We start from the raw sequence: 115343 nt of genomic DNA, 5'->3' as shown, positions 1-115343 counted from the left end.
AAGCAGGTGTATTACTCAAACAAGAGCATCACTTTATTGAAAATGTGTTTGAGCTTGAAGAGCGTACCGTTCCTTCAAGCATGACTACTCGTGAAAATATTGTATTTTTTACACCTAACGAGTCAGAAGAAAGCATTCGTCAAAAACTTGCGACTTACCCTTTTTCTAAATTTTTGGTCTGCAATGAAACCATTGACCAAACCATTGGCTATGTAGATGCAAAAGACCTGTTGGTTCGTATATTAAACAACCAAAAACTCAATCAACTCAATGAAACGACCATTCGAAGCATACTGACCATACCAGATACACTCACATTGTCTGAACTTTTAGACCGCTTTAGAGCCACTAAAGAAACGATTGCTGTGGTCATTAATGAATACGCATGGGTGGTTGGAGTAATTAGCCTCAATGACATTATGAGTACTGTTATGGGCGATTGGGTCACCCCTATGGACGAAGTACAGCAAATTATTAAGCGTGATAACCACTCATGGCTCATTGAGGGTAGCACCCCAATTGAAGATATGAAACATGCTTTAGATTTAGATGAATTACCTGACGAAGAAAACTATGAAACCGTCGCTGGGTTTATGATGTATAAACTTAGAAAAGTGCCTCGTCCCGCAGATTTTGTCGAGTTTGACAGATTTAAGTTTGAAGTGGTTGATGTAGACCACTATAAAATTGACCAACTACTTGTGACTCGCCTATCTGTCATTAATGAAAGTATTATTATTCAAAATCAAGCCAACGAAACAAAATAAAGCTAAAAAAAACCCTCAATATTGAGGGTTTTTTTTAGCTATTGATTAAACATCTTTACGACGCATATGTGGGAATAGCAATACATCTCGAATACTTGCAGCATTTGCAAACAACATAACCAAACGGTCAATACCAATACCTTGACCTGCTGTTGGTGGTAAACCATACTCTAGTGCTTCTACAAAGTCTGCATCGTAGTGCATTGCTTCATCATCACCTGCATCTTTTTCAGCAACCTGCGCTTGAAAACGCTCTGCTTGATCAATTGGGTCATTTAACTCGCTAAAGCCATTTGCCAACTCACGACCACCAATAAAGAACTCAAAACGGTCTGTAATATGTGGATTATGATCATTACGGCGAGCCAGTGGCGATGTTTCTGCTGGGTATTCAGTAATAAATGTTGGTTGGCGTAACTGTGCTTCTACTGTTTCTTCAAACACAATCGTTTGTAACTTACCTAAACCAAAACCAGGCTTCACCTGTTCTTTAAGTTCAGTTTGAATAAACGCTGCAAGGAACTCACGATCTGCTACATTTTCTGCAGTAAAGCTTGGGTTATGCTCTAAAATTGCATCAAACATAGAAATCTTTTTGTATGGGCCTTTAAAGCTATATACTTCTTCACCATACGGCACATCTGTAGAACCTAAAATATCTACAGCCAGTTTCTCAAGCATATTTTCAGTTAATGTCATTAAATCTTTATAATCTGCATATGCCTGATAAAACTCGATCATGGTAAATTCAGGGTTATGACGCGTAGATACACCCTCGTTTCTGAAGTTACGGTTAATTTCAAACACACGTTCAAAACCACCAACCACCAGACGCTTTAAATACAGTTCGGGTGCAATACGCAAAAACAAATCCATATCTAATGCATTGTGATGCGTCACAAATGGTCTTGCCGATGCACCACCTGGAATAATATGCATCATTGGTGTTTCAACTTCCATAAAACGCTGATCAACCAAGTATTGACGTACACCTGCCACAACTTTGGCACGGATCTCAAACGTTTTACGTGTTTCTTCATTCACGATCAAATCTAAGTAACGCTTACGATACTTTGCTTCTGTGTCACTTAAACCATGAAACTTGTCTGGTAGTGGACGCAGTGATTTCGTTAACAACTCAAAAGCTTGTAAATGCACATATAAATCGCCTTTACCAGAACGACCGATGTAGCCACTAGCAGCCACAATATCACCTAAATCTAATGATTTAATTGACTCAAGCTGGTCACTTGGTAGCCCTTTACGGTCAACATACAGCTGAATACGACCTGTCATGTCTTGTAATACAATAAAAGAGCCACGATTGAGCATGACACGACCTGCAATTTTCACATATACGTGTTCAGCCGCTTCAATTTCTGCTTTTTCAACGCCATCAAACTGTGCTTGCAGGTCACCTGCATAGTGTTCACGTTTAAATGTATTTGGCCAAGGGCTTGTACCATTTTCTTTTGCTTGCGTCTGAATCTGTTTTAACTTGGCATGACGCTGTGCAATTAAATCGTTTTCGGAAATAGTGGGTTCAGAACTCGACTGAGCGTGTTGTTGCGCCATCTCTGCCTCTATAAAATATCAAAATAAATAAAGGCGATAGCATAGCAGAATTTAAGCTTAACTTTCACCTCTTCTTGAGACTAGATTTAAAAGATTCATCAGCTGTATTAGACTATTTGCTAGCTTTACAGCACTTTAAGGCACTGTAAGATAAATACAGCAAGTACGCATGATTGGTAAAAAGAAAGATAATAATGAATATACAGTCTACGCAAAACGTAAAAATTTTATTTTTGCACGGTTTAGATTCATCTAGAACATCAAAAAAGTTTGATGCAATCACATACGAGCAAAAATATTGTATAGATGTCGACTATCGGCAACTCAGCTTTAACACGGTACTTGACCTATATCTCAATACCATTGATAAAATCAAACCCAACTTATTGATTGGTCACGGTGTTGGTGGCTATTGGGCACTCAAGCTGTCTTATTTTTTTAAATTGCCTGCCATTATTGCCAATCCTAATCTAAAGCCATGTTTTAGATCTGATTATGTAGACATTCAAGACAGTGACCTTGAACATGACATACCTCAACTGGCTTATATTGAATTGGGTGATGAGGTATTAAACATGCATGAAACAAAAGCCATGTTAGAACAATTCATGTTTATAAAAACCTATGCTGGTGGCTATCACCGCTTAGAACACCCAGAAAATATAAACCCTTTGATTGAGTTTTTTGCAGACCATCATTTTATGAACAATACCCAGTTGGTATAAAAAAACACCCTTTATTGGGTGTTTTTTATTTAAATCATATTATTTATCTGCATCAAACAATGCAGCTACAAATGATTTGGCAGAAAATGGGCGTAAGTCATCTATTTTTTCACCTACACCAATAAAGCGAATTGGTACTTGGGTACGGCTCGCAATATTAAACAACACACCACCTTTGGCCGTACCATCAAGTTTAGTAATGGTAATGCCCGTTAGCCCAACAACCTGATCAAACTCTTTGACCTGATTAATGGCATTTTGCCCTGTTCCTGCATCTACAACCAACATAATTTCATGTGGTGCAGTGGCATCTGCTTTTTGCATCACTCGTTTCACTTTTCGTAACTCTTCCATTAAGTTACTTTTGTTGTGTAAACGACCTGCTGTATCGGCAATTAAAACATCTATGCCTTTGGCTTTTGCACTCTCAAAGGCATCAAAAATAACTGAGGCACTGTCAGAACCATGACCTTGTGCAATCACAGGAATTCCATTACGCTCACCCCAAATTTGCAATTGCTCTGTCGCAGCGGCACGGAAGGTATCGCCTGCTGCAAGCATCACTTTTTTACCCTCACCTTGCAACTTCTTCGCAAGCTTACCAATCGTTGTGGTTTTACCTACCCCATTTACACCAACGACTAAAATGACATATGGATTTTTAGAACCATCTATGTGCAAGGGCTTAACACATGGCTCAAGTAAGCTCACCAGCTCTTCTTGTAACGCTTTATATAGTGAGTGCGAGTAAATCAGATCACCACGTGCTGTACGTTCTGTTAAGTTCGTAATAATACGTTTGGTTGCATCCACACCAATATCTGCAACCAAAAGTTGTTCTTCAACTTCTTCTAACAGCTCATCATCAATTTCTTTACCACCAATTAAAATACTGACCATACCATCGGTAAAGTTTTTGCGGGTTTTGGTGAGCCCTTCTTTCATACGACCAAAAAAACCACCTTTTGGTTTTTCTTCTTCTGAGTTGTCCAAACGCTGTTCTACAGGTTGCTCTATAATTGGGACATTGGCCACAGGTAAGCTTGGTAATGTAACATCATCATCACCGATGTCTGCATCAATTAAAAACTTGTTAGACACATTGTTTTGCTCTTGCATGCTGGTCCCTTAAAAACAGTGCATTATAAAAATTGCAATATTAACATATATCCATATGGTGTACCGATGCTTTCATAAGTACGGTCGCCCCATTTAAGGGGTTTTAACATATACCGCAGGATAACTTTTTACATTTTTTTGTTCTGTATGATATGCGTGTAATAAGCGGAAATAGTCTCGTGTTGTCACCTGCTGTTGCTGTAATAACAATTTGGCCATTGCTTCTGCATGTGGATACTTCATTTGGATCGCAATGTGCTGCACTTGTGTATATTGACGCTCATTAACTGGATTTTTTAGTAAGAAATATCCAAAAACAAATACAACCAGCATTAAAAACACAGGCATAAAACGATAAAAATATACTGAAGCCACTTTTAATGACTCATTTTTTACGACTAAGCGAACAAAATCAAACATGATAAACCTCTTATTGCTCAGTCTAATGTGAATAGAGTTGGACTACAAGCATATAAAAGTACTGATCAAGTCATGTTTTAATCCTCTTATATATCTATGTTTTTTAATTACATATATTCTATTACACAAAAAATGGAAACATTTGCTTAAATTTTTCTTAATAATTTTCAATAAAAGTCTTTTTGTTTACTTATTATTCATGTAGTATCAATTTTCTACTTAGCAACCCTAGTATTGGGTTGACACAATCGTGTGAATGTAATATTAGTTTAACAAAATAAGTTTAAATTAATATCATTAGGACTTGTGAGAAGTCCTTAAAATCATAATTACAACACTTAGGAGCTTTAATATGATTCAACAACTCTCTCAACATGATTTAGATCATGCATACGCTACAGCAGTACATACTATTCAATCACAAATGAATTTTAAAGATGCTGTAATCGATTTAGAAAACGTTGCACGTGCTGGTCACGGTAAGTCTGCATTATTCTTGGCTGAACTATACATCCAAGGTTTTCGTGTAGAACGTGACAGCCATAAAGCACAATATTGGCAAAAGATGGCCACAATGGTCGCATAATAAAACGTCACCTCGGTGGCGTTTTATTTTATCTACCTTTCGTAAAACATAAACCCTGCTCAACAAGATCTAAGTTTCATGAAGAAAAGCAGTGAACAGCACAAAACCAACAAACCTTTAGAACAGTCTTGGCCATGTAAAATAAATAGTTTTGCCTTTTCTTTCAGATCAATACTGCTTTTTTAAAAACAGTATTTTAAAGATGCTTTCTTTTTTCTAAGTGGTATTAATACAAAAAAGATTAAAACGTTAGATAATCTAAGACGCACGTGCTCTTAGAAACTTCATAATACAAAAACCACTCAACAACCCCAGTCCTATCACAAAAACAATAGCTGCTGCATTAAACCAAATTAAGCTGTGATCTTTGGTAACCACACCAAATAACAAACCAAATATTGCAGGTGAAAGGCCTGCATTATTTCCCTCAGATACTGTTGGTGTCACAAGTAAAGCAAACAGAACCAAAGTAGATACTGCACAAAATTTAGAATATGGTTTTGTAATAAAGTACCAACTGAGAAGCACAATAAAGGCTCCTCCACAATAAACAGAAATTGCAATCGCCCCTTCGGGAAACTGATCTAGTACCGAAAGCAACTGATGCAAAACCCCTGTTTCTGTATTAAGCACCTCTTAGGCCCTCTGGTTCTACTGCATTTGGATTAATCAAACCTTCTGGAGGCATTTGTATAAAAAAACCTCTGGTTTGTAATGAGTCTAACACATGTAAAGTATTTGCTCTCGCAAGTTTACGCTCTTGAGTTAGCTCTAAATTCATCACAAAAGTTGCTCTACCAAAAGCCTGACGCATTGCTTCAGGCAACACCTCTAAAAGGTCTACTCCTTCAACAACTTCATGCGTTTTTTTATCTGTTGCAATGTAAACGTACATTTCATCTTTTTTACTTGAACGATAAATGTTGCAGTGCATAAACCAACCACCTAAATTAAAATAACCTATAAATCAGTTAAAAATAAATACTTGTTAAAACGGTCTTTTGACGCAAATTTGCTGTACTAAATTCGCCTTATCTTGCTCTAACAACAATAATAATGGTTGTATGAGTACATTATAACGCCAGCCACGTAAATAAGGCGACAATGTCTCTTTATCTACAGAACCAGATACAACATGTACATACAGTTCGTTAAACCATTTTTTTCGCATCAGTACCATTTTTGGAATCTGTAGCTCATCCGCTACTTGATTCACCAACTGCTCTATTTTAACAGCAACATCTTCAGAAATATACTTTACTGGACGCGGGAGATTATTTGGCCAAAGCTCTTTTTCTGGTAAAAATCGCAGTAAATCTAAGATTGTTTTACCATGCTCTCTAATCACTGAAGCACGGATACTTTTGATCTCAGACAACTGAAAAATACTTTTAGGATTCTTTTCAACCAAATCAATCATGGCATTATTTTTGAGTACAAAACTACGTGGAATATTCACTGCTTTTACCAACTGCTCTCGCCATACCATAAGTTGTTGTAATTGCATTAACTGATACGATGAATGACGATAGTTTCCTACATCTTGGTATAGCTTAGACGTTACAGTTTTATGAGCAATCTCATAGGCCAAGCTCACACAATCTTCAACAACGTACTCAAGTAATTTTTTTTCTTTAAGCTGTACTTTTAATACATCTGCAAGTTTTGGCAAAAAAATCACATCATTGGCTGCATAACATAACTGCTCTGAGCTTAAAGGACGTGCTGTCCAGTCTGAACGTGTTTGGTCTTTTTCAATCTCTACACCTAAATGCTCTTTGAGTGCATTTTGGTAACTCACTTGTAGCCCATGACCTAAAAATGACAATGCAACCTGCGTATCAAAAACATTGCTCAGTGGTGATGTTTTAGAGTAAAAATAAATTAAATCGAGGTCTTCTCCACATGCATGAAAGATATTTTCTTTCGCCTGTGTGAGCAAAGCCCAAAACGGTGTTAAGTCTAAAGTTGTACCATCAAGTAAATATATTTGCTCTTGAATATTTATTTGAAATAGCCCAAGTTTAGGCCATAACGTATCTACCTTTAAAAACTCTGTGTCTGCCGCATATTTTTTATGCTGTACCATATGATCTAACACTTGGGTAAGCTGGCTTTGCGTTTGAATAAATTGATACATACCCATGTTTAGATCCAAACAATAATTTATAGATACTACTTAAATTGTAATCGGTGGTGCATCGCTTGCCCTAAAGTGTGGCTATCCACATACTCTAGCTCACCGCCTTGTGGCACACCTTGTGCAATACGTGTGAGTTTTACTGGCAAATGTTTACAGGCTTCCGACAAGTAGTGTGCAGTTGCTTGGCCTTCCACAGTCGCATTGGTTGCCAAAATAACTTCTTGAACAATACCTTGCTGTAACCGCGCCATTAAAGCTGGAATACCAATATCATCAGGGCCTACACCATCTAACGGCGACAAATGCCCACCAAGCACATAATATTTTCCACGAAAACTACCTGTTTGCTCAATGGCCATTACATCTGCTGGCGACTCGACCACACAGATTAAACCATCATCACGTTCAGCGGATGAACAGATGCTACACACTTCAGTTTCTGTGAGTGAGTGACAAATTTGACATGTGGTAATGCTATTTACTGCATGATGTAAAGCATTGGCTAATACTTCAGCCTGATGCTTATTTTTCATGACTAGGTTGAGTGCCATACGCTGAGCCGACTTTGGCCCAACGCTGGGTAGTGTACGTAACGCCTGTACTAGCTCATCAAATTTTGGGCTAAACATGCATATTAACCTTTACTTAAAATAAACCTGCAAGACCTGGTGGTAAGCCTGTACCTGCACTGGCAGCTTTCATTTTTTGCTCAGAAACTGCTTCTGCTTGACGTGATGCATCGTTGATTGCAGCAGCAATTAAGTCTTCAACCATATCTGCTTCATCTTGTAGCAATTCAGGGTTAATTTCTATGCGTTTTACCACATGACGGCAAGTCATGGTTACTTTCACCAAACCACCGCCCGCTTCTGCATGAACTTCTGTTTGTGCAAGCTCTTCTTTGGCTTTTTTCGCATTGGCTTCTACATCTTTTTGCATGCGTTGTGCTTGCTGCATTAACATATTAATATTCATAAGAAACGCTCCAACGTTATATCAAATCTAAACCACGAGATAAGTCACGTATAATATCATGAATGTCTTCTAATCCGACAGAAAGTCGAATTAAACTGTCATGAATACCCGCATCTTTTTGTGCTTGCGGTGAAAGTTTACCATGTGTGGTGGTTGCTGGGTGCGTAATGGTTGATTTAACATCACCCAAATTCCCTGTAATAGAAATAAAGGTTGTACTATCAATCACCTTCCATGCTTCGTCTTTTCCACCTTTAACCTCAAAAGACACAATACCACCAAAACCTGACTGCTGTTTTTTCGCCAACTCATGTCTAGGATGTGTTTCTAAGCCTGCATAATACACTTTACTGACTTTTTTATGTTGGTTTAACCACTGTGCAATCTGCAAAGCACCGTCACAATGTGCCTTCATGCGTAAACGTAACGTTTCTAAACCTTTTAAAAACACCCATGCATTAAATGGACTCATAGATGGCCCAAGCGTACGTACCACAGAAAACACATCTTCGAGCAAATCATGTTTACCCACCACTGCACCGCCAAGGGCACGGCCCTGACCATCAATATATTTGGTTGCTGAATACACCACTAAATCTGCACCAAATTTAATCGGTTGCTGTAAAGCAGGCGTACAAAACGTATTATCCACAACCAATAAAGCATTATGTTGATGTGCAATATCGGCAATGGCTTGAATATCTCCAATCACAGCCAATGGGTTAGAAGGTGATTCCATAAAAAACATTTTAGTGTTTGGCTTTGCAAGACTTTGCCACTGTGCTAAATCTGTTAAATCTACAAAGTCAACTTCCACACCAAACTTTCGAATATAACGCTCAAATAAACCAACAATAGAGCCAAATACATCACGCGAACAAATCACATGGTCACCAGCTTTAAGGTACGCCATCATAATGGCTAAAATCGCCCCCATGCCAGAACCTGTCGCTACAGCACGTTCACCACCACATAAAGTGGCAAGTCTTTTTTCAAATACAGCAACCGTAGGATTCGTAAAACGTGAGTAAACATTACCCGATTCTTTACCCTGAAATTTATTGGCTGCTTCTTGTGCATTTTTATATACAAAAGATGATGTTAAAAAAATCGGTTCGCCATGCTCACCTTCGTGAGTACGCTCATGCCCTGTTCTAATCGCTAAAGTATCTGGTCCAAGTAAGTCGTCATCTTTGTGCATGTTGTTTACTCTAAGCTCATTTTTGCTTTCAATTTGCCTTTCATTTTGAATAGCAACCCCTGTATGGGTCAAGTAGAAAGTGATAAAGAACAGATATAGATAAAAAAATTCAGCAAATAAATTAAAAGCATGAATTTTTTTTAAAATTTATGCTTCAAAAATCTTAAAAATTAGCCAATTTATGACTAGACGGATGGCTTTTAGCCACTTAGGATAAACAATCAACTCAACAAAAATAGATGTGAGACAACAATGACACAGAGCGTTTCTTTTATTGGACTCGGTGCGATGGGATACCGCATGGCATCACATTTACCTAAAGCATTTGGTGATGTTCGTGTATGGAATAGAAGTACAGAAAAAGCACAAAAACATGCACAAGAGTTTGGTACTCAAGCCGTTTCATTAGAAGATGCCGTACAAGCAGATATTATTTTTTCATGCCTACCCACAAGCCAAGATGTTGAAAAACTGATTGCAAGTGTAAACATTAAATCAGGTGCTGTATGGGTGGACTGTACAAGTGGTGTGCCTGAAAGTGCTCGTCAGTTAGCACCACTGCTTTTAGAAAAAGGCGTGCAATATTTAGATGCACCAGTCAGTGGTCAAACCATTGGTGCTGAAAATGCGACCCTCACCTTCATGGTGGGTGGACAAAAAACAGCGTTCGATCAAGCGTTACCTGCCATGCAAACCATGGGTAAACTCATTAAACATGTGGGTGACTCTGGTGCGGGCTTTGCGGTAAAAGCAGTGAATAATATGCTACTTGCGATTCACTTATGTGCAGCTTGTGAGGGTGCGTCTACACTCAAATCTCACGGCGTTAACCTACAAGAAGCATTTGACTGCATTAATGCTTCAAGTGGGCAAAGTGGCGTGACATCCACTGTACTACCAAACCGTGTATTTAATCGTAGCTTTCCATCTACATTTGCACTGTCTTTATTGGCAAAAGATACTGGCATTGCACTTGATCTGGTACGTGAGAGCAAACTCTCTGCACCAATTATTGCAGCATCTCAAAGCCTCGTGCAGGCAGCAAGCAACATCTCTGAAGAAGGCAGTGACTTCTCTACTTTGGCGAAAATGTATGAGTCAATCAACAAATTGACCATTGAGTAAACCTTGAAATTGGCGTATATGTCCCTATATCTATGGTATAGGGATGGCCTTTTTGTCATACCGCCCATTGCAACAAAGGAAGTATTTATGAAAAAGTTTTCTGTTCTTATGTGTGCAAGTGTACTTAGCACCTATGCTTTGGCATCAGCACCAACCTGCCAAAAATTACAAGATGACTATAACCTCATTTATGCTTCTAAAGGTTTTTGCTTTAAAGACCCTGAAGCGATTGCAAAATATGGCAATGACAACTGCTACACCAATAAACCCAAATTTTCTGAACGTGAACAACAACGCTTAGATCAAATTAAAGAAGATCAAAAAACATTAAACTGCAAGTAATCTATAAATATACCGTCAAATGATTTTTAGGCATTTGACGGTTTTTATGAATACATGTATTTTCGGACAAATATCATGGCTTACGATCAAAACAACATCTTTGCAAAAATTTTACGTGAAGAAATTCCTTGCATTAAAGTCTACGAAGACGAACACACACTCGCTTTTATGGATATCATGCCTCAAGCAGATGGTCACACCTTGGTTATTCCAAAGTACCAAGCAGTGACTTTATTAGACCTGCCTGCAACTGAGCTCACACAGACCATGCAAACTGTACAAAAAGTTGCTTTGGCCATTGAAAAAGCACTCGATGCCAAAGGCATTGTACTCATGCAACTCTCTGGTGAAGCAGCAGGACAGACCGTACCACATGTACACTTCCACCTTATTCCAAGTTCCATACATACACTTAAAAACCATGCCTCTGAAATGGCAGATCAAGCAAAACTCAAAGCATTTGCAGAAAAAATTAAAGCTTCACTATAAAGTGCCACATATAAAAAAAGCCCAACAAAAATACATTTGTTGGGCTTTTTTTATATATTTTTACTTTAAGAAACCAGATACCATACCCAAAACTTTTTGAATATCGTTATTGGCTTCTTGTGAACTGGTTTGCTCACCTTGAGGTGTCAGTGAGTTAATAATTTGTGGTAACACCGTGCTGATTGCACTGTATACATCTTGCTTATCTGTTTGTGTTTGTGCTGCCACTTGCTCAATGTCTTTATCATCAAATAAACCTTCTACATGACTCTGTGCAACATCATCGCTACTTGCAGATGGGCTCACCCAACTTTGCACTTGATTGGCTAAACCTGCACCACGTAGCTTGTCTAAAGCAGCTTGCAAACCACCTTGTTGTTGAATCCATGACAAGATTAACGGTACAACAGCCACCAATAAAGACTGTGCATTTAAACCACCCGTAGCCGAGGTATTATTTTCAGTACTTTGCTGACTTGAGCCACCTGTAAGCGAACCCAACACCGAGCCTAAAATACCCCCCATACCCGAGTTACTGCTTTGATTATTATTACCTAAAGAGCCCAATACCGAACCCAATACACCACCTAAACCAGATGAGTTTTGGTTATTTTGGCCACCCAAAGCTTGTTTTGCTAAAGTTTCAACAATACTTGTCAGATCAGTCATTTATACAACCTCTATTATTACACTGATAAAATGATGATTTAAGACTACCCCATTTTAAAGAAGCTGTCTGTTAATTTTTCATACAACTTAACGTAAGTTTAGAACTACCATCTAAATTTATCCCAATTCTCAGGGTTCGCCCAAAAACGCGAATTAAACCAATCTGGAACATGCTTATAGGTCATAATATTAAACTGCCATAACATCATCTTTTGCCCAAGCTCAGTATATTGCCCGAGCATTTGCGTAAACCCTAGCGAACGTAATAATTGTTGATCATTAACCTCACAAATCACAATCAATTTTTTCACCAAAAGATCTCTTAACTTTACCAGTAACTGTGACTTTTGCTCTGGGGTACACTGTGCCATGCTTTCGACGCTCAGCACCACAAAACCTAAATCATAACGCTGTGTAAATGGCAGACTTAATAGATCAGATACGTTAAAATACTGCCAATGAATTGGTTGTGTCGTTTTAAAACGTGCAATATTTTGCCCAACACACAACGCTGTTTTTATGGGTTGCTCTTGAGCCAAATCGTCTAGCAAAGACGTGATGACATTTTGCTCTGCCATAACCTGCACCTTTTAAAAATTTAGAGAGATTTTATATGGAATTTCAAGGCATTTGCCAGAAAATGCATGCCGATTTAGCCAATATCAGTATGAAAGATGAACATACTGAGCAAGCCAATGTTCAATATAGCTTTGTTCTCAACAAAACCCGCATTGATACACCTTTAAGCTTAGGTCAGCATGTTGAAATTTCATGGACTGGCAATATTTACTGTACTTCTTGCGGTAAAAAAACACCAAAATCTTATTCACAAGGCCACTGCTTCAAATGCTTTAAAACACAAGCAGAATGTGACATGTGTATTATGAAACCTGAAACTTGCCATTTTCACTTAGGTACTTGCCGTGATGAAAGCTTTGCTCATCGGGTGTGTTTTCAACCCCACATTGTTTACCTTGCCAATTCGAGTGCATTAAAAGTAGGGATTACCCGTATTAGTCAAATGCCGACTCGATGGCTAGACCAAGGTGCAAGTCAAGCTTTACCTATTATGAAAGTGGGGTCAAGACGACTTTCAGGTTATTTAGAAACCATGTTTGGCGAACAAGTGGCAGACAAAACCGACTGGCGAAAACTATTAAAAGCAGATGCCGACCCCATTGACCTGCTGTCTATACGTGATGAGTTGTGCCTAGCGTTTGAAGAACAGATCGAAGCGATTGCAGATGAGTTTTCTTTAAATATGGAATTTGACGAACATGTTGAATACTTTGAAGATCAACCTGTAAGAGAGTTCATTTACCCGATTAACCAATACCCAAGTAAAATAAAATCTCATAACCTAGACAAAACTCCTCATATTTCAGGGGTATTGCAAGGTATTAAAGGGCAATATTTAATCATGGATACAGGGGTCATTAACCTGAGAAAATACACAGGTTATGAGCTTTTGATTAAGCTTTCTAACGCATAGCACTTAGGGCTGAGTCAGTGCCAAAATTGCATGAATCGGATCTTCTGTTTCACCCGAAATCAATCGCTTATGCATAGTTAAATGTTGCATTCTTTGAATCGGTGCTTGCTCAGCCTCCATTAAATGCTTTATTTCTTTGGCCAAGTTTTCAGGTGTCGCTTGTTGTTGTACAAGCTCGGCAATGACCTTTTTACCTGCAATAATATTCGGCAAAGACACATACGGAATTTTAATCATTTTTTTGACCAACCAATAGGTCAAAGCATTAAGCTTATAAAACGTCACCATTGGGCGATGCAACAACATTGCCTCTAAAGTGGCAGTACCCGAAGCCAAAGCCACAACATCACTGGCCGCCATAACTTGGCGACCAATTTTAGCATCTGAATGGGTATTGTCTAAAATATGAACCTTTTGCTGTAAGGTGGTTGAAAACTCGGTAAGCATCTGTTGAATTTGGGCTTTACGCTTATCATTAATGGCAGGCACTAAGAACTCACCTGCATAGCCTTGTTTTTGTAAAATGTCAGCTGCACCAAAGACCAGTGGTGCTAAACGCTGTACTTCAGAACCACGACTCCCGGGTAATAATGCAATATATTGTTGATCTTGACTCAACCCAAGGTCTTGGCGTGCAGCAACAACATCATCAACCAATGGCAATTTTTTTGCCAAAGGATGCCCCACAAAAATGGCAGGTACATGGTGAGATTGATAGAATGCTTTTTCAAACGGAAATAAGCACATCACTAAATCAATATTCTTTTGAATACCAACAACACGTTTTTGTCGCCATGCCCAGACTGATGGACTCACGTACTGCACCGTTTTAATAGGTAACTGCTTTTGTTTAATTTTTTGTGACACTCTTAAATTAAAATCAGGGGCATCTATGCCAATAAATACATCTACAGCTTGCTGTTGCCAACGCTCAATTAGACCATCTCGTACCGCAAAAAGTGTTTTTATGTCTTTTAAAACTTCAACAATACCCATCACAGAGAGCGTATCCATAGCATACAAGCTATGAAAACCCTCAGCGATCATCTGTGGCCCGCCAATACCTTCAAAATCGGCATCTATTCCTTGTGCTTTAAACTGTCGAATCAACTCAGCACCGAGCGTATCGCCAGATACCTCACCAACCACAATACCGATTCTAAGTTTACGTGTTTGCACAGATCTCTACCTTATTTTTCATTACAAACTATTATAAATAGATTATGAGCATACTGCACTGTAAAACATAACAGCACCATCACACTTATCACTCAATACCATTAAATAAGGTTTTTTAATGATCAAAATAGACATGATCTCTCAATGCATTTCTAGTTAAAATTTTACGATATAGATACAAAGTCTTTTCCCCCATAGCCAGTTAAAGCAATAAAAATGATTTTTTCATGTATAAATCAACACAAAAAATAAATACTCAAAACAAATCACAAAAATTTAATAAAAAGCAAAATAAAACACCTAAAAATTACAATTTAATTGTAAAAACCAACTAAAACAATCAAAGGAAACTTGCAAATTAATACAAAAATCGCAATGATACTGCAAATTATTTTCATTTAGATTTAAGGGATCTTTACATGAAATACAAACTCTCCCCCCTTACTGTTGCTGTTGTTGCAACAATGGGCATGTCTTGTGTATATGCTGCCGACACATCAGCTACTGCAGTATTGCCTACCATTAATTCTAAATCTGAGAAAGCATCAGTTCAGCCTTCTGAACAAACCAATGCCTACACTGTTAAAAATAATGACAGTGCAACAGGCTTAAATTTATCAGTAAAAGAAACGCCTCAAACTGTTAATGTCGTCACTCGCCAACAAATGAATGACTTCAACTTGACCAGTACTCGTGACATTCTAAGCAATACCCCAGGCGTGACTGTAACAGGCTTAGAAACAAACCGTACCACCTATACCGCACGTGGCTTCGACATTTCTAATATTTTGTATGACGGCGCAGGCATCCCACAAGTAGATAGCTACAACTACAATGGCTCAGATGATGACAGCTACTTTTATGACCGTGTAGAAGTGATTAAAGGTGCAGATGCACTCACTAATGCACTTGGTGACCCTGGTGCAACCATTAACTATGTGAGAAAACGTCCAACACAAGCATTTCAAGCAAGTGGAGGCTTTAGCTACGGTTCGTGGAATACTAAACGCTACGAGGCAGACATTTCAGGCCCATTAACACAAAGTGGCAATGTACGTGGTCGCTTGACTGCTTATGAAAAAACCGGTGACTCATATTTAGATAAATACTCTGAAGAAAAAAATGGCGTTCAAGCCATTATTGATGCTGACCTGTCTGACAGTACCACTGCATCTGTTGGTTTTTCTCGTACCAACCAACTGACTAATGGTTCACAATGGGGTGCTTTGCCTTTAACCAACAGTGCAGGTCAACAACTTAGCTATGCCCGCAGTTATAACTATGCCCCAGATTGGACGTATTATGACTGGACTATTAATAACTACTTTGCAAGCATTGAGCAAAAGCTAGCTGGCGATTGGGTTGCCAAACTCAATTACGATGGTAAAAACGCAACATTACAAGACAAAATGCTTTACCTATGGGGTAATCCAAGCGCAACAAACAATACCTCTGGTATTTACTTGTATCCAGACATTTATAACCAAAAGTTTAGAAAACAGACTTTCAATGCCAGTGTTTCAGGTACATTCCCACTCTTTGGTCAACGCCATGAAGCAAACTTTGGCTATAGATGGTCAAAAAGCATCACTAACAATGAGTCCGCGGGTGCTTATATTGGCTTAACAACAGACCAAGCAAGCTGGTCACCAAGCGAGCCAACTTGGGCTACCATGACTGACTCAGGTACACAACAATATATTATTCGCTCACTTTATGGCGCAACACGTGTACATCTAAATGATGATTTAAAGCTTATTTTGGGGGCAAACTTCTCTGAAATTAACTTTAAAGACACCTATGTAAAAAATAGAACACTCCCTTATGCAGGTTTAACCTATAACTTTACCCCACAATACACAGGGTATATGAGTTATACCTCTATTTTTAGACCACAAACTGTCATTGATACAGCAACCAATCAAATTGCAGTACCTGTTGATGGTAAGAGCTATGAAACAGGTGTTAAAGGTACATGGTTAAATGAGCGCTTAACGGGTTCTATTGCGATTTTTAGTACAGAACAAAATCATTTTGCTTTAAACCCAACATTTTCAGGTTCGGCATACCGCTCTAACTTAGGCACAGTACGTTCACAAGGTGTAGAACTTGGCTTAGCAGGTAAAGTCACCGATGATCTTGAAATTACTGCGGGCTACACAAAGTTTAGTTTAAAAGATACTGAAACAGGTATAAACCCTCGTCAGTACAACCCAACTCAAACCTTTAACCTTTTGGCAAATTACACCATTCCTCAACTTCCACAAGTGAAAGTGGGTGCAAGTGTAAAATGGCAAGACAGTATTCGTGAACCTGCTTCTAGCTCACACAATGGGACTATTGTACAAGGTGCATATGCATTATTTGACTTAATGGCAAGCTATAAAGTCAATGACCACATGAATCTACAACTCAATGCCAAAAACATTGGCAACGAGAAATATCTTACAGGTTTAAGTGGTGGTCAAGGCTACTATGGTGCGCCTGCAAACTACACTGTATCTGTAAAATTTAACTACTAATACATGAAAAACACGATACAAAATCATAAATACGCTCACCAGTTCAACGTGCTTTATCGCACGTTGACTGCGTGCGTGGTCGGTTATTTTTGTGTCGTGTATTTTAGTCTGTGCTTGGCCAGTGTTTTTCTATACCTTATGCCACGTGCAGAAGCTGTTTTTTTAGCAATATTTTGTGCCATTGTATTTGCACTGATTTTTTTTATTGCTTGCTTTTCAATTCAATCCATTCCACGTCTAAGCCTACTCAGTTTTGGGATTACACTGCTATTTTATGGGCTATCTCACATCATAGGTTAACTGATGTATAAATCACTTCGCCAGTCTATGGCTTGGTTACATTCTTGGACAGGCCTCCTGCTTGGCTGGTTATTATTTGCAATTTTCCTAACAGGATCATTGTCTTACTACAGACATGACATCACTGCATGGGCACAGCCTGCGTTTCATAACATGCAAACGACTCAGCCACAGGCCATATTCTCAAGCCTAGACTATTTACAACAACATGCAACCGATGCACAGTCTTGGAACATACAAGTCGCCTCAACAGATAACCCCATCAATACCATTTATTGGCAAAAAAATGATGGTAGCTATGTATTTAAACAACTTGACCCTCGTACACAACAAGAAATAAATTTACTGCCAACGCAAGGCGGAGACTTTTTTTATAATTTTCACTTTCAACTGTTTGGTGTACCTATCGTATTTGGACGCCTACTGGTCAGCTTTGCCGCATTTATTATGCTCATTGCGCTCATTTCTGGCGTGATTACCCATAAAAAGATTTTTACCGACTTCTTCACCCTACGCACATTTAAGTCACAACGCTCATGGCTTGATTTTCATAATATTGTTTCTGTGATTGCACTGCCCTTTTTTTTCATGATTACACTTACAGGGTTAATCATGTTTTTTTACTTATACTTGCCATCAGCCATTCAAAAATATTACCCACAAAATAACTATGACATTTTTGCTGAATTACGCAGTCAAACCAACACCGCTCAAAAATCTGTACAACCTGTGCAGATGTTAACAGCTACACAAATCAGTCAAAGATTAAAGCAACATTGGCCTGATGAACCCCTCATAGATAGTATTGAGGTCAACAAACCGTTCACAACGGCCACTGAAATTATGATTAAACAAAAACAAGATCGTTCAATTACTCAAGATGTGGCACAAGTGACATTCAATGCCCAAGGTCAAGTCATTGCAGATACGCACAACAGACACCCCGTTGCCACTTTGTATAATGGTGTATATGGCCTACACCTTGCACCTTTTGCTGAACCAATCATTCGTGTGGGATTATTTTTTTCAGGCATACTCGGTTGTTTTATGGTGGCATCAGGTCTTTTACTGTGGAGCTTAAAACGTCAAATCCAAAATAAAAAAAATACCTTTCATTTCGGCCACTATCTTGTAGATCGACTCAATGTTTCGACTTTTGTGGGCTTGCCCATGGCAGTTCTTTGCTACTTTTATGCCAACCGCATCATTACACTGCCTCAGCTTAGTAGCACTAACCAAGAAATTTTCGTGTTTTTTAGCGTATGGGGGCTGAGTTTCATCTTAGCTTTACTATGTAAAAAACAGTATTTATGGCGTATACAGTTGGCTGTATTTATTATATTAGCCATGCTTCTACCCTTGTTAAATATTGCAATCTTGTGGCAATACAGCCAAATCAAACACCTTATTGACTATTACAATTATGTTGGGGTGGATACATTTTTTTGGTTATTTGCCATACTTGCAGGGTTTATTGCTAAAAACATTCAACCCATTCAGCAACAAGCAGCAAAAAAAATTCGTCAGAAAATTGTGCAAAAGGACAATCAAACATGATTATACTGCTTGCATGCCTCATTAGTTATTTTGCCTTTTACTTACTGTATTTGAGCAGTGATAAACAAAAAAAAGTAATCGTTCAATCAAGGTGGGCTTTTATTGCTAAAAAACCTCCTGCATATAAAACCCTTGCAGTGACTTTGTGTATAACTGCCTTTATATTATTAGCACAAGACTATGGTTATAGCGTGGCGTTTATCACTTGGTGGGTTTTTGCTACACCGCTCATATTTTTACTTATTTTGAGAAATAATCCGCTAAAATCTAAAAAATAGGCCATGATCATACTAAAGCCCATTTTAAAAACTTATTTGTTCACGGTATGATAATATTTGTTTTTTACAGCCATGACCTATATAGTTCTTTCATCTTACTTACTTTATTTCGCAATTAGTGAAGGCAATGAATAATCCAGACTCTCATTCTATTACCTCAAACAATATTGATGACGTCAATATTAGTAATGTTCAAACCCTTATCACACCTGCTGAGCTTAAAAAAGTTTTACCTTTGTCAGAAAAAGCCTCTCAAACGGTTGTTTCAGGACGTGATAGCGTTCGTAAAATTTTAGATGGCGAAGATAAACGTATTTTTGTTGTGATTGGCCCGTGCTCTATTCACGACCCAAAAGCTGCACACGAATATGCAGATCGTCTTAAGGCATTAAGCGAAAAAGTAAAAGATACCTTATTTATTGTGATGCGTGTATATTTTGAAAAACCACGTACCACGGTTGGCTGGAAAGGTCTAATTAATGACCCAAATATGGATGACTCTTTCGACATTGAAAAAGGCTTACATATTGGCCGCAAACTATTACTTGAGCTCAATGAGAAAGGACTACCATGTGCAACTGAAGCACTTGACCCTAACTCGCCACAATATTTACAAGATCTAATTTCATGGTCTGCTATTGGTGCTCGTACGACCGAAAGCCAAACACACCGTGAAATGTCATCAGGTTTGTCTTCACCTGTTGGTTTTAAAAATGGTACAGATGGTGGCCTTACCGTTGCAATTAATGCCATGCAAGCCGTTGAACATGGTCATAACTTCTTAGGCCTAAATAATGACGGTCAAGTTGCAATTATTAGCACCAGTGGTAATAAATATGGTCACGTTGTACTCCGTGGTGGTAATGGCAAGCCAAACTATGACGCTACATCAGTGGCAAATGCAGAAAATGCCTTGATTAAAGCAAAAGTTAGCAAAAACATTATGATTGATGCCAGTCACGCCAACTCAAATAAAGACCCATACTTACAGCCATTGGTACTTAAAAATGTGACTGAACAAATCTTGGATGGCAATACCTCTATTGTTGGTTTAATGGTAGAAAGTCATTTAAAAGGTGGACGTCAGGACATACCTGCTCAGTTATGTGACTTAGAGTACGGCAAATCTGTCACCGACGGTTGCTTAGACTGGGAGTCTACTGAAAGTGTGCTATTAGAAATGCACAATGCATTAAAAGATGTTTTACCACATCGCTAAGCTCAACTTACGCCATCATTGATGGCGTTTTTTTATGAAAAAAATTATGAAAAATCATCTCGAAAAACAACTGAGTCAAATCCCAAGTTTTCAATATGTACATGAGCATTTATTTACGTCGGGGCAACCAAGTGCTGAGCAACTTCAACATATTAAGGAATATGGTATTTCCACCGTCATTAACTTAGCGTTAGGCGATTCACCTGATCACCTGACCAATGAAGACCATATTTGTTTAGATTTAGGCTTAAACTATATTCAACTGCCAATATCTTGGGAAACCCCTGCGCCTGAACAAGCACTCTTTGCCTTAGATACCATTGATTTTTTAGTACAAACCCAAAGTGTGTGGGTACATTGTGCGAAAAACTTACGTGTGAGTGCACTCGTTTATTTGTATAGACAATACTATATGGGTATGGATATGGTTGAAGCTCAGCAACTGCTTGAACAAGTGTGGGAACTGAATGAAACATGGACTGGGCTTGTACATAATGTGGCTTTACAACTTCAAGGTCGTAAAGCCACCCAAGAGTTACAAAACTTATGCTGTCAACACAACTAGTCAGCAAAAAGTAATACCGTTGCGGTCGATAAAATGCCCTCTTGGCGACCTGTAAAGCCAAGTTGTTCGGTTGTTGTGGCTTTCATACTAATTTGTGAAACATCAACCTCTAATACGTCAGCAATGCTCTGACGCATAGCTAAGTTATGTTTAGCAAGTTTTGGACGTTCACAAGCAACCGTCATATCAGCATTGCCTAAATGATAACCATGCTCACGGATGAGCTGATACACTTTTTTAAGTAAAATACGGCTATCTGCCCCTTTAAATGCCTCATCTGTATCTGGAAAATGTTGTCCAATATCACCAAGTGCCAATGCACCTAACAAAGCATCACTGAGTGCATGTAGCACCACATCACCATCTGAATGAGCCTTTAAGCCTTGCGTATGTGGTATTTGTAACCCTGCCAAAGTCACAAAATCACCTTCCTCAAATGCATGAACATCTAGACCCTGACCAATCCTTATTTTTGCAACCACAATAAATATCCTTGAAAGAAAAATGAATTCTTGTATTCATTAGTACGATTTCGCTATATTAGCATGAGCATTAAATTATTGAAGTATTTGTACACATGCATTTGGTTTTTAACGATGTCAAAAAAATAGGCTCAATATTGCTGATATATGGGCTGTCTACTCAGGTATATGCAGACCACTTGTGTTCCACAAAACGTTTGTGTGATGCGATAAATCTAGAAAAACAACAAATACTCACCCTGTCGAAACACACTCAATTTGTCAGTAATGCACCACTATCTATTTTAGACATGACACACATCTTATGGCAAAAGCGTATGTTGTCATGTAAAACCAAACCATGCTTATCAGAACAATTGGCTCAACGTACTCAAGAGCTCAATGAATTTGCCACGCTTAATCAAACGCTCACGCAACACTTTATTCAATATCAACATGGCAAAGTAGCCACTCGACATGCTTACTTACAAATACATCAGCTAGAACAAAATAAACTAAAAATAGATGGTTATGCCTACACCCACCAATATCAAATGAAACAGCATTTCTTGGCCTATAGCCAAAGTGCAGACCTAGATAACATCACCAATAATGAAGATGGTTGTCGCTATAACATCAAATTAAGCAAGGCATTATTAAATATACAGAGTGAACAAAAAAAATGTCAGCTTTTTGCGGGTAACTACCGCAGATATGACTAGGTTATGATACCGTTGTCATTTTTTTCGCATCTAAAACTAAACGAGCAAACTGTAAATCTTCGGGATATGTAATTTTTATATTGTCTGAACGCCCCATTACCACACGAACAGCTGTTCCGCTTGCTTCTAACGCACTGGCTTCATCGGTAATCGTCACTTGGTTCGCTAGACCCTGTTCCAATGCCTCAATTAAAGCACCTAGCTCGGCCATTTGTGGTGTTTGAGCTTGCCATAAGCCGTCACGAGGCACGGTATGTTCAATGTTTTGGGCTGATACTTTCTTTAATGTATCACGCACAGGTGTCGCCAAAATAACACTGTGCCCATATCTTTGAGCATCTTCTACTAAAGCAAATAAACTCTCTTTATGCACACATGGTCTTGCGGCATCATGCACTAATACCCAATCATTAGGTGAAGCAATATTCGACAAATAATACAGTGCGTTTAATACAGAGTGAACACGCTCTGTACCACCTGTACAAAAGTGTATTTTATCTTTATGGCTAAACTGAATCTGATGAATATGTTGATCATTTGAATCTACGGCCAATACACAACCAACTAAAGGCAATTGGAACATGGCATCTACACTGTGCTCTAGCACAGTTTTATTTTGAATGGTTTGGTATTGTTTTAATTCAGTTTTAGAAAATCTGCTTCCTGAACCTGCTGCAGGAATCACTGCCCATATTTTAGTGGAGATCGGGGCTGTCTTCGTCTTCATTGGTTGGGTCTTTACTATTAGCAGGAGGTGGAATGTATTGTTGTTGCAACTGTGGAGCACTTAAAGTACTCATTTGAATAAATGTTTCATTGGGCTTAATTAAGCCTAAATCTAAGCGAGCATGTTCTTCAACCGCTTCAGCACCATTTTTGAGATCATAAACTTCTGCACCTAAAACACGGTTACGCTCACGCAACGTATTATTCGTATCTGCCTGTTGCTGAATTTGTTGCATTAAGTGCTGATGGTCATAATAACCACCCTCTCCAAACCAGTACATATACTGAAAGCTTGCGACCAAAATGATCGCAAGCCCCAGAATAAATGCACTTGAAAAAGAGTTTAATGTCTCTTTAAAAAAAGTGATCATATTAAATTAGTTCAAACCTTTGAACTCGGCACGTCCACGGTAAACCGCTTTGGTGATTTCTTCAATACGGAGTAGCTGGTTATATTTTGCAACACGGTCAGAACGAGACAATGAACCTGTCTTAATTTGACCTGCTGCAGTACCTACAGCTAAATCAGCAATCGTAGAGTCTTCTGTTTCACCAGAACGATGTGAAATCACTGTGGTATAACCATTTTGTTTTGCAAGGTAAATGGCATCTAAAGTTTCTGTCAACGTACCAATTTGGTTGTATTTAATCAAAATTGAGTTACCAACTTTTTCATTAATACCACGTTGTAAGATTTTTGGATTCGTTACGAATAAATCATCGCCAACCAATTGAATTTTATCACCTAAAATAGAAGTCAAGTAAGACCAACCATCCCAATCAGACTCATCAAGACCATCTTCAATTGAAATAATTGGGTATTGGTTTGCAAGACCTGCTAAGTAATCAGCGAATTGATGGCTTGAAAATGCTTTATTGCCTTCACCCGCCAGCACGTATTGGCCATTTGAGTAAAACTCAGAGGCTGCACAGTCAAGTGCTAACATAATGTCAGAACCTGCTTTGTAACCCGTTTGCTCAATCGCTTCTAAAATAACAGTGATGGCTTCTTCATTTGAACGTAGGTTTGGTGCAAAACCACCTTCATCACCTACAGCTGTATTTAAGCCTTTTTTCTTCAGTACAGATTTAAGCGCATGGAATGTTTCTGCACCTGCACGCAAGCTTTCTGCAAATGATGTAAAGCCTACTGGCTCAATCATAAATTCTTGAATATCTACTGTGTTATCTGCATGTGCACCACCGTTGATGATATTCATCATTGGTACAGGCATAGACAATGTTGTTTGACCACGTAAGTCAGCAATATATTGGTACAGTGGAATTTTCTTTTCTTCTGCTGCAGCACGAGCGACTGCAAGTGATACTGCAAGCGTTGCATTAGCACCGAGTTTTTCTTTATTTTCAGTACCATCTAAAGCAATCATGGCCTCATCAATTGCTTTTTGCTCAAATACATTTTGACCAACAAGTAATTTTTTAATCTCAGTATTTACATTATTAACTGCTTGTAAAACACCTTTCCCTAGGTAACGAGACTTGTCGCCATCACGTAATTCTAATGCTTCACGTGAACCCGTTGAAGCGCCTGATGGTGCACACGCACGGCCCACAACACCAGATGCTAGTATTACATCTGCTTCAATAGTTGGGTTACCGCGTGAATCTAAAATTTCACGTGCACGAATATCAACGATCTGGCTCATAAAAACTCCTATATTATATACTAATGCATTCAGTGCATTATTTTGTATCAAGTTTACTAAATCCTTTTACAAGCGTATCTAATTCTTTAGTCTGTGCTAAAAACGGCTCAAGTTGTGATAATCTCAGTGCACACGGCCCATCACATTTTGCAACATCTGGGTTTGGATGTGCCTCTAAGAATAAACCAGCAAGACCTGTTGCCATGCCTGCACGTGCTAAAGTGGCAATCTGCTCACGGCGTCCACCTGCCGAATCAGCTCGCCCACCTGGTTTTTGTAATGCATGTGTCACATCAAAAATGACGGGTACATCCATTGCCTTCATGATATCTAAGCCCAGCATATCAACAACTAGATTATTGTAACCAAACGAAGAACCACGCTCACAAAGAATGACCTTATCATTACCTACTTCCAAGCATTTTTGCAAGATATGACTCATTTCTTGTGGTGCTAAAAACTGTGCTTTTTTGACATTAATCACAGCATCTGTTTTTGCAATCGCTTCAACAAGATCTGTTTGACGGCTTAAAAATGCAGGAAGCTGCACAACATCTGCAACCTCTGCCACAATTGCAGCTTGGTGTGGTTCATGCACATCCGTAATAATAGGTATATTTAATTGTTTTTTGAGTTCGCCAAGCCATTCAACGCCTTTTTCCAAACCTGGCCCACGGTACGAATGTAAGCTTGAGCGATTGGCTTTATCAAAGCTGGCTTTAAATACGTAAGGGATTTCAAGACGCTTACAAATTTCAATGTAAGACTCAGCAATTTCAAATGCTAAATCTTTTGACTCAAGTACATTCATGCCGCCGAATAATACAAATGGCAAATGATTTGCCACCTGTATATCGCCTAAACGTACAATTTGTTGTGGTTTTAATTGTGACATTTAAACTTCCTAAATTGAGTTTTCTTATTGCCCTTTTTGATATTGCTTTTTAGCAGCATCAATAAAGCTTGCAAATAAAGGGTGTCCATCGCGTGGCGAACTTGTAAATTCAGGATGGAACTGTACTGCCACAAACCAAGGATGTGCTGGAATTTCTACCGTTTCAACCAAGTGCTGTACAGATGAGTAACCTGATATTTTTAACCCTGCTTCTTCAAGCGGTGCAATAAAACGATCATTCATTTCATAACGATGACGATGACGTTCGGTAATTTCAGCTTTACCATAAATTTCACGTGTTTTTGTGCCAGCAACAAGTTCAGATTTTTGTGCACCTAAACGCATTGTGCCACCCAAATCAGACTCTAAGTTACGTTGTTGCAACTCGCCACGCTCATCTAACCATTCGGTAATTAAACCAATGAGTGGATATTTCGTTGAACGATTAAATTCAGTTGAACTCGCTTCAGGCATATTTGCAACATGACGTGCATATTCAATCACCGCCAACTGCATACCCAAACAAATACCTAAAAATGGAATACCTTGCTCACGTGCGTAACGAATGGCAGCCATTTTACCTTCTGTACCACGCTCACCAAAGCCACCTGGTACTAAGATTGCATTTGCAGTTGATAAAATAGAAAGGTCTTGTGACTCTAGGCTTTCAGCATCTACATAATCAATTTGTACTTTGACACGATTTTGAATACCTGCGTGCAATAACGCTTCATTCACAGACTTGTATGCATCTGGCAATTCAACATATTTACCCACCATGGCAACACGTACCGTGTACTCTGGGTTAAATAGTGCTTCACACACTTGATCCCAATCAGACAAATCTGCTTTAGGCAAGTTGTCAAAACCAAAACGCTCGCAAATGAGGTCATCAACCTGTTGCTCAGAAAAGTTACGTGGAATCTGATAAATCGTTTTTGCATCTTTACACACAATCACCGCACGTGCTTGTACATTGGTAAACAATGCAATTTTACGTGTCGTATCAGCATCGACATCATGCTCTGTACGGCAAATCAAGATGTCTGGTTGAATACCAATAGACAATAACTCTTTCACCGAGTGTTGTGTTGGTTTCGTCTTAAGTTCAGCGGCAGAGCTCACATAAGGCAACAGTGTTAAGTGCATTAACATACTGTGTTTATGACCTAACTCAACCATGAGCTGACGTACAGACTCCATAAATGGCAGTGATTCAATATCACCCACCGTACCACCAATTTCTACGATGGCAACGTCATAGCCTTCGCCTGCACGAAGTACACGTTCTTTAATGTTGTCTGTAATATGTGGAATGACCTGTACTGTACCACCAAGGTAGTCACCACGGCGTTCTTTATTTAACACATCTTGGTAAACACGACCGCTGGTAAAGTTGTTCAGCTTTGTCATTTTGGCACGGCGTAAGAAACGCTCGTAGTAACCTAAGTCGAGGTCTGTTTCAGCACCGTCTTCAGTCACAAAGACTTCACCATGCTGAAATGGGCTCATGGTCCCTGGATCAACGTTAATGTAGGGATCCATTTTAACCATGGTCACTTGTAAGCCACGGGCTTCTAATAGTGCAGCGACAGAAGCTGCTGAAATACCTTTACCTAATGATGATACAACACCACCAGTAACGAAAATAAAATGGGTCATTCGAGTTCTCGTACAATCAGCCTAAATTGGCATGCAATGTTGGATAATTTTACTTTACTCTGCCCTTTTAAGCAAAGTCATTCAGCATCTATTCACACAACTATTTGCAGTCGTCCATATTATCTACAATAAAATGACATGAAATATAAACCTGCATCATGCTCTTATCTGTTTTTTTGTTATAATGAGCAAGTCAATACTTAATTAGAATCGCAAAAATGATGAAGAAAACAATTTTTATTGGTACTGCTATCGCCGCTTGTCTTATTCTCGTGGCTTGCTCTAAAAAAGAACAACACGACACACAAGCGACAGAAAACCAAACAACAAATGAAACCCCAGTCGCAAAAAACCCTGCATCTGAACCATTACAACCACTCACAAAAGCGACTGCCGAGCCAACTCAAGGCCTTACAAAAGATGAAGCCTCTAGCATTATGGCTGAACCTGCAGAAAAGCCGAAAGAAAAACCACGTCACAAACACCATGACAGCGAAAGCATACCAGAGAAAACAGCCACTGTTGAACGTACTGAAACAGAATACACAACCACAGAAGTTCGCCGTGCTGTAAAAGATGACACACCCAAAACACCTGAAGTCACTACTGAGAAAGTGGCAACAACAGAACCTGTGAAACACAAAAAATCAACCACTCATTTATCTGAAGATGACGCTGTTGCAGCCGCAATTGCAGCAGCACAACCTGCACTCAAAAATTAATTTAAGTCAAATCAATAGCCAATACAAATATTGGCTATTTTACTTTAAATAAAAATAATTTATCGTTTAGCCTTATCTGTTTTAGATAAGATTTTAATTTGTTGCCCCTCTTTCACCATTTGCATCACAGGATAACTACGGGTTTCTTTTACTCCTGGTAGCTTCCAAATGACATTACCAGCAATACGGCGAAAATCATCCATATTTTTACTACGCACTTTAACTAAAAAGTCAAAACCACCACTAATCATGTGGCACTCTATAACTTCAGGATAATTACGTGCTGCCTCCACAAACTCATCTAAAACATTCGGCGTCGTTTTATCAAGTAATATTTCTACAAACACTAAAAAGCCCGCATTGAGCTTTTCTGGGTTTAAATGTGCGTAGTATCCCAAAATATAACTATCTGCAACCAAACGTTGCACTCTTGCAAGCACTGCGGTTGGGGAAAGATTGACTGCTTCAGCCAATTTCGTATTTGATATACGCCCATCTTTTTGCAATAAATCAAGAATTTTAAGATCAATACGATCTAGTGATGCATCTCCATCAGCCATAAAATATTTACCTAAAAAAAATTAAAAATATAGTGAGTTATTCGGCATATTTTTTGCAATGATTTATTTTATAAACCAAAAACCACTATTTACTGTTACATATGCTAGGACGTCATCTCATGAACACACCAGATCACACTACATCACCTTGCCCTACAATCTTCCAAGATATTACAAACCTTCCAGAACACACAATACTACAAAAGAACATTAATACACACTGGCGCACAGATGAAAGTGAGAGCGTGACTGAATTACTTGAATTTACACAGATTCCTACTGAATTAAATCAAAAAATATATGATCTAGCATACAAGTTATCAGAACATTTACGTGAAAAAAGCAAAGCTTCAGGTAAAGCAGGCATTGTGCAAGGCTTATTGCAAGAGTTCTCCCTCTCATCACAAGAAGGCATTGCACTCATGTGTTTGGCTGAAGCTTTGTTACGCATTCCAGATGCCGCAACACGTGACCGCCTCATTAAAGACAAAATTAATCAAGGTAATTGGAAAGAACACGTTGGCCAAAGTAGCCTCGTTTTTGTCAATGCAGCCGCTTGGGGGCTCATGCTCACAGGCAAACTTATGGCAACACCCACACGTAAAAGTATGAGTAGTACACTCACCACTATTTTAGCCCGCAGTGGCCAAGGCATTATTCGTAAAGCAGTTGATGTTGCTATGCGTATGATGGGTGAACAGTTTGTGACTGGTGAAACCATTCAAGAAGCCCTAGAAAAATCTAAGGTGATGCAACAAGCAGGCTTTTTATACTCGTATGACATGCTTGGTGAAGCCGCACTCACCGAGCACGATGCGCAGCGTTACATGAAAGACTATGAACAAGCCATTCATGCGATTGGAAAATCTGCAAATAACAAAGGCGTATATGCCAGTGCAGGCATTTCTATTAAACTTTCTGCACTCCACCCTCGCTACCAACGTGCACAAACCGACCGAGTACATGACGAACTATACCCACGTATTGTTGAACTCGCACTGCTTGCAAAACAGTATAACATTGGCTTAAACATTGATGCAGAAGAAAGTGAACGCCTTGAGCTCTCTTTAGAATTGCTTGAGCGTTTATGTTTTGAACCTGAACTTGCAGGTTGGAATGGTATTGGATTTGTGATTCAAGCATACCAAAAACGCTGTTTCTTTTTAATTGATTACATCATAGACCTTGCTAAACGTAGCGAAAAACGCTTAATGATTCGCCTTGTTAAAGGTGCATATTGGGACAGCGAAATTAAAAAAGCACAAGTAGAAGGCATGTCAGACTACCCTGTATTTACCCGTAAAGTACATACAGACCTGTCATATTTAGCCTGTGCAAAAAAGCTGTTGGCAGCGCCCGAAGCCATTTACCCACAGTTTGCAACACATAATGCACAAACATTAGCAACCATTTACCATCTTGCTGAACCAGAAAAGTATTATCCAACCCAATACGAGTTCCAATGCTTACATGGCATGGGCGAGCCACTTTACAAACAAGTGGTGTTTGCACTGGGTGTACCTTGTCGTATTTATGCACCTGTGGGCAACCATGAAACACTGCTTGCTTATTTGGTGCGTAGATTGCTTGAAAATGGTGCAAATACATCTTTCGTGAACCGTATTTCAGACAAATCGGTCAAAATCGAAGAATTGATTCAATCACCAATCCAAGACATTGAAGCAGCAGCCAGCAAAGAACACGTCATTGGTGCAAAACATCCCTCAATTTGCTTACCAAAAGACCTCTATAGTTTGGGACGCATCAACTCAGCAGGTTTTGATTTAGCAAATGACAGCTGCTTAACCCAGCTTAACCACGTTGCAAAACAACTACAGCAGCATCAATGGCAAGCAACTCCTCTTATTGCAAACAAAACTGCAACTGAATACAACACGGCAGCAAAAGAGGTCCTCAACCCATCACAGCACCAAGATATTGTTGGTCATGTGATTGAAGCAGATATCCAAGATGTCAACACAGCCTTAGAGCAAGCACAAAACACTCAACACGCTTGGGCAAACACCACACCAGCACAGCGTGCGATGTATTTAGAAACAGCCGCAAACACGATGCAAGATCAACTGCTAGAGCTGATGGTATTGTTATGTCGTGAAAGTGGTAAAACCTATGCCAATGCCATTGCAGAAGTTAGAGAGGCCATCGACTTCTTGCGTTACTACGCCAAACAAGCGCATACATTTGATACAAACATTAAACCACTAGGTAATGTACTGTGTATTAGCCCGTGGAACTTCCCATTGGCGATTTTTACAGGACAAGTTGCAGCGGCACTGGTTACAGGTAACTGCGTATTAGCAAAACCTGCTGAACAAACCCCACTTGTGGCATATCAAGCCGTCAAAATGCTACATCAAGCGGGTGTACCTGAAGCTACTTTACAATTTTTACCAGGTGATGGTGCAAGCGTCGGCGCAGCGCTCAGTGCCGATGAACGTATTCATGGCATTATGTTTACAGGTTCAACTGAAGTCGCCAAAATTTTGCAAAAAACCACAGCAAAACGCCTCACACCTGAAGGTAACCCTGTCACACTTATTGCAGAAACAGGGGGTCAAAATGCCATGATAGTTGACTCATCGGCACTCACAGAACAAGTCGTGCTTGATGTGGTCAGCTCTGCATTTGACAGTGCAGGTCAACGCTGTTCTGCTCTGCGTATTTTATGCTTACAAAAAGACTGTGCAGCATCTATTCAAACCATGCTCAAAGGTGCAATGCAACAGCTACGTTTAGGCAACCCTCATTTTTTACAAACCGACATTGGGCCTGTGATTGATGCTGAAGCACAGCAAACCATTCAACGTCATATTGAAAAAATGAAGACCAAAGGTTATGCAGTACATCAGTACACTTTTGATGATGCATCCAGTCAAAATGCATCAACTCAAGGCACATTCATACCACCAACCGTGATTGAACTACCAAACTTAGATGATTTAGAACGAGAAGTCTTTGGCCCTGTACTTCACATCATTACCTATCAGCAAAATGAACTACCACAACTGATTGAACGCATTAATGAAAAAGGTTATGGCTTAACCATGGGCGTACATACCCGTATTGATGACACCATTCAACAAGTCATTAACCACTCAAATGTAGGCAACCTTTATGTAAACCGTAATATTGTTGGTGCTGTGGTTGGGGTACAACCATTTGGTGGTGAAGGTTTATCTGGTACTGGACCAAAAGCAGGTGGCCCATTGTATTTACACCGTCTCACACAACCACATGACTTTAATAGCACCGTACCATTTGCGGTAAAACAAGCCCTGCATGAACGTGCAAAACCAAGTTTTGAAGCACTCAACAGCTTTAAAGCGTGGGCAAAAAACACTTTCCCAACGCTTAATGTTACAGACACTCAAGCATTTATGGTTGGAACAACGTACGAACTACAAGGCCCAACAGGCGAAAGTAACCAATACACCATGCAACCACGTAAGCGCATTGCCAGCATTGCACATAACGAGCAAGACTACATTACCCAACTACTGGCGATTTTTGCAGTTAATGCTCAAGCGGTCATTACAAAAGATGCAATTATCATCCAACACTTGGCCGACTTACCAACTGTGGTTAAAGCACAAATACACGTGGTTACAGACTTACCTACAGCAGAGTTTGATGCTGTATTACATCACGGTGAATCTGAAGCATTGTCTGCATTACAACAGCAGATTGCCAACCGAGATGGGGCAATTATTTCCATTCATCATCAAGAACCCCATAGCCCACAAGTTGCCATAGAACGCCTTGTGATTGAACATGCGGTGAGCATTAACACCACAGCCGCAGGTGGTAATGCCAGCCTAATGACCATGTCTTAAACAACACTATACACTACGCCATTTCAGCACTAGGCTAAAATGGCGTAGTTTGTTAACATTGCCGCTCCTATTTTTCAGCGTGTGGCCAACAAACATATGACCTCTGCATACCAACAACAGTTGCAAGCAAAAGTTGAGCGTATTTCTGCCCAATTTCAAACCGTTCAACCACCACAGCTTGAAGTGTTTGAGTCGCCTGAAAGCAATTTTCGTATGCGTGCAGAATTTCGCATCTGGCACACAGATGACGACATGTTCTATGCCATGTTTGAAGCCGATGAAACAGGAAAAAAGAAAAAAGCGGTTCGTGTTGATCAATTCCCAATTGCATCATTACAAATTAATCAACTCATGCCTGTATTGCTTGAAGAAATTAAGCAACAAAAACCACTACACCACCGCTTATTTGAAATCGACTTTTTAGGGAGTTTGAGTGGCGAAATGCTTGTTACACTCATTTACCATCATAAGCTCGATGAAGAGTGGCAACAACTTGCACAGGCACTTGCAGAAAAACTGAAGATTAAAATTATTGGACGTAGCCGTGGCCAAAAGCTCGTCTTGAGTGATGACTTTGTCGTAGAACAATTTAAAGTTGACCAAAAAACCTATCAGTACAAACAAATTGAAAATGGCTTCACCCAACCCAATGCGGTCATTTGCCAAAAAATGTTGCAATGGGCATCTGACGTAGCCACCACATGTTCAGGTGACTTACTAGAACTGTACTGCGGTAACGGAAATTTCACTTTACCACTTGCACAAAAGTTCCCTAAAGTGCTGGCCACAGAACTTGCCAAATCATCGGTGTATGCCGCTGAGTGGAACATACAAACCAATCACATCGACAACATTGCGATTGCTCGTTTAGCGGCTGAAGAATTCACCCAAGCATACACAGGTGAGCGTACATTTAGACGCTTACAAGAAGCAAATATTGATATGTCAGACTACGACTTCGGTACAATTTTTGTCGACCCACCTCGTGCAGGTATTGATGATGACACCCTTAAACTCATGCAGGGTTTTAAGCACATCATTTATATTTCATGTAACCCAGACACGCTTGCAGACAACTTAAAAATACTTTGTAAAACACACCGTATTGTGCGCTTTGCCATGTTCGACCAATTCCCATATACCCACCATGTAGAAAGTGGGCTGTTGCTCGAAAAAATATAATTGACTGCTGTGGCAGTCTAAAAAGCTGCCACACTTAATCTATTTAACCAATAATAAACCAAGAACTAAATCAGAAAAACTTTTAATAAAATGATGCATTTACATAAATAAAAACACAAAATGTTTCAAAATATTAAATAAGCGAGCACAATAAATATATAAAGAATTCAATATCTTTTAAAAATAGAACAACCGACCAACGAAAAAAATAAAATTTATATACATCTGTCCTTCAATTTACGCTGCTTGAATTTTTTATTTTTTGATTTATATTTCGCATTATCTTTGTTAATCATCATGACTCCTTATGAGTATTTGGCAAAAACTATTTCTCCCGAAAAACATCTTCAACAGTGGTAAAAACAGCATTGCATGTGTTGAAAATGACTGTGCATGTAAAAGCAATGAACAACTTCTAGAAGCACTACAAAACACCAATGACGACGGTACTGCCACAGGCATTAAACGTGTGCTCATGTCACGTGGGTTTAGTAAAAGAGAACTCAACACTCTACAACATACCATTCACTGATGTACATCAAGTGATTCACCCGTACACGACGCCATAAACTAAAGTTTCTAAGCTGGCAGATTTTCGCTACAATAGCGTATTACTTTTAGCAAAATTAGGTTATGTCTGTGAAGTGGTTACAAATTCATATTACCGTTGATCAAGCTCAAGTCGAAATCACAGAGTCATTACTACTGTCACTGGGTGCAGTCAGTGTGACGCTAGACGATGCTGAAGATCAAGCACTCCTTGAACCACTTCCGGGTGAAACACCACTGTGGAATAAAGTGATTGTCACAGGTATATACCAGCAAGATGATGCAGATCCAATCGATGTCAATGCACTTATCGCATTTTTAACAGCTCAATTACCAGCACACACAACAATCCGCCACGACATACTTGAAGACCAAGTGTGGGAGCGCACATGGATGGATTATTATGAACCCATTCAAATTGCAGACCATTTTTGGATTGTTCCAGAATGGCTTACCCCACCAGACCCTACTGCAGTAAATCTAAAATTAGACCCAGGTTTAGCGTTTGGTACAGGTAATCACGCCAGTACATTCCTATGCCTACAATGGTTAGGAAAAACTGATCTTAAAGGCAAAACGGTGATTGACTACGGTTGTGGTTCAGGCATTTTAGGTGTAGCTGCGCTATTACTCGGTGCAGACAAAGTCTATGCCACTGACATAGACCCACAAGCAGTGTTAGCCACCCAACAAAATGCTGAGCTTAATAATGTATCCGAAGGTTTCTTTGTTGATTTACCAGAAGCCTTCAATCAGCAGTTCGTCACACAACAAGCCGATGTATTAGTCGCCAATATTTTAGCAGGGCCACTGATGGCTTTAGCACCAGAATTTAGCCGACTCACTAAACCAAATGCAGCCTTTGCATTGGCTGGTGTGATAGAAGAACAATTGCAAGATGTTTGCGATGCTTATGCACCACTATTCGAAGTGACTGAAGTTGAAAAAAGAGAACAGCATTGGTGCCGCATCTCAGGCAACCGTTTAGGCTAAATTTTAGCATATGCAAAGTATTACCAGCACTTGCCCTACCTGTAAAACGAAATACCAAATATCTGTTTTACAGCTACGCATTGCTGAAGGAAAGGTATGCTGCTTTAAGTGCTCAAACACTTTTAACGCATACCTTTCCATGCTAGATACATACAAACCAAAACATCTGCCTCATTTGCATCAGCCCAACATTCATCGTATTCGACACAGTAAATCTTTTACTCACCCCATACTTGATATTTTTGAGAGCAAAAGTAATTCATCGAATATAGACTTACAAACTTATCTAAATAACACACATTACATTCCCTCACAGCATGTCACACCCAAGTTACAACACACACTGCGACTACACCCTTTAAAAGGACAGTATCAGCCCAAAAAAACCTCACTCCCAATGCTTATTATTGCTATTTTATGCATTATTGTCCTTGGTTTATCTATTGTGGTGGGTTTAGCTTATACCCTTATTGGCATTGGCTAATTTCCTAAAAAGCACCAAAAAGATCCATAATCAGACACATAAAATATTCATCTTGTAAATAAAAGCACCTTTATTATTTTTTTAAGCAATTAAAAATACAATTCAATTCAAAAAAACGATCAAAAAACACAAAAAAACTGCCTCAAATTTACTCACTTTATTTTGCACAATGTTATTATGTGCGCCAAGAAAGCTTAGCCAAACAAACGCCTCGTCTTACCTTATTAAGAAAAAAAATTAAGCTCATGTGCACTATCTAATACTGCGCATACAGCTCTTTTTTTGTTTCTGATTAATGGCTGTAACAATTCTTAAATATTTGTTACGGTTATTTTTCAACCAAAGCGAGAAAAATGTGGCAAGCTATACTCGTTTTCTAGATATCTCATTATACCAATGAGCTTATATCTACCTTTAAATATAAAACCACTGTCTTATCTGGCACGGTTTAGATTGATTTCGGATTAAAACGCATGAATAGCAAATCTCCTATTTTTACTGCACAGTCTGATGTTGCGCTTCGTATCCATGTGGATCGCGCAGTTCGTCACTATTTTGCATCTTTGCAAGGTGAGCAACCATCGCAAGTTTACGACATGGTGCTAGCAGAAATGGAGAAACCTCTTTTGTCTGTAGTACTTGAATACACCCGTGGCAACCAAACACGTGCAGCTGAAATTCTAGGCTTAAACCGTGGTACGCTACGTAAAAAGTTGAAAGCTCACGGATTAATGAGTGAATAAATGATAAAATGCTCACGTCTTCGTGGGCATTTTTTTTGCCTTTTGTTTTCCAACTTCAAAGACTAAACACATCATGACTATTAAACGTGCTTTAATTTCTGTTTCTGACAAAACTGGTATTGTTGATTTTGCGCAGAATCTTTCTGACCTTGGGATAGAAATTTTATCTACTGGTGGGACCTATAAACTTCTTAAAGAAAACAACATTTCAGTCATTGAAGTATCAGAGCATACTGGCTTCCCTGAAATGATGGATGGCCGTGTTAAAACCCTTCATCCTAAAATTCATGGTGGTATTCTTGCCCGCCGTGGTATTGATGAAGATGTGATGCAAGCACATGATATTGCAGCAATCGACCTTGTTGTTGTAAACCTCTACCCTTTTGCAGCAACTGTTGCAAAACCAAATTGTAGCTTAGCTGATGCCATTGAAAATATTGATATCGGTGGCCCAACCATGGTGCGTGCAGCTGCTAAAAACCATGCCTCTGTAGGTATTGTGGTAAATGCATCAGACTACGCCACTGTAATTGCCGAATTAAAAATGCAAAATACGCTTTCTCAAGCCACACGTTTTGACTTGGCTGTAAAAGCATTTGAACACACTGCTCAGTATGATGGCATGATCGCCTCTTATTTAGGTGCACGTGTTGGTCATACAGATGGCTCGGCAGATACTTTTGCACGTACATTCAACACCCAGTTACAAAAAGCACAAGACTTGCGTTATGGTGAAAACCCTCACCAATCTGCTGCTTTTTATGTCGAAGAAAGTGCAACTGAAGCTTCTGTATCTACCGCAAAACAATTACAAGGTAAGGCTTTATCTTATAACAATATTGCAGATACAGATGCAGCACTTGAGTGTGTAAAATCATTTGAAAAACCAGCATGTGTCATTGTAAAACATGCCAACCCATGTGGTGTTGCAGTGTCTTTAGATGGCATACAAGCAGCTTATGATCTTGCTTATGCAACCGATACAGAATCTGCTTTTGGTGGCATTATTGCATTCAACCGTGAGTTAGATGTTGCAACGGCTCAAGCCATTGTTTCACGCCAATTTGTTGAAGTGATTATTGCACCAAGCATTGCAGACGGTGTATTAGAAGTAACTTCAGCTAAGAAAAATGTACGTGTACTCACTTGCGGTGAATTACCAAGCATAGATAACCGAGCGACACAACTTGACTACAAACGCGTTAACGGTGGTTTACTGGTTCAAGACCAAGATTTAGGCATGATTAAAGCCAGCGATCTTAAAGTCGTAACCAAGCGTGCACCAACAGAAGATGAAATTAACGACCTTATTTTTGCATGGAAAGTGGCAAAATACGTGAAATCAAATGCCATTGTGTATGCAAAAAATCGCCAAACGATTGGTGTGGGTGCAGGTCAAATGAGTCGCGTGAACTCAGCACGTATTGCAGGCATTAAAGCAGAACATGCAGGGCTTGTTGTTGAAGGTGCTGTGATGGCATCAGATGCATTTTTCCCATTTCGTGATGGCATAGACAATGCAGCAAAAGCAGGCATTAAATGCATTATCCAACCAGGCGGTTCAATGCGTGATGAAGAAGTGATTGCTGCTGCAGATGAAGCTGGCATTGCAATGGTCTTCACTGGCATGCGTCATTTCCGCCACTAAAACTCCTTACAAATCTGCTTGGCATGTTAAAACCAAACATTAACATGCCACATTCATAGAGAGAATCTTCATGAATATTTTAGTTTTAGGTAATGGTGGTCGTGAACATGCACTTGCATGGAAAATTGCACAAGATGACCAAGTTAAAAAAGTCTTTGTTGCTCCAGGAAATGCAGGTACAGCCACTGAAAATAAATGCGTCAATGTTGCACTCAATATTTTAGACAATGCTGCCATCATTGAGTTCGCTCAAAGTAATCAGATTGATCTTATTGTTGTTGGCCCAGAGGCACCATTAGTGAATGGTGTTATTGATGCTGCACGTGCAGCAAGTTTACGTATTTGGGGCCCTACCCAATACGCAGCTCAACTCGAAGGATCAAAAGCCTTTGCAAAAGACTTCCTTAAACGCCACAACATTCCAACCGCGTTTTATGATGTCTTTACCGACATTGAGCCTGCAAAAGCATATATCAAACAACATGGTGCGCCAATCGTCATTAAAGCAGATGGTCTAGCAGCAGGTAAAGGCGTTATTGTTGCCATGACCAATGATGAAGCTTTCGCTGCCATTGATGACATGCTCTCTGGCAACAAATTTGGTGAAGCAGGCAGTCGCGTCGTCATTGAGCAATTTTTAGCAGGCGAAGAAGCCAGCTTTATTTGCATGATTGACGGCGAAAATATTTTACCAATGGCCACATCTCAAGACCATAAGCGTATTTTTGAAGGTGACCAAGGGCCTAACACCGGTGGCATGGGTGCTTACTCTCCCGCTCCTGTGGTGACCAATGAAGTCTTTGAACGTGTGATGCAAGAAGTAATGCGCCCAACAGTAGAAGGCATGAAAAAAGATGGTCACGTCTATACCGGCTTTTTATATGCAGGTCTAATGATTGATGAGCAAGGGCAACCACGTGTTATCGAATTTAACTGCCGCTTTGGTGACCCTGAAACGCAACCGATTATGATGCGTTTACAATCATCACTCGTTGAGCTCATTCAAGCAGGCATAGACGGAACACTTCCTGCCAAAGCACACTGGGACTCACGTAAGTCTATTGGTATTGTACTTGCCTCTGAAGGCTACCCAGAAACGGCTCGCCAAGGTGATGTCATTTCTGGTTTAGGGCAATCGCCAGAAGGGACAAAAATCTTCCATGCGGGTACAAAGCTCAGTGAAGATGGTCACATTATCACTGCTGGCGGTCGTGTACTATGCGTGACAGCACTCGGAAACACTGTACTCGAAGCACAAGTCAATGCACTTGAAGTGTGTGGTCAAGTTACATTTACGGGCATGCAATATCGTACCGATATTGGTTACCGCGCCATCGCACGTGAACAACAGTAATTCTTCTAAAGAATGCATCCAATGATGGGTGCATTCTTACCTTCATCACGAAAGCAATTATTTAAATGAATAAAATTCATATAGATTGTGAATTTTATTGTTTTGACTTATAAAAAATAGACTTTATACTTCGCTCAATCCAGTCAGTCTACAGCAAAAGCCACTATTTATAGCAATATTGGCTTGGTATTACACAGCTTATGGCAATACCATACAGACTGCTTCATCTTATTTTTCGTTTTAGCACATGTTAATCTCATACCTAAATACTGTATCAGCAAAACATCTGTGAAAACGATTACCGCTCAATATAGACAACCTATATTATCTGCATAGGACAATTCATTACATGAAAAAACTACTGAGTGTTTTTTTAGGTGCAAGCCTTTTAGTTGCTGCAGGTTGTAGCAAAACCCCATCTGATCAAACAAGCACACAAGAAGATAAAAAACTCACTAACATTGTATTGGCATCAGATGGTTCAGATACCGATGTTTGGCGTTATATCGCGACACTTCCTGCAACAAAAGATGCAGGCATTAAACTTGATGTTAAAAACATGACTGACTATGTTGCCATGAACAAAGCAACTGCAGCAGGCGAAATTGATGTTAATGCATTCCAAACCTATAACTATCTTTCTGCATATAACAGCGAAAATAAAGATAAGTTAGTGCCGATTGCAACCACATATATTGAGCCAATGGGTATTTACTCAACCAAATACAAAAAGATTGATGACATTAAAAACAATGCAGAAATTGCCATTCCAAATGACACATCAAACCAAGCACGTGCTTTATCTTTACTTCAAAGTGCAGGTCTAATTGAGCTTAAGAAAGACTTTGACCCAATTCATGGTCAGCTAAAAGACATCACTTCTAATCCAAAACACTTGCAGTTAAAGCTTATTCCTATGGCAACTGCTGTACGTGTAATGAGCGATGTAGATGGTATTGTTTTAGGTAATACCCTTGCAATGGAAGGTGGTTTAAACGTACTGAAAGATGCGTTATTCTATGAGCCAATTAACCAGTCAACCAAGTTAAACATTAACTTACTTGTAACGTCAGAAGCGAAGAAAGATGACCCAGCACTACAAAAACTGATTCCACTTTACCACAGCGAAGAAGTGAAAAAGTTTATTGCTGACCGTTTCGGTGGGACTAAAATTGATGTAAACAAACCCATTAGCTACCTCACTGAAAAATAAAACACTGCATAGTTTTATGCTTTCTCCCTTCGAACAGGTAAAGTAGTGCTACTTTACCTGTTATTTTTCATGCCGAGCATTGTTTTGACCTATGATTGAATTTAAGAATATCTCTAAGCACTATATGCTTAAAGGGCAACGTGTAAATGCCTTAAATCAAATTAACCTACGCATTCCTGAAGGCAGCATTTTTGGAATTATTGGTTATAGTGGTGCAGGTAAAAGCACACTTATTCGCTTGATTAATTTACTTGAGCGCCCAAGTGCAGGACAAGTCATGATTAACCAAAAAGACTTTACTGCACTCGATGCCAAAGCACTACGCCAAGAGCGTACCCATATTGGTATGATTTTTCAGCACTTCAATCTTATGCAAACCAAAACAGTCAGTCAAAATATTGCTATGCCAATGCGACTACTCGGCTATAGTGCATCTGAGCGACAAAAACGTGTTGATGAACTACTTGAGTTTATTGACCTCAAACATAAAAAAGATGCTTACCCAGATGAACTCTCTGGTGGACAAAAACAACGTGTGGGTATTGCCCGTGCATTAGTGAATCACCCTAAAATTTTACTGTGTGATGAAGCCACCTCTGCACTTGACCCACAAACCACACAATCTGTACTCGACTTACTTAAAAAAATTAACAAAGAACAAAACATTACCATTGTCATGGTTACACATGAAATGGATGTGATTGAGAAAGTCTGTGACTATATTGCTGTTATGGAGTCTGGCCAAGTTATTGAACACGGCACAACCATAGACATTTTTAGTCACCCACAGCACCCAACCACGCAAAACTTTATTCAAACAGTATTACAGCAACATCTACCTCACGGTATTTTAAATCAGCTTGAACACCAACATCAACAAAGCATCTACAGATTGCAGTTTTTGGGGCAATCTGCACAGCAACCTGTGATTGAATCTATGATTAGACAATTTGATGTCAGTCTCAATATTTTATTTGCAAATATGACTGAAATTAATGGCACAGTCATTGGACAAATGTTTGTGCAATTATTAGGAAAAGATGTGAATGACGCCATTCAACATTTAGAACAAGCAGGTGTATCTGTACAACGTGCAGGAGTAGACGAATGAGAGACGCATTTATTGCATGGCTGACCCAAATCACCCAGCCTGTTTGGACTAGCCTCGTTTCTGTAGAAGATTTTATTCAAGCACTTGAGCAAACCATTTATATGGTTGTAGTGGCTTTTTTCTTTGGTGCAGTTTGGGGCTTTTTACAAGCCATTACTTTAGTACTCACACGAGATGAAGGGATTTTACCCAACAAACCCATTTATCAAATTTTAAATCCCATTGTGAATGCACTGCGTTCTCTACCCTTTGTGATTTTAATGATTGCCATGATTCCAATCACTAAATTTATTACAGGGAAAACCATTGGTACTGCAGCAGCCATTGTGCCATTGGTTGTGTACATTGGGCCATACATGGGTCGACTGATTGAAACATCATTATTAGAAGTCAATGAAGGCATTATTGAATCTGCCCAAGCGATGGGTGCAACACCGCTACAAATTATCTTTAAGTTTATTTTACCTGAGGCACGCAGCTCACTTATTTTAAACCTAACCACCGCAAACATCAGTTTAATTGGTGCAACAGCCATGGCAGGTGTTGTTGGTGGTGGTGGTATTGGTGATTTAGCTTACGCCTACGGTTACCAGCGTTTTGATACTTTTATTATGATTTTGACCATTATTGTATTACTCATCTTAGTACAAATTGCTCAAACATTTGGGCAATGGCTCTCTAAACTCAGATGGTAACCCATATATTAAACACGAACCCAACTTAACTTTTTGGGTTCGTATCTCTCTTAAAAATGGTAGACCACACCCAACTGTGCGGTAGGAAACCACTGATCTTTTTCTGCTAATTTTAATTGCGATGTTGTGCTATTTAAATGCATACTTGGCTGTTGCATATAGTACACACCCACTTCAGCCAGCCAGCCCCAATGTAAACCTAACATTGGACGAACCCCTAAGCCCACATACTGTGATATCTGGTTGTGCTCCATTTTTCCATATACATTATTTTCACGGCCACTCAGTGTATAACTTTGCTGTAAGTAAGCCATACCAAATGCCACATAACTTGACTTAGCAAACAATGATGATTGCTCTACCCAAGGTCGCCATTCTGCTTGTACAGCCGTACTATGACTTTGTGTAGATTGTCTTTTAAATGCCCCCAATGAGGTGTCTATATTTTTGTTATACCCAAGCTGATGATTCTTATAGCCTAAAGTCACGCCTAAATTTGGTGTAGTATCCCACATCAGTGCAACGCCGTAACCGAGTGAACCGACATTCAAGCTTACAGCCACAGGCACATATTGCTGTGCAGTCGACTCTCCCCCTATAATCACTTTTTCATCTGCCCTCGCCTGCGTCATTAGTCCACACGTTACCAATACACATAACAGATATTTTTGCTGCATCATCTACCACAACTCACTTCAAGCAATACGTACAGCACATGCTGACACATTCAATATATAGAACCAACATCTCAGCCTCATTATGTCGTATGTTTTATTATGTAAATATTTAAATGACATAGACGGGCAATTTCTTGTACTGCTCACAAAAAATTCAGCCCGCAAACATATTTTTTAGTGTAGAATTAACGCCATTTTATAAACTAGATTTGGAATGAGTGATTATGTCTGAACTGTCAACGATTATTGAACAAGCCTTTGAAAACCGTGCAAACTTTACTGCAGCTGATTGTTCAGCAGAAATTCGTGATGCTGTTGAGCAAGCATTACAAGGTTTAGACAACGGTTCACTCCGTGTTGCAGAAAAAATTGATGGTGAGTGGGTTGTTCATCAATGGCTTAAAAAAGCAGTACTTTTGTCATTCAAACTTAACGACAACAAACCTGTTGAAGCTGGCGATCTTGCATTTTTTGACAAAGTAGACACAAAATTTGCAGGTTGGACTGAAGCACAATTTAAAGAAGCAGGTGTACGAGTTGTACCACCAGCTGTTGCACGTCGTGGTAGCTTCCAAGCTAAAAATGTTGTATTGATGCCTTCTTACGTAAACATTGGTGCATACGTTGATGAAAACACCATGGTAGATACATGGGCAACTGTAGGTTCATGTGCACAAATTGGTAAAAATGTACATTTATCTGGTGGTGTAGGTATTGGTGGTGTACTTGAACCATTACAAGCAAACCCAACCATTATTGAAGACAACTGCTTTATCGGTGCACGTTCAGAAATTGTTGAAGGTGTGATTGTTGAAGAAGGTGCTGTGATTTCTATGGGTGTTTATATTGGTCAATCGACTCGTATTTATGACCGTACTACAGGTGAAATTCACTACGGTCGTGTACCTGCTGGTTCTGTTGTTGTACCTGGTAGCCTTCCATCTAAAGATGGCAAATACAGCCTATATGCAGCAATTATTGTGAAAAAAGTAGATGCTCAAACACGTGCTAAAACGAGCCTAAACGACCTTTTACGTGAAGACTAATTCTTAGTGTTTACCAAGTCTCTACGGCCAGATTGGTCGTAGAGATTTTTTTCTTTTAAAATACGGTTATTATTTTGTATGAATGCGTTACGCCGCTCTAAGTCTATTCCTGTGACAGACCCAAATGCAGGGCTAAAAATCACAGAAATTTTTTACTCACTGCAAGGTGAAGCAGATGCCGCAGGACTACCTACCGTATTTATACGCTTAACAGGTTGTCCGCTTAGATGTACCTATTGTGACACCACCTACTCTTTCGAAGGTGGTCAACGACAGTCTCTCGAATCCATTATAGAGACTGCAAAAAGTTATAATACACCTTATATTTGTGTCACAGGTGGCGAGCCTTTAGCTCAGCCCAACTGTATTGCACTGTTAAAACGATTATGTGATTTAGGCTTTGAAGTCTCTTTAGAAACCAGTGGTGCTTTAGATGTGTCTAAAGTAGACCCAAGAGTCTCCAAAGTACTCGACTTAAAAACACCAACATCTGGTGAAGATCATCGTAATTTAATCAGTAATTTTGAGTACCTTACACCTAAAGATCAAATCAAATTTGTGATTTGCAATCAAGGCGATTATGAGTGGTCAAAAAAACAAGTTTTGTTTTACCAACTCAACAAAAAAGTAAACACCGTATGGTTCTCCCCTGCTTTTGCTGTTGAAAAAGGCAATGCAAAACTGCCACAGTTCGCTCGTGACTTAGCACAATGGCTACTAGACGACCAACTTCCCGTACGTTTTCAGCTTCAGCTACATAAACTACTGTGGCAAGATGAAACAGGTCGCTAACACTGTATAAATATTATCTGTATTGGTATTTTCACCAATACAGATAAAAATACCTTTGTTACATTTATGCAAAACGAATATGATATAAATCGACATAAAACATCGTGTAGACTAGAAAAATAGTACTTCACAGTTCAGACTGTCATAGCGTACTGGCATAGCATTTTTATTGAATGCTACACTCACCACCGTACGATGATATTGACAATACAAGGTATATTTATGAAATTTTTACAATCAAAATTAGTTTTATCTACAATTCTTGCATCTATGAGCTTCGTAGCAACTGCAACACATGCAGCACAAGACCCATCAAAAAGCACCAACGTTCGTGGCACACTCATTAGCAACTGTAAAGAAAGTGCAAGTAAAGGCAATAAACTAACTTCAGCTGAAGCTGATAAGTTTTGTACTTGCCAAGTAGATGCAGAAGGTAAAATCACGAAAGCTCAAGAGTGGCAAATTATTAGTACTGTGAACCAAAAGAAAAGCCCAAGCACACTTCCATTTATCCAACAACAAAATGCAGCAATTCAAAACTGCTTTGGCCCTCAGTTGACTTCAAAACTTAAAACGCTTACCGAAGAAGCAATGAAGCAACAAGCAGCTCAGCCACAAACTCAACCTGCTGCCCAGTAATATCAAACGATTGTAAAACTAGCCACATCTGTGGCTAGTTTGCTTTATGGAGCACCTTAAAATGTCAGAAGAAAATATTGTTTTACCTGCACAGCCATTTAATACCGCAACGGGACAAATTGATTTAACCACATTAGAGTCAGCATGGTTAGTTTTATATTTTTACCCGAAAGACTCTACCTCAGGCTGTACGACACAAGCGGTTGGTTTTTCATGCATTCTAGATCAGTTTAAACAACTAGATGCCGAAGTGATTGGTGTTTCTCGTGATTCAGTAAAAACACATCAAAACTTTATTGCAAAACAAGGACTAACCATTGACCTGATTAGTGATAAAGATGAAACGTTATGCCAACATTTCGATGTAATTAAAGAAAAGAATATGTATGGCAAGAAAGTGATGGGAATTGAGCGCTCTACCTTTATTTTTCATCAAGGTAAACTCGTCAAAAGCTACCGTAAAGTCAAAGCTGCAGGCCATGCTGAGCAAATACTAGATGATTTAAAAGCATTACAACATACTCAATCTTAAATCTCATGAGCTTATTTTAGAGTAAGCTCACCATCTACAAAAATATTGACATGCTCTGTCAGTGAACCAAATTTTGACTTCATTGCAAAATTATGGCTTTCAATTTGAGTATTGGCCTTAAAGGTAAAATGATTATTGTTTGCTGTAGGTATAATGTCTGTTTCAAAGATAACAGGCTTTGTTTTACCTTTAATGGTTAAATTTCCCAAAACGTTGTAATGATACTCACCTACTGGTTGAATCTCGGTACTTTCAAAAATAATCTCTTTATATTGCTGAACATTAAATACATCTGGCCCTAAAACCATGTCATGTAATGCATCATTACTCAGCTTTAAACTTTCAACTTTCATTACAAACGAAATATGACTTTGTGCTAAATGTGTTGCATCAAAATCTATACGTGAGTCTACTTGCTGAAACTCTGCTTGTAATACTTTTATGGCAAACTTCTTAATATAAAAACCCACGTGACCATTTTTAGCAAACTGATAACTTGGCATTTGGGCATGGACTTCAACTGTGCTGAATAACATCAACAAACACAAAAAATATTTATACATTTAAACAACCTTTATAATGAAGTGTGCTGATGTGATGCACTCCATGCATGTTTCAGTTCTTGGTAATCTACTGTGCCCATAAATTTTTTGAGCATATTCATTGTGCCTAAAGGTACGCTGTCTGCTTGGATTTTTCCATTAAAATATAAGTTTCTAATATCTGTGGCAGATAAAAAGTTCTCTAAATTATCTAATTCAAAAAGTTTCCACGCTGAAAATAACTTTAAGTAATAAGATGAATCATCTTTAAAGTGCCCAATTAAACCCAGTTTTTGTGATGGCTGAGTATGGTCAGCCACCTTATCTTTAACTTGTTGTACCCATTTTTCATCATCATTTACATCAATCAAGTGAATAAAATGGATTCTTTTTTGTTGTTCTAAAGAAAAACTATTTAAAATCATTTGCTCCCTTTCATGAGCAAAAAATGGATTTTTAATTGAACGATCATTCTGTACAGAGCCCAAAGCAACAATGACCTCATGACTGTGTTGTAATGCAATATTAATGGTTTTTAAATGTGCATTATGAAAAGGCTGAAAACGCCCAATAAAGACTAAAACATCAAAATCGTACATATACTGTCATAACTTTTAACGTAAACTGGCCATAGCATAACATTAAGCATCAAATTATATATGTCATAGTCATAAAAAAAACTGGCTTATTAAAAGCCAGTTTTTTATAGGTGTGGTCGGTAAAATTAACCGAAACGACCTGTAATATACGCTTCTGTCAACTCATGATCTGGCTGAGTGAATACTTTTTCAGTCGAGTTCACTTCAATTAAATCACCCAAATGGAAGTACGCTGTACGATGTGATACACGTGCTGCTTGTTGCATTGAGTGTGTCACAATAGCAATTGTATATTGGTCTGACAATTCAGAGATTAACTCTTCTACTTTTGCTGTAGCAATTGGGTCAAGTGCTGAACAAGGTTCATCCATTAAAATAACTTCTGGGCTTACCGCAATAGTACGTGCAATACATAAACGTTGTTGCTGACCACCAGATAAGCCAGTACCTGGTTGGTTTAAACGCTCTTTCACTTCTTCCCATAAACCAGCTTTACGTAAACTGTTTTCAACGATTTCTTCAAGATCATATTTATTACATGCTAAACCATGTAATTTTGGTCCGTAAGCAACGTTATCAAAAATAGACTTTGGAAATGGGTTTGGCTTTTGGAAAACCATACCTACTTGAGCACGTAACAACACCACGTCTAGATTTGGATCATAAATATCTTGTTGATCTAATAATACCTTACCTGTCACACGACATGTATCAATGGTGTCATTCATACGGTTAAGTGTACGTAAAAATGTTGATTTACCACAGCCTGATGGCCCAATAAAAGCAATGACTTCATTTTGATAAACATCAATATCAATGCCTTTAATCGCTTCTGCTTCACCATAGTAAACATGTACATCTTGGGCACTAATTTTCACTTCTTTGGTTTGATCTGCCAACTTTTCAGAAGTTTTTGGTTGATCAAAACTACCTATACTAATTTTAGGCTGTTCTTTTGGCATAGACTGATTCTGATTTGTATCTGACTGTAATGGCACCTGACTTTCCTTCTCTATCGTACGAGTTGGCTCTAACGTATTCTTCATTGTCATACTAAAACTCCCCAATTACCAGCGTACTTCAAATTTCTTTCGTAACCAAATTGCTAAGCTATTTAGTCCAATCATCATGGCAAGCAATACAATAATTGCTGCAGCAGTACGTCCTTCAAAGAAGTTACGTAATTCATTACCCTGCCATAAAAATACTTGTACTGGTAATGCTGTAGACTGATCGAGTGGTGTTGTTGGAACACTTGCCACGAACGCACTCATACCAATCAATAGCAATGGTGCAGTTTCCCCCAAAGCTTGTGCTACACCAATAATAGCACCTGTTAAAATACCCGGTAAAGCCAGTGGTAATACATGGTGAAAAACGGTTTGTACATTAGATGCACCCAAACCTTGTGCCGCTTGGCGAATAGATGGCGGTACTGCTTTAAGCGATGCACGTGTGGTAATAATCACCGTTGGCAAAGTCATTAAACTCAGTACTAACCCACCTACTAAAGGTGCGGAAAGAGGTAAATGCATCCAACCGATAAAAATAGAAGCACCCAATAAACCAAAGACAATAGATGGCACTGCTGCCAAGTTATTAATGTTGACTTCGATAATATCTGTAATCAAATTTTTCTTTGCAAATTCTTCAAGATAAATCGCACTGGCCACACCAATTGGAATCGAAATAAAGATCACGATCAACATCATAAATAGAGAACCCATAAATGCGCCTGCTAAACCACTACTTGCAGGAGAACTTCTAGAGTCTGTATTTGTGAAAATTTTAAAGTTAAAGGTATTTTCTAAAAGGCCTTGTGCTTTCATTTGATCAGCTAATTGACGAATTTCAGGGCTTAGCTGTTGTTGCTCTGCTGGTAAACTGCGATCAATTTTCCCTGACAGCCACACATCAACATTTGCATCTGCTAAGAATTTCAAATCAACTGTTTTACCAACTAAACTCGGATCTGCAAACACCATATCACGCAAGCGATAGGTTTCTGAGCTAGTATAAATACTAGATAGATCACTTTCTTTGCCTGCAAGGGCTTTATCTTTGGCAATCATTGCATGTGTAATCAGTGCGTCCCAATCCACCATGCTCATTTTAGTTTGCCAATCAATATAACGCTCTTGGAAAATAGCAGGAGATTCATCTGGTTGTTTAACAGGTGGGGCTCCTGCATCAATCAGTTTAGGGTCAAAGTAAACTGGTACAGTCATACTCGTTTGCCAAAATGCTGGCAAACCTTTGTATAAAATACTACCAAATAAAAGTGCGACAAATAAAAGACCCGTAATCACCGACAGTAAGCCCAGCAGTTTAAAACGTTTTTCTTTACTATGACGCTTTGACAAAGAATCAATAATAATTTGCTTTCTTTCTTGCTTTTTATCAACCGATGACTGACTAGCCAATGCTGCATCTACAGAACTATTATTCATACTCATTCATATTGCTCACGGTATTTACGCACAATATACAGTGCAATAATATTTAGACCCAAAGTAATCACAAACAGTGTTAACCCCAGTGCAAATGCCACCAATGCTTGTGGGCTTGCAAAATCGGTATCACCCGTTAACTGGTTTACAATAGTCACTGTTACTGTAGAAACGGCTTCTAAAGGATTAATCTGTAACAGTGGACTATTACCAGCTGCAAGAACAACAATCATCGTCTCACCAATTGCACGTGATGCTGCTAACAAAAATGCACCAACAATACCTGGTAATGCTGCAGGTAAAACCACTTGACGAATGGTTTCTGATCTAGTTGAACCTAAACCCAAAGAACCATCTCGCAATGAACGAGGTACTTGGGTAATAATATCGTCTGATAGTGATGATACAAATGGAATAATCATGATTCCCATCACAAATCCTGCTGTTAATGCACTCGTTGCGTTGATGTGGATACCCACCATATCACCAACTGACTTAAAAAATGGGCCAATAACCATGAGTGCAAAAACACCATAAACAATGGTCGGAATACCTGCCAAGATTTCAATCACGGGCTTTGCCCATGCACGCAAACGAGGCGATGCATATTCAGCTAAGTAAATGGCAATAAACAGCCCTACAGGAATAGCAACTAATAGTGCAATTGCACTGACCAGTAAAGTACCCCAAAGCAAAGGCAATAGGCCATAAGTACCATCTGATGTACCACTTGTGGTAAACCCTGGATCCCATTGCGTGCCCAAAAAGAACTCTGTAGGGCTAACAAAATGGAAAAATCTCAATGCTTCACTAAACATTGACATTACAATACCAACAGTTGTCAAAATGGCAACACCTGAACATAGTGCCAATGCAATACGCACAAATTTTTCTACATAATTTCTTGCACGATATTGTTGTGTTACTTTTTTATGTGCAAAAACCAGACCGACCAATGCAATACAAATGACTACAGCAAACTGTGCATAGTCACCTATTTTCATAGCTTGTGCGTATTGCGTTGCAGCGGCTATTTCATAAGGCTGTGCCTGATCTGTTACACCAAAACCAGAAGCAATAGCTTTAACACGGTCGAGTAATACTGACTGACTAGAAGGATCTAGATGTGAGAGAACATCTGCTGGAACTTGAGAAAAGACCATTTGACGTAATAATATCGGCTCAATAAAGTTCCAAAGACCAAAAATTAATAATGCTGGCACACCACACCACAGAGCAACAAGCGCACCATAATAACCTGGTCGTGAATGTAACGTTGCGGAATTATTGCCCTGACCTGCAATGCGGCGACTTTTTTTCAGACCAAACTGATAGCCGATCGCAATAACAGCAAGTAACACACCCAAAAGAAGCAGATTCATATCATCTCCGCTATGTATTATCTAAAAACCAAAAAAGGTGGGGACAAGTCACCTCATCCTCACCTTAAAATATATTGCATTACTTCACATATTTACCGGCTTTAAAGTCAGCAAGTACTTGTGCACGTTCAGCATCAGACATAGAGATCAAACCTGCTTTGTCGAGTTTTGAACCTTTTCCTGAAACTTTTTTACTTAAGAAAAATTCTACGTATTGTGGTAAACCTTTAATCACTTTAGTATGTTCACCTTTTACATAGAAGAATAAAGGACGTGATACAGCATACGTTCCATTCAGTACAGTGTGCTCACTCGGCTCTACACCATTTACAGTTGCAACACGTAGACGATCTTTGTTTTGATCATAGAATCCTAAACCAAATACGCCTACTGCATTCGGTGAAGTTTTCAAACGTGCCAGTGTTTCAGTGTAGTCACCAGAAATTTCAACGACACGGCCGTCTTTACGGAAAGTAGAACATGCTTTAGCACGATCATCTTTTGGTAGATTTTTGTAATATTCATAGGTTTCACAACCAGCTTCAACCATTTTCTCTTGGAACACTTCACGTGTACCATGGTTAGACGCTGGAATAACAAGTGTAATTGGCTCATTTGGAAGAGATGAGTCAATTTGATTCCAGTTTGTATATGGGTTTGGAACCAGTTTACCATTAGATGGCAATTGTGCTGCAAGGGCAGTAAATACATGGTAAGGCTTTAACTTAAAGGCTGGCTTTGAAGCATTTGATGCAAAAACAATACCATCATAACCAATTTTAATTTCTTGGATTTGACGAACACCTGCTTTATTACAACCTTCAACCTCAGTCTCTTTAATTTTACGTGAAGCATTTGCAATATCGATAGTATTGTCACCAACACCTTGACAGAACTGCTTCAAACCACCACCCGTACCACCTGAACCAACAACTGGTGTTTTGAATTGCGGAAAGGTGCTACCAAACTCTTCAGCAACGATACTTGCGTATGGCAATACTGTTGAAGAACCAGAAATTTGAATTGTGTCACGTGCAGCATTTGCATTTACAGCAAAAGCTACGCCTGAAATCGCTAGAGCAAGTGTTGCATATTTTTTACTTAACTTCATTGTCATCTCTTAATGCCTCAAACTTACATTACTTGTCGTAAAGTGATGTGATACCGTGCTTACTTGATTACATTCTGATTTGTTTATATGACAATTAAGTTACAAATAGATGACGATTTAATTATGTTTTATGACAATAAAAAAGGCTACCGAGGTAGCCTTTTAAAATTAAGAGATAGGTGGTGTATAACTACCATCAACAATAGAGGTTTTAATACGGTCAGACTCCGTTAAAATCTGCTGAAGTAAAGATTTTACATTGTCTAAAGTCGCTACAGGGCTTAGTAAAGTCATTTTTAACGACTGTACTTCACCTACTTTCGTCACGCCTACATTGGCTTCACCACGTGCAAAAAGTTCATCTGCAATATTTTGGTTAAGACTATCTAGATGTTCTACAGGATACCCTTTTGGCACGACTCTAAATAAAACAGAAGCGAACTGTGGCTGTAACAACAACTCTAATTGTTCAGTATTTTCAATATACTGAGCAACTTCTTTTGACAACTTAATACCATGATCAATCATTGAACCATAAAGCTCTTCGCCTAATGCTTCAATCGTCATCCATAGTTTCAATGCATCGAAACGGCGTGTGGTTTGTAATGATTTTGACACCAAGTTTGGCACACCATGCTCTTCATCATATGCCGAGTTTAAATACTCTGCTTCATAATGCATAAAGCGATAGTTTGCTTCATCTTTAAGTAAAAATGCACCACAGCTAATGGTTTGGAAATAATGCTTATGGAAGTCTAGTGTCACAGAATCTGCTTTTTCTAGACCATCTAACCAATGACGATAATCATTCGATAGGATTAAAGCACCACCCCATGCTGCATCGACATGCATCCATGTATCATACTTTTCAGTAATTGCACGAATCTCTTGCAGAGGGTCAATTGCACCAGCATCAGTCGTACCTGCTGTAGCAACCACACAAGCAACGATTTTACCTTCCGCTTGTAATGTCGCCATGGTTTTTTCTAAAGCCACAACGTCCATTTGTGCACGGTCATTCACAGGAACAGTCACCACTGACTGAAAGCCCATACCCATTAATGCCATGTTCTTTTGCACAGAAAAATGTGCATTTTCAGAACAAATGACTTTAACTTTTTGCATCGCTTCGCTTGGAATACCCTCACGCTGTACAGAATGGCCTTGCCAATGTGTTGCAATGCATTTATCACGTGCTAACAGTACACCCATAAGGTTTGACTGTGTACCACCCGATGTAAACACGCCTGCTTGACCTGCACCATAGCCTACTTTTTGACGTAACCAGTCAATCAGTTGTACTTCCATGAGTGAACCCGCTGGGCTTTGATCCCACGAATCCATCGATTGATTGGTTGCATTAATGAGCACTTCAGCAATTTGGCTCACAACCATGGTTGGGCAATGTAAATGTGCTAAAGAATGCGGATGATGTACTTTTAAGCTTTTGTTTAAAAACAATTCAACCATACGCTGTAATGCAGCAGATACGCCTAAACCTTCTTTATTGGCATTAAACGCAATCTCTGAGCGGAGCTCTTTGATGCTACCGCCCGTATACATTTTGTCATTTTGCAACCATGCACTCACCGCTTTCACTGCGTGATCCATTGCCGACTCATAGTCCGCAATGGATTGTGCATCATTACATAACAACGCTTGGCGATGTTGTGTAATATCTGTCATGACTTAAGCACCTCGAACCGTAGCTAATGCATCTGCAAGCGATTTTTCAAAGCGTTTGAGTAACTCTTCAGTTTCTTCTTGCGTAATAATAAGCGGACAAAGTAGACGAATTACAGTGCCGTAACGACCGCCTTTTTCAAGCAATAGTTGGTTGTTAAAACATGCTGTTTGAATCGCAGCTGCCAACTGTGCATCTGCAGGGTATGAGCCCATATGGTCTGCAGCTTGACGCTCATCTACAATTTCAATACCAAGCATTAAGCCACGGCCACGCACATTACCAATACATGGGAATTTTTCTGCAAGTTTTTTCATTGCAGTTTTAATAAATTCACCACGATCATGGGCATTTTGTGCAAGGTTTTGTGATTTCATCACCTCTAAAGAGGCTAAACCTGCACCCATCGCAAGTTGGTTACCACGGAATGTACCTGTGTGTGCACCTGGTTGCCAAGCATCAAACTTACGCTTAATACCAAGCACAGCCAATGGTAAACCTGCACCTACGGCTTTAGACATCACAATAACATCTGGCTCAATCCCTGCATGTTCAAATGCAAACATTTTACCTGAGCGTGAAAAACCTGCTTGAACTTCATCTAAAATGAGGACAATGCCATGCTTTTCAGTCACTTCACGAATTTTTTTCAGCCATTTCGTTGGTGCAACAACCACACCACCTTCACCTTGAATCGCTTCTAAAATCACAGCAGCAGGCTTAGTCACACCACTTTCAACATCTTCAATAAATTGTTCAAAGTAATACGTTAAAGCATCTACACCAGCATCACCACCAATACCTAGTGGGCAACGATACTCATGCGGGTATGGTAAAAATTGTACGCCCGGCATCAAGTTATTAACTGCATTTTTTGCACTCAAATTACCTGTCACAGACAACGAACCATGTGTCATACCGTGATAACCACCAGAAAAACTAATGATTGAGCTACGTCCAGTATATGTTTTTGCAAGCTTCATTGCCGCTTCAGTGGCATCTGCACCAGATGGGCCACAAAACTGTAAACAATACGCTTCTTTACCACCTGGCAATTCAGCCAATAAAGTTTCAGTAAACTGATCTTTTAACGGCGTTGTTAAGTCAAGTGTGTGTAATGGAATACCACTGGTCAATGTATCTTGAATACTTTGAATGACAGCAGGGTGGTTATGACCTAGAGCAAGCGTACCTGCCCCAGCTAAACAATCAAGGTACTCTCTACCTTCAACATCAGTAACCCAACAACCTTGTGCTTTCGCTATCGCTAACGGCAATTTACGTGGATAACTACGCACATTTGATTCCATCTGACTTTGGCGAGTCAGGTAATATTCATTTGTGGAATGGTTGGCGGAATTTACAGAATTAACGCTCATATCGGATTACCATCTCTGATAAGGGTTGAAAGAAATAAGTCTGATGACGTAAGGTCTTTTGACTCGGTGCTTTTAGGAGTTTCTAGCTAGCTGTATGATTTACAATAAATAACTAGGAGGGCGATGATACGCTTTTTTATATAAAAATAAAGACCCAATGGCATTTTATTTCTATTTTTATCACGGCGTACTCCGACATCACTTTATTTAGTGTAGTCCTGATTAGGCCAAAAAACAAAAATGTGGCTTACACAGCAGTGACACTCAGATGACACATTCATGAAACATAAAAACAAGTTACCAAAAAATAAACCCTAAGCCATTGTTATATAATATTTAAATAACAAAACCACTGAATAAAATTGATATAATTTTTTACAAAGTTTCCACAAAAAGGCATCCGTATTTACTGCTTAAATTTGCATACACTACTTCATTATCTTTAGGATCAAACATATGCGTAAAATTACACTAGCCACACTGTCTTTGCTGTTAGCAACCCCTGTATTTGCCACAGAAAATACCAGCATCAACTACAACATGGTGAACATACAAGCAGAAGCTTCTAAAGATGTTCATAATGACCAAATGTATGCGGTCTTATATATCGAAAAAAGTAGCCCGCAAGCCACGGCTTTGGCAACTCAAATCACTCAAGCCATGAATCAAGCCACTGCGCTTGGGCAAAAATACCCTGAAGTAAAAATGGAAACAGGCCAACAAAGTACTTACCCAATTTATGACAATGACAGTCAAAAACTCAAAGAATGGCGTGGTCGTGCCGAAGTGCGCCTCACAAGTACCGACTTTAAAGCCGTTAGTCAGCTCATGAGTGCACTACAAAATACTTTTCAAACCGAATCTATTCAATTTAATGTCTCAGATCAGCAAAGACAGTTGGTTGAAAACGAATTGATGGTGATGGCAAGCCAAAACTTTCAAAAACGCGCTCAACTGATTGCTCAAACATGGCAAAAGAACAAGTACCATTTAGTCAATTTAGATCTACGTGGCAATGAGCAATCATTTATACAGCCACGTATGCTCATGGCATCAAGTAAAATGATGGCTGCAAGCGCCCCTGCTCAAAACTTTAATGCAGGTGACAGTAAAGTGTCTGTCACTGCAAGCGGTACCATCCAACTTGACTAAAATATGACAAATTAAAAACACGACATCTTTTTGTCATAAAGCAAAAATTAAATCGTCATATAACAGCAATAAAAAAACCAGCGTCTATACGCTGGTTTTTTAAAACACATGACAAATTAGTCTATGGTATCAATCATCAAACCTGCTTCATTGGCAAGTTGAGTAAATGTTGGGAAACTTGTTGCAACGGTTTCTGTACCATGAATGGTTACTTTTTCAGAAGCACGAATGCCTGCAATACTAAAACTCATCGCAATACGGTGGTCATGATGTGACTGCACTTCAGCACCTTTGAAAATTGGTGACCAATCGCCTGACTTCCCTTTACCTTCAATAATAATCCCATCTGCTGTAGGCGTACAATCAATACCCATCGCTTGCAGACCATCAACCATGACTTGAATGCGATCAGACTCTTTTACACGCAATTCCGCCGCACCTGTTAATACCGTACGACCTTCAGCACATGATGCCGCCACAAACAGTGCTGGGAACTCATCAATTGCTAAAGGCACTTGATCTTCTGGAATATGAATTCCTTTTAAAGTACGTGTACCACGAATACGAATATCTGCAATTGGCTCACCACCTGCAATACGTGGGTTATTTACAGAAATATCTGCACCCATTTGCTTTAAGATTTCAATGACACCTGTACGTGTTGGGTTAATACCCACCGCTTCCAAAGTCACATCTGAATCTTCACAAATAGCGGCACCCACCATGAAAAATGCTGCCGATGAAATATCTGAAGGTACTTGAATATCTGTACCAACTAGCTTACCACCCCCACTGAGCGTAATGGTATTGCCTTCAGTTTTCACATCATAACCAAAGGCACGTAACATACGCTCGGTATGGTCACGTGTTGGCTCAGGCTCAACCACAGAAGTTTCACCTGCCGCCCAAAGACCTGCCAACAAAATACCAGATTTGACTTGAGCAGAAGCCATTGGTAATTCGTAATGAATCCCTTTTAAAGCTTGCTGGCCTGTAATACTCACAGGAGGTGTGCCTTTCTCACCCGTGGTTTGAATATTTGCACCCATTGCACGTAGTGGTTTTGCAATACGTTCCATTGGGCGTTTAGACAGTGATGCATCACCTGTCATCACCGTGTCGAACTGTTGTGCAGCAAGCATGCCTGACAACAAACGCATACTTGTCCCTGAGTTACCCATATATAGCGCTTTTGTCGGTGCTTTTAAGCCAGACATACCCACGCCATGAATGGTCACTTTACCATCTTTTGGCCCTTCAATTTGAACACCCATGTCTTTAAAGGCTTGTAGTGTTGCAAGTGCATCTTCACCTTCTAAAAAACCTGTGACATTTGTGGTGCCGTCAGCAATTGAACCAAACATAATTGAACGGTGAGAAACTGACTTATCACCAGGAATGGTAAAAGTCCCTTTAAAATGGTGCTTTTTAGGTAAAATTGAAAATTGTTGAGTCACTGGTTGTTTCTCCAAAACAGTATTCTTTTTCAGCATATGGTTAAAGTGTTGTCGTGCAGATTGTGCTTCTTTCAACACCTGCATTAATTGGTCTGAGTCATCTTGTTCAATCAGTCTACGAATTTGGCTTAACTGAGATTCAAAGCCATCGACTGCTTTTAAAATGGCATCTTTATTCGATAGAAAAATGTCATGCCACATCTGTGGGTCTGAGGCCGCAATACGAGAAAAGTCTCTAAAACCACCTGCAGCATAACGAAAAATATCTAAGTTATCTTGTCTACTGGTAAACTGTGCCACCAAATTGAACGCCATTAAATGGGGTAAATGACTGGTATGAGCAAGCACTTCATCATGCTTTTCTACCGACATACACACCACTTCTGCACCTGTTGCCTGCCATAACTGGCTCAGACCTTGCACAGCCCACGGTGCAGAACTTGCCAGAGGCGTTAAAATAATTTTATGTCCTACAAATAAATCTGCTTTACCTGCATGAACACCCGTATGTTCACTGCCTGCAATAGGATGAGCTGGTACAAAACCTACAGGTAACTGTCCAAATACGTTCTTAGCTGCTGCAACAACATTACCTTTGGTACTACCAACATCGGTTAAAATGGTTTTTTCACCAATATACGGTGCAATACGCTGTAAGACAGCCTCAGTCGCCTTAACAGGTAAAGCCAAGATTACAAGGTCAGCCCCTTGTACCGCCACAATAGGGTCTGTATATCCTGCTGTAATCAAGCCAAGTGCTTTGGCATCTTGCCATGTTTGTTCTGAACGTGTTGATGCAACCACTTGTTCAGCAAGATTTTGTTGCTGTATGACTCTTGCTAAACTTGACCCAATCAGACCAAAGCCAATAAAAGCGACTTTTTTAAACAATGCTTGTGTCATATCAATTGTTTTACCTTTTTCATGTCACTTTATTTACAGTACCGCTACAGGGTAAGAGCCCAAAACACGTAACTCTTTAGCCATTGGACGAATTTCATCGAGTGCCGCTCGAACATTGTCTTGCTCAATATGGCCTTCTAAGTCAATAAAAAACACATACGTCCATTTTTCACGCAGTGCAGGACGCGTTTCAATACTGGTCAGACTAATACCATGTTTTGAAAATGGCTCAAGTATTTTCATGAGTGCCCCTGCTTGGTTATCCGCAGAAATCAGCAACGATGTTTTATCACGACCACTTTGTGGAATTTTCTCGCGACCAACCACTAAAAATCGTGTAATGTTTTCAGGGTTATCTTCAATATTTTGATGCAATATTTCCAAGTCATACGTGGTTGCAGCAATATCAGATGCAATGGCTGCCGAATGCCACTCATTACAAATACGGCGTGCTGCTTCAGCATTTGAACTTAATGCCACACGTTCAACATCTGGGTAATGCGTATCTAACCATTGACGGCATTGTGCCAAAGCCTGCTGATGAGCATAAATCTGTTTAATGCTGTCTTTGCGGGTATTTTTTGACACCATAAATTGATGGTGTATACGTAACTCAACCTCACCAATCACATTTAAGTGCGATGATTTAAAACAATCTAAGGTGTGGTTCACTACACCTTCAGATGAGTTTTCAACGGGAACAACCCCATAATGAGCACTGCCCGCTTCAACTTCTCTAAAAATCTCATCAATGGTCGTCACAGGACGCACAACTGCATCTTGTCCAAAATGTTTCAATGCTGCAACTTGAGTAAATGTACCTTCAGGGCCTAAAAAAGCAATACTTTGCGGTGCTTCAAGTGCCAAGCAAGCAGACATAATTTCACGAAACAAACGTGCAACCGTTGCATCAGACAATGGCCCTTCATTACGTTGCATAATATTACGTAATACCTGAGCTTCTCTTTCTGGTCTATAAAATAAAGGCTTTTCTTCTTGAGCAAATTTGGCATGTGCCACAGTTTCCGCCAAACGTGCACGGCGGTTAATCAAATCATGAATCTGTAAATCGACTGCATCAATCTGAGTACGAATTTCACCTAAGTTAAGTGCAGGACTTTGGTCATTTTGAGACATATACAGCGTTGCCCTATTTACTAAAATGCATTGAGCCTAAGTATAACCACATTCAAAACAGAAGTGTTATTTGGATTTTTACAAAAATGGCGTAAAGTAAAGCATGATCACCCGAAAAAGATCATTTAAAACTAAAACTCTATCTCATTCTTGGGTTAAAACTGCATATGCGATCTTTTTTTTCTTATCTTACCTTTGCTGTACTGTGCTTGTTTTCACCATTCGGTCATAGCGAAAGCACAACCAGTGACGTATTTAATCTGACCTCTGAATACACACATAGAACCTACCAAATACAGGTCTATTTACCCAATGTGCCTGCCCCAAAAGACGGTTTCCGCACACTATATGTACTCGACGGCAATAGTATTTTTGACACGGCAAAAAATATATCCAACCTCATTACAACACCACTACGCCCATCGGCTACCCTCCAACCTGTCGCCATTGTTGCCATTGGTTATCCTCATATTGGGCAAGCCTTTAATACCCAAGCCCGTGCGCTTGACTACACTCCGCCACTCACCCAAGCAACAGCTCAACAATCTGCCAGCCGTTTTGGTGAATCTGCACAATTTATCAACTTTCTCAGCCATGAACTACAACCCACTATTTTAAAAAAATATCCAATTAACCCAAATGCACAATCTATTTATGGTCATTCTTTAGGTGGCTTATTGGTGCTTGAATTATTTTTTAAACAGCCCTCGCTATTCAATCGCTATATCGCAGCCAGTCCATCTATTTGGTTTAATCAATTCGAAATACTACAACAGCAACAAAAATGGCTTGCTGAAAAAACCCGCCCTATGCTCATGATCAGTTTTGGGAGTAATGAAGATGCTGGCCCATCTCAGCTCAAAGCAGAAGACGCCAAACAACAACGCAGCTTATTTCTACAACAGTTTAACCATCAAGATCATGTATGGTCATTTATTCAACCTGCCGAGCAACACATGAGCAATCTATTTGCCACCTTGCCTAAAGCAGTCATGTTTGCAGGTTGTGTAGATGCTTCTGCCTGCAATACACTAATGACACCCACACCTTAACTTTTATACGTATACACATTCAGGTCACAACACACATGACAATGAGTACAAAGCGCAATATTTATCAAGACTTAGAACACCCTTTTGCCCAATATATTCGGATTATTGGTAAAGGAAAAACGGGAGCTCGCTCTTTAAGTTTTGATGAGGCCTATCATGCATTTAGCCTGATTCTAAAAAAAGAAGTGTTTGATGTGCAAATTGGCGCTTTTTTAATGCTATTACGTGTTAAAGAAGAATCGATTGATGAACTTGCAGGTTTCGTACAAGCAACCAAAGACCAACTGAATTTCACCCCAGTGCAAGTCGACTTAGATTGGCCATCTTACGCAGGTAAACGTAAGCACTACCCTTGGTTTTTACTTGCAGCGTTAACACTCGCTAAACATGGCTTTAATATTGTGATGCATGGTGCAGCAGGCCATACCCTCAACCGTGTCTACACCGAGCAGGTTTTAGCCTACCTAGACATGCCAATGTGCAACAACCAACATGAGGTTGAGCAACAACTCAAAACGCATCATTTTGCGTATATGCCATTGGCAACAATTTCACCGGTACTCGATGAAATGATTAACCTACGTAACCTAATGGGTTTACGTTCACCTATACATACATTGGCACGTTTGATTAATCCATTTGAAGCCAAAGCCACATTACAATCTATTTTTCACCCAGCCTATCGAACATCTCACCAACATGCCGCCTTAAAACTTGGTTATAAAAATAGTGCCGTCATTAAAGGTGAAGGTGGTGAGTTTGAACGCAACCCCGATGCGAAAACCTTAATTTGTGGTATCAAAGATGGCGAGCTCTATGAACATGAGTTAGCAAAGCTTACCGTTACACGCAGTCCAAGCGAAGAAGCATTAGATCTAGAAGTGTATAAATCGGTTTGGTTAGGTAGCTTAGATCATGAATACGGCGAAACAGCCATCACTGAAACCATGGCGATTGCCCTCTACACCATGCAACAGGCCTCTAGTTTTGAAGAAGCCTTAGCAAAAGCACAGCAACTATGGCGTACTCGTCATCATGCAACGACAGACTAAAATGGATTAAACAAAACGAATTGGTAGATCGTCATCGGTATGACCATGCGTTGCCGACTTTGGTTTTTCGATATAGCCTGTTCGTTGTTCAGCAGATAGATGTGTATGCTCCCACGCCATCACGGCTTGCATACATATTTGTCGTTGTTCTGTGGTTAACGCAATACCATTTGGCCATTTACCAATTTCTACTGCTGTTTTTAGACGCTCAACAATATTTTCATCAAGCATCTCTAGCATGGCATTTAAATTCATGCGGTTTCATCTCCATTTAAACCTTCAAAATCTTGGTTCCACCCTAACTTTGTCCGACAAGACATATAAAAATCATAGCCAGGTGGGTGTAATAAATTCAGCTTATGTGGGTATTTGCGTATGCAGAGTAAATCATCATCAGACAATGAAATGCTTTCTTGCCCATCTGCACTGACCATTGGTTGCCAACGGGTTTCTTGTGCGGTAATCACAATTTCACTTTGATCCCCCACAATAATTGGCCGAGAAGACAATGTATGTGGGTGCATTGGCACGAGTGCAATCGCATCTAAACTTGGATGAATAATTGGCCCACCGCCAGATAATGCGTACGCTGTAGAACCTGTAGGGGTGGCAACAATCAAACCATCACTGTGTTGTCTATAAACAAACTTGCCGTCTATCTCCAGTTTAAAGTCGACCATATGCACAGACTTCCCTGAGTGCAATACAATGTCATTTAAAGCAATGGCTTTATAATACGCAGGGCCATTGTGTTTACGGATTTCAAGCTCCAACAAAAAACGGCGATCAAGTAAAAAATCGCCTTGCAACACCAAATCAAGTTTTGCAATCACTTCAGTCGGGTTAATATCGGTTAAAAACCCCAGTCGACCACGGTTAACCCCTAAAACAGGGGTATTATATTTCACCAATGAACGTGCAGCATGAAGCAATGTTCCATCACCACCGACCACAATCACCAAATCGACATGTTCACCCACCTGGTCTTTGTGTAGGCTATGTTGAGGTGTAAACGGCATAAGTGCCGCTGTTTCTTGATCAAAAATAGGATTTAGACCAAGCGTTAACAGATGGTCGTAAATCAAACATAGGGTTGTGACTACAGACGTTTTATCAGGGCGACCAATCAAACCAATATGATGAAATGATTTAGAAAATTTTTCCACCATCGCAGGTTCTCCGTTGCATGAGGTGTCAACAATAACACTGAGATTTTAGAGAAAAACGCAGTGTTTTTGTATCGTTATGACAATAATTATTGCAAAATTAAGAAAAGGTTCGCATGATTGTCTAGTTTATTTTCAGATAGCTTATCATCTTTTATGAAGTCGCAACGTGGTTTAGGTATTTTTCTATTGATCTTTACGATCTGTTTTGTGGTCGGGTTTATTGCCCTGAGTATCTATCTAGTTCGTTTAGATGATGTGATACGTTCAAAATTTGAAGGACAGCGTTGGGATATTCCTGCCAAAGTCTATGCACGACCTTTAGAAATTTACAATCAAGCACCTGTCAGTGAAAGTAATTTTTTACAAGAGCTTGACATGCTTGGCTATAAAAAAGCCGACAACAGAAACACCCCAGGTACCTTTGTGGTCAATGGCAACCATGTGGCAGTACATACCCGTGGTTTTAACTTTGGCGACAGTGAAGAGGTTGAGCAAATCTTAGATTTAACCTTTGCACAAGACCAAATTATTAATGTACAAACCACGCACCCATCAGACACAGGGCTAACCCGTTTAGAGCCATTACTTATTGGTGGTATCTATCCGCAACATAACGAAGACCGTGTACTCATTAAACTTGCCAATGTACCAACACCACTCATTGACGCACTGATTGCCACTGAAGACCGTGACTTTTATAGCCACCATGGCGTATCTGTTCGCGGTACAGCACGTGCAATTTTTAGTAACATTACAGGGGGTCGCAGACAAGGTGGCTCTACTCTGACACAACAACTGATTAAAAACTTCTTTTTATCCCCAGAACAAACCTATAAACGTAAAATTAATGAAGCATTTATGGCAATTTTGCTAGAGATGCACTACAGCAAAAATGAAATTTTAGAAACCTATTTAAATGAAGTACATTTAGGCCAAAATGGTAATTACTCCATTAATGGCTATGGCCTCGCATCACAATTTTATTTTGGCTTACCGCTCAATGAGTTAAATATTGCTCAGCAAGCCTTTTTAGTTGGTTTAGTCCAAGGCCCTTCTTTATACAATCCTTGGCGTAACCCTGAGCGTGCCAAAGAACGTCGTAATTTGGTACTCAATAATATGCTTACCACAGGTAAACTGACTCAAGCTCAATACGAACAAGAAATTGCTCGACCATTAGGTGTTGTCGACAAACCTTCTATTGGGCCAACTCGTTTCCCTGATTTTATGGACATTGTAAGACGTCAACTGCGTGCAGAATACCAAGATACTGACCTTACCAATCAAGGCTTACGTATTTTCACAACCCTTGACCCTGTTGCTCAAACCAAAGTAGAAACACAGTTTAAACAAAGTGTTGAGGCCCTAGTCAAGCGAAACCCAAGAGTTTTGAATGACTTACAAGGTGCGGTACTCATTCAACGCCCTGAAAATGGTGAATTGATTGCAGTTGTTGGTTCTTCAGAAGACTTCACTGGCTTTAACCGCGCTTTAGATGCAAAAAGACAAGTTGGCTCATTGCTTAAACCTGCAATTTATATCAATGCCATTGAATCTGGCGAATATAATTGGGCTACACAAATTCCAGATAAACTGATTAGCGTAACCAGTGGTGGTAAAACATGGACACCTAAAAACTACAGTGGCGGTGAACACGGCATGGTGCCAATGGTGCAAGCACTAGAGCATTCATATAACTTAGCCGCAGTAAATATGGGGCAAACGTTTGGCGTAGCCGCATTTATTAATAATTTACGTAAATTTGGGGTGACCAGTAACATTCAACCTTACCCATCTGCATTTTTAGGTGCGGTCAATATGTCACCAATGGAAGTGCTTAGTATTTATAGTAACTTTGCAACAGGTGGCTTTAAATACCCAACCAAGTCTATTCGTGCTGTCGTTGACCAACATGGTAAAGTGCTTGAAAGATATGGTTTAGACGTACAGCAAACCATTGACCCAGATGCAGCTTATATTTTGAATTATGGTTTACAAGAAGTCATGCGCTCAGGTACAGGACAAGCGGCTTACCGAAGCTTACCAAGCTCACTGAATTTAGCAGGTAAATCAGGTACAACCAATGACACCCGTGACTCATGGTTTGCAGGCTACTCTGGCAACTATGTGACTGTGGTGTGGTTAGGTTTAGACAACAATAAAATTACAGGCCTTACAGGTTCTTCTGGTGCACTCCCTGTATGGACAAGTGTGATGAAACAGCTTCCGCAACAGCCTGTAAACTTAAAACAACCTGACGATGTACAATGGCAATGGATTGATAGTGCAACAGGCTATTTATCTGCACAAGGTTGCCCTGGTGCAATGTATATTCCATTATTGGCACAAAAAGTACCAACACAGGCCATCTCTTGTGCTGTACCAAACTATCAAGTTGCACCAGACAGTCCAAGTGCATCAGAGCCAGCGAGTTCAACTGATCCGTTAGAGCATTTAATTGATATTACGCCAAACTAAAACGTGGTCAGGTATAGCAAAAGCTCTGCCTGACCTTAAAATTATTGGAGAATAATAAAATATGAAACGTACACTTCTGCTGAGTCAACTGCTTTTACTTACCATGGCAGGTTGTAGCCAACTTCCAAAACAAACCACCCAACCTATATCTGCACCTGCTGTACCAAGCACTCCACCGATTGAAAAAAACAACCCACCTACAACAGAAAATGGTGTAGTGGTGACACCATACCCAACAACTGAAATCAAAAAAGAAGTGCTTCCACCACCACAAGTAACAACCGTGGTTGTACCTACAAAGCAGCCGCCTGCTAGACCTGTTCAAGTGAAAAGTACCGCCTCACAGCCTCACAGCAACCAACCCCCTGCTGTGCAAAACCTAATGAACCAAGCACAGCAAGCATTTAAACAACAACAAATAGACCGTGCAGAACACTTAGCGCTGCAAGCGCAACGCATTTCCCCGCAAAGTAGTGACAGTTATGCCCTATTGGCACAAGTTGCATTACGCAAAAACAATATTGCTCAAGCACAAGCTCTTGCACAACGTGCAGCCAGCCTAACCTCAGATCTCAGTGCAAAAAAACAGTTATGGACATTGGTACTCCAAACAGCTCAACAACAAAATAATACTACTTTGGTGAGCAAAGCACAGAGTGTTTTGAGTAGCTTGCCTTAAAACCATCTTACAACAATACACTTGCAGTATAAGTCAAACCCTATTTCATAGTTTAAACAATCACTTACTAGCATTTAAAAATACTGGGTCACTAAAATAACTGTGACCCAAGCATTTAATGATGCCACCCACCGCCAAGCGCCACAATTAATGCCACACTATTTTGTAATTGCGTAGATTGTGTTTGTAAAATGCTTTGCTGACTGCTTAAACGTGTCGCCTCTGTCGTTGCCACATTGGCATAATCAATCATACCCTCATCATACTGATTACGATAAATACGGGCAGACTCTGTCGCAGCTTGTAGCGCCTTTTGCTGTGCTTGTAACTGAAGCTGTAAACTACCCGATTTTACAAGGCTGTCTTCAACTGTTTGCATGGCATCTAACACCGTTTGTCTATAACTTGCGACGGTTTCATCATACGCTGCACGAGATGATGCCACTTTGGCTTTGTTTGCACCAAAATCTAATAACGTTTGTGATGCAGATGCACCCAAAGACCAAATCGCTGTACTGGCAGAAAAGAGCTGTGAAAAATGGCTACTACTTGACCCTAAACTGCCAGACAGGCTCAGACTTGGAAAATATCCTGCAATGGCAATACCAATCGCTTCATTGGCCGCTGCCACGCGACGCTCTGCAGCGGCAATATCTGGGCGACGCTCTAATAACTCACTTGGTAACGTATTAGGCACATTGGGTACATACAGTTTTAAACTCACCTGCTTAGCCAAATCAAATTCAGCAGGGGCTTTACCAACAAAGACTGCTATTGCATGCTCATACTGTGCACGTTGCCAAGTTAAGTCTTCTTTCGATGCTTGTGCACTATACAACGACTGCTGTGCTTGGGTCAGATCAGATTTAGCGATCATGCCTTCTTTATATTTTGCTTCTAATACACGGCAATATTTTTCGTAAATCGTAATGGTATGTGCATATAAATCTATACGCTGATCTAAAATACGCAAAGCAAAATAACTTTGAGCCAAACTCGACTGTATGCTTAACGTGGCATTGGCAAGGTCTGCTTCACTTGCCACAGCACTGGCTTTATTCTCATCGACCTGACGGCGTAACTTGCCCCATAAATCAAGCTCCCATGATGCCCCTACACTGGCAGCATAACTATTACTCACACGGTCACTCGAGCTACTTGAGGTTTTTTGTGCACGTGTCGCTGTAGGCGTTGCCGTTACACTGGGGAGCAAACTACTTTTTGATGATGACACCAATGCCATCGCCTGCTGATACTTTGCCACATATTGTGCAACATTTTGGTTAGATAGCTGCACCTGTTGTTCTAGTTGGTTCAAAATAGGGTCTTGATACACTTCCCACCATGCCCCACGTGCCACTGTATCTTTTGGCTCAGCCACTTTCCAACCTGCCAAAGATTTATACTGTACAGGCATACTCACCTGTGGGGCCTGATACGTTGGCCCAACCATACACCCTGTGAGTGCATATACAGGCAGTAATACGCATAATGACTGAACAATTTTATTTTTTAACATATCAATGCCCTTGAGAATGATCTTTAGCCGATGGTTGATACCATGCCACCCAACGACTTTTAACCCACGTTGCAAAACGATCTAAATATACGTAAATCACAGGGGTTGTATACAATGTCAAAATTTGACTCACCACTAAACCACCACAAATGGCATACCCAAGTGGTCGATGAATTTCCGCATTACCGCCTGTTTCTAAAATTAAAGGCAATGCCCCACAAAAAGCAGCCAGCGTGGTCATTAAAATCGGTCTAAAACGCTTAGCACATGCCTCTACAATGGACTGTTCGGGGGACTGATGTTGTTTACGCTCGGCCTCTAAAGCAAAGTCGACCATTAAAATGGCATTCTTTTTCACAATACCAATCAACAGTAAAACACCAATCATGGCAATGACCGTAAACTGAGTCTTGGTAAGCAATAATAAAATCAATGCCCCCACACCCGCAGAAGGTAAGGTCGATAAAATCGTTAAAGGATGAATCCAACTTTCATATAACACACCCAATAAAATATAAATGGTGAGTAGTGCACATAGAATTAACCACGGTATATCTTGTGCCAAGGCAGCATACAACTTAGCAGTGCCTTGTAAACTGCCATGAATACTGCTTGGTAAACCAATCCGTGTCATGGTTTCATCAATTGCCTGCTGTGCTTGTTGCAAAGACACGCCATCAGCCAAATTAAAAGCAATGGTTGTGGTGGCCATTTGATCTTGGTGTGCAACTGAAAGTGCCGTATTAGCATACTCTAAGTGTGCAAAAGCAGACACAGGAATGGGTTCATTACTACTATTTAACACATGCAGTTGATTTAAAATTTGCGGATCTTTAGTGTACTGCTCCGCTAAACCAATAATGGTGTAATATTGGTTAAGCATTTTATATTGTGTGGCAATTTGTCTTTGGCTAAAGGCATTATTTAAAAATGTGTCTATATCTTCGACATTTAAGCCATAACGCGTTGCCGCCTCACGGTCAATCACCACGCGAACTTCTTGGCCACCCGTTTGAGAATCACTGTCTACACTGGTAAGTTGTGGCAAGCCTTTCAGTGCAGCATATACCGTTGGACTCCATGTTCTAAGCTCAGTTAAGTCATCTGACTGCAAACTATATTGATACGTTGCATTCGCACTACGCCCACCCAAACGCAAGTCTTGTGCAGGCATCAAAAACAGTGATACCCCTGCCATATTCTGCGTCGTCATACTTAAACGATTGGCAATTTGCATGGCAGATTCTTTACGTTCGCTCAAATCCTTTAAACGAATAAAAAATGTGCCTGTATTTCGTGCACCAAACCCACTGCCTCCTGTCGATGACATCACATATTGAATATTTGGATCTTTCATCAACTGATCTGCAATGGTTTTTAACTTTGGCTCAAATGCTTGATAACTAATGTTTTGATCGGCACGAACCATGCCCATTAAAATACCTGTGTCCTGATCTGGGAAAAAACCCTTTTCAACAGCAGTATACAAATAGACATTACCAATGACCGTGAGTAACAGGCTGAACATGGTGAGTTTTTTATGCCGCATTATCACAGCCAAACTACGCATATATGCTTGATGTAGCCCTGTTAAACCACGTTCAATCGCACCATAAAACCACCCTTTTGTTTCGCTATGTGGTGCAGATTTAAGTAATTTGGCACACAACATTGGGGTAAGTGTGAGTGAGACAAATAAAGAAAATAACAACGACACCGACAGCGTAACCGCAAACTCTCGAAACAAACGCCCTAAAATACCGCCCATTAACAACAATGGAATAAATACAGCAATTAATGATGCGGTCATAGACACGACAGTAAAACCAATTTCTCGGCTACCATCTAAAGCGGCTTGTAACGGCGTTTTTCCTTCTTCCAAATGTCGGCTAATATTTTCTAGTACCACAATCGCATCATCAACCACAAAACCTGTCGCAATAATCAAAGCCAACATCGACAGTGAATCTAAGGTATAACCCAATAGATACATGGCAGAAAATGTACTGACAATCGAGATTGGCAAAGCAATGGCAGGAATAATCAGTGCACGGCGATTACGTAAAAATAAAAACACCACTGCTATCACCAATAAAATGGCGATTACGAGTGTTATTTCGGTGTCATGTAGCGCACTACGCGTCAGTGGTGATCGGTCAATGGTAAATGTTAATGTAGTATCACTTGGCAACATACTATTCAGTACAGGCATTTCTGCTTTTAAAGCATCGATGGTCTGTAGCATATTGGCATTGGCTTGGCGTGTGACTGAAATCATCACCGCAGGCTGATTATTTAAATAGCCTGCCGCATAAATATCTTGTGTAGCGTCCACAACAGAGGCAACATCTTTTAAATACACCGCTGCCCCATTGCGGTATGCCACTACTACATTTTGATAATCTGCAGCTTTGGTTAACTGACCATTGGCATCAATCCAGAAGGTTTGATGATCATTCGTTAATAACCCTCTTGGGCTATTTGTGGTCGCATTATTAATTGCCGTGCGTACTGTATCTAAAGAAATACCGTAGCTTTCTAACTTTTTAGGCTCTAAGCCAACTCGCACCGCAGGTAATGCACTGCCTCGAATAGAGACCTGACCCACACCCTGAATTTGGGCTATTTTTTGTTGTAGCTTACTTGAAGCAAAGTCATACAATTGCCCTCGGCTTAAGTGCGTTGAGGTGAGTGACAAAATGACAATCGGAGCATCTGATGGATTGGCTTTTTTATACGTTGGCAACGTTTTCATGCTGCTTGGCAGTAAACTTCGTGCAGCGTTAATCGCTGCTTGAACTTCTCTTGCCGCACTATTAATGTCTTTGCTCAAGTCAAACTGAATCACGACATTGGTTGAACCTTGCCCACTACTTGAAGTCAGCTCAGTCACCCCTGCAATTTGCCCCATGGCACGTTCTAACGGCGTGGCAACTGTCGCAGCCATTGTTTCAGGGCTTGCACCTGCCAAACTCGCCTGAACCATAATGGTTGGAATTTCCACTTTCGGCATCGGTGCAACAGGCATCAAATAAAAAGCCAACGCACCAAGTAAGGTAATCGCAAGACTTAAAAGCCACGTTGCAATCGGGCGTAAAATAAAAACCTTAGAAAAGTTCATATTAACGCTCCACGGGTAAATCTTTTTTGTGAGGCGTTACCAAACGCTCAAAAGCCAAATAAATCACGGGCGTCGTAAATAAGGTCAGCAGTTGGCTAAAAATAAGTCCGCCCACAATCACTAAACCTAAAGGTTGACGTAACTCAGCTCCCGAGCCTGCTGCAAACATCAGAGGAACAGCACCAAGTAAGGCCGCACAGGTGGTCATTAAAATGGGTCTAAAACGTAAAATACAGGCTTGGTAAATGGCATCACTGGCTGACTTGCCTTGCGCCTTTTCCTCTATTGCAAAGTCAATCAGCATAATGGCATTCTTTTTCACAATACCAATCAGCAAAATAACACCAATCAATGCAATTAAAGAAAATTCTGTACCGCTCAAACGCAGTGCGAGCAATGCACCAATGGCTGCCGAAGGTAAAGTCGACAATACCGTAATTGGGTGAATCCAACTCTCATATAAAATACCCAATACAATATACATGGTCACTACAGCCGCTAAAATCAGCCATAAAGTATTTGCCCCTGTAGATGTATAGGCAAGTAAAGCCCCTTGCGCCTTAAAATTCACGGTATGGGGAAGTTGTATCTCTGACTGAATGTTTGTCAAAGCGACATTCGCATCATCTAAGGTATAACCCGATGCCAAATTGAATGAAAAAGTCACCGCAGGCGTTTGGTCGATACGTGTATAGTTTAAATACCCTGTACGCTCAGAAATACTCACCAGATTACTTAAAGGCACCATTGAAGGGTTTGTTGTAGTACTGGTGGTCGATGTTGTTGTGGTACTCGTGGTTGAACTATTGGCATTGGCCAAGTAGATATTTGAAAATGCAGACATGTCTTTTTTGTACTGCTCATTCACTTCTAAAACCACACGGTACTGATTGGCTTGTGTGTAAATAGTTGAAATTAAGCGCTGTCCAAAGGCATTGTATAGTGCATTATCGATGTCTGTCGCCGTTAAGCCATAACGACTCGCCTCTACCCGATTAATATTTACATAGGCCACTTTGGCTTGATTTTGCAAGTTTTCCGTCACATCACGAAAAATTGGACTTTCTTGCATGGCATGCAACATTTTGGGTGTCCAAACTTCTAAATCCTTTTGATCTGGAGTATCTAAACTAAACTGATATTGGCTTGGCGTGACTTGGTCATCAACACTCAAATCTTGGCTCTTAATCGCATATAACGAGATGCCTGCCACTTGTTCAGCATCTTGCTTCAAACGGGCAATCACTGTGTCTGCGCCATCTCGCTCAGAAAAATCTTTCAGACTAATCTGTAAACGACCTGCATTTAAAGTGCTGTTATTGGCTGCATCTACCCCTACCACAGAAGAAATCGCATCTACTGCAGGGTCTTTACGTAATACATTCACCAATGCTTGTTGCCTTTGTGACATTTCAGCAAAAGAAATATCTTGCGGTGCAATCGTAGTTGCTTGAATTAGGCCCGTGTCTTGTGTAGGGAAAAATCCTTTTGGAATAAATACATATAAAGCAACTGTTACAAACAAAGTGGCTACTGCAACCAATAAGGTAAAGCCCTGATGTGCCAATACCCATTTCAAGCACTGCTCATAGCCACGCAATAACTTTTCAAAACCTCGACCAAAAGCTTGTGCAACACGATTATGCTCATTTTCGGGAATATGTTTGAGTAAATACGCACTTAACATCGGGGTCAGGGTCAATGAAACAATCATCGACACTACAATAGACACCGCAAGCGTGATGGAAAACTCTCTAAATAAACGCCCAATCACATCGCCCATAAATAGCAAAGGAATCAGCACGGCAATTAAAGAAATGGTCAGTGAAATAATGGTAAAACCAATTTCTTTAGACCCTTTTAGTGCCGCCTGCATCGGCGAATCACCACGTTCGATATGGCGTTGTATATTTTCCACCACCACAATGGCATCATCAATCACAAAACCTGTGGCAATGGTTAATGCCATGAGCGTGAGATTATTGAGGGAAAAACCTGCCAAATACATAACACCAAATGTACCAATAATTGACAATGGCACGGTAATACTTGGAATAAATGTGGCAGCAAACGTTCTTAAAAATAAGAAAGACACCATCACTACCAAACACATGGCAAGTACTAACTCAAACTGTACGTCATGAATAGAAGCACGAATGGTTTGGGTACGGTCAGATAATACGGTGAGCTTTACAGAGTCAGGTAAACTCGCTTGTAATGCAGGTAATTGTTTACGAATACTGTCTACAATCGCCACCACATTGGTGCCAGGTTGTCTTTGCACATTGACAATAATTGCAGGTTGACCATTGGCAGATGCACTTTGATACAAGTCTTGCGGTGCTTGCTCAACATCAGCCACATCTTTTAAATAAATGGCACTGCCATTGTTGTACTTTAATACTAAATTTTTATATTCATCGGCACTGCGTAATTGGTCATTGGTTTCAATGGTAATAGACTGACTCACGCCATCAAAGCCCCCCTTTGAACCATTGACATTAGCCGCATTCACAACCGTTAAAATATTACTTAATGCCAGACCGTGCTGTGCCAATAAAGTTGGATTGGCTTTAATCCGTACTGCGGTTTGTTGCCCACCTGCAAGGGTGACTAAGCCTACCCCAGAAATTTGTGACAACTTGAGTGCAACACGATTATTTAACAAGTCTTGTACTTGCGTTAATGGCAATGTTTCAGATGTAGCCGCTAGAGTTAAAATTGCTGTGTCTGCAGGGTTTACTTTTTTATAGCTTGGCTTGTTGGGTAACCCGCTCGGTAGTAAAGAGTCCGCCACATTAATGGCCGCCTGTACTTCTTGTTCTGCAACATCTAAAGAGGTGCTTAAACCAAACTTTAATGTAATAACTGAAGCACCGCCAGATGTGGTTGAGTACATTTGATTTAAGCCAGCCATTTGGCCAAGCTGACGTTCTAACGGTGCAGTCACACCACTGGTCATGACCTCAGGCCCTGCCCCTGGAAATAGGGTTGTGACTTGTATGACAGGGTAATCAACTTCTGGTAGTGCAGAAATAGAGAGGTTTTTATAGCCCAATATCCCTGTGAGCACCACTGCAATCATGAGCAGTAGTGTGGCAACGGGTCGCTCAATAAAAATACGAGATGGATTCATAAGACATTACTCATCAACGTGGGCGTTTGTTATGTTCATGCTGTTTTGCAGCATCTAAGACACTCACATCGACTTTTTCAGGGGTAACAATCTTCACCTTACTGCCATTCCCCAATGAGCTACTGCCACTGGTTACTACATTTTGCCCTGCCTTTAAGCCTGTTAATACAACAACTTGGTTATTGCCCGTTTCTGGGCCTGTTGTCACTGTGACTTTATGGGCTGTAGATTGCTCATCAATCACAAATACATATTTTCCACTCGTGCCTACCTGTACTGCTGCACTTGGTACCACTAAAGCATCTTTTAAGGTATTCACCTTTAATTTAATATTGACGAACTGATTTGGAAATAATGCATTATTTTTATTGTCAAACATGGCTTTTAGCATCACCGTGCCTGTCGTACTGTCAATCTCATTACTAATGACTTTTACTTGCCCTTGTGCAATCTGTTGTGTACCAGATTGGTCAAAGGCATCTACTGGCAATGCACCGCCATCTCGTAATGGCTGAATAATATTAGAAATATTGGCTTGTGGAATATTAAAAGTGACCGCCATCGGTTGCATTTGCGTGATTACAGCAATACTTGTACTGTCTGCACTCACTGCATTGCCCACATCTATTTTTCTTAAACCAATATAGCCTGAAATTGGAGCGGTAATACGCCCATACTGAATATTCAACGCAGCCGTTTTAATTTGACCTTCAGCAGACTTTACTGCACCTTGGTACTGAGTAGTCGTTGCCATTTGTGTGTCTAAGTCTTGTTTAGCAATCGAATCTTTTTCATATAAACGCTGATAACGTGCAAGGGTGAGTTGCGCATTTTTGAGCTGTGCTTGGCTTTCTGATAATGTACCCTGATATTGCTCTAAAGTAGCTTGATAAGGTTTAACATCAATTTGAGCCAATAACTGCCCTTGTTTTACATACTGCCCTTCTTGGAAATACACTTGTTGTAAGTGCCCTGTAATTCGGCTGGTCACTGTCACCGTTTTATCTGCAACCACCGTACCCAAAGCACTTAACTGTACAGCAACATCTTGAGACGACACCGAGCCGACTTGCACCGGTGTATCTCTATTCATTTTCATATTTGCTTTATCATCTTTAGCTGGTTGTGCTTTAAAATATAAATAAGCACCCACACAAACCACCACGGCCACAACAAACCATATAATGGCTTTTATTTTTCCAGACATAGCACAACCTTAATTTTTTTAGCATATTGCGTTTATCAGTATAAATAAAACTATTTATCACTTTTAAGCACATAGTATTCACCATATTCATGAATGAATCATGTCTTTCATGTAAAAAATAATAATATATCTTATGTACATACTTACATAACCACAGCAAAGCTATATTAAAAAAATGAGGGAAGGCTTAAGTTGTATAAAAAACTTACAAAAGATCATTTTTAAAGCAAATAACCGCATTTATTACAGTTTTTTTGCAATCATGCTTGACTCAATAGTGCCTAGTCTCTAAAATCCGTTTCAGATTCTCCAATAGCTCAGTCGGTAGAGCGACGGACTGTTAATCCGCAGGTCCCTGGTTCGAGCCCAGGTTGGAGAGCCAAATTCTAAAACCCACTCACATATTGAGTGGGTTTTTTTATGACTGTTCGGTAATGACATGCCCATGCAACAATACATTATTTTTATTACGATATTTTTAGTTGCCATTTACATCATATGGCAAATCTTCTTCAAACAGCGTCAGCACTATTTTTCACGCCCCATTATCACCAAGTTTGAAACGCGGATGTTTGTGCGTTTAACTCAAGCTTTTCCTCACCACCACGTACTCACGCAAGTCGCCTTTAGCGCACTTATTACCACTCAAGACTATAAGTTTCGTAATCAATTTAATCGAAAAGTCACCGACTTTGTTATTACGACAAAAAGTATGAATGTTGTTGCCATTATTGAGCTTGACGACCCGAGCCACAACAACAAACAAGAAGAAGATCGCATGAGAGATTACATGCTTAATCAGGCAGGCTACCGTGTCTTTCGCTACACCTCTATTCCATCCACTACACAACTTAGGCAAGATTTGTTGTCTTAAATAAAAAAACCGCCAGTCTGGCGGTATAAATCTATATTTAAGGTTTTTTAGGTGAAGTACTCGCTTCTGGGTCTGAAGCGATCAGCTGTTCACTTTCAGTTTTCTTATAGTTTTCAGCATAAGATGCTCGCTCTGCTTCGTACTGCTTTTTCATCTTTGCATCTTGAGAAGCCGCAACAAATAATAAAAGTACCAATAAAATAGGAATTAATAACGCAACACCAAAAATAACCCATCTTTTCTTATTAATCTGACGCTGATCTGGACTCATTTTACACATATCTCCACAGGACTTACCTTCTGACTATAATAAACTAAAAAATATCCCTATAAAAATGATCATGCCAACCCAGCGGTTATGCAAAAACATTTGGAAACATTGCTTAGGATTTCTTTGCCGTATATTTAGCCACTGATAAAAAAAATCGACTAAGACCACGCTTAAAGCAATCGTACCATATGGGTGCAGTATATCATCTCTATACATTGCCCAAGCAACCAATAACACACTCAAACACTGTAAAGCAACAATCATTAAAATATCCAAACGACCAAATAAAATGGCAGTCGACTTTACACCTATTTTTAAATCATCTTCTCGATCTGTAATGGCATACTGAGTATCATAAGCTACTGTCCACGCCAAATTACCCATATACAACAGCACACATGTAAAATCTATAGGACGACCAACTGCCGTAAATGCCATTGGAATTGCCCATGAAAATGCCGCACCCAGAACCACTTGGGGTAAATGAGTATAACGCTTCATAAATGGATAAATACAGGCAAGGAACAATGCACCAAAAGCACAATAGAAGGTTGCCATCGGTAGAAAAAATAATAAACTGGCACTTGCTATAATGAGTATAAAAAATAGTGCCAATGCTTCTTTTGAAGAAATTTCACCCGCAGTGAGTGGCCTATGCTTGGTTCGCTCAACATGTAAATCGACTTTACGGTCTGCAAAATCATTAATCACACACCCTGCCGCTCGCATAAAGATCGCACCTAAAACCATCACGACCAGCGTTTTTAAGTCTGGCATACCACCTGATGCGATCCATAAAGCCCATAGCGTTGGCCATAAAACAAGCTCTGTGCCAATCGGTTTATCAAAACGACATAAGCGATAATATGCAGACAGTTTTTGCTTCCAATGCTGTTGTGATATTGTCATTACAGACCTTTTTGTTGCTTTTGATATAAGTATTGTTCAAATGAAGCAAGAAACGTTTCTTGCACGATAAATTGACAGCCATGCCATGTATAACAGCTTTGCCGTGTCCAACCATCATCAAGTTTGAGTATACGGCGTTTACATGTTGGTTGCGTTCTTTGAAATAAAAACCAACCAATTGGCTTACAGCCCAATGATTTAAAAATACGCGCTTGCTTTTGTACACTCATCACTGGGAAAATACTGGTGGCTTTAACCCACGGTGTTTTTTCTGCCCCATACAACAGTGCTTCACGCACCCATGCAGTATGATGTAGCGGTGTATTTAACCATTGATTATATTGTCTTTGCGGGCGCTCAAATTTCTCTTTAATGGGCAGAACATGAAACTGACCATTGGATAACTGCTTTAGCTGTGCAGTCAATGAGCCTCTGGCGTACAACCATGCATGTAAAACATCTGGAATTTGATGAGGGTCAGATGCCAAAATGACTTGAGCACTTTTAAACATACATCGCTACTACATTGATAAGAATCACTTAGGCGACCATATTACCTTATTTTTTTCTACCTGATAATGCCATTTAAAACAAAGCACCTGAATCACAACACTTTTATCAAATGACCATAAAAAATGCCCACACAATGTGAGCATTTTAATCAATCATTTTTAAGAGTTAAGTCGTTACATTTAATGTAACGTCGATATTGCCACGTGTTGCATTTGAGTATGGACATACAATATGGGCTGCTTGAACAAGTTTAGTTGCTTCTTCTTCATTCATGCCTGGCAGTGAAATATTGAGTGTCACTTGAATAGCAAAACCTGTTGGAATCGGACCGATACCCACTTCACCAGATACAGAAACATTTTTAGAAATATCAAATTTATCACGCCCAGCGACAAACTTCATTGCACCTAGAAAACATGCTGAATAGCCTGCTGCAAATAATTGTTCAGGGTTCGTTACATCGTTACCGCCTGCACCACCCATCTCTTTAGGCACACCAAGCTTTACATCTAAAGCGCCATTATCTGATGTTGCACGTCCATCACGTCCACCTGTAGCTACAGCTTTTGCAGTATAAACAACTTTTTCTAATGACATATTATATGCTCCACAGTTTTATCTATCTCACAACTATATCGTACACGATGTATATTGCTTGTCAATAAATCATCTACAATAAATCTAACCTGACTGATTCAGCCTATCACGTAAATCATCTACAATAAATCTAACCTGACTGATTCAGCCTATCACGTAAATCATTCAACTGATGTTTAATATCTAATATTGTTTGTAATGTATATTCACTTTCGCACTGAATTTTTTCTGGTATTGTTTCGGCAAGCACTCTTAAATCTTTACCTTGCTCCGTCAAAGTAATAATGACTTGGCGTTCATCTTGCACAGAACGTTTCCGCTCAATCAGCCCAAGCCCCTCTAAACGCTTTAACATGGGCGTGAGCGTAGATGACTCTAAAAATAATCTTTTACCAATATCTGAAACCATTGCATGCTTTTTTTCCCATAAAACCAACATGACCAAATACTGTGAATAGGTTAAACCGAGCGGTTTTAAAAGCTTACGATACTTTTGATTAAATGATAAATTGGCAGAATACACAGCAAAACAAAGTTGGTTTTCTAATTTTAGAAGTTCATCTTTTTCTAGCATGTATCTCTCACAATTCTATTCATTTATTTGAACAGTATAACATTTTACACAAAATATTCAGGCATCCAACAACCAACTGAATACACTTGAATAAAAAAAAGCCCACCGAAGTGAGCTTTCTTTATCACATCAAATTAAACGCTGTAGTACATATCAAACTCAACTGGATGAGTCGTTGTATTTAAACGACGTACATCTTCAGTTTTCAATTCAATATAAGCATCTAGCATGTCTTTAGTGAACACACCACCTTTTAACAAGAAGTCATGATCTGCTTTCAGTGCATCAAGTGCCATATCTAAGCTATGAGCCACTGTTGGGATTTTTGCTTCTTCTTCAGGAGGAAGGTCATATAAGTTTTTGTCTGCTGGCTCACCTGGGTGAATTTTGTTTTGAATACCATCAAGACCAGCCATAAGCAATGCAGCAAATGCTAAGTACGGGTTAGCCGCTGGATCTGGGAAACGTGCTTCAATACGCTTGCCTTTCGGGCTAGATACGTGAGGAATACGAATAGATGCAGAACGGTTACGCGCAGAATAAGCCAACATAATTGGTGCTTCATAATGCGGTACTAAACGCTTGTATGAGTTAGTTGATGGGTTAGTCAAAGCATTTAACGCACGTGCATGCTTAATCACACCACCAATGAAGTATAGTGCAGTTTCTGATAAACCTGCATATTCATCACCAGCAAATAAGTTTTTGCCGTCTTTAGAAATAGACATATGTACGTGCATACCAGAACCGTTATCGCCAACCATTGGTTTAGGCATAAAGGTTGCTGTTTTTGCATATTGGTGTGCAACATTATGCACAGCATATTTGAATTGCTGTACTTCATCTGCTTTGCTTACCATCGTGTTGAAACTTACACCAATTTCTAATTGGCAAGATGCAACTTCGTGGTGATGTACTTCTACACGACCAGGCCCCATGATTTCTTCAATTTTTGCACACATTTCTGCACGCATATCATGATGAGAATCTACTGGTGGTACAGGGAAATAACCACCTTTCACACGTGGACGGTGACCTGAGTTGCCCGCATCAAAGTCTTTACCTGTAGACCATGCAGCTTCTTCAGCATAAAGTGTGTGGCGTGCGCCAGACATATCAATGTCCCACTTCACTTCGTCAAATACGAAAAATTCTGGCTCTGGACCAAAAAATGCAGTATCACCAATTCCTGTAGACTTTAAATATTCTTCTGCACGGCGTGCGATTGAACGAGGGTCACGTTCATAACCTTGTCCAGTCACTGGCTCAATTACGTCACAAGTCACAACAACCGTTGTTTCAGCAAAGAATGGATCAATAAAAGCAGTATTTGCGTCTGGGCGTAAAATCATGTCCGATGCTTCAATGCCTTTCCAGCCAGCAATTGAAGAACCATCAAACATTTTACCATCTTCGAAGTTATCTTCATCGATTGAATCAGATGGATACGTAATATGTTGTTCTTTACCTTTAGTATCAGTAAAGCGAAAATCAACCCATTTAGCACCGCTTTCTTTGATTAATTCAAGAACCTTATTTGACATGCTCTTTGCTCCATTTAACATATTTTATTGCACTTGCGAAGTGCATGTTGGTTGTTACCCCCTAGAAAAGCAACTCTCATGCCAACTTCAGCAATTGAGGCTAAGGTGCTGATAACAAGAAAATACATTATCACTTTTTTATCTTTTTATATACAAAATTACAAATGATTACCTTTGAATTGCACCAAAAACAAACATGGAAATTTAATTTCATCACTTAAATACAATTAAACCAACAAAACGCACAAATTAAGTGCACCAACACCAATCTAACTCATACAAAATACAACTTTAGTCTCTACTCACAGCCGTACCAGCTTAAAACAGTCATTTATAGTCGTTTAACCGATATAATTCACTATAAAACCAACCAAAGCGCTTTCCATATTGCACCAAAAGAACACATAAAATTAAATAGGTCTTAGCGTAAAACGCCAGTATCATTAAACTTCTATGAACAATGAATCATCCGAAGCAATAGTTAGAATTAGCTCAAGAATTGAAAAGGCATAAAGCACTTTAAAAAAATACCTACACTCCCCCCCACTACACATGTATGGCTTGCAACATCTTATTTTCTAAAATTTAAACCAGAAAAAATACTTCCTTTTAAAAACACAATATCTTAAACAAAACTAGGAGTAATTTGTATTTATCCTACATGAAGCAAAAAGTAGAAGAACATAAAAAATCTGATATAGTAAGTACTTAATTGGTGTTTTTTATTGATGCATAGAAAAAGACAGACTTTTCTGTGTGTGAGTAAGATATTGAGTATCAAATATCACACCACCAAATAAATCATCATTTTTCAAAAGGTTGGCTATAAAATGCTTTTAATGATAGATAATTACGACAGTTTTACCTATAACATCGTGCAATATTTTGGCGAGTTAAATCAAGAGGTTAAAGTTGTACGCAATGACCAAGTATCATTAGAGGACATTGAATCATGGCAACCTAAATACCTCGTGATTGGCCCAGGCCCTTGCTCACCGACACAAGCAGGCATTTCATTGGCAGCCATTCAACATTTCGCAGGTAAAATTCCAATTTTAGGCGTTTGCCTCGGACACCAAAGTATTGGGCAAGTATTTGGTGGCAACGTTGTGCGTGCAAAAACAGTCATGCATGGGCGTTTATCTGATATGTACCACAGTAACGTGGGCATTTTCAGTCACCTTCCCTCACCTTTTACTGCAACACGCTACCACTCTTTAGTGATTGACCAAGCCACTTTACCTGAGTGTTTAGAAGTCACCTGTTGGACCAATAATCCAGATGGCTCAATGGAGGAAATTATGGGCGTTCGTCATAAAACCCTTCCAATAGAAGGCGTGCAATTCCATCCAGAGTCAATCTTAAGCCAACACGGTCATGACATTTTTAAGAATTTTTTAGAGATTTATAAATAATTACACTATGAATATTCAACAAGCACTGAAGCATATTACCAAGCAGATTCACCTCACAGATACACAAATGACGGCGGTCATGTCTAGTATTATGCAAGGCGAAGCAACCGATGCACAAATTGGTGCTTTACTCATGGGGCTCCGCTTAAAAGGCGAAACCATTGAAGAAATTACCGCGGCGGCTCGCGTGATGCGTGAACTTGCAGTTCCTGTAAATACTACAGGTGTAGAACACTTGGTTGATATTGTCGGTACAGGCGGTGACGGTCAAAACTTATTTAATGTTTCCACTGCATCAAGTTTTGTCATTGCAGCTGCTGGTGCTCATGTGGCAAAACATGGCAACCGTGGAGTATCGAGCTCGTCAGGTTCATCTGACCTGCTTGAACAAGCAGGTATACAGCTTGACTTAAATGTTGCCCAAACTGAACGCTGTATTCGTGAGATGGGCATTGGCTTTTTATTTGCACCAAACCACCACCAAGCAATGAAACATGCCATTAAAGCACGTAGAGATTTAGGCATACGCACTATATTTAACCTACTTGGCCCACTCACTAACCCTGCAGGTGTAAAACGCTTGGTGGTTGGTGTTTTTTCTAAAGAACTCTGCTTGCCACTGGCTGAGGTGTTAAAGCAACTTGGGGCTGAACACGTCATGGTTGTTCACTCACAAGACGGTCTTGATGAAATTAGTCTAGCAACACAAACTCATGTGGCTGAGCTTTATCAAGGTCAAATCACTGAATGGTCACTTCGTCCTGAAGATGTCAACATCACATCACAAACACTGACAGGATTAAGCATTGAAAATTCAGCACAAAGTCTCAAGCTGATTCAAAATGCACTTGGCCGTAAAAAATCTGAGTTAGGCGACAAAGCAGCACAAATGATTGCACTCAATGCGGGTGCGGGTATTTATGTTTCGGGCCTTGCAAACAGCTACGCTCAGGGTGTTGCCTTTGCACAAGATATTATTGATGGTGGACAAGCACTCGAAAAAATGAGTGTTTTTGCCGAGTTTACCCAAAATATAAAACTGGTTTAGACATTCAGTAGAGTACAAATATGACCGATATAAAGAACACCATTTTGGGTACAATTATTGACCGAAAAATTGAAGAGCTTGCCATACGGCGTAAGCAATACACCTTATATGACCTAGAGCAAATGGCACAACACGCAAGCCCAACTCGAGGCTTTGCCAATGCTTTACTTCACAAAGCACCTGGCGTGATTGCTGAAATTAAAAAGGCATCTCCCTCTAAAGGTGTCATTCGTGAGCAGTTTGATCCTGCCGAAATTGCCCAACAGTATGAAAAAGCAGGGGCTGCTTGTTTATCTGTACTTACAGATGTTGACTTTTTTCAGGGTGCAGATGAAAACGTACATATTGCACGTCAAAACTGCAACTTACCCGCACTTAGAAAAGACTTTCTGATTGACCCATATAATGTTGTAGAGTCTCGAGCAATTCATGCAGACTGTATTTTACTGATTGTTGCATGCCTCTCTAACCAACAACTTGAAGAAATGTCTAAAACAGCTTTTGAGTACGGTTTAGATGTACTCGTTGAAGTACATAATGAAGCTGAACTTGAGCGTGCATTGCTTTTAGATGAGCGTTGTTTACTGGGTGTAAATAACCGTGACCTAAAAACATTTAAAGTAGATTTAGCTCATTCTGTTCAACTAAAAAAAATGTTGCCCAAAGATCGCCTACTCATTACAGAAAGTGGCATTGCTACCCCTCAAGATGTCGCCTTTATGCAACAACATCAGATCAACCACTTTTTAGTGGGTGAAAGCTTTATGAAACAACCTGCACCAGATCAGGCATTTTTTGAGTTATTTGGTACCCCCAAAACACTTTAATACCGCATTAAAGCATTCCTTATAAGTAAAGATGGTTGTGAAGTACAGCCATCTTTTTTGATGTCGTACATCATCAAATCGTGCTTTTTATTTTTATGATGGATTGACCTATGAGCAAAAAAGACAACTTTTTATCTAAAGAGCAAGAAAAGCTACTCAAGGCATTTCGTAAACAAATTACCCCTGTACAAGATACCAGTGCCCCACAACCTGCTTCACAGACTGTGAGTGATAAAGCAACAGCTTCAAATGATGAAGAGCTGTTTCAAAAAGCCATGCAAGGCGTGAAAAAGTTTGCAAACCCATCCCCTACTGCACCGCTTAAAGGTGTAAAAAAGAAAGTAGATGCACAAACGCTTGCCAAACGTGCAGCCGCTGAAGGAGCACTCGATCACGACCATGCGTCCTTGTCAGATACACAAGCCATATTAAACCCTGTCGGAAGTCAACAAAGTCTCAGTTACCGGACCACCACGCTCCAACACAAAGTCTTTGATGAGCTTAAAACAGGTAAGCTACGTTGGTTTGAAGCCGTAGATTTGCATGGTTGCACTGTAGAGCAAGCACGAACCGCTGTATTAGAGATTATTCAAATTGCCAAAGCTGAAAACCAAACCGTGATTAAAATTGTGCATGGTAAAGGGCCTGAAGCCATTTTAAAAACCTATGTCAATGGTTGGCTCAGACAACACCAAGATGTTTTAGCCTTTGTAAGTGCACCAGAAAAACAAGGCGGTACAGGCGCAGTATTGGTTTTACTCAAACGCAGTATGCCACTTAAAAAAGACAACTAAAGCTTTTTTTAGATTGAAGCATGCGTTTATACAATTTTCTGTTACAATGTCGCCCTTGCTTAATCTGTGTAAGTGAACACCTGTTATGTCTATGCAGCAATCCTACCAACATATACTTAAAACCATTGGCGAAGACTTAGAACGCCCGGGGCTAAAAGACACGCCTATACGTGCGGCAAGAGCATTCTCTTATCTCACTTCAGGCTATGAAAAAAGCCTTGAAGAAGTGACCAATAATGCGGTTTTCCCATCAGACAACCGTGAAATGGTGTTGGTGAAAAACATTGAGTTTTACTCATTATGTGAGCACCATTTATTGCCATTTTATGGGCGTGTGCATATTGCATATCTTCCTGAAGGCAACGTACTTGGTTTGTCTAAGTTTGCACGTATTACAGAAATGTTTGCTAGACGTTTACAAATTCAAGAAAACCTAACACAACAAATTGCTGAAGCAGTTGAGAGTGTGACAGGCGCACGTGGTGTCGCTGTCGTGATTGACTCAGCGCATATGTGCATGATGATGCGTGGCGTGGGTAAGCAAAACTCAACCACACGCACAGTATCTTTTGTAGGCGACTTTAAAAACAACACTGAAGCACGTCGTGAGTTTTTAAGTGCTGTGCCTGAAAGTTACTAATTTTTAGAAAAATAAAAAAGATAAGCCATATGCTTATCTTTTTTTATGCCCAATAAAATGTTCTCGCATACGCCAACTGCCATTTTTCTGGCGATGCCCCAACAACACCAAAACAGATACAAAACTCAGTAATAGCAACAAATACCATGAACCAATTTTACCCAACCATACCAAACGCCAACCATCGGCTTGGTTTGGATACACCCAAATGTCATAAAACGTACTAATATTTTCTGCAATCCAAATTAAAAATGCAAAAAATACCAAAATAACCAACATGGGTAATTGCATCGTTTTTTGCTGTACTTTAAAAACGGCTTTAGTACGCCAAAAGACCAAGATACTCCATACAAATAAAACGCTACGAATATCTATAATAAAAAACTTACTCATAAAGTTAACAAATGCCAAAATGGCCAAGGCACTCATATGATACAAATGAGGTAAGCGTATAAAATTCACCTCAAAAACCCGAATCACCCTCACAAAAAAACTTCCCACTGCAGAGTACATAAACCCTGCAAACAAAGGCACAGTCTGTAACTTTAATATGGCAGGTTCGGGGTACTGCCATGAACCAATATGAGGTGCGGTTAAAACCAGCTCCATACACATGGCCATGACATGAAATAAAGCAATCACTTTGGCTTCATTTAAAGATTCAAGCTTTAAATACAGCATACATATTTGAATAATGACCGCACAAAAAAACAAATAGTCGTAGCGGTAAAAACCTAAATAGGCTCGATCACCCATATTTGAGGTTACAGCAAATATTAGTAACAATAAAATACCAAAAAACGCAGCCGACATCAGACGCTGCGTTATGCTATAAAAAAGGAAAAAAGCTTGCTTCATTTAGCCTAAATACTTCGCACTATACTCATGTACGGTATCTACAAAGATCTTAGGCATATCAGGGTTCACCCACTGCGTGATACCATGACCTAAGTTTGCTACATAGCCTGTTTTCTCACCACCACGGTAAGCATCATCTAACATGGCTTTCACTGCTTTTTCAATACTTTGGCTCGAACCATATAAAGTCGCTGGGTCAAGGTTGCCTTGCATTGCAGCACGGCCTGCAATCTGTATACGTGCTTGATCTAGCTTCGTTGTCCAATCTAAACCATAAGCATCTGCACCAGACTCTAGCATAACATCTAGCCACTGCCCGCCACCTTTGGTAAATAAAATGATTGGAATACGGCGACCATCTTTTTCTCGCTTTAAACCAGACACAATTTTAGTCATGTAGTTTAAAGAAAAGTCGATGTACTCACGATGTGCCAATGCCCCACCCCAGCTATCAAAAATTTGAATCGCTTGAGCACCTGCATCAATTTGTGCATTTAAATAATCAATCACTGCATCGGCTAAATGATCGAGTAATGCATGCAATAACTCAGGTGTTTTATATAGCATTTCTTTGGTGTAGCGATAATCTTTACTCGAACCACCTTCAATCATATAGGTTGCGAGTGTCCAAGGACTACCTGAAAAACCAATTAAAGGTACAGCACCAGATAACGCAGAACGAATGGCTGATACAGCATTCATCACGTAGTCTAAATCACGCTTAGCATCTAATTTTGGTAAGTTTTTAATGTCTTGTTCGGTACGAATCACCCGATTAAATTTAGGCCCTTCCCCTGGTTCAAAGTACAAACCTAAGCCCAAAGCATCTGGAATAGTTAAAATATCTGAAAATAAAATGGCAGCATCTAGATCATAACGGCGCAATGGCTGTAATGTCACCTCACAGGCAAACGCTGTATTTTTACACAAAGACAAAAAATCACCTGCTTTGGCACGCGTTTCACGATACTCTGGCAAATAACGCCCTGCTTGACGCATCATCCAAATCGGAGTGGTATCTACAGGCTCGCGTAATAATGCACGCAAAAAACGATCATTTTTTAATTCACTCATGCCCTTTCCAACGGCTTATTCATATGTCATCTATGATAGCAAAAACGACTTTAATTAGATAACAGAGGCTTACGATACTCAGCATTGATATTATATATGCACAAAATAATTAATGCATGATATTTTAAACTCTGTAATACTAACTGTGATTTATCACACTATAATTCTAAGGTTTAATTCATGCTCGTTCGTTCATTACTCGCTGTGAGCCTAAGCTATATTATGTGCCAAACAGCATTTGCCATATCTGAAGAAACGCCAGTTGCAACAACAGATGCGCTAGCCGTTGCATCTGCTCCTGTTTCTGATCCAATAGACCCTTTAGTGCTTGACAGCAAAGGGGCCTCGCAGATTATGGCAGACCAAGAATCTAATGTTGTGGCATCTGAAGTACACATGAGTACCGAAGAGCAAAAACACCTAGATAACGTTTCACATACAGCTCAAACCATAGATGCTGGTGCTGAAAAACAAAATACTACAAAGTCTGTGAGCAAAGCTGAAAAAGGTAACTGGACTGTAGATGGTATAAATAACAGCGAATGGATACCAAGCCTTGGACGAGGTCAATTCCCTGCTTATGCACGTGCTCAAGTCATGCTCAACAATGCCCATGCATCTCCAGGTGCTATTGATGGTTCAAGTGGCAAAAACATGCTCAAAGCAATTGCCTCTTTTCAGCAAATGCAAGGCCTAAAAACGACAGGTGCTTTAGATCAAGACACTTGGAATGCATTAGTTGCATTACAAGATAAGCCTGCTTTCCAAGAGTACACCATTAGTGAAAGCGACTTAAAAGGCCCTTATGCCAAAGAAATTCCACATGACTATGCACTACAAGCAAAAATGAAAGGCTTGTATTACACCCGTGTCACAGAAATGCTGGGTGAAAAGTTCCATATGGACGAGGGCTTTTTAAAGCAAATTAACCCCAAAGCCGACTTTAACAAGCTCGGGCAAAAAATCATTGTGACCAATGTACGTAATAATTTACCTGAAGACATTCATTTAATTGTGGCACACAAAGGTGCAAAACAGCTGTACTTATTTAACTCACAAAACCAAATGGTCGGCTCATTCCCTGCAACGATTGGTAGCTCAGATACACCTTCACCAACAGGCACATACAAAGTGACAGGGGCAACACCAAACCCATGGTATAGCTATTCGCCAAGTAACTTTGTACAAGGTAACAACTTAAAACCACTCATGTTACCACCTGGCCCTAACGCACCTGTGGGCAATATTTGGATTGGTCTAAGTAAGCGTTCATTTGGTATTCATGGTACCCCCAACCCATCAGCTATTTCTAAAACAGCATCCCATGGTTGTATTCGTTTAACCAACTGGGATGCCAATGACCTAGGACGTAAAGTCAAAGTAGGCACCATTGTTAAGTTTTTAGATTAGACATTTACCCGTAGCGTCCATCTTTATGGACGCTTTTTTTTCACCCCATACAAATATTGCTTTAGATATCTTATGAAAAAAAATAACTTTTACACCTTATTTACCGCATTGTTGTTTAGCGTTGCTTTACCGACAAGCGTATCGGCTAAAAATCAACCTGACTGTAGCATTCAGCAATACCAAATGGCTCTCAAATATCAGCAAGGGTCACCTGAGATTCAAGCCCTCCAACAACAAAGTTATGCTCTTGCAACTTTACGTATTCAGCAGTATTTAGCACAACACCCTCACCCTGAAAAACCACTTGCGGTGGTTACAGACCTCGATGAAACCGTCCTTGATAATAGTGCTTTATTGGCAAGAGATACTTTGGCTTGCCATGATTGGTCAAGTTGGGATACTTGGTCAGCATGGGAAAAAGGTGGTACACCCACACTGATTGCAGGCAGTTTAGATTTTTTTAATTTTTTAAATGATCAGGGCATTAAGATCTTTTATATTTCTGACCGAAGCGATGAAAATAAAAATGCAACACTTGCAACATTAAAACAACTTAAACTGCCACAGGTGAATGCAGATCAAGTCTTATTGCTTGGCCCTAAAAAACCACAACGCCGTGACAGTGTTACTGCTCAGGGCTATCAAACCATTATGCTACTTGGCGATAGTTTGCCTGACTTTTCAAGTGACTTTAATAGCAAACAAACCAAAGCCGAAGGCCTAGCCGCTGTAGAAAAAAATAAAGCACACTTTGGAACAGATTGGATTGTTTTACCCAATGCAAGCTACGGTAGCTGGCATAAAAATACTCTCAAGACTTGGCAAACGCCTTAAATAAAAAAACGCAGTTCAAATATGAACTGCGTTTTTTTATTGGCTGTATTAAAACTTGGAATGATGATGTTTAATCAATCCATCAACCAGTTTATTGAGCACGGCAGGCACAAGCTCATCTGCCACTTGCACGGCTTGTAAACCTAACTTTTCGCCAAGCGTTGGTTTACTACGCGTGCTTACTAAATAAACATCATGCTCACTCATGAGATTTAACAATACGGTATCTGAAGTTTGTAATTGATCCACCAAATTAAGTGCTAACGCTTGCTCACCATACCAATGTTCGCCAGTAGCCACATGTTCAACATTCAGTTGCGGGCGATACTTTTCCACGAAAAGCTTAAATAGCTCATGCGTCTCTTGTAACTCTTGTTTAAATTTAGCTTTTCCTTCATCGGTGTTTTCACCAAACATCGTGACTGTACGCTTATACTCACCTGCAGTGTACTGCTCAAAATCGACATTTTTTTCTTTGAGTAAACGATTAAAGTTTGGAATTTGTGCCACAACGCCAATTGAACCAATGATAGAAAATGGAGATGCTACAACCTCATTGGCCACACATGCCATCATATAACCGCCACTGGCTGCCACTTTATCTACACATACTGTGACATGAAAGCCCGCATCTCTTAAACGCGCAATTTGAGCAGCAGCTAAACCATAGCCATGCACAACGCCACCTGGACTTTCCAAGCGAATAAGAACACGGTCTTTTCCAGCCGTTGCTGTTGCAATAATCAGCGTGATTTCTTCTCTAAAGCTCGCAACAGCAGAGGCTTGTACATCTCCTTTAAAATCTAAAACAAAGATTCGCTCTTTACTTTTTTTACCTGCTGACTTTTTAGCTTTAATTAAACCCAATACTGAAAATTTTTGTTCAGGTTTAACTACTTTAATTTTCTTCTTTTGAGTCTCTAAACGCTCATTTAAATGAGTCACATGAATCTCTGCAGGCAGTTTTGGCAACTGAAATAACATATATCCGCCTAATTCTTAAATAGTGTTGATCATGTCTTTAATATGGACTCTTTTCTTGAAAAATCAAGCATTCAGCAGAGTTTACATACTGAAATGATACATTTTAAACATAAAAAACCCCACGCAGAGCATGGGGTAAAAATAAAAATATTTATTAAAAGATATGTAAGAACAACCAGTATAAACCACCAGATAAACAAATGGTTACAGGTAACGTTAACACCCAAGCAGATAAAATATTGCGAATAGTCGACCATTGTAAGCCAGACTTATTTGCCACCATTGTACCTGCTACTGCACTGTTTAAAACGTGTGTAGTTGATACTGGCATACCTAGACCATCTGCAGCAGCAATCGTGGTCATTGCAACAAGCTCTGCAGACATACCTTGACCATACGTCATATGATTTTTACCAATACGCTCACCCACTGTCACTACAATACGTTTCCAGCCCACCATCGTACCTAAGCCAAGAGCTAAAGCTACAGCCACTTTGACCCATGTTGGAATATATTGTAAAAAGCCATCCAAACCTTTTTGATAAGCTTTGACCGTTTTTTGCTGTTCAGCAGTCCACTCTGGCAGTGCTTTTTGCTTATTTAATGCTTTTAAAGTGGCTGTATTTAAATACATCTCATTACGTAGATCTGCAACCGTGTTTTCAGGAACATCTTTTAATGACTGATACGGTGCAAGCGTTTGCCCTACATATGCTGTCATTTTTGCTAAAGCAGGCATTACCTCAGGAGTGACTTTCTTATCTTGAATATAGTGTGTTAATACATTTCGTGCTGTATTTACATCTTGTACAGGTTGCTGATTCACCGACATAACCAATGCCGTTTCATTCGACAACGTCTTAAACTGCTGTAATTGATTGCTGTCTAAGTTCTTATTTAATGAATATGCAAGTGGGACTAAACCAATCAAAATAAGCATAATTAAGCCCATGCCCTTTTGACCATCGTTAGAGCCATGTGCAAAACTCACACCTGTACAGGTAAAAATAAGCAAAGCACGAATAACTGGTGGTGGTGGCTCTGTCCCTTTAGGCGGTTGAAAAAGTGCCAACTGTTTCTTTAGAAAGAATTTCACCAACAAAAATACAATGGCAGCAAATACAAACCCGACCAAAGGAGAAATCAACAAAGCCTTACCAACTTTAATGACCTGTTCCATATCAATACCACTGCTTTGTACATTTGCAGCTGCATTAATAAGGTAGTTCATGATCCCAACACCCAAGATCGAACCAATCATAGTATGTGAGCTTGATGCAGGTATACCAAAAAACCATGTCCCTAAATTCCAGAGTATAGCTGCAATTAATAATGCAAAAACCATGGCAAAACCAGCACCTGTCCCCACATTCATAATCATTTCAACAGGCAATAAAGCAATAATGCCATAAGCTACTGCACCGCTGGCCAACAACACACCAAGGAAGTTACAAAAACCAGCCCACATCACTGCAACAGGTGCAGGCAATGCATTGGTATAAATGACTGTTGCAACAGCATTGGCCGTATCATGAAAACCATTTACAAACTCAAAACCAAGCGCAATAAATAAAGCTGTAGAGAGTAAAATAACTGAATACAAACTGAGTGGTGGCACACTTGAAAGGTCGCTGTGTAACTGAAAACCAATATAAATCAGGGTTGCAATCACGATCGTTAAAAATACAGGCTTAAAAAACTTTGGCGTTGGGACATTTACATTTTTTGGCAAATCTGATGCCAATGGGGTCGTGCTGTCTTGAGATGTTTTTTGCTGATTCATACGGCCAAAATAATAGACTCTATAAGATGGGCATATTGTTCACCCTAATTATGACAGTTATATGACAAAAATGAACAGGTACAAAAAGGTCTTGCCTATTTGCTTTTAAAAAAAGCAATAAGCGACATAGAAAGGTTAAGACGAATCATCTTAATAGATGTATTTCTAATAAAAAACTTCGCTAAGTTAAGTATCCTCATTTGTTTTCAACTTTCTCAAGCTATACAAAAAATATTTCAATATGATTAACTTATGTAAATTATTCAAAATAAACCCGATAAATTTGATTGTTTTTTTTGACAAAATTTTTAAAAAAAACAAGAATTAAAAACCTCAAACAGAAAAAACAATTAAATATAAATATTTGTTTTTAAATATATAAAATATGATTCTATCAAAACAGAATAACCCTATTTATTTTTAAAATAGACCAAACGATTTAAATATGTAACCAAGCTATGTATTATAAGTATTAAAAATATGCTATTTAGGTTATTCCGATAAAGGACCTAAAAATGAGCCCACAAGAAAAGCTGTCTAACCGCTGATCGCCATTTTAGGTGCTCTCATTGTGATTATTGGTGGTGGTAAAAAATAAAGTAGGACTGACCTTTATAGGTACAACGCTGGCTGTTACTGGCACAATTTTAACCATAGGCTTTGCATTATTCCCATTGCTTATGCCATCAAGCATTAATCCAACAGTCAGTTTAACCATGTGGGATGCGGTATCAAGTAAAAAACATTAACTGTCATGACAGTAAAAGCATGTATTTTTGTACCCATTATTTTGTCTTATACCACATGGTGTTACTACAAAATGTGGGGTGTAATTACCAATAAACACATCCAAGATAATACTCACAGTTTGTACTAAATAAAGAAGATATCAGGAGAAGGAATTTGTAGCATTTCGCTTGGATTCTTGGCTTTTTTATTTCACATTTCGAATGAATGAAATACCATAAAAACACTTAAATCAGATGCAAGCTAAAACTCAAAATAGATCTCTTATTCTCATCAACATTCTAACTCACGTATATATTGAGTCATTGCAGGCTTGTAAGCGAAGATTTCTTTCGTTGGAGGATGATCTATTATCAGATTAAACAAGAGTTGTAATGCTTCATCTTTTTTATGCAGTGCATTTAAACATAATGCATAAAACGGAATGACCTCTGTAGCCAACGGATAGCTTTTATGCAACTCAATAAAAATTAATTCTGCTTGATTATATTCACCAAGGCTACTGTAAGTACATGCCAAACCAAAAGTTGCTTCGAATGTATCATTTAGCGAGAGTTTTTCTTGGAGTGCTTTTTTATAATACTCAAGTGCCTCTTGTTCTAGACCTTCATTATCATACGCCCATGCTATATTTAAATATATCGCACCACTCAATTCACCTGAGTTGATTAAATCAAACAAAACTTGTCTGCTTTTTGCAAAATCCTTATTTTTTCTGAGTAAAATTGGATGATTCAAAATATCTATGTGCATAGCATTTTCTCTTTAACCCATAAAATAGATTAAAAAATATGGCCAAATACCTAGCAACGATATTTAGCCATATTTTCACAAAGTTTTTGTTGTCAAACTACACAAAAATTTCTGCCACCATATAAAGCTTTGCATACCCTGAAACTTGCATACGTTGTGCAGACAACTGTTTACAGTAAAGTACTCCACCACGTGTAGATGCTTGATATGCCACTAACTCAGGTTTATTAAAACGTTGCGACCAAAATGGTGCAAGGGCTGTATGAATAGAACCTGTTACAGGGTCTTCATGTACCCCTATGGCAGGTGCAAAATAACGACTAATAAAGTTATATTCTGCTTGATCACTTGGTGCAGTAATCACCACATCTTTCGTGTTTCCATCCTTCACTTTGGCATTTAAACATACTGTCTTCAACTGAAGAAAATCAGGTTGTAGCTCTAAAACTTGCTCAGCATGCTCATACTCCACCACATAGGCTTGGTCATTTACATACAATGCTTTAAACGGCGTACCTAAAGCCTCGACCAAACCCTGTGGAATTTCCTCAAGTACTGTTGGCATACGTATAGGAAACTCCATCTCAATCAAACCATCAGACTGTTGCTGAATATAAAAATCACCGACTTGATTGGTGGTAAAATGTAGTTGCTTTAAATGAATATTCTCTTTAAATAAAATAAATGCACTGGCTAATGTCGCATGACCACAAAATGCCACTTCATCCGTTGGAGTGAACCAACGAATATGGTAGCTCTCATCTGCATTTGCTTTTAAAAAAGCAGTTTCAGACAAGTTATTTTCTAATGCAATATTTTGCATGAGTGACTCATCAAGCCACTCATCTAAAATAATTACAGCAGCAGAGTTACCTTTAAATAAATCTTGGGTAAACGCATCGACTTGGTACATTTTTAACATTATTTTTCTCAAGATTGATGATGAATCGGCTGTTCATCTTGGTTTTGTTTTAAGCGTTCTACATCTGTCTGCCCCATGAGCTGACTTGTGACCGTTCCTGCTGTCATTGAACCACTCACATTCAGTGCAGTACGCCCCATATCAATTAAAGGTTCAATTGAAATTAACAGTGCAGCTAGGGTTACAGGAAAACCAAGGGTTGGTAATACAATAAGTGCTGCAAAAGTTGCTCCACCACCTACACCAGCCACACCAATAGAACTTAATGTCACCACACCCACAAGTGTTAGAATCCACATTGGGTCAAGCGGATTCACCCCCATTGTCGGTGCAATCATCACAGCAAGCATGGCAGGATATAAACCTGCACAACCATTTTGTCCAATCGTTGTACCAAATGAAGCAGAAAAACTTGCAATTGACTCTGGAACACCTAAACGACGTGTTTGTGCTTCTATATTTAAAGGAATGGTTGCAGCACTAGAGCGACTAGTAAACGCGAAAGTCAGTACAGGCCACACTTTTTTAAAGAACAGTTTAGGACTAACGCCCACCCCTGCCAAAATTAAACCATGTACTAAAAACATAATAGCAATGCCCACATAAGAAGCAACTAAAAAACCACCTAGTTTTAAAATATCGCTTAAGTTCGCACCTGCAACCACTTTTACCATCAGTGCTAAAACACCATACGGCGTGAGCTTCATAACTAAACGAACCAGTCGCATTACCCAAAGCTGTAGCGTATCTACGGCATCTAACACTGAACGCCCTTTTTCAGAATTATCTTTAGCCAGTTGCAATGCCGCCAAACCAAGTAGCACAGCAAAAATAACCACACTAATAATAGATGTTGGTTTTGCACCTGTTAATTCAGCAAAGGGATTGGTCGGTATAAACGATAAAATAAACTGAGGTACATTTAAGCCAGTCACCTTACCTGCATAATCGGTTTGTATGGCGGTTAAACGGGCTGTTTCAGCTGCACCTTGCACCAAACCATTGGCAGTTAGGCCGAAAAGTTGCGTTACGCCCACCGCAACCAATGCAGCAATCGCAGTGGTCACCAATAGCGTACCAATACTGAGAAAACTCATTTTCCCCAAAGCCGATGTGGCTGTATGTAGTTTTGCCACTGCACTTAAAATAGAGATAAAGACCAAAGGCATAACAATCATTTGTAATAGTTTCACATAACCATTACCCACAATATTAAACCAAGTAATAGACTCCGCTAGTACAGGGTTTGATGCCCCATAGACCCACTGTAAACCTAACCCAAAACCCACACCAAGGCCTAAACCCATCAATACTTTTTTAGATAAACTCCATGACTGTTTACTTAGCCTTGCCAAGAGCAATAATAAAGCGACAAAAATCACAATATTAATCATTAAAGGTAGATTCATATATTCATCTCCAATGCCTTAAGGCAATTTAAGTTTTTCTATTGGCGGGGATTATAAATAACTTAAAGTGATTTTTTAAAAATGAGATACAATTTCACTTAGAATATTTTTTTATTTCTACATCATACATTTATATATAAAAAAGCCCTACATAAAGTAAGGCTTTTAAAACATCGCAGATTAATTCATGTGTTTAATAATGGCTTTACCAAAATCAGAACAGCTCAGCAGTGTTGCACCGTCCATTAAACGCTCAAAGTCATAGGTCACGGTTTTAGCCGTAATTGCACCAGAGACCCCTTGTATAATCAGGTCTGCTGCTTCTGTCCAACCCATATCACGTAACATCATTTCAGCAGAAAGAATAATTGAACCTGGGTTCACTTTATCTTGGCCTGCATATTTTGGTGCAGTACCATGCGTTGCTTCGTACACAGAAACCGCATCACCAATATTTGCACCCGGTGCAATACCAATACCCCCCACTTGAGCAGCTAAGGCATCAGATACGTAGTCACCATTTAAGTTTAGGGTCGCAATCACTGAATATTCTGCAGGGCGCATTAAGATTTGCTGTAAAAATGCATCTGCAATCACATCCTTAATGACAATATCACCACCCGTTTTTGGGTTTTTAATGCTTACCCATGGGCCACCATCAATCAGCTCACCACCAAATTCGTTGACAGCCAGCTCATACCCCCATGCTTTAAATGCACCTTCGGTATACTTCATAATGTTGCCTTTGTGAACTAAAGTCACTGATGGCTTGTCATTATCAATGGCAAACTGAATGGCTTTGCGAACTAAACGCTCTGTTCCTTGCTTAGATACAGGCTTAACCCCAATACCACAGCCTTCAGGAAAACGAATTTTTTTAACACCCATTTCTTCTTGCAAAAACTTAATCACTTTTTTCGCTTCGTCAGAATCTGCAGCCCATTCAATACCTGCATAAATATCTTCTGAGTTTTCTCTAAAAATAACCATATCTGTTTGTTCAGGGTGCTTCACAGGTGATGGTACACCTTCAAACCAACGCACAGGGCGTGAACATACATATAAATCAAGCTCTTGGCGTAATGCGACATTCAGTGAACGCATACCACCACCTACAGGTGTGGTCAGTGGGCCTTTAATTGCCACCACATATTCACGAATTGCTTTAAATGTTTCTTCAGGCATATATGTACCATAGGTAGCATTTGCCTTTTCGCCACAGTATAATTCTAACCATTCGATAGCACGTTCACCACCATAGGCTTTTTCTACTGCTGCATTTACAACATCTTTCATCGCTGGCGTAATATCTATACCAATTCCATCTCCTTCAATGAAAGGAATAATGGGGTGGTTTGGCACATTCCATGATAGATCTGTATTAACGGTAATCTTTTCACCTTGTGTTGGTGCAACAATCTTGTCGTAACCCATTTTACAGGCTCCCTTTTATCTTTAGCGAACTTACATGATTGTCTTTATGACAATTTTTCATTTTTTTAAATGCGACTTCATTCTAAAGTAAATCGATGCAATGCGTCATTTCTGTTGGAAATAATCTACATTTAAAAAATCAATATACACGAGACACGTAAAAGCAGATACTTTCATGAAAATTACCATACTCAACAAACCTTTTAATGTGCTTTCTCAATTTAGAGAAGAAGCACAACACACCACTTTAGCTGAGTATATTCATGATACTGAGTTACGTGTTTCAGGTCGTTTAGATCGTGATTCTGAAGGCTTACTGATCTTAACTGATCATGGTGGACTAAACCAATACCTTACTAGCCCTAAAAAAAAGCAATATAAAACCTATTTAGCCCAAGTTGATGGTGCAGTAGATGCTGCTGCCGTAAAGCAACTGTGCAACGGTGTAGAACTGAACGATGGTATGACTTTACCTGCGTTGGTGAAAATTGTAGACGAACCAAAATGGTTATGGGAAAGAACACCACCCATTCGCTACCGTGCAAATATTCCAACCACATGGTTAGAAATTAAGATTATGGAAGGTCGAAATAGACAAGTTCGCCGTATGACCTCGGCTGTCGGCTACCCAACCCTTCGTTTAATTCGCACACAGGTCGGGCCAATTAACTTAATTGAGCTAGGCCTTAAAGTGGGTGAAACGCGCGCTATTGAACCGTTACTCATTCCTGAATTTAAAAAAATCTTGGAACATGTAGAAACGCCAAAGAAATTTTTTGCCTCAAAACCAAAAACAGGTCATGTAGACAAAAAAACTAAGAAGCAAGATAAAAAACGTGACAAGGTATTGGTGGAAATTTTTAAAACAGATGCAGTACGCCCTCGCCGTATTACCAATGGTACAACTCGCCCAAATTTGAAAAAAGGCCGTGGTCGACGTACTCGCTAGTATTAAAAAATGATCTAAAAAAGGAGGGCAATAAATTGCCCTCCTTTTTTATTTTGTATTTTATAGGTACTAACCTAACCACGCTTCGGCTTTTTCTGCATTTTGGACAGTCAATTTCACTGTATCGAGTTTTAGATCTGCACTATTCACCTGTAATGTCAGTAACTCATCACGGCGGAAAACATGTAAAGTCACCGCTTTTTGCTGCTCGCTATAGTATGCCAACAACTTTTCAGTCGCTTTTAAATGATCAATTGCAATCACGACATCATGTGCAGACACACCTGCTTGAGCCGCCACACTGTCACGGCGAACCTGTTGCACCAATACACCCTCTGGCTTCTCTTGCACTTTCATGCCCAAAGGTAATGATTGTTTCTGCTCTAATTCAAAATCTACACCAAACTGTGTTAATAACTCAGCCAGTGGTAACTCTTGAGTTGAATTGACCCATGTGTCTAAACGTTGTTTCCAATCTGTTTTGGTTAAAGCTTCACAGCATTGTAAAATGGTCTGTTCATGCACTTGTTGCCCCTGCTGTGCATTCTGATACAGTTGTCGCATCACTTCATCTAAGCTAGACCCTTCAAGCTTTAAGCTCAAATCAATACATAAAGCGACTAAAGCCCCTTTGTTATAATAACTTGTGCCTGCATTATTAGTATTTTCATCAGGGCGATAAAACTTAATCCATGTATCAAAACTTGACTCAGCAACAGATTGCACCTGACGCCCTGCATTTTGCAAATAGCGGTCAATTTGTGCTTTCAGCAACGTTAAATAACTCTCTTGAGAAACCACACCACTACGCAACAAAATTAAGTCATCGTAATACGAGGTAAAACCTTCAAAAATCCAAAGTAGCGATGTATAACTTTCTTGATGCAAATTGTAGTTTGCCAATACTTCAGGTCGAATACATTTCACTAACCATGAGTGAAAATACTCATGACTACATAAACCTAAATAACGCTGATAGTTCGCGGATGGTTCATCTTTTTCATCAGCCACTGGAAAATCAGTTCTTGGTGCAATTAAACTGGTCGAATTAGGATGCTCAAGCCCACCATAATGATTGGCTGTAGCCATGGTCATAAACACATAGTCATTAAACGGTGCATGCCCAAACATTTGTATTTCAGTTTCACAAATTTTTATAAGATCTGTTTTTAAACGCTGTAAGTTCGCTTGATGTTTGCCTGAAATGGTAAATGTATGTGCAATCCCTTCTGCATCAAAAGTAAATCTATCTTGCACAGCACACTCAAAAGGACTATCAATCAATTGCATGTAATTATCTGCATGCAATGTGTAATGCCCTGTTTGATCGCTGGTATGTTTTAGCCCTGTGGCAATGGTAAAGTGCGTTAAAGCTTGAGGCAATTTAATATCTACTTGGCACGCCTGTTGCTCTTCACCCAACACCCCCAAACACACACATGAAGGGTTTACATACAATAAACTTTGGTCGACATATGCACCACGTACAGATAAATCATAAGCATACACCTGATACGACACCGTAATTTCTTGTGCCTGTGCTAAATGTACTCGCCACTTATTTTTTTCAAACTTTTCAAGCGGTACAGCCTGCCCTGCAACGGTCTGAGCACGAACTGACTCAACATGCTTGGCAAACTCACGAATCAGATAACTCCCTGGAATCCATGTTGGCAACCACAGCACTTGCTCAGGTTGTGCTAAAAAAGTAAACGACACCTGAATAAGATGCTGTTTATAATCGTCAAATGCTATTTGATAGTGCAACATAAGTCAGAATTTCAATCCAATTTTATTGAGGTGAGGTTTTAGCTTAGCACTTTTTTTAAATGATTTTATGCCACAATAGTAAGTGTGCATTTTTTGTGACACTTTTTTATTTATTTTAAGTTTTATCACGTAACGTTCTGCGTTCTGATTTGTTTCAAGGCGATCCTTTTGATTTTTTCTACACGACCTCTATTGGCATTTTTCCTCTTTTTTATTTTTGTGACTTCTAGCAATGCGGCCATACTTAACATTGCCCCCGAGTCTGTAGAAGCAGAATCTTGGATGATCTTCGACCCACAAACAGAACAAGTGATTGCCGCACATAATGCAGATGCACAACGTGCGCCCGCTTCTTTAACCAAAATGATGGTGGCGTATCTGACGTTAGAGGCCATTCATGCAGGACAACTCAAAACCACAGACACCATTACGGCAACAAGTGTGGTTAATTATGTTAAATCTGATGAATCTAAAATGGGTTTAAAAGTTGGTGAACATATTACTGTCGACCAACTGCTCAGTGGATTAATTGTCATGTCTGCCAATGATGCAGCAGTGACACTAGCAGAAAAGATTTCAGGCAACTTGCCACAGTTTATTGAAAAGATGAATGCAACAGCACAACAACTCGGCATGTCAAATACTCATTTTACCAACCCAGCTGGCATTACCATGGTAGACCACTACTCATCTGCTTCAGATTTAGTTAAACTTTCTGATCAACTGATAAAAAAACATCCAGAATATTTAAACTACTCCAAACAACAAAGCTATGCATGGGATGACCTTACTCATAAAGCCACAAATCTATTACTCAAAAAAGACGATACCATCGATGGTCTAAAAACAGGTTATACCGCAGCAGCAGGGTTTAATTTTGCACTCACAGCAAAACGTATGACAGCAGATTCAACACTCCCTGAACGTAGACTGATTGTGGTGGTTTTAGGCACAAAAAGTAAATTTAAACGTGCTCAAGTGGCGAACCAACTCATGAATTTGGCATTTGCTTATACGCAAGATGTGGTTGCCCTCAAAGCCAATCAACCGTTATTCCAATTGCCCGTAGTGAATGGTGAGCAAAAAAGTTTTACCTTTGCCTACAAAAACAACAAAATATTAACAACATCGTTATACCCTAAAGACACCCCAATTCAACTACAAAATTTTGATATAAACACAGGTGTCGTGGTTGAAAATAAACAAAGTGTTTTACCCTTAAATCAACAGCAAATTAAGCTCAATATTACACTTGATCAAAAACAGCTCATTGCACCACTAAATAGAGAAATGCTGCTTGCAAATGTAACCATTTTGCAAAATAATCAACCTATTGATACATTAAAAATTTCTGCACCTATTGTATTAGAACGTGCCAATTTATTTGAACGATTGATACACTGGCTTAGACAAATACTACCATTTATGTCTAATCAAACTGCAGAAGCAATCATTTATCAATAAAGTCGTTTTTAGTCATTTCACATGGATGTAAAAGGTGGGATATTAAATGGAACAAAACCGTCTAGAACGTCAAATACATATAACATATAAAGGCAAACCAAATCATGAATAACCAATTACATCGAATAGTTATTGTTGGTGGTGGCGCTGGTGGTTTAGAGTTGGCAACTCAACTTGGCAATACGCTAGGCAAACATAAAAAAGCTCAAATCACCCTCATTGACCGCTCACTATCGCACATTTGGAAGCCTCTTTTACATGAAATTGCAGCAGGTACACTGAACCCACATTCAGAAGAAACCAACTACTTTGCTCATGCAAAAAAACATCATTACCAATTTATTTTGGGTCAGTTCGAAGGCTTAGACAAAAGCACAAAAAACATTAAAATCAGTACACCTCAACTGTCAGAGAAATACCACCACGAAGGTTTTACAGACATTCACTACGACACACTGGTTTTAGCGATCGGCTCTCGCTGTAATGACTTTAATACCAAAGGTGTACGTGATAACTGCTATTTCTTAGATAACCGAGAACAAGCAGATGTTTTCCAACAAGATCTGTTTCATCTGTATTTAAATGCACAAAACTCACCTGAAACACGTATGCTCAATATTGCCATTATTGGTGCAGGTGCAACAGGCGTAGAGCTTGCAGCAGAACTGATTGATGCCAAAGAAAACTTTAATCAATATGGCCTTGACCATATTGACCCGAAATCAGTCAAGATCACGCTTATTGAAGCAACTAATCGTATTTTACCGGTGTTGTCTGAATCTATTTCAGCACAAACACAAAAAACACTCGAAAAAATGGGCATTGATGTACTCACACAACACAAAGTGAGCGAAGTGACCAAAGACTCCATTCAATTTGCAGATGGAAAAACCATTCCTGCAGACATGATCGTATGGGCTGCAGGCGTAAAAGCACCGCCTGTACTTGAGTTACTTGAAGGCTTTGAAAAAGACCGTATTAATCGTTTGAAGGTCTATTCAACACTGCAAACTTTAAGCGAACCAAGCATTTTTGCCCTTGGTGACTGTGCTCACTGCCAACCCGATGCACACGAACCACCACTTGCACCACGTGCACAAGTCGCAAGTCAACAAGCCAGTTTCTTAGCAGAAGCGATTCCTGTTTACTTACGTGGTGGTAACATGCCAATGTTCAGCTTTACAGACAAAGGCTCACTGGTTTCTTTAAGTCGTAACAAAGCGATTGGTGAAATTTTAGGTCAGGTTAAAGTACATGGTGCATTGGCTCGTTCAATGTATGCATCACTGTACCGTATTCATCAAACCCATATTCACGGCTATACACAAGCAGGTTTAATGATGACCAAAGACTTTGTAACACGCAGAGTTGGACCAAAAATTAAACTGTACTAAGTTTTATATGGCTTCGTTTGAGTTGTGTTTGCACGAAAAAATATGCAATGGTTGTTTTTTAAGCAACCATTCATTGATTTTTCAAAAATGATCCTCATACTATAATTTAATGCAACGATGCCTTTATATTTTAATATGCAGTCATGCATATTAAAGTTTTGGCACATAAAAATGGATATCAAATATGAGCGCTATTGCGAATAACCAAGTTGTTTCATTCAACTACACACTCACTAATGCAGAAGGTGAAACACTCGACAAATCACAAGGCGAGCCACTCGTTTATTTGCATGGTGCAGGAAACATCATCCCAGGCCTAGAAAAAGCACTTGAAGGCAAAACAGTTGGTGACAAATTTGTTATCACTATTCCTGCTGCTGAAGCATACGGCGAATACAACCCTGAGCTTGTACAAGAAGTTCCTGCTCAAATGTTCCAAGGTGTTGAAAACATCGAAGCGGGCATGCAATTCCAAGCACAAACAGATGACGGCGTACAAATTGTGACTGTAAAATCTGTTGAAGGCGAAACTGTTGTTGTAGATGCGAACTTCCCACTTGCAGGTCAAGACCTTACATTTGACGTTGAAGTGACTGACGTACGTGAAGCAAGCCAAGAAGAATTAGATCACGGCCATGTACATGGTGCAGGCGGTCATCATCACTAAGTGATGGCGAACAAAAAAGCAAAGCTTCAGCTTTGCTTTTTTTTGGTCTCTGATTAGACTATAGCAAATGTGTTTAGAAAAATAAGCGCTATGCCTACTCACCTCATTTGGTTTCGTCAAGACCTTCGTATACAAGACAACAGTGCCCTGTGGCATGCAACACAGCAAGGAAATCCTTGTATTGCAGTAGTGATTTTATCGCCCGAACAATGGAAACTACACCACGATGCAACGTGTAAAATTAACTTTTATTTACGACAACTCAAAACCTTACAACAACAACTTTTAGAAAAAAATATTCCGCTTATTGTTGCGCAAATTGAGCAGTGGAAAGATATTGCCAATTATATGCTCACGCTTACAGAACAACTGAGTATTACAGATGTATATGCCAATGCTGAATATGCGGTATATGAAAAAAAACGTGATGATGCAACGCTAAAAATACTTTCTCAGCACGCTAAAACACTACATCTTTTTCAAGACCATACCTTATTTCCTAAAGGCACTATACGCACCCAAAATAATCAACCATATAAGGTCTTTACGCCATTTAAAAAGGCCTGCTTTGAACGACTACAACACAGCATGCCTCAGTGTTACCCAGACATTGAGCAACAAGAAAACATCACATTGCCAAAAGACATTCAGCAAGTCTGTTTAGATGACATGCTGACACACTACCCTGTTTCAGAACAGATATTACAACTTTGGCCTGTGGGTGAACCTGTTGCTCACGAAAAGCTCAATGACTTTCTACAGCATAATGTCAAACAATACCAAGACACACGAGACTTCCCTGCCATACAGGGTACGAGCCGTATCTCTGCATATTTAAATATAGGTATGATTTCAGCCAGACAATGCTTACAGGCACTCTTCCAGCCCTACCATGGTGAGTTTGTGTTAAGTCATAAAGGAGATGAGACATGGCTGACTGAAATACTTTGGCGTGAGTTCTATCAACACATTATGGTTGATTTTCCTAAAGTGTCGAAAGCAAAACCCTTTAAAGATGAAACCAATCGCTTAGTATGGCGTGATGCCCCAAGTGATTTTGAAAAATGGACTCAAGGACAAACGGGCATACCCATTGTAGATGCAGGTATGCGAGAGCTAAAACAGACTGGTTGGATGCATAACCGTGTACGTATGATCTGTGCTATGTTTCTCACCAAGAATTTACTGATTGATTGGCGAGAAGGTGAACGTTGGTTTATGCAACATTTAATTGATGGCGAATTGGCAGCCAATAATGGTGGTTGGCAATGGTCTGCATCGACAGGCACAGATGCTGCACCTTACTTTCGTATTTTCAACCCTGTCACTCAATCTGAACGCTTTGACCCTGAAGGTAAATACATCAAACAGTGGGTGCCTGAATTGGCATCATTACAAGCCAAACAAATTCATGCACCATTTGCGCATAAGATTGGTTATCTTGACTACCCCAAACCCATCGTAGATCTCAAATCTAGCCGAGTACGTGCCATTGAAGCCTTTAAGAATCTCTAAATAAAACCATTAAAGGTATGATGCACTTGAGCATCATACCTTTTTTAGATTTAAGCTTCTTTTGCATCTCGCTTAAACACAAGCTCACTTGCACTTGAGTTGACCGCATCGAAATAATAACCATCAACAGAAAACGACTTTAAGTCTTCAACACGGGTAATTTGATGCTCAATCACAAAACGAGCCATTAAACCCCGTGCTTTTTTGGCATAGAAGCTAATAATTTTATATTGATCATTTTTCTGATCTAAAAATACAGGACGAATAATCTCAGCTTTAACCTGAGTTGGCTTGACTGCCTTATAGTATTCATCAGAAGCTAAGTTCAATAAAATTTGACTATTTGCCTCTTCTAAATCTTGATTAATTTGCTGTGTAATACGCTCACCCCAAAATGTATATAAATTTGCACCACGTTCATTGTGCAATTTCGTGCCCATCTCTAAACGATACGGCATCATTAAATCTAAAGGACGTAACACACCATATAAACCTGACAGCATACGCAAATGTTGCTGTGCAAAATCGAGCTGTTTCTGACTCAAACAATAAGCGTCTAAACCTGTGTAGACATCACCTTTAAATGCAAAAATAGCTTGGCGAGCATTACCAAAATCAAAAGACGGCGACCAATCTTGAAAACGAGCCACATTCAGCTGGGCAATTTTTTCACTCACACCCATTAAACCAGCAACCTCAGTTGCAGAAAGTTTACGGCAGACCTCTATGAGTTGTGCCGACTGATCAAGCAAACGAGGTTGGGTAAATTGGTCTGTGGGTAGTGCCGTTTCGTAATCCAATGTTTTGGCTGGGGAAATAAGGCTTAGCATTGTCTTACCTATCATCTGTTATATTCTTGTCTGTTACTATAACAGTCATGAATTTCTAAAGCTAATTTGTGTTTTTAATCATAATTATCGGTATCATAGGTACTCCTTCTTACCCAAGAAATATCAACGATATGACTGATACAATCTTTTTAAATGGCCCAGTCGGTAAAATTGAAGTATTTGTTGATTATCCACAAATCACTGCAAAAGGATTTGCCGTAATATGTCACCCTCACCCACTACAAGGAGGTACACCACAACATAAAGTGCCCGCACTTTTAGCTAAAATTTTAGTTGAACGCGGTTGCGTGGTCTATAGACCGAGCTTCCGTGGTTCTGGTAACAGCGAAGGCACACATAACGAAGGTTTTGGCGAAACAGATGATATTTTATCTGTGATTGACTATGCCAAACAGCAACATGCAGGCCTACCATTTTATGCAGGTGGTTTTAGCTTTGGCGCACATGTGATTGCAAAGGCCTATGACCAACTAGAACAACTTGAGCGACCAACACAATTGGTTTTATGTGGCTTACCTACAGCAACTGTGCAAGGTTTAAGGCACTATAAAACCCCTGAGCTTAAAGGCGATTTACTACTTATACATGGTGAAGGCGATGACATTACTTTACTGTCAGATGCGATCATTTGGGCGAAACCACAAAAACACCCGATTACCATTTTCCCAGGTGCAAATCACTTTTTCACAGGCTACTTAAAACAGCTCAACGAAACTATTCAGCGTTATATTAACTTATAGATAAAAAACACCGCATGACTTCATGCATGCGGTGGCATCAAATTTTGATTTAGGGTCATTAATATGAAAAACACCTCCACAGCACCAAACGCAATGTCTACCGTTGATGCTCATACAAAAATTGAAGACATGCTTGCTATGCTCATTGGCACATTTATTTTATCTTTTGCCCTAAATCTATTACAGTTTTCAGGCATTATGACAGGAGGAACAGCAGGTCTATCATTGCTCATTCACTACATTACTGGCTTAAAGTTTGGTACAGTATTTTTTCTGATTAACATTCCTTTTTATTATTTTGCTTATAAAAAAATGGGCATTGCATTAGTCATTAAGACTTTCATTGCAGTACTTTTGCTTTCTGCATTTGCAGAAATAATGCCTCAATTTATTAAAATTCAATCAATTAATCCATTTTATGCCACTATTGTTGCTAATTTAATTATGGGTATTAGTTTCTTAATTTTATTTAGACATCGCTCAAGTTTAGGTGGTGTCAACCTATTGGCACTTTATTTACAGAGTAAATTTAATATTTCCGCAGGTAAATTCCAAATGGGTGTTGACCTAAGCATACTCATTGCATCAGCTTTTTTTGTCGAGTGGCACTTATTAGCAATCTCAATTTTAGGTGCAATTGTACTGAACTTTGTCATTGCCATGAACCATAAAAGCTCACGTTATATTGCTTAGTCGATTCTAGACCCAAGCTTAAAACCTTGGGTTTAACAGATCAGTTATATCACTGACATCTATTGTTCATATGTTGTTTCTAGACTTTAGACTTCACAACAACAGTGTATAACCTCAAATGAATAAGAAATTATGTGTCAGTTTTTTAGCCTCAATGCTTATTGCTACAGGCTGTCAGATGCAACCCAAACCAACTTCGACTGCAAAAGCCCCTAAATTAGTTGCTTTTGCAAGCTTACCCGCCAATACTTTTGCTGAAGGGCCAAGTAGTGGCCATAAAATTGAAGGTAAAAACGGGTTTTCTGTCCCGTTTGCAAGTCAGCCTGTGCAAGGTTTTTCTGCCGCAATAAAAAATAAAGACGGTACATATACTGCAATGCCTGACAACGGGTTTGGTACACAAGACAATTCGAGTGATTTTTTACTGCGTATGTATACGCTGAAAATTGATTTTGCCACGAAAAAACACTCTGCACAAAACATCAGTATTCTTAAAACCATTCAACTTAAAGATCCAAACCGTCTTGTTCCATTTGAAATTGTTCATCAAAACACGGCTGATCGCTTACTCACAGGTGCAGATTTTGACATCGAATCAATGCAACAACTGAGTGATGGTAGCTATTGGATCGGTGATGAATTCGGCCCATATTTACTACACTTTTCTGCAGATGGCGTATTGCTTGACCCGCCAGTTACTCTGCCAAACCCACTTCACCCCAACACAGCGTTAAGATCACCACAAAATCAGTTTAATCGTAATAAATCACAATATATTGAACCATTGGTGCAAAGGAGTGGTGGTTTTGAAGGAATGGCTCTTTCTCCTGACCAGAAGTTTTTATATCCTATACTTGAAAAACCATTACTCAACTCAAAAGAAAAACAGCTACTCATTTTTCAATTTGATATACAGAAAAAACAATACACTCCAAACTACTACTACTTTGTACTAGATGCTAAAGCCACCAATATTGGCGACTTTCAAATGTTTAATGATAAGGATGGGCTGATTATTGAACGAGATGCCAGTCAAAATGACCCAAATGGCTACAAAAAAATTATTCAAGTCCATTTGAATGAAGCAAAACAAGCCGTCACACGTAAAGATTTGGTCAATTTAATGGCGATTAACAACCCTCATGATCTCTATAAAACCACTCGCTATGTAGGTGATTTAGGGACAGGCACGCAGTTTATGATGCCATTTGAAACCATTGAAGATATTATTATTGAAAGCCCAAATACCATTACCGTATTTAATGACAATAACTTTCCATTTTCATCTGGACGAAATGCCAATACAGCAGATAACAACGAAGTGGTAAAAATCAAACTCCCAAAAGCACTTTGGTAAGCTGATTTAATATTTATGATATATCAGTGAATCGCTTAATTGTACTCTTTAGCCCATTGATACTTACTAAGCAAGTGAATCAATGGGTTGAAAAGATACACAAAAACGATCACTAAGACGCTCAGTCATTCCCTTTATTTTTACTTTAATATCGACAAAACCGTTTCATCACAAATAAAAAAATTATTTATTTAAGTCATTAGAGCTGTTGAGAAATAAAACAATCTATTTGACTAAAATTCACCTGTGCAATAACCCCATTAACCAATGATACTTGTGGTGGTACATGGCCTATATCTACATCATAAATTATAGGAATATTAAGATGGCCAAGTGCCAATTTTAATGCATCTACATAACTCAGTTGATCTGTAGAACCTTTTTCTTGTTCTTTAGTTGAACTTCGCCCCACTAAAATACCTGATAAATCATTAAACCAATATTGCATTTTTAAGCTGAGCAAAGCTCTTGCAAGTGCACAAGGTCTCAGCTCCGAACTTTCAAAATAAAGAATAGTTCCAGTAGTGGCATGTTGTTTTACGAACTGAGGAATATCTCCAAACTCAGTACCTGCAAGGCGAGAGATTGTTTCTAGACACCCTCCAATTAAACGGCCTTGAAAAGAGATTGGCGAAGATTCCCCATCTAAGCGTTTCCATTGTGTCGGCACTGTTAAACTAAAACCACCAGAAGGATTCAATGCCCAATTATTTGGTTTAGTTTGATAGTGTAAAGACGATGACTGATGCACAATCGCCCCTCTATTTGCCTGTAAAATATTCCATATTTTTTCTGTAGTATCATCTGGGGCTGTAATAGAGAACTCCATTAAATTTGGACTATGCAACGTTGCCCAACCTGCAAGAGTGGTAAGTGGCATATGTAATGTACTTAAATCAGAATATCCACAAAACCATTTCGGTTCGCATTTAGAAAGCTGTTTAAAGTCAATTAATTCCAAAATATCCATTGCAAGCTCTCCTCCCCACGGCGGCATAATGGCTTTAACCTCTGAATGTAGTAAAAATCCGTTTAGCTCTTTTGCTCTTGTAAGCCTATTATTGCTAACATTCTTATGTACCGCGCGTAAACATTGCCCTTCCGTTACTCTAAACCCCTTTGCCTTTAAATGTTTGATGACATAATCAAGCCGAGCATGAAAATTATTAGGAACCCCCATAGATGGTGCAGTAATTGCGATCAAATCACCATCAACTAAAGCGGAAGGAAAACGTATATTTATAAATAATAAAGCTCTATCATGTTTTTCTTATTGAATACTTATAACTCAAAATAAATCAACCTTGTGATTAAAGGCATACCGTTCATTTAAACATATCGCTCATGACTTAAAGTTATAATCATTTCACGAGTAAAGACTGTTATACGAAAAGAAAAAGCCCCCTATATACATAGGAGGCTCATGGTTTATGACAAATCTATCTGATTTATTTACCCACCAAAGACAACGCTGTTTTGAGTAACACCCAGCACTTCGCTACTGTTTCAACATTCACTCTCTCGCCGGGTGCATGTGCCCCACGAATATCTGGGCCGAATGAAACCATGTGTAAATTTGGATAATGCTCAGCAATAATCCCGCATTCTAAACCTGCATGAATCACTTTAAGCTTGGCATCTATACCAAATGCCGTTTGATATGCCTGCTGTAAACACTTTAAAGCCGCCGACTCAGGGTTTGGTGTCCAACCAGAAACCAACGGCGTAAGCCCTGCTTGTGTACCATAGCCAATAAAGTGATTTTTAATGGTTTCAGCGAGCTGTGCCGCCTGTGTATTCACCATCGAACGCACCATAATTTTAGCAGATGCTTCTGTTGCAGTGATTGAGACCATACCAATATTATTAGATGTTTCAACCACATCATCTAATACTGCACTCATACTATAAATACCATAAGGGCACGTTGCTAACGCTGTAATCCATGCCTGTGCAACGCTCGGTGAGCAAATTTCTTTAGGTGCTGAACATGGAGTCAAGTGAATTTCTAGGCCATCATCAATCCCTTTTAATGTTTCAAGGCAATGTTGTTGATACTCAAATACCTGTTTATGAAAAGCTTCATACTGCTGTTCAGTTAAACCAATCACCGCGGATGCTTCTCTAGGAATGGCATTTCGTGCAGTACCACCCACCAATGAGGCCACATAAGCATCACCTAAATATTGATGTAAACATTGCACTAAAATCACATTGGCATTGCCTCGACCTAAGTGAATATCTACGCCTGAATGTCCGCCTTTAAGTCCTTGAACACTCAATTGAAACCAACGCTGATTTTGCGGTGGCTCTTGTGCTGTGACAGCTTGCGTGAGCTCTACATCTTGGCTTCCTGCACAGCCTAAATACAGCTCACCCCACTCTTCTGTGTCCATATTAAACAGCCATTTGCCTTTAAGCACATTGGCATCAAGCCCTCTTGCACCACTCATACCTGCTTCTTCATCAACCGTGAGGAGTACTTCAATTGGGCCATGTTCAATATCATCACTATCTAATACGGCCAGTGCTAAGGCAACACCTATACCGTTATCTGCCCCTAAAGTAGTATTTTTAGCAATCAGCCAACCATCTTCTAACACAGGCTGTATGGGGTCTTTATTAAAATCATGTACTGTTTTTCGATTGGCTTGTGTCACCATATCTATATGAGCTTGCAAAATTACAGGTGTGGCATGTTCTTTACCCATAGTCGCAGGCTTAGTAATGATGAGATTACCTGCACCATCAACAACACTTGGTAAGTTTTTTTCCGTAGCCCATGCTTGTAAAGCATCTCGTAGTTGTTGTTCTTGTTTAGATATTCGAGGAATACGGCACAATGTGTCAAAGTGTTTCCAAACCATCTGAGGTTGTAGTTGGGAGAAATCGAACATGCTCATAAACATCACTCAAAAATATAATGTCTTTAGCTTACTTGCTCATACAGCCAACGACAATAAATATTGTTGCCCTAAAAATAATTTTTTATCAGACAAAAAAATGCCCTGAGCTTCATTTAAGTCAGGGCAAGTCACATCTATGATGTATGTGTTTATTTTTTAAATGGCAATGCATATTTAAAAATACGGCCTAAAACTTGGCTATATTGTTTAAACAAACTTGCATTGTTATAGTTTAAACCATATTTTTTACATACAGCTTCTACCTTTGGCCCCATTTCTCTATAACGGCGACCGGGTACTTCTGGGAACAAATGATGCTCAATCTGATGGCTCAAATGTCCTGTTAAAATATGAAATGCTTCTGAACCCGTTAAGTTTGATGAGCCACGGATTTGACGCATATACCAATGTCCTTTACTTTCATTTTGTAAAACTGACTTTGGAAATACTTCAACATCTTTGGTAAAGTGACCACAGAAAATAATACTAAATGTCCAAACATTTCGCATACCATTGGCAGCCATATTACCAAAAAACACAGGAATAGCATTTGGCCCTGCAATCAATGGGAAAAATACATAATCTTTAAACAGCAGTTTTGCCACTTTATTTTGAATGGGCTTCCACTCTTCCCACAACTGTTTCTTGGTTTTACGACCAATAAATAACTTACCCACTTCTAAACTTTGTATGGCAACGCCCCACTGAAATAAAAAGCAAAATGGAATACTATACAAGGGTTGCAATAAATGAGCTTTTTTCCAACGCTGCTCAGGGAACAAACGTAACAGTCCATAACCAATATCATCATCCATACCTTTTACATTGGTATATGTATGGTGAGTAAAGTTATGAGACTGTCTCCAGTTATCGGCTGTACCTACAATATCCCACTCATAAGTTTGTCCCATTAATCTTGGATCATTCATCCAATCATATTGGCCATGCATAACATTGTGGCCAACTTCCATGTTTTCTAAAATTTTAGATAAACCAAGTAAGCCAGTACCTAGAATCCATGCTGGTGGAAACCATCCTGCAAACAATAACGCACGACCTGCAATACTGCTGTAGCGTACCGTTGAATACACACGACGCATATATTTAGCGTCTTTTTCACCTAAGTCATCAAGCACATCTTGCTTAATCGCATCAAGCTCAGCTGCTAAAGACGCTAACTCGGCTTCACTTAACTCGCGATTCTTTGGGTTTTTAAAGTACTGGGGTTTTACATGCATATTCATGATACAACTCACTTTTACAGATCTAAGACGAGATCAGATTTTGCCGAATTAATACAAATACGTAATGAACTACCTGGCTCTGCATTTTGGTTTTGATTCAAAATATTTTGTGTTACGCCACTCACTTTATGACATGAACACTTGTTACAAATACCCATACGACAACCTGAAACAGGCTTTTCATTGGCACGCTCTAAAGCATCTAGCAGCGATATACCACGAGGTACTTCCAACATTTTTTGCGATTTAGTCAAAGTAATGGTTACTGTGCCAGTGTCAGACACTTCCAAAGGTGACAGCGTAAATGCTTCACTTTTAAATAAACGGGCTACATGAAACAGATCACATGCTGAATTTACAAACCCAGATGGGCCACAAGCAAATACTGCTGTCTCATGCAAATCACCACAGTCATTCACATGGCTTTCACTTAAACGAGACGCGGCTTCACCCTCTTGGGTGCAAAAAGTTTCATAGCTAAACTGTGGGTACTGTTGTGCAGTTTTTTGAAAAAATTGGTGAAAGGCTAAATCTTCACTGCGCTTCACCCAATACATGAGTTTTAAGCGATAATCTACCAATCGACCTGTTTTAGCTAAGTCATACACCATGCTATACATCGGTGTAATACCACTACCAGCCGCCAGTAAGATCACCTCTTTTTCAGGGTGTGTTACACATAACATTTCACCGTATGGCTGACCAAATTCAACAATATCGCCAATCTCAGCAACATGACACAACCAGGTGCTCACCGCACCTTGAGGGACTTTTTTTAATGTCAGCTCAACGTGCTGTTCATCGATACGATTTAAACTATAGGTTCGTTCTAAGCGGCGAGCAGCAATTTCTACAATAACAGGATGATGCTGACCGGGTAAGCCAAAATTCATGCGCTTATTACAACGTATGGTCAATGTAACCATGTCTTTGGCTGTATTTTGTTTTTTTACAATACGGCCTAACATTTCATGAGTAGACCAAGTTGGATTAAATTTTTGTACCCAAAAATTTACGACTTTTTGGTCAAGCACGCTCTCGGTGAAAAAACTGAGTGCATGATTTTTTTTTGGTAATACGTTCATATTTAGGCCATCTCGGTTATGACTTTTTATTATTATACACATGTATATATACTTGTATAGTATCAAAACAACGAATTGTTATATTTCTAATTCACTAAAGATAAGGCTATAATCAAGAAAATATCTTCAATGACACATATGGCCCCTTTATCTACAATGACATCGCATGAAATACTTGAGCCACCATTAGAGCCGCTCAAGACCACTGCACGCACTGTCGGCAGAAAAGCAACAATTACAAAAGAAGAGCTATTCCAAGCCACACTGAATTTAATTGGCCCACAAAAAAGTATTGCTTCATTAAGTTTAAGAGAAATTGCCCGTGAAGCAGGGATTGCCCCCAATAGCTTTTATCGTCACTTTAAAGATATTGATGAGTTGGCTATTGAACTCATTAACCGTGCAGGCTTAGTTTTACGGCAAATTATTCGTGAGGCACGCCTTCAAGCCATAAAACAAGATGGCATTATTCGAACGTCTGTAGAAATATTTTTACAACAGTTAGATACAGATGAAGGCTATTTAAGTCTTTTATTAAGAGAAGGATACACAGGCTCAGTCTCTTATAAGCAAGCCGTTGAACAACAGCTCAACTTTTTTCAACAAGAATTGCAAGAAGATTTGGTACGCTTAGAAGCACTCAATAAAAGCAAAATGGCTCACCCAGAAATTGTTGCGATTGGTATTACCCAACTGGTGTTTAATATGGGTGCCAAAGTCATTGATTTAGATGCCAAGCAAAGGCGACATACTGCCGAACAAACCATGCTCATGATTAGAATGATTTTAGAAGGGGCTCGTCGCTTCGAATCTAAAGAACAACATAAAACCAAAATTTAATGACACTGGCCCAATCGGGTCACTGTCATCTGACAATACCACCATGATTATAATAAGCTGATTAAATATGAGTCTATTTACCGACCGCCAAGCTCAAATTGCAAGTTATATCTTTATAGTAATTGCACTTGCAGCAATGATTCCTCTGCATTTACTGGCCAGTTTTTTTGCAGGTTTTTTAATTTATGAGATTATTCATTCACTCAATAAAATGATTGAACCCTATACAAAAAGCAGTAAAACCAAACTCATTGTAAGTATTGTACTCAG

General features: G+C 39.5%; 108 protein-coding genes, 1 tRNA gene and 2 pseudogenes (2 of these 111 cut by a window edge). 55 read left to right on the top strand and 56 right to left on the bottom strand.

Features of this window, described 5'->3' with window-relative positions:
• Window positions 1-767, top strand: the 3' portion of a protein-coding gene (locus I2F31_RS01890; protein WP_195768015.1) for a hemolysin family protein. The gene continues 571 nt to the left of window position 1, outside the view; the window shows 767 of its 1338 coding nt (coding positions 572-1338); its start codon lies beyond the left edge, outside the window; it ends in the stop codon at window positions 765-767.
• A gap of 45 nt (window positions 768-812) precedes the next feature.
• Here I2F31_RS01890 and lysS read toward each other — a convergent pair whose 3' ends face one another.
• Window positions 813-2342 (bottom strand): lysine--tRNA ligase, encoded by a 1530-nt coding sequence (gene lysS, locus I2F31_RS01885; RefSeq protein WP_195768016.1) that lies wholly within the window; start codon window positions 2340-2342, stop codon window positions 813-815.
• Window positions 2343-2536: 194 nt separating this feature from the next.
• Here lysS and I2F31_RS01880 point away from each other — a divergent pair, with 194 nt between their 5' ends.
• Complete coding sequence (locus tag I2F31_RS01880; protein ID WP_195768017.1) at window positions 2537-3067, top strand: YqiA/YcfP family alpha/beta fold hydrolase; 531 nt, start codon at window positions 2537-2539, stop codon at window positions 3065-3067.
• 39 nt (window positions 3068-3106) lie between these two features.
• Here the strand turns inward: I2F31_RS01880 and ftsY are convergent, their stop codons facing one another.
• Both ftsY and I2F31_RS01870 read right to left on the bottom strand, forming a co-directional pair.
• Entirely contained in the window at window positions 3107-4186 is a 1080-nt protein-coding gene (gene ftsY / locus I2F31_RS01875; protein ID WP_195768018.1) for a signal recognition particle-docking protein FtsY, read from the bottom strand.
• Window positions 4187-4279: 93 nt separating this feature from the next.
• Window positions 4280-4606 carry a hypothetical protein gene (locus tag I2F31_RS01870; RefSeq protein WP_195768019.1) on the bottom strand — a complete coding sequence of 109 codons (327 nt, stop codon included), beginning with the start codon at window positions 4604-4606 and terminating at the stop codon, window positions 4280-4282.
• A 352-nt stretch (window positions 4607-4958) separates the two neighbouring features.
• Between I2F31_RS01870 and I2F31_RS01865 the strand changes: the two genes are divergently transcribed.
• Window positions 4959-5192, top strand: a complete 234-nt coding sequence (locus I2F31_RS01865; protein ID WP_195768020.1) for a hypothetical protein — start codon at window positions 4959-4961, stop codon at window positions 5190-5192.
• Window positions 5193-5450: 258 nt separating this feature from the next.
• Here I2F31_RS01865 and I2F31_RS01860 read toward each other — a convergent pair whose 3' ends face one another.
• Genes I2F31_RS01860 through I2F31_RS01835 form a run of 6 tightly spaced genes read right to left on the bottom strand, consistent with a single transcriptional unit; the run spans window position 5451 to window position 9511 of the window.
• A complete protein-coding gene (locus tag I2F31_RS01860) occupies window positions 5451-5825 on the bottom strand; it encodes a hypothetical protein (RefSeq protein ID WP_195768021.1) in 375 nt (124 codons plus the stop codon).
• Window positions 5818-6126, bottom strand: coding sequence for a YcgL domain-containing protein (locus I2F31_RS01855; protein ID WP_195768022.1), 309 nt, complete (start codon window positions 6124-6126; stop codon window positions 5818-5820). The genes I2F31_RS01860 and I2F31_RS01855 overlap by 8 nt, the downstream gene beginning before the upstream one ends.
• A gap of 54 nt (window positions 6127-6180) precedes the next feature.
• A complete protein-coding gene (locus I2F31_RS01850; protein ID WP_195768161.1) occupies window positions 6181-7332 on the bottom strand; it encodes a ribonuclease D in 1152 nt (383 codons plus the stop codon).
• 35 nt (window positions 7333-7367) lie between these two features.
• Window positions 7368-7964: a recombination mediator RecR gene (gene recR / locus I2F31_RS01845; protein ID WP_195768023.1), complete on the bottom strand. Its 597-nt coding sequence runs from the start codon at window positions 7962-7964 to the stop codon at window positions 7368-7370.
• A gap of 16 nt (window positions 7965-7980) precedes the next feature.
• Window positions 7981-8310, bottom strand: coding sequence for a YbaB/EbfC family nucleoid-associated protein (locus I2F31_RS01840; protein WP_195768024.1), 330 nt, complete (start codon window positions 8308-8310; stop codon window positions 7981-7983).
• A gap of 16 nt (window positions 8311-8326) precedes the next feature.
• Window positions 8327-9511: an O-succinylhomoserine sulfhydrylase gene (locus I2F31_RS01835; protein WP_195773328.1), complete on the bottom strand. Its 1185-nt coding sequence runs from the start codon at window positions 9509-9511 to the stop codon at window positions 8327-8329.
• A gap of 213 nt (window positions 9512-9724) precedes the next feature.
• Here I2F31_RS01835 and I2F31_RS01830 point away from each other — a divergent pair, with 213 nt between their 5' ends.
• The 3 genes from I2F31_RS01830 to I2F31_RS01820 all read left to right on the top strand — a co-directional run bounded on the left by I2F31_RS01830 (window position 9725) and on the right by I2F31_RS01820 (window position 11467).
• Entirely contained in the window at window positions 9725-10636 is a 912-nt protein-coding gene (locus I2F31_RS01830) for an NAD(P)-dependent oxidoreductase (protein ID WP_323127552.1), read from the top strand.
• Window positions 10637-10723: 87 nt separating this feature from the next.
• The gene (locus I2F31_RS01825; RefSeq protein WP_195773327.1) at window positions 10724-10978 is read left to right on the top strand and encodes a YARHG domain-containing protein; all 255 of its coding nucleotides are present in this window, start codon (window positions 10724-10726) and stop codon (window positions 10976-10978) included.
• A 75-nt stretch (window positions 10979-11053) separates the two neighbouring features.
• Window positions 11054-11467, top strand: a complete 414-nt coding sequence (locus I2F31_RS01820) for an HIT family protein (RefSeq protein WP_195768028.1) — start codon at window positions 11054-11056, stop codon at window positions 11465-11467.
• A gap of 60 nt (window positions 11468-11527) precedes the next feature.
• Here I2F31_RS01820 and I2F31_RS01815 read toward each other — a convergent pair whose 3' ends face one another.
• Window positions 11528-12136 (bottom strand): YidB family protein, encoded by a 609-nt coding sequence (locus I2F31_RS01815; protein WP_195768029.1) that lies wholly within the window; start codon window positions 12134-12136, stop codon window positions 11528-11530.
• A gap of 104 nt (window positions 12137-12240) precedes the next feature.
• A complete protein-coding gene (locus I2F31_RS01810) occupies window positions 12241-12714 on the bottom strand; it encodes a DUF6231 family protein (protein ID WP_195768030.1) in 474 nt (157 codons plus the stop codon).
• A 35-nt stretch (window positions 12715-12749) separates the two neighbouring features.
• Between I2F31_RS01810 and I2F31_RS01805 the strand changes: the two genes are divergently transcribed.
• Window positions 12750-13628, top strand: a complete 879-nt coding sequence (locus I2F31_RS01805; protein ID WP_195768031.1) for a DUF2797 domain-containing protein — start codon at window positions 12750-12752, stop codon at window positions 13626-13628.
• A 3-nt stretch (window positions 13629-13631) separates the two neighbouring features.
• On the opposite strand, the gene lpxB is transcribed toward I2F31_RS01805, so the two are convergent.
• Window positions 13632-14807 (bottom strand): lipid-A-disaccharide synthase, encoded by a 1176-nt coding sequence (lpxB, locus tag I2F31_RS01800; RefSeq protein WP_195768032.1) that lies wholly within the window; start codon window positions 14805-14807, stop codon window positions 13632-13634.
• Window positions 14808-15226: 419 nt separating this feature from the next.
• Here lpxB and I2F31_RS01795 point away from each other — a divergent pair, with 419 nt between their 5' ends.
• The 5 genes from I2F31_RS01795 to I2F31_RS01775 all read left to right on the top strand — a co-directional run bounded on the left by I2F31_RS01795 (window position 15227) and on the right by I2F31_RS01775 (window position 21248).
• The gene (locus I2F31_RS01795; RefSeq protein WP_195773326.1) at window positions 15227-17329 is read left to right on the top strand and encodes a TonB-dependent siderophore receptor; all 2103 of its coding nucleotides are present in this window, start codon (window positions 15227-15229) and stop codon (window positions 17327-17329) included.
• A gap of 303 nt (window positions 17330-17632) precedes the next feature.
• Window positions 17633-19186 carry a PepSY-associated TM helix domain-containing protein gene (locus tag I2F31_RS01790; protein WP_195768034.1) on the top strand — a complete coding sequence of 518 codons (1554 nt, stop codon included), beginning with the start codon at window positions 17633-17635 and terminating at the stop codon, window positions 19184-19186.
• Window positions 19183-19464, top strand: a complete 282-nt coding sequence (locus I2F31_RS01785) for a DUF1634 domain-containing protein (protein ID WP_195768035.1) — start codon at window positions 19183-19185, stop codon at window positions 19462-19464. Before I2F31_RS01790 ends, I2F31_RS01785 begins: the two co-directional genes overlap by 4 nt.
• A gap of 127 nt (window positions 19465-19591) precedes the next feature.
• Entirely contained in the window at window positions 19592-20683 is a 1092-nt protein-coding gene (locus I2F31_RS01780; RefSeq protein WP_195768036.1) for a 3-deoxy-7-phosphoheptulonate synthase, read from the top strand.
• A gap of 46 nt (window positions 20684-20729) precedes the next feature.
• Window positions 20730-21248, top strand: coding sequence for a protein tyrosine phosphatase family protein (locus I2F31_RS01775; RefSeq protein ID WP_195768037.1), 519 nt, complete (start codon window positions 20730-20732; stop codon window positions 21246-21248).
• Here I2F31_RS01775 and ispF read toward each other — a convergent pair.
• A complete protein-coding gene (gene ispF, locus I2F31_RS01770) occupies window positions 21245-21730 on the bottom strand; it encodes a 2-C-methyl-D-erythritol 2,4-cyclodiphosphate synthase (RefSeq protein ID WP_195773325.1) in 486 nt (161 codons plus the stop codon). The genes I2F31_RS01775 and ispF overlap by 4 nt on opposite strands.
• A 95-nt stretch (window positions 21731-21825) precedes the next feature.
• Between ispF and I2F31_RS01765 the strand changes: the two genes are divergently transcribed.
• Window positions 21826-22431, top strand: coding sequence for an A1S_1983 family putative colistin resistance protein (locus I2F31_RS01765; RefSeq protein WP_456049816.1), 606 nt, complete (start codon window positions 21826-21828; stop codon window positions 22429-22431).
• 1 nt (window position 22432) lies between these two features.
• Here the strand turns inward: I2F31_RS01765 and ispD are convergent, their stop codons facing one another.
• Genes ispD through I2F31_RS01740 form a run of 5 tightly spaced genes read right to left on the bottom strand, consistent with a single transcriptional unit; the run spans window position 22433 to window position 27381 of the window.
• A complete protein-coding gene (gene ispD / locus I2F31_RS01760) occupies window positions 22433-23158 on the bottom strand; it encodes a 2-C-methyl-D-erythritol 4-phosphate cytidylyltransferase (protein ID WP_195768040.1) in 726 nt (241 codons plus the stop codon).
• Window positions 23127-23528 carry a septum formation initiator family protein gene (locus tag I2F31_RS01755; protein WP_195768041.1) on the bottom strand — a complete coding sequence of 134 codons (402 nt, stop codon included), beginning with the start codon at window positions 23526-23528 and terminating at the stop codon, window positions 23127-23129. The genes ispD and I2F31_RS01755 overlap by 32 nt, the downstream gene beginning before the upstream one ends.
• A gap of 6 nt (window positions 23529-23534) precedes the next feature.
• Window positions 23535-24824, bottom strand: a complete 1290-nt coding sequence (gene eno, locus I2F31_RS01750) for a phosphopyruvate hydratase (protein ID WP_195768042.1) — start codon at window positions 24822-24824, stop codon at window positions 23535-23537.
• Window positions 24825-24861: 37 nt separating this feature from the next.
• Window positions 24862-25719, bottom strand: coding sequence for a 3-deoxy-8-phosphooctulonate synthase (gene kdsA / locus I2F31_RS01745; protein WP_195768043.1), 858 nt, complete (start codon window positions 25717-25719; stop codon window positions 24862-24864).
• A 24-nt stretch (window positions 25720-25743) separates the two neighbouring features.
• The gene (locus tag I2F31_RS01740; RefSeq protein ID WP_195768044.1) at window positions 25744-27381 is read right to left on the bottom strand and encodes a CTP synthase; all 1638 of its coding nucleotides are present in this window, start codon (window positions 27379-27381) and stop codon (window positions 25744-25746) included.
• A 218-nt stretch (window positions 27382-27599) separates the two neighbouring features.
• On the opposite strand from I2F31_RS01740, the gene I2F31_RS01735 reads away from it, so the two are divergent.
• On the top strand, window positions 27600-28103 hold the full coding sequence (locus tag I2F31_RS01735) for a hypothetical protein (protein WP_195773324.1): 504 nt from the start codon (window positions 27600-27602) through the stop codon (window positions 28101-28103).
• 59 nt (window positions 28104-28162) lie between these two features.
• Here I2F31_RS01735 and I2F31_RS01730 read toward each other — a convergent pair whose 3' ends face one another.
• Entirely contained in the window at window positions 28163-28663 is a 501-nt protein-coding gene (locus tag I2F31_RS01730) for an Lrp/AsnC family transcriptional regulator (protein WP_195768046.1), read from the bottom strand.
• 119 nt (window positions 28664-28782) lie between these two features.
• Here I2F31_RS01730 and putA point away from each other — a divergent pair, with 119 nt between their 5' ends.
• From putA to I2F31_RS01675, 12 genes and pseudogenes are all read left to right on the top strand, one after another.
• Complete coding sequence (gene putA / locus I2F31_RS01725; RefSeq protein WP_195773323.1) at window positions 28783-32517, top strand: trifunctional transcriptional regulator/proline dehydrogenase/L-glutamate gamma-semialdehyde dehydrogenase; 3735 nt, start codon at window positions 28783-28785, stop codon at window positions 32515-32517.
• Between the two features lie 96 nt (window positions 32518-32613).
• Window positions 32614-33699 (top strand): tRNA (uridine(54)-C5)-methyltransferase TrmA, encoded by a 1086-nt coding sequence (gene trmA, locus I2F31_RS01720; RefSeq protein WP_195773322.1) that lies wholly within the window; start codon window positions 32614-32616, stop codon window positions 33697-33699.
• Window positions 33700-34006: 307 nt separating this feature from the next.
• A complete protein-coding gene (locus tag I2F31_RS01715; RefSeq protein ID WP_195768049.1) occupies window positions 34007-34231 on the top strand; it encodes a hypothetical protein in 225 nt (74 codons plus the stop codon).
• Window positions 34232-34338: 107 nt separating this feature from the next.
• Window positions 34339-35241 carry a 50S ribosomal protein L11 methyltransferase gene (prmA, locus tag I2F31_RS01710; protein WP_195773321.1) on the top strand — a complete coding sequence of 301 codons (903 nt, stop codon included), beginning with the start codon at window positions 34339-34341 and terminating at the stop codon, window positions 35239-35241.
• A 10-nt stretch (window positions 35242-35251) separates the two neighbouring features.
• Window positions 35252-35362: pseudogene (locus tag I2F31_RS13475) on the top strand (MJ0042-type zinc finger domain-containing protein); the annotation flags it as partial.
• An 18-nt stretch (window positions 35363-35380) separates the two neighbouring features.
• Window positions 35381-35725 (top strand): hypothetical protein, encoded by a 345-nt coding sequence (locus I2F31_RS01705; protein ID WP_228285050.1) that lies wholly within the window; start codon window positions 35381-35383, stop codon window positions 35723-35725.
• 473 nt (window positions 35726-36198) lie between these two features.
• Window positions 36199-36468 (top strand): DNA-binding transcriptional regulator Fis, encoded by a 270-nt coding sequence (gene fis / locus I2F31_RS01700; protein WP_005014868.1) that lies wholly within the window; start codon window positions 36199-36201, stop codon window positions 36466-36468.
• Between the two features lie 73 nt (window positions 36469-36541).
• Window positions 36542-38116, top strand: coding sequence for a bifunctional phosphoribosylaminoimidazolecarboxamide formyltransferase/IMP cyclohydrolase (gene purH, locus I2F31_RS01695; protein WP_195768052.1), 1575 nt, complete (start codon window positions 36542-36544; stop codon window positions 38114-38116).
• Between the two features lie 70 nt (window positions 38117-38186).
• Window positions 38187-39470, top strand: coding sequence for a phosphoribosylamine--glycine ligase (gene purD / locus I2F31_RS01690; RefSeq protein ID WP_195773320.1), 1284 nt, complete (start codon window positions 38187-38189; stop codon window positions 39468-39470).
• 349 nt (window positions 39471-39819) lie between these two features.
• Window positions 39820-40683 carry a MetQ/NlpA family ABC transporter substrate-binding protein gene (locus I2F31_RS01685; RefSeq protein WP_195768054.1) on the top strand — a complete coding sequence of 288 codons (864 nt, stop codon included), beginning with the start codon at window positions 39820-39822 and terminating at the stop codon, window positions 40681-40683.
• A gap of 91 nt (window positions 40684-40774) precedes the next feature.
• Entirely contained in the window at window positions 40775-41794 is a 1020-nt protein-coding gene (locus I2F31_RS01680) for a methionine ABC transporter ATP-binding protein (RefSeq protein WP_195773319.1), read from the top strand.
• Window positions 41791-42489 (top strand): methionine ABC transporter permease, encoded by a 699-nt coding sequence (locus I2F31_RS01675; RefSeq protein ID WP_195768056.1) that lies wholly within the window; start codon window positions 41791-41793, stop codon window positions 42487-42489. The genes I2F31_RS01680 and I2F31_RS01675 overlap by 4 nt, the downstream gene beginning before the upstream one ends.
• Before the next feature lie 50 nt (window positions 42490-42539).
• Here the strand turns inward: I2F31_RS01675 and I2F31_RS01670 are convergent, their stop codons facing one another.
• Window positions 42540-43169, bottom strand: a complete 630-nt coding sequence (locus I2F31_RS01670; protein WP_195773318.1) for an outer membrane beta-barrel protein — start codon at window positions 43167-43169, stop codon at window positions 42540-42542.
• A gap of 221 nt (window positions 43170-43390) precedes the next feature.
• Between I2F31_RS01670 and dapD the strand changes: the two genes are divergently transcribed.
• The 4 genes from dapD to I2F31_RS01650 all read left to right on the top strand — a co-directional run bounded on the left by dapD (window position 43391) and on the right by I2F31_RS01650 (window position 46175).
• Window positions 43391-44212 (top strand): 2,3,4,5-tetrahydropyridine-2,6-dicarboxylate N-succinyltransferase, encoded by an 822-nt coding sequence (gene dapD, locus I2F31_RS01665; RefSeq protein ID WP_195768058.1) that lies wholly within the window; start codon window positions 43391-43393, stop codon window positions 44210-44212.
• Between the two features lie 78 nt (window positions 44213-44290).
• On the top strand, window positions 44291-45004 hold the full coding sequence (gene queE / locus I2F31_RS01660; protein WP_195768059.1) for a 7-carboxy-7-deazaguanine synthase QueE: 714 nt from the start codon (window positions 44291-44293) through the stop codon (window positions 45002-45004).
• 222 nt (window positions 45005-45226) lie between these two features.
• Entirely contained in the window at window positions 45227-45643 is a 417-nt protein-coding gene (locus I2F31_RS01655; RefSeq protein WP_195768060.1) for a hypothetical protein, read from the top strand.
• Between the two features lie 61 nt (window positions 45644-45704).
• Entirely contained in the window at window positions 45705-46175 is a 471-nt protein-coding gene (locus I2F31_RS01650; protein WP_195768061.1) for a peroxiredoxin, read from the top strand.
• Window positions 46176-46186: 11 nt separating this feature from the next.
• Here the strand turns inward: I2F31_RS01650 and I2F31_RS01645 are convergent, their stop codons facing one another.
• The 8 genes from I2F31_RS01645 to I2F31_RS01610 all read right to left on the bottom strand — a co-directional run bounded on the left by I2F31_RS01645 (window position 46187) and on the right by I2F31_RS01610 (window position 55322).
• On the bottom strand, window positions 46187-46738 hold the full coding sequence (locus I2F31_RS01645) for a YceI family protein (protein WP_195773317.1): 552 nt from the start codon (window positions 46736-46738) through the stop codon (window positions 46187-46189).
• Window positions 46739-46749: 11 nt separating this feature from the next.
• A complete protein-coding gene (locus I2F31_RS01640) occupies window positions 46750-47316 on the bottom strand; it encodes a nicotinate-nicotinamide nucleotide adenylyltransferase (RefSeq protein WP_195768063.1) in 567 nt (188 codons plus the stop codon).
• Between the two features lie 125 nt (window positions 47317-47441).
• Window positions 47442-48362 (bottom strand): phosphate ABC transporter ATP-binding protein PstB, encoded by a 921-nt coding sequence (pstB, locus tag I2F31_RS01635; protein WP_195773458.1) that lies wholly within the window; start codon window positions 48360-48362, stop codon window positions 47442-47444.
• Between the two features lie 21 nt (window positions 48363-48383).
• Window positions 48384-49772, bottom strand: a complete 1389-nt coding sequence (gene pstA / locus I2F31_RS01630) for a phosphate ABC transporter permease PstA (RefSeq protein WP_195768064.1) — start codon at window positions 49770-49772, stop codon at window positions 48384-48386.
• A complete protein-coding gene (pstC, locus tag I2F31_RS01625) occupies window positions 49769-51148 on the bottom strand; it encodes a phosphate ABC transporter permease subunit PstC (protein ID WP_195768065.1) in 1380 nt (459 codons plus the stop codon). Before pstC ends, pstA begins: the two co-directional genes overlap by 4 nt.
• A gap of 79 nt (window positions 51149-51227) precedes the next feature.
• On the bottom strand, window positions 51228-52259 hold the full coding sequence (locus I2F31_RS01620) for a substrate-binding domain-containing protein (protein WP_195768163.1): 1032 nt from the start codon (window positions 52257-52259) through the stop codon (window positions 51228-51230).
• 168 nt (window positions 52260-52427) lie between these two features.
• Window positions 52428-53945 carry a pyridoxal phosphate-dependent decarboxylase family protein gene (locus tag I2F31_RS01615; RefSeq protein WP_195768066.1) on the bottom strand — a complete coding sequence of 506 codons (1518 nt, stop codon included), beginning with the start codon at window positions 53943-53945 and terminating at the stop codon, window positions 52428-52430.
• 3 nt (window positions 53946-53948) lie between these two features.
• Window positions 53949-55322, bottom strand: coding sequence for a diaminobutyrate--2-oxoglutarate transaminase (locus I2F31_RS01610; protein ID WP_195768067.1), 1374 nt, complete (start codon window positions 55320-55322; stop codon window positions 53949-53951).
• A 456-nt stretch (window positions 55323-55778) separates the two neighbouring features.
• On the opposite strand from I2F31_RS01610, the gene I2F31_RS01605 reads away from it, so the two are divergent.
• On the top strand, window positions 55779-56474 hold the full coding sequence (locus I2F31_RS01605; protein ID WP_195768068.1) for an SIMPL domain-containing protein: 696 nt from the start codon (window positions 55779-55781) through the stop codon (window positions 56472-56474).
• A 116-nt stretch (window positions 56475-56590) separates the two neighbouring features.
• On the opposite strand, the gene I2F31_RS01600 is transcribed toward I2F31_RS01605, so the two are convergent.
• Both I2F31_RS01600 and pheA read right to left on the bottom strand, forming a co-directional pair.
• Complete coding sequence (locus I2F31_RS01600) at window positions 56591-58834, bottom strand: bifunctional prephenate dehydrogenase/3-phosphoshikimate 1-carboxyvinyltransferase (RefSeq protein ID WP_195773316.1); 2244 nt, start codon at window positions 58832-58834, stop codon at window positions 56591-56593.
• Between the two features lie 33 nt (window positions 58835-58867).
• On the bottom strand, window positions 58868-59971 hold the full coding sequence (gene pheA / locus I2F31_RS01595) for a prephenate dehydratase (protein WP_195768070.1): 1104 nt from the start codon (window positions 59969-59971) through the stop codon (window positions 58868-58870).
• Between the two features lie 167 nt (window positions 59972-60138).
• Here pheA and I2F31_RS01590 point away from each other — a divergent pair, with 167 nt between their 5' ends.
• Together I2F31_RS01590 and I2F31_RS01585 are read left to right on the top strand one after the other, a co-directional pair.
• A complete protein-coding gene (locus tag I2F31_RS01590) occupies window positions 60139-61023 on the top strand; it encodes an alpha/beta hydrolase (protein ID WP_195768071.1) in 885 nt (294 codons plus the stop codon).
• Between the two features lie 41 nt (window positions 61024-61064).
• Entirely contained in the window at window positions 61065-62075 is a 1011-nt protein-coding gene (locus tag I2F31_RS01585) for a glycosyl transferase family protein (RefSeq protein ID WP_195773457.1), read from the top strand.
• 6 nt (window positions 62076-62081) lie between these two features.
• Here I2F31_RS01585 and I2F31_RS01580 read toward each other — a convergent pair whose 3' ends face one another.
• On the bottom strand, window positions 62082-62330 hold the full coding sequence (locus I2F31_RS01580) for a YeaC family protein (protein ID WP_195768072.1): 249 nt from the start codon (window positions 62328-62330) through the stop codon (window positions 62082-62084).
• Window positions 62327-63241, bottom strand: a complete 915-nt coding sequence (locus I2F31_RS01575) for an NAD(+) kinase (protein ID WP_195773456.1) — start codon at window positions 63239-63241, stop codon at window positions 62327-62329. Before I2F31_RS01575 ends, I2F31_RS01580 begins: the two co-directional genes overlap by 4 nt.
• 156 nt (window positions 63242-63397) lie before the next feature.
• Here I2F31_RS01575 and mrcB point away from each other — a divergent pair, with 156 nt between their 5' ends.
• Together mrcB and I2F31_RS01565 are read left to right on the top strand one after the other, a co-directional pair.
• On the top strand, window positions 63398-65722 hold the full coding sequence (gene mrcB / locus I2F31_RS01570; RefSeq protein WP_195773455.1) for a penicillin-binding protein 1B: 2325 nt from the start codon (window positions 63398-63400) through the stop codon (window positions 65720-65722).
• A gap of 61 nt (window positions 65723-65783) precedes the next feature.
• A complete protein-coding gene (locus I2F31_RS01565; RefSeq protein WP_195768073.1) occupies window positions 65784-66401 on the top strand; it encodes a hypothetical protein in 618 nt (205 codons plus the stop codon).
• A 115-nt stretch (window positions 66402-66516) separates the two neighbouring features.
• Here I2F31_RS01565 and I2F31_RS01560 read toward each other — a convergent pair whose 3' ends face one another.
• From I2F31_RS01560 to I2F31_RS01545, 4 genes are read right to left on the bottom strand one after another with little or no spacing between them, the layout of a single operon-like run.
• Complete coding sequence (locus tag I2F31_RS01560; protein ID WP_195773315.1) at window positions 66517-67920, bottom strand: efflux transporter outer membrane subunit; 1404 nt, start codon at window positions 67918-67920, stop codon at window positions 66517-66519.
• 1 nt (window position 67921) lies between these two features.
• Window positions 67922-71041: an efflux RND transporter permease subunit gene (locus I2F31_RS01555; RefSeq protein ID WP_195773314.1), complete on the bottom strand. Its 3120-nt coding sequence runs from the start codon at window positions 71039-71041 to the stop codon at window positions 67922-67924.
• A 1-nt stretch (window position 71042) separates the two neighbouring features.
• Window positions 71043-74177 (bottom strand): efflux RND transporter permease subunit, encoded by a 3135-nt coding sequence (locus I2F31_RS01550; RefSeq protein ID WP_195768076.1) that lies wholly within the window; start codon window positions 74175-74177, stop codon window positions 71043-71045.
• A 13-nt stretch (window positions 74178-74190) separates the two neighbouring features.
• Window positions 74191-75384, bottom strand: coding sequence for an efflux RND transporter periplasmic adaptor subunit (locus I2F31_RS01545; protein WP_228285051.1), 1194 nt, complete (start codon window positions 75382-75384; stop codon window positions 74191-74193).
• Window positions 75385-75690: 306 nt separating this feature from the next.
• On the opposite strand from I2F31_RS01545, the gene I2F31_RS01540 reads away from it, so the two are divergent.
• Window positions 75691-75766: transfer RNA gene (locus tag I2F31_RS01540), tRNA-Asn, on the top strand.
• 63 nt (window positions 75767-75829) lie between these two features.
• Complete coding sequence (locus I2F31_RS01535) at window positions 75830-76258, top strand: DUF2726 domain-containing protein (RefSeq protein WP_228285052.1); 429 nt, start codon at window positions 75830-75832, stop codon at window positions 76256-76258.
• 37 nt (window positions 76259-76295) lie between these two features.
• Here the strand turns inward: I2F31_RS01535 and I2F31_RS01530 are convergent, their stop codons facing one another.
• The 6 genes from I2F31_RS01530 to glnA form a co-directional block, all read right to left on the bottom strand.
• Window positions 76296-76529 (bottom strand): hypothetical protein, encoded by a 234-nt coding sequence (locus I2F31_RS01530; protein ID WP_195768078.1) that lies wholly within the window; start codon window positions 76527-76529, stop codon window positions 76296-76298.
• 33 nt (window positions 76530-76562) lie between these two features.
• Window positions 76563-77438, bottom strand: coding sequence for a 4-hydroxybenzoate octaprenyltransferase (gene ubiA, locus I2F31_RS01525; protein WP_195773313.1), 876 nt, complete (start codon window positions 77436-77438; stop codon window positions 76563-76565).
• Window positions 77438-77950, bottom strand: a complete 513-nt coding sequence (locus tag I2F31_RS01520) for a chorismate--pyruvate lyase family protein (protein ID WP_195768080.1) — start codon at window positions 77948-77950, stop codon at window positions 77438-77440. Before I2F31_RS01520 ends, ubiA begins: the two co-directional genes overlap by 1 nt.
• 166 nt (window positions 77951-78116) lie before the next feature.
• Window positions 78117-78548: an organic hydroperoxide resistance protein gene (locus I2F31_RS01515; protein ID WP_195768081.1), complete on the bottom strand. Its 432-nt coding sequence runs from the start codon at window positions 78546-78548 to the stop codon at window positions 78117-78119.
• 130 nt (window positions 78549-78678) lie between these two features.
• Window positions 78679-79122, bottom strand: a complete 444-nt coding sequence (locus tag I2F31_RS01510; RefSeq protein WP_195768082.1) for a MarR family winged helix-turn-helix transcriptional regulator — start codon at window positions 79120-79122, stop codon at window positions 78679-78681.
• 134 nt (window positions 79123-79256) lie between these two features.
• Window positions 79257-80666, bottom strand: coding sequence for a type I glutamate--ammonia ligase (glnA, locus tag I2F31_RS01505; RefSeq protein ID WP_195768083.1), 1410 nt, complete (start codon window positions 80664-80666; stop codon window positions 79257-79259).
• A gap of 830 nt (window positions 80667-81496) precedes the next feature.
• Between glnA and I2F31_RS01500 the strand changes: the two genes are divergently transcribed.
• From I2F31_RS01500 to folE, 5 genes are all read left to right on the top strand, one after another.
• The gene (locus tag I2F31_RS01500) at window positions 81497-82081 is read left to right on the top strand and encodes an anthranilate synthase component II (RefSeq protein WP_195768084.1); all 585 of its coding nucleotides are present in this window, start codon (window positions 81497-81499) and stop codon (window positions 82079-82081) included.
• A 7-nt stretch (window positions 82082-82088) separates the two neighbouring features.
• Window positions 82089-83129, top strand: coding sequence for an anthranilate phosphoribosyltransferase (gene trpD / locus I2F31_RS01495; RefSeq protein ID WP_195768085.1), 1041 nt, complete (start codon window positions 82089-82091; stop codon window positions 83127-83129).
• Window positions 83130-83149: 20 nt separating this feature from the next.
• The gene (gene trpC, locus I2F31_RS01490) at window positions 83150-83956 is read left to right on the top strand and encodes an indole-3-glycerol phosphate synthase TrpC (protein WP_195768086.1); all 807 of its coding nucleotides are present in this window, start codon (window positions 83150-83152) and stop codon (window positions 83954-83956) included.
• A 110-nt stretch (window positions 83957-84066) separates the two neighbouring features.
• Window positions 84067-84750: a Smr/MutS family protein gene (locus I2F31_RS01485; RefSeq protein WP_195768087.1), complete on the top strand. Its 684-nt coding sequence runs from the start codon at window positions 84067-84069 to the stop codon at window positions 84748-84750.
• 91 nt (window positions 84751-84841) lie between these two features.
• On the top strand, window positions 84842-85390 hold the full coding sequence (gene folE, locus I2F31_RS01480) for a GTP cyclohydrolase I FolE (RefSeq protein ID WP_195768168.1): 549 nt from the start codon (window positions 84842-84844) through the stop codon (window positions 85388-85390).
• A 33-nt stretch (window positions 85391-85423) separates the two neighbouring features.
• Here folE and I2F31_RS01475 read toward each other — a convergent pair whose 3' ends face one another.
• Window positions 85424-86248: a DUF817 family protein gene (locus tag I2F31_RS01475; RefSeq protein WP_195768088.1), complete on the bottom strand. Its 825-nt coding sequence runs from the start codon at window positions 86246-86248 to the stop codon at window positions 85424-85426.
• On the bottom strand, window positions 86249-87322 hold the full coding sequence (gene hemE / locus I2F31_RS01470; RefSeq protein WP_195773312.1) for a uroporphyrinogen decarboxylase: 1074 nt from the start codon (window positions 87320-87322) through the stop codon (window positions 86249-86251).
• 180 nt (window positions 87323-87502) lie between these two features.
• On the opposite strand from hemE, the gene I2F31_RS01465 reads away from it, so the two are divergent.
• Window positions 87503-88732 carry a L,D-transpeptidase family protein gene (locus tag I2F31_RS01465; protein WP_195768090.1) on the top strand — a complete coding sequence of 410 codons (1230 nt, stop codon included), beginning with the start codon at window positions 87503-87505 and terminating at the stop codon, window positions 88730-88732.
• Between the two features lie 72 nt (window positions 88733-88804).
• Window positions 88805-89566: a 5'-nucleotidase, lipoprotein e(P4) family gene (locus I2F31_RS01460; protein WP_195768091.1), complete on the top strand. Its 762-nt coding sequence runs from the start codon at window positions 88805-88807 to the stop codon at window positions 89564-89566.
• A gap of 48 nt (window positions 89567-89614) precedes the next feature.
• Here I2F31_RS01460 and sohB read toward each other — a convergent pair whose 3' ends face one another.
• Both sohB and I2F31_RS01450 read right to left on the bottom strand, forming a co-directional pair.
• On the bottom strand, window positions 89615-90550 hold the full coding sequence (gene sohB, locus I2F31_RS01455) for a protease SohB (RefSeq protein ID WP_195768092.1): 936 nt from the start codon (window positions 90548-90550) through the stop codon (window positions 89615-89617).
• Window positions 90551-90704: 154 nt separating this feature from the next.
• The gene (locus I2F31_RS01450; protein ID WP_195768093.1) at window positions 90705-92333 is read right to left on the bottom strand and encodes an inorganic phosphate transporter; all 1629 of its coding nucleotides are present in this window, start codon (window positions 92331-92333) and stop codon (window positions 90705-90707) included.
• Window positions 92334-92874: 541 nt separating this feature from the next.
• On the opposite strand from I2F31_RS01450, the pseudogene I2F31_RS01445 reads away from it, so the two are divergent.
• Window positions 92875-93210: pseudogene (locus I2F31_RS01445) on the top strand (cytochrome d ubiquinol oxidase subunit II); the annotation flags it as partial.
• A 143-nt stretch (window positions 93211-93353) separates the two neighbouring features.
• On the opposite strand, the gene I2F31_RS01440 reads toward I2F31_RS01445, so the two are convergent.
• The 4 genes from I2F31_RS01440 to icd all read right to left on the bottom strand — a co-directional run bounded on the left by I2F31_RS01440 (window position 93354) and on the right by icd (window position 97598).
• Window positions 93354-93833, bottom strand: a complete 480-nt coding sequence (locus I2F31_RS01440; protein ID WP_195773311.1) for a tetratricopeptide repeat protein — start codon at window positions 93831-93833, stop codon at window positions 93354-93356.
• 97 nt (window positions 93834-93930) lie between these two features.
• Window positions 93931-94755, bottom strand: a complete 825-nt coding sequence (locus I2F31_RS01435; protein ID WP_195768095.1) for a PhzF family phenazine biosynthesis protein — start codon at window positions 94753-94755, stop codon at window positions 93931-93933.
• A gap of 8 nt (window positions 94756-94763) precedes the next feature.
• Window positions 94764-96164, bottom strand: a complete 1401-nt coding sequence (locus I2F31_RS01430) for an L-cystine transporter (protein WP_195768096.1) — start codon at window positions 96162-96164, stop codon at window positions 94764-94766.
• Window positions 96165-96344: 180 nt separating this feature from the next.
• Window positions 96345-97598, bottom strand: coding sequence for an NADP-dependent isocitrate dehydrogenase (gene icd / locus I2F31_RS01425; RefSeq protein WP_195768097.1), 1254 nt, complete (start codon window positions 97596-97598; stop codon window positions 96345-96347).
• A 175-nt stretch (window positions 97599-97773) separates the two neighbouring features.
• Between icd and I2F31_RS01420 the strand changes: the two genes are divergently transcribed.
• Window positions 97774-98547, top strand: coding sequence for a pseudouridine synthase (locus I2F31_RS01420; RefSeq protein ID WP_195768098.1), 774 nt, complete (start codon window positions 97774-97776; stop codon window positions 98545-98547).
• A 69-nt stretch (window positions 98548-98616) separates the two neighbouring features.
• Here I2F31_RS01420 and I2F31_RS01415 read toward each other — a convergent pair whose 3' ends face one another.
• Window positions 98617-100317 carry a M61 family metallopeptidase gene (locus tag I2F31_RS01415; RefSeq protein ID WP_195768099.1) on the bottom strand — a complete coding sequence of 567 codons (1701 nt, stop codon included), beginning with the start codon at window positions 100315-100317 and terminating at the stop codon, window positions 98617-98619.
• A 162-nt stretch (window positions 100318-100479) separates the two neighbouring features.
• Here I2F31_RS01415 and I2F31_RS01410 point away from each other — a divergent pair, with 162 nt between their 5' ends.
• The 4 genes from I2F31_RS01410 to phrB all read left to right on the top strand — a co-directional run bounded on the left by I2F31_RS01410 (window position 100480) and on the right by phrB (window position 105357).
• The gene (locus tag I2F31_RS01410) at window positions 100480-101781 is read left to right on the top strand and encodes a D-alanyl-D-alanine carboxypeptidase family protein (protein ID WP_407647855.1); all 1302 of its coding nucleotides are present in this window, start codon (window positions 100480-100482) and stop codon (window positions 101779-101781) included.
• A gap of 104 nt (window positions 101782-101885) precedes the next feature.
• The gene (locus tag I2F31_RS01405; RefSeq protein ID WP_195773310.1) at window positions 101886-103175 is read left to right on the top strand and encodes an NAD(P)/FAD-dependent oxidoreductase; all 1290 of its coding nucleotides are present in this window, start codon (window positions 101886-101888) and stop codon (window positions 103173-103175) included.
• Window positions 103176-103359: 184 nt separating this feature from the next.
• A complete protein-coding gene (locus I2F31_RS01400; RefSeq protein ID WP_195768101.1) occupies window positions 103360-103842 on the top strand; it encodes an FKBP-type peptidyl-prolyl cis-trans isomerase in 483 nt (160 codons plus the stop codon).
• Window positions 103843-103932: 90 nt separating this feature from the next.
• Window positions 103933-105357 (top strand): deoxyribodipyrimidine photo-lyase, encoded by a 1425-nt coding sequence (gene phrB, locus I2F31_RS01395; RefSeq protein WP_195768102.1) that lies wholly within the window; start codon window positions 103933-103935, stop codon window positions 105355-105357.
• Window positions 105358-105407: 50 nt separating this feature from the next.
• Here the strand turns inward: phrB and yaaA are convergent, their stop codons facing one another.
• Window positions 105408-106187 (bottom strand): peroxide stress protein YaaA, encoded by a 780-nt coding sequence (yaaA, locus tag I2F31_RS01390; RefSeq protein WP_195768103.1) that lies wholly within the window; start codon window positions 106185-106187, stop codon window positions 105408-105410.
• A gap of 131 nt (window positions 106188-106318) precedes the next feature.
• Between yaaA and I2F31_RS01385 the strand changes: the two genes are divergently transcribed.
• From I2F31_RS01385 to I2F31_RS01375, 3 genes are all read left to right on the top strand, one after another.
• Entirely contained in the window at window positions 106319-106948 is a 630-nt protein-coding gene (locus I2F31_RS01385; protein ID WP_195773309.1) for an alpha/beta hydrolase, read from the top strand.
• A gap of 63 nt (window positions 106949-107011) precedes the next feature.
• The gene (locus I2F31_RS01380; RefSeq protein ID WP_228285054.1) at window positions 107012-107641 is read left to right on the top strand and encodes a YitT family protein; all 630 of its coding nucleotides are present in this window, start codon (window positions 107012-107014) and stop codon (window positions 107639-107641) included.
• A 118-nt stretch (window positions 107642-107759) separates the two neighbouring features.
• Window positions 107760-108998 (top strand): esterase-like activity of phytase family protein, encoded by a 1239-nt coding sequence (locus tag I2F31_RS01375; RefSeq protein WP_195768105.1) that lies wholly within the window; start codon window positions 107760-107762, stop codon window positions 108996-108998.
• 199 nt (window positions 108999-109197) lie between these two features.
• On the opposite strand, the gene I2F31_RS01370 is transcribed toward I2F31_RS01375, so the two are convergent.
• The 4 genes from I2F31_RS01370 to I2F31_RS01355 form a co-directional block, all read right to left on the bottom strand.
• A complete protein-coding gene (locus I2F31_RS01370) occupies window positions 109198-110202 on the bottom strand; it encodes a S66 family peptidase (RefSeq protein WP_228285055.1) in 1005 nt (334 codons plus the stop codon).
• 244 nt (window positions 110203-110446) lie between these two features.
• Entirely contained in the window at window positions 110447-111901 is a 1455-nt protein-coding gene (gene pepD / locus I2F31_RS01365) for a beta-Ala-His dipeptidase (protein ID WP_195768106.1), read from the bottom strand.
• Window positions 111902-112053: 152 nt separating this feature from the next.
• Complete coding sequence (locus I2F31_RS01360) at window positions 112054-113148, bottom strand: fatty acid desaturase family protein (RefSeq protein ID WP_195768107.1); 1095 nt, start codon at window positions 113146-113148, stop codon at window positions 112054-112056.
• A 14-nt stretch (window positions 113149-113162) separates the two neighbouring features.
• Window positions 113163-114233 (bottom strand): flavin reductase family protein, encoded by a 1071-nt coding sequence (locus I2F31_RS01355; protein WP_195773308.1) that lies wholly within the window; start codon window positions 114231-114233, stop codon window positions 113163-113165.
• Window positions 114234-114389: 156 nt separating this feature from the next.
• Here I2F31_RS01355 and fabR point away from each other — a divergent pair, with 156 nt between their 5' ends.
• Together fabR and I2F31_RS01345 are read left to right on the top strand one after the other, a co-directional pair.
• Window positions 114390-115073 carry an HTH-type transcriptional repressor FabR gene (fabR, locus tag I2F31_RS01350; protein ID WP_407647854.1) on the top strand — a complete coding sequence of 228 codons (684 nt, stop codon included), beginning with the start codon at window positions 114390-114392 and terminating at the stop codon, window positions 115071-115073.
• 67 nt (window positions 115074-115140) lie between these two features.
• On the top strand, window positions 115141-115343 hold the 5' end (the start) of the coding sequence (locus I2F31_RS01345; RefSeq protein ID WP_195768109.1) for an AI-2E family transporter. The gene runs 823 nt beyond the window's last position; the window shows 203 of its 1026 coding nt (coding positions 1-203); its start codon is at window positions 115141-115143; the stop codon falls past the right edge of the window.

It is taken from the genome of Acinetobacter rathckeae, from assembly GCF_015627125.1.
Lineage (GTDB): Bacteria > Pseudomonadota > Gammaproteobacteria > Pseudomonadales > Moraxellaceae > Acinetobacter > Acinetobacter rathckeae.
This window is presented reverse-complemented; position numbering and strand designations above follow the sequence as displayed.

Excerpts from the sequence above, each read along its gene's own strand:
- I2F31_RS01485 (WP_195768087.1), top strand. The coding sequence starts at position 84,067 with ATGAGCAAAAAAGACAACTTTTTATCTAAAGAGCAAGAAAAGCTACTC.
- I2F31_RS01500 (WP_195768084.1), top strand. The coding sequence starts at position 81,497 with ATGCTTTTAATGATAGATAATTACGACAGTTTTACCTATAACATCGTG.
- I2F31_RS01640 (WP_195768063.1), bottom strand. The coding sequence starts at position 47,316 with ATGTACGATTTTGATGTTTTAGTCTTTATTGGGCGTTTTCAGCCTTTT.
- pepD (WP_195768106.1), bottom strand. The coding sequence starts at position 111,901 with ATGAGCATGTTCGATTTCTCCCAACTACAACCTCAGATGGTTTGGAAA.
- glnA (WP_195768083.1), bottom strand. The coding sequence starts at position 80,666 with ATGTCAAATAAGGTTCTTGAATTAATCAAAGAAAGCGGTGCTAAATGG.
- I2F31_RS01585 (WP_195773457.1), top strand. The coding sequence starts at position 61,065 with ATGAGTACAAAGCGCAATATTTATCAAGACTTAGAACACCCTTTTGCC.
- I2F31_RS01790 (WP_195768034.1), top strand. The coding sequence starts at position 17,633 with ATGTATAAATCACTTCGCCAGTCTATGGCTTGGTTACATTCTTGGACA.
- yaaA (WP_195768103.1), bottom strand. The coding sequence starts at position 106,187 with ATGCTAAGCCTTATTTCCCCAGCCAAAACATTGGATTACGAAACGGCA.
- I2F31_RS01360 (WP_195768107.1), bottom strand. The coding sequence starts at position 113,148 with ATGAATATGCATGTAAAACCCCAGTACTTTAAAAACCCAAAGAATCGC.
- ftsY (WP_195768018.1), bottom strand. The coding sequence starts at position 4,186 with ATGCAAGAGCAAAACAATGTGTCTAACAAGTTTTTAATTGATGCAGAC.
- I2F31_RS01735 (WP_195773324.1), top strand. The coding sequence starts at position 27,600 with ATGATGAAGAAAACAATTTTTATTGGTACTGCTATCGCCGCTTGTCTT.
- I2F31_RS01385 (WP_195773309.1), top strand. The coding sequence starts at position 106,319 with ATGACTGATACAATCTTTTTAAATGGCCCAGTCGGTAAAATTGAAGTA.
- icd (WP_195768097.1), bottom strand. The coding sequence starts at position 97,598 with ATGGGTTACGACAAGATTGTTGCACCAACACAAGGTGAAAAGATTACC.
- trpC (WP_195768086.1), top strand. The coding sequence starts at position 83,150 with ATGACCGATATAAAGAACACCATTTTGGGTACAATTATTGACCGAAAA.
- pheA (WP_195768070.1), bottom strand. The coding sequence starts at position 59,971 with ATGTCTCAAAATGACCAAAGTCCTGCACTTAACTTAGGTGAAATTCGT.
- I2F31_RS01475 (WP_195768088.1), bottom strand. The coding sequence starts at position 86,248 with ATGAAGCAAGCTTTTTTCCTTTTTTATAGCATAACGCAGCGTCTGATG.
- sohB (WP_195768092.1), bottom strand. The coding sequence starts at position 90,550 with ATGTTATTTCAGTTGCCAAAACTGCCTGCAGAGATTCATGTGACTCAT.
- I2F31_RS01510 (WP_195768082.1), bottom strand. The coding sequence starts at position 79,122 with ATGCTAGAAAAAGATGAACTTCTAAAATTAGAAAACCAACTTTGTTTT.
- purD (WP_195773320.1), top strand. The coding sequence starts at position 38,187 with ATGAATATTTTAGTTTTAGGTAATGGTGGTCGTGAACATGCACTTGCA.
- I2F31_RS01415 (WP_195768099.1), bottom strand. The coding sequence starts at position 100,317 with ATGTTGCACTATCAAATAGCATTTGACGATTATAAACAGCATCTTATT.
- pstA (WP_195768064.1), bottom strand. The coding sequence starts at position 49,772 with ATGAGTATGAATAATAGTTCTGTAGATGCAGCATTGGCTAGTCAGTCA.
- I2F31_RS01810 (WP_195768030.1), bottom strand. The coding sequence starts at position 12,714 with ATGGCAGAGCAAAATGTCATCACGTCTTTGCTAGACGATTTGGCTCAA.
- pstC (WP_195768065.1), bottom strand. The coding sequence starts at position 51,148 with ATGAATCTGCTTCTTTTGGGTGTGTTACTTGCTGTTATTGCGATCGGC.
- I2F31_RS01460 (WP_195768091.1), top strand. The coding sequence starts at position 88,805 with ATGAAAAAAAATAACTTTTACACCTTATTTACCGCATTGTTGTTTAGC.
- I2F31_RS01405 (WP_195773310.1), top strand. The coding sequence starts at position 101,886 with ATGAATAACCAATTACATCGAATAGTTATTGTTGGTGGTGGCGCTGGT.
- I2F31_RS01675 (WP_195768056.1), top strand. The coding sequence starts at position 41,791 with ATGAGAGACGCATTTATTGCATGGCTGACCCAAATCACCCAGCCTGTT.
- I2F31_RS01715 (WP_195768049.1), top strand. The coding sequence starts at position 34,007 with ATGAGTATTTGGCAAAAACTATTTCTCCCGAAAAACATCTTCAACAGT.
- I2F31_RS01610 (WP_195768067.1), bottom strand. The coding sequence starts at position 55,322 with ATGAGCGTTAATTCTGTAAATTCCGCCAACCATTCCACAAATGAATAT.
- I2F31_RS01705 (WP_228285050.1), top strand. The coding sequence starts at position 35,381 with ATGCTAGATACATACAAACCAAAACATCTGCCTCATTTGCATCAGCCC.
- eno (WP_195768042.1), bottom strand. The coding sequence starts at position 24,824 with ATGAGCCAGATCGTTGATATTCGTGCACGTGAAATTTTAGATTCACGC.
- hemE (WP_195773312.1), bottom strand. The coding sequence starts at position 87,322 with ATGAGTGAATTAAAAAATGATCGTTTTTTGCGTGCATTATTACGCGAG.
- I2F31_RS01765 (WP_456049816.1), top strand. The coding sequence starts at position 21,826 with ATGCATTTGGTTTTTAACGATGTCAAAAAAATAGGCTCAATATTGCTG.
- I2F31_RS01450 (WP_195768093.1), bottom strand. The coding sequence starts at position 92,333 with ATGAATCAGCAAAAAACATCTCAAGACAGCACGACCCCATTGGCATCA.
- I2F31_RS01565 (WP_195768073.1), top strand. The coding sequence starts at position 65,784 with ATGAAACGTACACTTCTGCTGAGTCAACTGCTTTTACTTACCATGGCA.
- I2F31_RS01375 (WP_195768105.1), top strand. The coding sequence starts at position 107,760 with ATGAATAAGAAATTATGTGTCAGTTTTTTAGCCTCAATGCTTATTGCT.
- I2F31_RS01865 (WP_195768020.1), top strand. The coding sequence starts at position 4,959 with ATGATTCAACAACTCTCTCAACATGATTTAGATCATGCATACGCTACA.
- I2F31_RS01440 (WP_195773311.1), bottom strand. The coding sequence starts at position 93,833 with ATGCACATAGATATTTTGAATCATCCAATTTTACTCAGAAAAAATAAG.
- I2F31_RS01780 (WP_195768036.1), top strand. The coding sequence starts at position 19,592 with ATGAATAATCCAGACTCTCATTCTATTACCTCAAACAATATTGATGAC.
- I2F31_RS01555 (WP_195773314.1), bottom strand. The coding sequence starts at position 71,041 with ATGAACTTTTCTAAGGTTTTTATTTTACGCCCGATTGCAACGTGGCTT.
- I2F31_RS01840 (WP_195768024.1), bottom strand. The coding sequence starts at position 8,310 with ATGAATATTAATATGTTAATGCAGCAAGCACAACGCATGCAAAAAGAT.
- lysS (WP_195768016.1), bottom strand. The coding sequence starts at position 2,342 with ATGGCGCAACAACACGCTCAGTCGAGTTCTGAACCCACTATTTCCGAA.
- I2F31_RS01740 (WP_195768044.1), bottom strand. The coding sequence starts at position 27,381 with ATGACCCATTTTATTTTCGTTACTGGTGGTGTTGTATCATCATTAGGT.
- I2F31_RS01655 (WP_195768060.1), top strand. The coding sequence starts at position 45,227 with ATGAAATTTTTACAATCAAAATTAGTTTTATCTACAATTCTTGCATCT.
- I2F31_RS01820 (WP_195768028.1), top strand. The coding sequence starts at position 11,054 with ATGGCTTACGATCAAAACAACATCTTTGCAAAAATTTTACGTGAAGAA.
- I2F31_RS01420 (WP_195768098.1), top strand. The coding sequence starts at position 97,774 with ATGAAAATTACCATACTCAACAAACCTTTTAATGTGCTTTCTCAATTT.
- recR (WP_195768023.1), bottom strand. The coding sequence starts at position 7,964 with ATGTTTAGCCCAAAATTTGATGAGCTAGTACAGGCGTTACGTACACTA.
- I2F31_RS01805 (WP_195768031.1), top strand. The coding sequence starts at position 12,750 with ATGGAATTTCAAGGCATTTGCCAGAAAATGCATGCCGATTTAGCCAAT.
- ispD (WP_195768040.1), bottom strand. The coding sequence starts at position 23,158 with ATGAAGACGAAGACAGCCCCGATCTCCACTAAAATATGGGCAGTGATT.
- I2F31_RS01850 (WP_195768161.1), bottom strand. The coding sequence starts at position 7,332 with ATGTATCAATTTATTCAAACGCAAAGCCAGCTTACCCAAGTGTTAGAT.
- fis (WP_005014868.1), top strand. The coding sequence starts at position 36,199 with ATGAATAGCAAATCTCCTATTTTTACTGCACAGTCTGATGTTGCGCTT.
- I2F31_RS01530 (WP_195768078.1), bottom strand. The coding sequence starts at position 76,529 with ATGAGTCCAGATCAGCGTCAGATTAATAAGAAAAGATGGGTTATTTTT.
- I2F31_RS01545 (WP_228285051.1), bottom strand. The coding sequence starts at position 75,384 with ATGTCTGGAAAAATAAAAGCCATTATATGGTTTGTTGTGGCCGTGGTG.
- I2F31_RS01775 (WP_195768037.1), top strand. The coding sequence starts at position 20,730 with ATGAAAAATCATCTCGAAAAACAACTGAGTCAAATCCCAAGTTTTCAA.
- I2F31_RS01520 (WP_195768080.1), bottom strand. The coding sequence starts at position 77,950 with ATGTTTAAAAGTGCTCAAGTCATTTTGGCATCTGACCCTCATCAAATT.
- pstB (WP_195773458.1), bottom strand. The coding sequence starts at position 48,362 with ATGAAGAATACGTTAGAGCCAACTCGTACGATAGAGAAGGAAAGTCAG.
- I2F31_RS01560 (WP_195773315.1), bottom strand. The coding sequence starts at position 67,920 with ATGTTAAAAAATAAAATTGTTCAGTCATTATGCGTATTACTGCCTGTA.
- kdsA (WP_195768043.1), bottom strand. The coding sequence starts at position 25,719 with ATGTCACAATTAAAACCACAACAAATTGTACGTTTAGGCGATATACAG.
- I2F31_RS01825 (WP_195773327.1), top strand. The coding sequence starts at position 10,724 with ATGAAAAAGTTTTCTGTTCTTATGTGTGCAAGTGTACTTAGCACCTAT.
- trpD (WP_195768085.1), top strand. The coding sequence starts at position 82,089 with ATGAATATTCAACAAGCACTGAAGCATATTACCAAGCAGATTCACCTC.
- I2F31_RS01795 (WP_195773326.1), top strand. The coding sequence starts at position 15,227 with ATGAAATACAAACTCTCCCCCCTTACTGTTGCTGTTGTTGCAACAATG.
- phrB (WP_195768102.1), top strand. The coding sequence starts at position 103,933 with ATGCCTACTCACCTCATTTGGTTTCGTCAAGACCTTCGTATACAAGAC.
- I2F31_RS01755 (WP_195768041.1), bottom strand. The coding sequence starts at position 23,528 with ATGATCACTTTTTTTAAAGAGACATTAAACTCTTTTTCAAGTGCATTT.
- I2F31_RS01465 (WP_195768090.1), top strand. The coding sequence starts at position 87,503 with ATGCTCGTTCGTTCATTACTCGCTGTGAGCCTAAGCTATATTATGTGC.
- I2F31_RS01435 (WP_195768095.1), bottom strand. The coding sequence starts at position 94,755 with ATGTTAAAAATGTACCAAGTCGATGCGTTTACCCAAGATTTATTTAAA.
- putA (WP_195773323.1), top strand. The coding sequence starts at position 28,783 with ATGAACACACCAGATCACACTACATCACCTTGCCCTACAATCTTCCAA.
- I2F31_RS01515 (WP_195768081.1), bottom strand. The coding sequence starts at position 78,548 with ATGTCATTAGAAAAAGTTGTTTATACTGCAAAAGCTGTAGCTACAGGT.
- I2F31_RS01815 (WP_195768029.1), bottom strand. The coding sequence starts at position 12,136 with ATGACTGATCTGACAAGTATTGTTGAAACTTTAGCAAAACAAGCTTTG.
- I2F31_RS01870 (WP_195768019.1), bottom strand. The coding sequence starts at position 4,606 with ATGTTTGATTTTGTTCGCTTAGTCGTAAAAAATGAGTCATTAAAAGTG.
- I2F31_RS01855 (WP_195768022.1), bottom strand. The coding sequence starts at position 6,126 with ATGCACTGCAACATTTATCGTTCAAGTAAAAAAGATGAAATGTACGTT.
- I2F31_RS01380 (WP_228285054.1), top strand. The coding sequence starts at position 107,012 with ATGAAAAACACCTCCACAGCACCAAACGCAATGTCTACCGTTGATGCT.
- I2F31_RS01430 (WP_195768096.1), bottom strand. The coding sequence starts at position 96,164 with ATGAATCTACCTTTAATGATTAATATTGTGATTTTTGTCGCTTTATTA.
- I2F31_RS01645 (WP_195773317.1), bottom strand. The coding sequence starts at position 46,738 with ATGTATAAATATTTTTTGTGTTTGTTGATGTTATTCAGCACAGTTGAA.
- fabR (WP_407647854.1), top strand. The coding sequence starts at position 114,390 with ATGACATCGCATGAAATACTTGAGCCACCATTAGAGCCGCTCAAGACC.
- dapD (WP_195768058.1), top strand. The coding sequence starts at position 43,391 with ATGTCTGAACTGTCAACGATTATTGAACAAGCCTTTGAAAACCGTGCA.
- I2F31_RS01835 (WP_195773328.1), bottom strand. The coding sequence starts at position 9,511 with ATGCACAAAGATGACGACTTACTTGGACCAGATACTTTAGCGATTAGA.
- I2F31_RS01580 (WP_195768072.1), bottom strand. The coding sequence starts at position 62,330 with ATGAATTTAAATGCCATGCTAGAGATGCTTGATGAAAATATTGTTGAG.
- I2F31_RS01785 (WP_195768035.1), top strand. The coding sequence starts at position 19,183 with ATGATTATACTGCTTGCATGCCTCATTAGTTATTTTGCCTTTTACTTA.
- I2F31_RS01355 (WP_195773308.1), bottom strand. The coding sequence starts at position 114,233 with ATGAACGTATTACCAAAAAAAAATCATGCACTCAGTTTTTTCACCGAG.
- folE (WP_195768168.1), top strand. The coding sequence starts at position 84,842 with ATGCAGCAATCCTACCAACATATACTTAAAACCATTGGCGAAGACTTA.
- I2F31_RS01535 (WP_228285052.1), top strand. The coding sequence starts at position 75,830 with ATGCAACAATACATTATTTTTATTACGATATTTTTAGTTGCCATTTAC.
- trmA (WP_195773322.1), top strand. The coding sequence starts at position 32,614 with ATGACCTCTGCATACCAACAACAGTTGCAAGCAAAAGTTGAGCGTATT.
- I2F31_RS01680 (WP_195773319.1), top strand. The coding sequence starts at position 40,775 with ATGATTGAATTTAAGAATATCTCTAAGCACTATATGCTTAAAGGGCAA.
- I2F31_RS01685 (WP_195768054.1), top strand. The coding sequence starts at position 39,820 with ATGAAAAAACTACTGAGTGTTTTTTTAGGTGCAAGCCTTTTAGTTGCT.
- I2F31_RS01400 (WP_195768101.1), top strand. The coding sequence starts at position 103,360 with ATGAGCGCTATTGCGAATAACCAAGTTGTTTCATTCAACTACACACTC.
- I2F31_RS01880 (WP_195768017.1), top strand. The coding sequence starts at position 2,537 with ATGAATATACAGTCTACGCAAAACGTAAAAATTTTATTTTTGCACGGT.
- I2F31_RS01730 (WP_195768046.1), bottom strand. The coding sequence starts at position 28,663 with ATGGCTGATGGAGATGCATCACTAGATCGTATTGATCTTAAAATTCTT.
- I2F31_RS01550 (WP_195768076.1), bottom strand. The coding sequence starts at position 74,177 with ATGAATCCATCTCGTATTTTTATTGAGCGACCCGTTGCCACACTACTG.
- I2F31_RS01650 (WP_195768061.1), top strand. The coding sequence starts at position 45,705 with ATGTCAGAAGAAAATATTGTTTTACCTGCACAGCCATTTAATACCGCA.
- I2F31_RS01605 (WP_195768068.1), top strand. The coding sequence starts at position 55,779 with ATGCGTAAAATTACACTAGCCACACTGTCTTTGCTGTTAGCAACCCCT.
- I2F31_RS01670 (WP_195773318.1), bottom strand. The coding sequence starts at position 43,169 with ATGATGCAGCAAAAATATCTGTTATGTGTATTGGTAACGTGTGGACTA.
- I2F31_RS01600 (WP_195773316.1), bottom strand. The coding sequence starts at position 58,834 with ATGACACAAGCATTGTTTAAAAAAGTCGCTTTTATTGGCTTTGGTCTG.
- I2F31_RS01590 (WP_195768071.1), top strand. The coding sequence starts at position 60,139 with ATGCGATCTTTTTTTTCTTATCTTACCTTTGCTGTACTGTGCTTGTTT.
- I2F31_RS01615 (WP_195768066.1), bottom strand. The coding sequence starts at position 53,945 with ATGACAGATATTACACAACATCGCCAAGCGTTGTTATGTAATGATGCA.
- purH (WP_195768052.1), top strand. The coding sequence starts at position 36,542 with ATGACTATTAAACGTGCTTTAATTTCTGTTTCTGACAAAACTGGTATT.
- mrcB (WP_195773455.1), top strand. The coding sequence starts at position 63,398 with ATGAAGTCGCAACGTGGTTTAGGTATTTTTCTATTGATCTTTACGATC.
- ubiA (WP_195773313.1), bottom strand. The coding sequence starts at position 77,438 with ATGACAATATCACAACAGCATTGGAAGCAAAAACTGTCTGCATATTAT.
- I2F31_RS01620 (WP_195768163.1), bottom strand. The coding sequence starts at position 52,259 with ATGAAGTTAAGTAAAAAATATGCAACACTTGCTCTAGCGATTTCAGGC.
- queE (WP_195768059.1), top strand. The coding sequence starts at position 44,291 with ATGAATGCGTTACGCCGCTCTAAGTCTATTCCTGTGACAGACCCAAAT.